Source organism: Streptomyces olivaceus, assembly GCF_000721235.1.
In the GTDB taxonomy this organism is placed as follows: domain Bacteria; phylum Actinomycetota; class Actinomycetes; order Streptomycetales; family Streptomycetaceae; genus Streptomyces; species Streptomyces olivaceus.
Window position 1 is genome coordinate 1 of record NZ_JOFH01000031.1, and the last position, 100,135, is coordinate 100,135.

The 100,135-nt window shown below is 71.4% G+C and carries 108 protein-coding genes, 1 rRNA gene and 1 pseudogene; 48 read left to right on the forward strand and 62 right to left on the reverse strand.

All coding sequences use genetic code 11. From position 1 onward, the window contains the following. Window positions 1–399: 399 nt before the first annotated feature. The gene (locus tag IG94_RS0129305; protein WP_031043890.1) at window positions 400–840 is read left to right on the forward strand and encodes an ATP-binding protein; all 441 of its coding nucleotides are present in this window, start codon (window positions 400–402) and stop codon (window positions 838–840) included. A gap of 24 nt (window positions 841–864) precedes the next feature. Here the strand turns inward: IG94_RS0129305 and IG94_RS0129310 are convergent, their stop codons facing one another. Both IG94_RS0129310 and IG94_RS0129315 read right to left on the reverse strand, forming a co-directional pair. Next, complete coding sequence (locus IG94_RS0129310) at window positions 865–1,527, reverse strand: alpha/beta hydrolase (RefSeq protein ID WP_157852337.1); 663 nt, start codon at window positions 1,525–1,527, stop codon at window positions 865–867. 38 nt (window positions 1,528–1,565) lie between these two features. After that, entirely contained in the window at window positions 1,566–2,123 is a 558-nt protein-coding gene (locus IG94_RS0129315; protein ID WP_031043894.1) for an RNA polymerase sigma factor, read from the reverse strand. 200 nt (window positions 2,124–2,323) lie between these two features. Between IG94_RS0129315 and IG94_RS0129320 the strand changes: the two genes are divergently transcribed. Continuing rightward, complete coding sequence (locus tag IG94_RS0129320) at window positions 2,324–3,010, forward strand: siderophore-interacting protein (RefSeq protein ID WP_031043895.1); 687 nt, start codon at window positions 2,324–2,326, stop codon at window positions 3,008–3,010. A gap of 141 nt (window positions 3,011–3,151) precedes the next feature. On the opposite strand, the gene IG94_RS0129325 is transcribed toward IG94_RS0129320, so the two are convergent. From IG94_RS0129325 to IG94_RS40875, 3 genes are all read right to left on the reverse strand, one after another. Then, window positions 3,152–3,718, reverse strand: a complete 567-nt coding sequence (locus IG94_RS0129325) for a Uma2 family endonuclease (RefSeq protein ID WP_031043896.1) — start codon at window positions 3,716–3,718, stop codon at window positions 3,152–3,154. A 166-nt stretch (window positions 3,719–3,884) separates the two neighbouring features. After that, window positions 3,885–4,466, reverse strand: a complete 582-nt coding sequence (locus tag IG94_RS0129330) for a DinB family protein (protein ID WP_031043897.1) — start codon at window positions 4,464–4,466, stop codon at window positions 3,885–3,887. Between the two features lie 631 nt (window positions 4,467–5,097). Further along, window positions 5,098–6,029 (reverse strand): IS5 family transposase gene (locus IG94_RS40875; RefSeq protein WP_372459479.1). Its coding sequence is split into 2 segments (ribosomal slippage): window positions 5,098–5,628 and window positions 5,631–6,029, totalling 930 coding nucleotides; the frame shifts between segments, so codons are not numbered across the junction. A 346-nt stretch (window positions 6,030–6,375) separates the two neighbouring features. Between IG94_RS40875 and IG94_RS0129340 the strand changes: the two genes are divergently transcribed. The 3 genes from IG94_RS0129340 (at window position 6,376) to IG94_RS0129350 (ending at window position 8,797) form a co-directional block, all read left to right on the forward strand. Then, complete coding sequence (locus IG94_RS0129340; protein WP_031043901.1) at window positions 6,376–6,684, forward strand: putative quinol monooxygenase; 309 nt, start codon at window positions 6,376–6,378, stop codon at window positions 6,682–6,684. Between the two features lie 281 nt (window positions 6,685–6,965). Beyond that, window positions 6,966–7,523, forward strand: a complete 558-nt coding sequence (locus IG94_RS0129345) for a type 1 glutamine amidotransferase domain-containing protein (protein WP_031043905.1) — start codon at window positions 6,966–6,968, stop codon at window positions 7,521–7,523. 80 nt (window positions 7,524–7,603) lie between these two features. Continuing rightward, window positions 7,604–8,797 carry an alcohol dehydrogenase catalytic domain-containing protein gene (locus tag IG94_RS0129350; protein ID WP_031043910.1) on the forward strand — a complete coding sequence of 398 codons (1,194 nt, stop codon included), beginning with the start codon at window positions 7,604–7,606 and terminating at the stop codon, window positions 8,795–8,797. A gap of 638 nt (window positions 8,798–9,435) precedes the next feature. Here the strand turns inward: IG94_RS0129350 and IG94_RS0129355 are convergent. The 4 genes from IG94_RS0129355 to IG94_RS0129370 all read right to left on the reverse strand — a co-directional run bounded on the left by IG94_RS0129355 (window position 9,436) and on the right by IG94_RS0129370 (window position 11,392). Then, window positions 9,436–9,813 carry a hypothetical protein gene (locus IG94_RS0129355; protein ID WP_031043914.1) on the reverse strand — a complete coding sequence of 126 codons (378 nt, stop codon included), beginning with the start codon at window positions 9,811–9,813 and terminating at the stop codon, window positions 9,436–9,438. 319 nt (window positions 9,814–10,132) lie between these two features. Then, the gene (locus tag IG94_RS0129360; RefSeq protein WP_031043917.1) at window positions 10,133–10,534 is read right to left on the reverse strand and encodes a hypothetical protein; all 402 of its coding nucleotides are present in this window, start codon (window positions 10,532–10,534) and stop codon (window positions 10,133–10,135) included. Further along, window positions 10,531–10,779, reverse strand: coding sequence for a type II toxin-antitoxin system CcdA family antitoxin (locus tag IG94_RS0129365; protein WP_031043921.1), 249 nt, complete (start codon window positions 10,777–10,779; stop codon window positions 10,531–10,533). The genes IG94_RS0129360 and IG94_RS0129365 overlap by 4 nt, the downstream gene beginning before the upstream one ends. 70 nt (window positions 10,780–10,849) lie before the next feature. After that, window positions 10,850–11,392, reverse strand: a complete 543-nt coding sequence (locus IG94_RS0129370; RefSeq protein ID WP_224326452.1) for a MarR family winged helix-turn-helix transcriptional regulator — start codon at window positions 11,390–11,392, stop codon at window positions 10,850–10,852. 293 nt (window positions 11,393–11,685) lie between these two features. Between IG94_RS0129370 and IG94_RS0129375 the strand changes: the two genes are divergently transcribed. The 7 genes from IG94_RS0129375 to IG94_RS0129405 all read left to right on the forward strand — a co-directional run bounded on the left by IG94_RS0129375 (window position 11,686) and on the right by IG94_RS0129405 (window position 19,314). Next, window positions 11,686–12,657: an aldo/keto reductase gene (locus IG94_RS0129375; protein ID WP_031043927.1), complete on the forward strand. Its 972-nt coding sequence runs from the start codon at window positions 11,686–11,688 to the stop codon at window positions 12,655–12,657. A 77-nt stretch (window positions 12,658–12,734) separates the two neighbouring features. Then, a complete protein-coding gene (locus IG94_RS0129380) occupies window positions 12,735–13,826 on the forward strand; it encodes a Gfo/Idh/MocA family protein (RefSeq protein ID WP_031043929.1) in 1,092 nt (363 codons plus the stop codon). Window positions 13,827–14,021: 195 nt separating this feature from the next. Next, complete coding sequence (locus IG94_RS0129385; protein ID WP_031043933.1) at window positions 14,022–15,137, forward strand: NAD(P)-dependent alcohol dehydrogenase; 1,116 nt, start codon at window positions 14,022–14,024, stop codon at window positions 15,135–15,137. A gap of 47 nt (window positions 15,138–15,184) precedes the next feature. Next, the gene (locus tag IG94_RS0129390; protein ID WP_031043935.1) at window positions 15,185–16,267 is read left to right on the forward strand and encodes an MBL fold metallo-hydrolase; all 1,083 of its coding nucleotides are present in this window, start codon (window positions 15,185–15,187) and stop codon (window positions 16,265–16,267) included. Between the two features lie 52 nt (window positions 16,268–16,319). Beyond that, entirely contained in the window at window positions 16,320–17,225 is a 906-nt protein-coding gene (locus tag IG94_RS0129395; RefSeq protein ID WP_031043938.1) for a zinc-binding dehydrogenase, read from the forward strand. Window positions 17,226–17,280: 55 nt separating this feature from the next. Beyond that, window positions 17,281–18,003 (forward strand): alpha/beta fold hydrolase, encoded by a 723-nt coding sequence (locus tag IG94_RS0129400; protein WP_031043941.1) that lies wholly within the window; start codon window positions 17,281–17,283, stop codon window positions 18,001–18,003. A 168-nt stretch (window positions 18,004–18,171) separates the two neighbouring features. After that, the gene (locus IG94_RS0129405; protein WP_031043945.1) at window positions 18,172–19,314 is read left to right on the forward strand and encodes a Gfo/Idh/MocA family protein; all 1,143 of its coding nucleotides are present in this window, start codon (window positions 18,172–18,174) and stop codon (window positions 19,312–19,314) included. Window positions 19,315–19,392: 78 nt separating this feature from the next. On the opposite strand, the gene IG94_RS0129410 is transcribed toward IG94_RS0129405, so the two are convergent. The 4 genes from IG94_RS0129410 to IG94_RS0129425 all read right to left on the reverse strand — a co-directional run bounded on the left by IG94_RS0129410 (window position 19,393) and on the right by IG94_RS0129425 (window position 24,579). Next, a complete protein-coding gene (locus IG94_RS0129410; RefSeq protein ID WP_031043948.1) occupies window positions 19,393–19,983 on the reverse strand; it encodes an antibiotic biosynthesis monooxygenase in 591 nt (196 codons plus the stop codon). Window positions 19,984–20,030: 47 nt separating this feature from the next. Further along, window positions 20,031–21,470, reverse strand: coding sequence for an aldehyde dehydrogenase family protein (locus IG94_RS0129415; protein ID WP_031043951.1), 1,440 nt, complete (start codon window positions 21,468–21,470; stop codon window positions 20,031–20,033). 158 nt (window positions 21,471–21,628) lie between these two features. After that, window positions 21,629–24,400: an AAA family ATPase gene (locus IG94_RS0129420; protein ID WP_078892473.1), complete on the reverse strand. Its 2,772-nt coding sequence runs from the start codon at window positions 24,398–24,400 to the stop codon at window positions 21,629–21,631. Then, on the reverse strand, window positions 24,400–24,579 hold the full coding sequence (locus tag IG94_RS0129425) for a hypothetical protein (protein WP_031043956.1): 180 nt from the start codon (window positions 24,577–24,579) through the stop codon (window positions 24,400–24,402). The genes IG94_RS0129420 and IG94_RS0129425 overlap by 1 nt, the downstream gene beginning before the upstream one ends. A gap of 119 nt (window positions 24,580–24,698) precedes the next feature. On the opposite strand from IG94_RS0129425, the gene IG94_RS0129430 reads away from it, so the two are divergent. Next, the gene (locus IG94_RS0129430; protein WP_031043959.1) at window positions 24,699–25,091 is read left to right on the forward strand and encodes a winged helix-turn-helix transcriptional regulator; all 393 of its coding nucleotides are present in this window, start codon (window positions 24,699–24,701) and stop codon (window positions 25,089–25,091) included. 243 nt (window positions 25,092–25,334) lie between these two features. Here the strand turns inward: IG94_RS0129430 and IG94_RS0129435 are convergent, their stop codons facing one another. Further along, a complete protein-coding gene (locus IG94_RS0129435) occupies window positions 25,335–26,096 on the reverse strand; it encodes a phosphoglyceromutase (protein WP_031043963.1) in 762 nt (253 codons plus the stop codon). A 254-nt stretch (window positions 26,097–26,350) separates the two neighbouring features. On the opposite strand from IG94_RS0129435, the gene IG94_RS0129440 reads away from it, so the two are divergent. Beyond that, the gene (locus tag IG94_RS0129440) at window positions 26,351–27,649 is read left to right on the forward strand and encodes an MDR family MFS transporter (RefSeq protein WP_031043966.1); all 1,299 of its coding nucleotides are present in this window, start codon (window positions 26,351–26,353) and stop codon (window positions 27,647–27,649) included. 33 nt (window positions 27,650–27,682) lie between these two features. On the opposite strand, the gene IG94_RS0129445 is transcribed toward IG94_RS0129440, so the two are convergent. Beyond that, window positions 27,683–28,147: a DUF2000 domain-containing protein gene (locus IG94_RS0129445; RefSeq protein ID WP_031043969.1), complete on the reverse strand. Its 465-nt coding sequence runs from the start codon at window positions 28,145–28,147 to the stop codon at window positions 27,683–27,685. Between the two features lie 49 nt (window positions 28,148–28,196). Between IG94_RS0129445 and IG94_RS0129450 the strand changes: the two genes are divergently transcribed. Further along, window positions 28,197–29,024 (forward strand): AraC family transcriptional regulator, encoded by an 828-nt coding sequence (locus tag IG94_RS0129450; protein WP_031043971.1) that lies wholly within the window; start codon window positions 28,197–28,199, stop codon window positions 29,022–29,024. 6 nt (window positions 29,025–29,030) lie between these two features. On the opposite strand, the gene IG94_RS0129455 is transcribed toward IG94_RS0129450, so the two are convergent. Continuing rightward, window positions 29,031–29,570, reverse strand: a complete 540-nt coding sequence (locus tag IG94_RS0129455) for a type III secretion system chaperone family protein (protein ID WP_051159847.1) — start codon at window positions 29,568–29,570, stop codon at window positions 29,031–29,033. Further along, window positions 29,563–30,948: a D-inositol-3-phosphate glycosyltransferase gene (mshA, locus tag IG94_RS0129460; protein ID WP_031043977.1), complete on the reverse strand. Its 1,386-nt coding sequence runs from the start codon at window positions 30,946–30,948 to the stop codon at window positions 29,563–29,565. The genes IG94_RS0129455 and mshA overlap by 8 nt, the downstream gene beginning before the upstream one ends. 222 nt (window positions 30,949–31,170) lie before the next feature. On the opposite strand from mshA, the gene IG94_RS0129465 reads away from it, so the two are divergent. From IG94_RS0129465 to IG94_RS0129475, 3 genes are all read left to right on the forward strand, one after another. Then, the gene (locus IG94_RS0129465) at window positions 31,171–32,001 is read left to right on the forward strand and encodes an SAM-dependent methyltransferase (RefSeq protein WP_107060726.1); all 831 of its coding nucleotides are present in this window, start codon (window positions 31,171–31,173) and stop codon (window positions 31,999–32,001) included. A 188-nt stretch (window positions 32,002–32,189) separates the two neighbouring features. Further along, on the forward strand, window positions 32,190–33,326 hold the full coding sequence (locus IG94_RS0129470) for a C40 family peptidase (RefSeq protein ID WP_107060727.1): 1,137 nt from the start codon (window positions 32,190–32,192) through the stop codon (window positions 33,324–33,326). 336 nt (window positions 33,327–33,662) lie between these two features. Next, window positions 33,663–35,159, forward strand: a complete 1,497-nt coding sequence (locus IG94_RS0129475; protein ID WP_031043983.1) for a PP2C family protein-serine/threonine phosphatase — start codon at window positions 33,663–33,665, stop codon at window positions 35,157–35,159. A 67-nt stretch (window positions 35,160–35,226) separates the two neighbouring features. On the opposite strand, the gene IG94_RS0129480 is transcribed toward IG94_RS0129475, so the two are convergent. The 8 genes from IG94_RS0129480 to IG94_RS0129515 all read right to left on the reverse strand — a co-directional run bounded on the left by IG94_RS0129480 (window position 35,227) and on the right by IG94_RS0129515 (window position 42,608). Next, window positions 35,227–35,562 (reverse strand): DUF2516 family protein, encoded by a 336-nt coding sequence (locus tag IG94_RS0129480; RefSeq protein ID WP_031043986.1) that lies wholly within the window; start codon window positions 35,560–35,562, stop codon window positions 35,227–35,229. 135 nt (window positions 35,563–35,697) lie between these two features. Further along, window positions 35,698–36,348 (reverse strand): hypothetical protein, encoded by a 651-nt coding sequence (locus tag IG94_RS0129485; RefSeq protein WP_031043989.1) that lies wholly within the window; start codon window positions 36,346–36,348, stop codon window positions 35,698–35,700. Window positions 36,349–36,395: 47 nt separating this feature from the next. Then, window positions 36,396–36,827, reverse strand: coding sequence for a helix-turn-helix domain-containing protein (locus IG94_RS0129490; protein WP_031043991.1), 432 nt, complete (start codon window positions 36,825–36,827; stop codon window positions 36,396–36,398). A 168-nt stretch (window positions 36,828–36,995) separates the two neighbouring features. Next, entirely contained in the window at window positions 36,996–39,038 is a 2,043-nt protein-coding gene (locus tag IG94_RS0129495) for a HelD family protein (protein WP_031043994.1), read from the reverse strand. A gap of 41 nt (window positions 39,039–39,079) precedes the next feature. Continuing rightward, window positions 39,080–39,691 carry a TetR family transcriptional regulator gene (locus IG94_RS0129500; protein ID WP_031043998.1) on the reverse strand — a complete coding sequence of 204 codons (612 nt, stop codon included), beginning with the start codon at window positions 39,689–39,691 and terminating at the stop codon, window positions 39,080–39,082. A gap of 94 nt (window positions 39,692–39,785) precedes the next feature. Continuing rightward, the gene (locus IG94_RS0129505; protein WP_224310347.1) at window positions 39,786–40,817 is read right to left on the reverse strand and encodes an aminoglycoside phosphotransferase family protein; all 1,032 of its coding nucleotides are present in this window, start codon (window positions 40,815–40,817) and stop codon (window positions 39,786–39,788) included. A 190-nt stretch (window positions 40,818–41,007) separates the two neighbouring features. Beyond that, a complete protein-coding gene (locus IG94_RS0129510; RefSeq protein ID WP_224221640.1) occupies window positions 41,008–41,760 on the reverse strand; it encodes an HAD family hydrolase in 753 nt (250 codons plus the stop codon). Continuing rightward, window positions 41,760–42,608: a GntR family transcriptional regulator gene (locus IG94_RS0129515; protein WP_031044010.1), complete on the reverse strand. Its 849-nt coding sequence runs from the start codon at window positions 42,606–42,608 to the stop codon at window positions 41,760–41,762. Before IG94_RS0129515 ends, IG94_RS0129510 begins: the two co-directional genes overlap by 1 nt. A 170-nt stretch (window positions 42,609–42,778) precedes the next feature. Here IG94_RS0129515 and IG94_RS43700 point away from each other — a divergent pair, with 170 nt between their 5' ends. Next, entirely contained in the window at window positions 42,779–42,967 is a 189-nt protein-coding gene (locus IG94_RS43700; protein ID WP_078892475.1) for a hypothetical protein, read from the forward strand. Window positions 42,968–43,012: 45 nt separating this feature from the next. On the opposite strand, the pseudogene IG94_RS0129520 reads toward IG94_RS43700, so the two are convergent. After that, window positions 43,013–43,927, reverse strand: a pseudogene (locus tag IG94_RS0129520) (winged helix-turn-helix domain-containing protein); the annotation flags it as partial. A 154-nt stretch (window positions 43,928–44,081) separates the two neighbouring features. On the opposite strand from IG94_RS0129520, the gene IG94_RS0129525 reads away from it, so the two are divergent. Further along, window positions 44,082–44,267, forward strand: coding sequence for a hypothetical protein (locus IG94_RS0129525; protein ID WP_031044015.1), 186 nt, complete (start codon window positions 44,082–44,084; stop codon window positions 44,265–44,267). A 378-nt stretch (window positions 44,268–44,645) separates the two neighbouring features. Here the strand turns inward: IG94_RS0129525 and IG94_RS0129530 are convergent, their stop codons facing one another. Further along, window positions 44,646–45,704 (reverse strand): asparaginase, encoded by a 1,059-nt coding sequence (locus IG94_RS0129530; protein WP_372459478.1) that lies wholly within the window; start codon window positions 45,702–45,704, stop codon window positions 44,646–44,648. Between the two features lie 88 nt (window positions 45,705–45,792). After that, entirely contained in the window at window positions 45,793–46,413 is a 621-nt protein-coding gene (locus tag IG94_RS0129535) for an RsiG family protein (protein ID WP_031044022.1), read from the reverse strand. Window positions 46,414–46,606: 193 nt separating this feature from the next. Here IG94_RS0129535 and dtd point away from each other — a divergent pair, with 193 nt between their 5' ends. Further along, entirely contained in the window at window positions 46,607–47,032 is a 426-nt protein-coding gene (gene dtd / locus IG94_RS0129540) for a D-aminoacyl-tRNA deacylase (RefSeq protein WP_031044024.1), read from the forward strand. A 101-nt stretch (window positions 47,033–47,133) separates the two neighbouring features. Here the strand turns inward: dtd and IG94_RS0129545 are convergent, their stop codons facing one another. Beyond that, window positions 47,134–47,535 (reverse strand): RidA family protein, encoded by a 402-nt coding sequence (locus IG94_RS0129545; protein ID WP_031044026.1) that lies wholly within the window; start codon window positions 47,533–47,535, stop codon window positions 47,134–47,136. A gap of 101 nt (window positions 47,536–47,636) precedes the next feature. Between IG94_RS0129545 and IG94_RS0129550 the strand changes: the two genes are divergently transcribed. Further along, window positions 47,637–48,020, forward strand: coding sequence for a winged helix-turn-helix transcriptional regulator (locus tag IG94_RS0129550; RefSeq protein WP_031044029.1), 384 nt, complete (start codon window positions 47,637–47,639; stop codon window positions 48,018–48,020). A gap of 180 nt (window positions 48,021–48,200) precedes the next feature. Here IG94_RS0129550 and ygfZ read toward each other — a convergent pair whose 3' ends face one another. The 5 genes from ygfZ to IG94_RS0129580 all read right to left on the reverse strand — a co-directional run bounded on the left by ygfZ (window position 48,201) and on the right by IG94_RS0129580 (window position 51,508). Then, window positions 48,201–49,166, reverse strand: a complete 966-nt coding sequence (ygfZ, locus tag IG94_RS0129555) for a CAF17-like 4Fe-4S cluster assembly/insertion protein YgfZ (protein WP_031044031.1) — start codon at window positions 49,164–49,166, stop codon at window positions 48,201–48,203. 10 nt (window positions 49,167–49,176) lie between these two features. Then, the gene (locus tag IG94_RS0129560; protein WP_031044033.1) at window positions 49,177–49,626 is read right to left on the reverse strand and encodes a Fur family transcriptional regulator; all 450 of its coding nucleotides are present in this window, start codon (window positions 49,624–49,626) and stop codon (window positions 49,177–49,179) included. A gap of 16 nt (window positions 49,627–49,642) precedes the next feature. Then, on the reverse strand, window positions 49,643–50,218 hold the full coding sequence (locus tag IG94_RS0129565; protein WP_031044037.1) for a heme-binding beta-barrel domain-containing protein: 576 nt from the start codon (window positions 50,216–50,218) through the stop codon (window positions 49,643–49,645). 172 nt (window positions 50,219–50,390) lie between these two features. Continuing rightward, window positions 50,391–50,684 carry a DUF397 domain-containing protein gene (locus tag IG94_RS0129575; protein WP_031044039.1) on the reverse strand — a complete coding sequence of 98 codons (294 nt, stop codon included), beginning with the start codon at window positions 50,682–50,684 and terminating at the stop codon, window positions 50,391–50,393. Continuing rightward, the gene (locus tag IG94_RS0129580; RefSeq protein ID WP_031044041.1) at window positions 50,666–51,508 is read right to left on the reverse strand and encodes a helix-turn-helix domain-containing protein; all 843 of its coding nucleotides are present in this window, start codon (window positions 51,506–51,508) and stop codon (window positions 50,666–50,668) included. Before IG94_RS0129580 ends, IG94_RS0129575 begins: the two co-directional genes overlap by 19 nt. Before the next feature lie 171 nt (window positions 51,509–51,679). On the opposite strand from IG94_RS0129580, the gene IG94_RS0129585 reads away from it, so the two are divergent. The 3 genes from IG94_RS0129585 (at window position 51,680) to IG94_RS0129595 (ending at window position 52,804) form a co-directional block, all read left to right on the forward strand. Beyond that, entirely contained in the window at window positions 51,680–52,072 is a 393-nt protein-coding gene (locus IG94_RS0129585) for a hypothetical protein (protein WP_031044047.1), read from the forward strand. Beyond that, complete coding sequence (locus IG94_RS0129590; protein ID WP_031044052.1) at window positions 52,069–52,329, forward strand: hypothetical protein; 261 nt, start codon at window positions 52,069–52,071, stop codon at window positions 52,327–52,329. The genes IG94_RS0129585 and IG94_RS0129590 overlap by 4 nt, the downstream gene beginning before the upstream one ends. A gap of 112 nt (window positions 52,330–52,441) precedes the next feature. Further along, window positions 52,442–52,804, forward strand: a complete 363-nt coding sequence (locus IG94_RS0129595) for a DsrE family protein (RefSeq protein ID WP_031044053.1) — start codon at window positions 52,442–52,444, stop codon at window positions 52,802–52,804. 23 nt (window positions 52,805–52,827) lie between these two features. Here the strand turns inward: IG94_RS0129595 and IG94_RS0129600 are convergent, their stop codons facing one another. The 12 genes from IG94_RS0129600 to IG94_RS0129650 all read right to left on the reverse strand — a co-directional run bounded on the left by IG94_RS0129600 (window position 52,828) and on the right by IG94_RS0129650 (window position 61,215). Continuing rightward, window positions 52,828–53,709: a hypothetical protein gene (locus IG94_RS0129600; protein WP_031044056.1), complete on the reverse strand. Its 882-nt coding sequence runs from the start codon at window positions 53,707–53,709 to the stop codon at window positions 52,828–52,830. Beyond that, entirely contained in the window at window positions 53,706–54,467 is a 762-nt protein-coding gene (locus IG94_RS0129605; protein WP_031044059.1) for a hypothetical protein, read from the reverse strand. The genes IG94_RS0129600 and IG94_RS0129605 overlap by 4 nt, the downstream gene beginning before the upstream one ends. Further along, window positions 54,464–55,270, reverse strand: coding sequence for a hypothetical protein (locus IG94_RS0129610; protein WP_031044064.1), 807 nt, complete (start codon window positions 55,268–55,270; stop codon window positions 54,464–54,466). The genes IG94_RS0129605 and IG94_RS0129610 overlap by 4 nt, the downstream gene beginning before the upstream one ends. Before the next feature lie 144 nt (window positions 55,271–55,414). After that, the gene (locus IG94_RS0129615; RefSeq protein WP_031044067.1) at window positions 55,415–55,801 is read right to left on the reverse strand and encodes a VOC family protein; all 387 of its coding nucleotides are present in this window, start codon (window positions 55,799–55,801) and stop codon (window positions 55,415–55,417) included. A gap of 27 nt (window positions 55,802–55,828) precedes the next feature. Further along, the gene (locus tag IG94_RS0129620; RefSeq protein ID WP_031044071.1) at window positions 55,829–56,089 is read right to left on the reverse strand and encodes a DUF3099 domain-containing protein; all 261 of its coding nucleotides are present in this window, start codon (window positions 56,087–56,089) and stop codon (window positions 55,829–55,831) included. 89 nt (window positions 56,090–56,178) lie between these two features. Continuing rightward, window positions 56,179–56,466 carry a DUF1416 domain-containing protein gene (locus tag IG94_RS0129625; protein ID WP_031044074.1) on the reverse strand — a complete coding sequence of 96 codons (288 nt, stop codon included), beginning with the start codon at window positions 56,464–56,466 and terminating at the stop codon, window positions 56,179–56,181. 30 nt (window positions 56,467–56,496) lie between these two features. Then, window positions 56,497–57,342: a sulfurtransferase gene (locus tag IG94_RS0129630; protein ID WP_031044076.1), complete on the reverse strand. Its 846-nt coding sequence runs from the start codon at window positions 57,340–57,342 to the stop codon at window positions 56,497–56,499. A 146-nt stretch (window positions 57,343–57,488) separates the two neighbouring features. Further along, the gene (locus tag IG94_RS44400; RefSeq protein WP_350310325.1) at window positions 57,489–57,569 is read right to left on the reverse strand and encodes a putative leader peptide; all 81 of its coding nucleotides are present in this window, start codon (window positions 57,567–57,569) and stop codon (window positions 57,489–57,491) included. 245 nt (window positions 57,570–57,814) lie between these two features. Continuing rightward, window positions 57,815–58,552 carry an LmeA family phospholipid-binding protein gene (locus tag IG94_RS0129635; protein WP_031044078.1) on the reverse strand — a complete coding sequence of 246 codons (738 nt, stop codon included), beginning with the start codon at window positions 58,550–58,552 and terminating at the stop codon, window positions 57,815–57,817. Window positions 58,553–58,698: 146 nt separating this feature from the next. Continuing rightward, window positions 58,699–59,916 carry a hypothetical protein gene (locus IG94_RS0129640; protein WP_031044080.1) on the reverse strand — a complete coding sequence of 406 codons (1,218 nt, stop codon included), beginning with the start codon at window positions 59,914–59,916 and terminating at the stop codon, window positions 58,699–58,701. 2 nt (window positions 59,917–59,918) lie between these two features. Then, on the reverse strand, window positions 59,919–60,173 hold the full coding sequence (locus IG94_RS0129645) for a MoaD/ThiS family protein (protein WP_031044082.1): 255 nt from the start codon (window positions 60,171–60,173) through the stop codon (window positions 59,919–59,921). Window positions 60,174–60,255: 82 nt separating this feature from the next. Continuing rightward, entirely contained in the window at window positions 60,256–61,215 is a 960-nt protein-coding gene (locus IG94_RS0129650; protein ID WP_031044083.1) for an alpha/beta hydrolase, read from the reverse strand. A 245-nt stretch (window positions 61,216–61,460) separates the two neighbouring features. Between IG94_RS0129650 and IG94_RS0129655 the strand changes: the two genes are divergently transcribed. The 5 genes from IG94_RS0129655 to IG94_RS0129675 all read left to right on the forward strand — a co-directional run bounded on the left by IG94_RS0129655 (window position 61,461) and on the right by IG94_RS0129675 (window position 66,874). Then, on the forward strand, window positions 61,461–62,291 hold the full coding sequence (locus tag IG94_RS0129655; RefSeq protein WP_031044085.1) for a response regulator transcription factor: 831 nt from the start codon (window positions 61,461–61,463) through the stop codon (window positions 62,289–62,291). 42 nt (window positions 62,292–62,333) lie between these two features. After that, a complete protein-coding gene (locus IG94_RS0129660) occupies window positions 62,334–63,356 on the forward strand; it encodes a LacI family DNA-binding transcriptional regulator (RefSeq protein ID WP_078892474.1) in 1,023 nt (340 codons plus the stop codon). A 162-nt stretch (window positions 63,357–63,518) separates the two neighbouring features. Further along, window positions 63,519–64,574 carry a S1C family serine protease gene (locus IG94_RS0129665; RefSeq protein WP_031044091.1) on the forward strand — a complete coding sequence of 352 codons (1,056 nt, stop codon included), beginning with the start codon at window positions 63,519–63,521 and terminating at the stop codon, window positions 64,572–64,574. Between the two features lie 120 nt (window positions 64,575–64,694). Next, window positions 64,695–65,435, forward strand: a complete 741-nt coding sequence (locus IG94_RS0129670) for a response regulator transcription factor (RefSeq protein ID WP_031044094.1) — start codon at window positions 64,695–64,697, stop codon at window positions 65,433–65,435. After that, complete coding sequence (locus IG94_RS0129675; protein WP_031044097.1) at window positions 65,432–66,874, forward strand: sensor histidine kinase; 1,443 nt, start codon at window positions 65,432–65,434, stop codon at window positions 66,872–66,874. Before IG94_RS0129670 ends, IG94_RS0129675 begins: the two co-directional genes overlap by 4 nt. On the opposite strand, the gene IG94_RS0129680 is transcribed toward IG94_RS0129675, so the two are convergent. Then, the gene (locus IG94_RS0129680; RefSeq protein WP_031044099.1) at window positions 66,865–67,263 is read right to left on the reverse strand and encodes a hypothetical protein; all 399 of its coding nucleotides are present in this window, start codon (window positions 67,261–67,263) and stop codon (window positions 66,865–66,867) included. The genes IG94_RS0129675 and IG94_RS0129680 overlap by 10 nt on opposite strands. Beyond that, window positions 67,260–67,547 (reverse strand): hypothetical protein, encoded by a 288-nt coding sequence (locus tag IG94_RS0129685; RefSeq protein WP_031044101.1) that lies wholly within the window; start codon window positions 67,545–67,547, stop codon window positions 67,260–67,262. The genes IG94_RS0129680 and IG94_RS0129685 overlap by 4 nt, the downstream gene beginning before the upstream one ends. Before the next feature lie 157 nt (window positions 67,548–67,704). Between IG94_RS0129685 and mshD the strand changes: the two genes are divergently transcribed. Beyond that, window positions 67,705–68,634 (forward strand): mycothiol synthase, encoded by a 930-nt coding sequence (gene mshD / locus IG94_RS0129690; RefSeq protein ID WP_031044103.1) that lies wholly within the window; start codon window positions 67,705–67,707, stop codon window positions 68,632–68,634. A gap of 16 nt (window positions 68,635–68,650) precedes the next feature. On the opposite strand, the gene IG94_RS0129695 is transcribed toward mshD, so the two are convergent. From IG94_RS0129695 to IG94_RS0129715, 5 genes are all read right to left on the reverse strand, one after another. Continuing rightward, entirely contained in the window at window positions 68,651–69,274 is a 624-nt protein-coding gene (locus IG94_RS0129695) for a hypothetical protein (protein WP_051159853.1), read from the reverse strand. A gap of 32 nt (window positions 69,275–69,306) precedes the next feature. Then, window positions 69,307–70,827 carry a hypothetical protein gene (locus IG94_RS0129700; protein WP_031044109.1) on the reverse strand — a complete coding sequence of 507 codons (1,521 nt, stop codon included), beginning with the start codon at window positions 70,825–70,827 and terminating at the stop codon, window positions 69,307–69,309. After that, window positions 70,824–71,684, reverse strand: a complete 861-nt coding sequence (locus IG94_RS0129705; RefSeq protein ID WP_031044112.1) for an ABC transporter ATP-binding protein — start codon at window positions 71,682–71,684, stop codon at window positions 70,824–70,826. Before IG94_RS0129705 ends, IG94_RS0129700 begins: the two co-directional genes overlap by 4 nt. Before the next feature lie 79 nt (window positions 71,685–71,763). Further along, entirely contained in the window at window positions 71,764–72,627 is an 864-nt protein-coding gene (locus tag IG94_RS0129710; RefSeq protein WP_031044114.1) for a cupin domain-containing protein, read from the reverse strand. Continuing rightward, window positions 72,624–73,166 carry an RNA polymerase sigma factor gene (locus IG94_RS0129715; protein WP_031044119.1) on the reverse strand — a complete coding sequence of 181 codons (543 nt, stop codon included), beginning with the start codon at window positions 73,164–73,166 and terminating at the stop codon, window positions 72,624–72,626. The genes IG94_RS0129710 and IG94_RS0129715 overlap by 4 nt, the downstream gene beginning before the upstream one ends. A 202-nt stretch (window positions 73,167–73,368) precedes the next feature. Here IG94_RS0129715 and IG94_RS0129720 point away from each other — a divergent pair, with 202 nt between their 5' ends. Both IG94_RS0129720 and IG94_RS0129725 read left to right on the forward strand, forming a co-directional pair. Continuing rightward, window positions 73,369–75,609, forward strand: coding sequence for an RNA degradosome polyphosphate kinase (locus IG94_RS0129720; protein ID WP_031044122.1), 2,241 nt, complete (start codon window positions 73,369–73,371; stop codon window positions 75,607–75,609). Next, the gene (locus tag IG94_RS0129725; RefSeq protein ID WP_031044125.1) at window positions 75,590–76,885 is read left to right on the forward strand and encodes a CHAD domain-containing protein; all 1,296 of its coding nucleotides are present in this window, start codon (window positions 75,590–75,592) and stop codon (window positions 76,883–76,885) included. Before IG94_RS0129720 ends, IG94_RS0129725 begins: the two co-directional genes overlap by 20 nt. Here the strand turns inward: IG94_RS0129725 and IG94_RS0129730 are convergent. Beyond that, entirely contained in the window at window positions 76,872–77,774 is a 903-nt protein-coding gene (locus IG94_RS0129730) for a M23 family metallopeptidase (RefSeq protein ID WP_052410919.1), read from the reverse strand. The genes IG94_RS0129725 and IG94_RS0129730 overlap by 14 nt on opposite strands. Window positions 77,775–78,107: 333 nt before the next feature. Here IG94_RS0129730 and pstS point away from each other — a divergent pair, with 333 nt between their 5' ends. From pstS to pstB, 4 genes are all read left to right on the forward strand, one after another. Continuing rightward, complete coding sequence (gene pstS / locus IG94_RS0129735) at window positions 78,108–79,235, forward strand: phosphate ABC transporter substrate-binding protein PstS (RefSeq protein WP_031044133.1); 1,128 nt, start codon at window positions 78,108–78,110, stop codon at window positions 79,233–79,235. A 152-nt stretch (window positions 79,236–79,387) separates the two neighbouring features. Then, window positions 79,388–80,398 carry a phosphate ABC transporter permease subunit PstC gene (gene pstC / locus IG94_RS0129740; RefSeq protein ID WP_031044137.1) on the forward strand — a complete coding sequence of 337 codons (1,011 nt, stop codon included), beginning with the start codon at window positions 79,388–79,390 and terminating at the stop codon, window positions 80,396–80,398. Beyond that, entirely contained in the window at window positions 80,395–81,444 is a 1,050-nt protein-coding gene (gene pstA / locus IG94_RS0129745; protein ID WP_031044140.1) for a phosphate ABC transporter permease PstA, read from the forward strand. The genes pstC and pstA overlap by 4 nt, the downstream gene beginning before the upstream one ends. A 91-nt stretch (window positions 81,445–81,535) precedes the next feature. Further along, window positions 81,536–82,312 carry a phosphate ABC transporter ATP-binding protein PstB gene (gene pstB, locus IG94_RS0129750; RefSeq protein ID WP_031044144.1) on the forward strand — a complete coding sequence of 259 codons (777 nt, stop codon included), beginning with the start codon at window positions 81,536–81,538 and terminating at the stop codon, window positions 82,310–82,312. A gap of 131 nt (window positions 82,313–82,443) precedes the next feature. Here pstB and pitH read toward each other — a convergent pair whose 3' ends face one another. Together pitH and IG94_RS0129760 are read right to left on the reverse strand one after the other, a co-directional pair. Next, a complete protein-coding gene (pitH, locus tag IG94_RS0129755) occupies window positions 82,444–83,442 on the reverse strand; it encodes a low-affinity phosphate transporter PitH (protein ID WP_031044146.1) in 999 nt (332 codons plus the stop codon). A 7-nt stretch (window positions 83,443–83,449) separates the two neighbouring features. Then, entirely contained in the window at window positions 83,450–84,070 is a 621-nt protein-coding gene (locus IG94_RS0129760) for a DUF47 domain-containing protein (protein WP_003974832.1), read from the reverse strand. Window positions 84,071–84,303: 233 nt separating this feature from the next. Here IG94_RS0129760 and IG94_RS0129765 point away from each other — a divergent pair, with 233 nt between their 5' ends. After that, window positions 84,304–84,687 (forward strand): metal-sensitive transcriptional regulator, encoded by a 384-nt coding sequence (locus tag IG94_RS0129765; RefSeq protein ID WP_031044149.1) that lies wholly within the window; start codon window positions 84,304–84,306, stop codon window positions 84,685–84,687. On the opposite strand, the gene IG94_RS42955 is transcribed toward IG94_RS0129765, so the two are convergent. Next, on the reverse strand, window positions 84,673–84,837 hold the full coding sequence (locus tag IG94_RS42955) for a hypothetical protein (RefSeq protein ID WP_164711397.1): 165 nt from the start codon (window positions 84,835–84,837) through the stop codon (window positions 84,673–84,675). The genes IG94_RS0129765 and IG94_RS42955 overlap by 15 nt on opposite strands. A gap of 76 nt (window positions 84,838–84,913) precedes the next feature. Further along, window positions 84,914–85,792: an SCO4651 family lipoprotein gene (locus tag IG94_RS0129775; RefSeq protein WP_031044152.1), complete on the reverse strand. Its 879-nt coding sequence runs from the start codon at window positions 85,790–85,792 to the stop codon at window positions 84,914–84,916. Between the two features lie 91 nt (window positions 85,793–85,883). On the opposite strand from IG94_RS0129775, the gene IG94_RS42960 reads away from it, so the two are divergent. Further along, the gene (locus tag IG94_RS42960) at window positions 85,884–86,054 is read left to right on the forward strand and encodes a hypothetical protein (RefSeq protein ID WP_169752405.1); all 171 of its coding nucleotides are present in this window, start codon (window positions 85,884–85,886) and stop codon (window positions 86,052–86,054) included. 285 nt (window positions 86,055–86,339) lie between these two features. Next, window positions 86,340–87,890, forward strand: coding sequence for an FAD-binding oxidoreductase (locus IG94_RS0129780; protein ID WP_031044153.1), 1,551 nt, complete (start codon window positions 86,340–86,342; stop codon window positions 87,888–87,890). Window positions 87,891–87,910: 20 nt separating this feature from the next. Here the strand turns inward: IG94_RS0129780 and IG94_RS0129785 are convergent, their stop codons facing one another. Further along, window positions 87,911–88,615 carry a phosphatase PAP2 family protein gene (locus IG94_RS0129785; protein WP_031044155.1) on the reverse strand — a complete coding sequence of 235 codons (705 nt, stop codon included), beginning with the start codon at window positions 88,613–88,615 and terminating at the stop codon, window positions 87,911–87,913. A 204-nt stretch (window positions 88,616–88,819) separates the two neighbouring features. Continuing rightward, window positions 88,820–89,839 (reverse strand): C40 family peptidase, encoded by a 1,020-nt coding sequence (locus IG94_RS0129790; protein ID WP_157852339.1) that lies wholly within the window; start codon window positions 89,837–89,839, stop codon window positions 88,820–88,822. Window positions 89,840–90,198: 359 nt separating this feature from the next. Between IG94_RS0129790 and IG94_RS0129795 the strand changes: the two genes are divergently transcribed. From IG94_RS0129795 to IG94_RS0129820, 6 genes are all read left to right on the forward strand, one after another. After that, the gene (locus IG94_RS0129795) at window positions 90,199–90,507 is read left to right on the forward strand and encodes a hypothetical protein (protein WP_031044159.1); all 309 of its coding nucleotides are present in this window, start codon (window positions 90,199–90,201) and stop codon (window positions 90,505–90,507) included. A gap of 166 nt (window positions 90,508–90,673) precedes the next feature. Further along, window positions 90,674–91,474, forward strand: a complete 801-nt coding sequence (locus tag IG94_RS0129800) for a DUF8175 domain-containg protein (protein WP_031044162.1) — start codon at window positions 90,674–90,676, stop codon at window positions 91,472–91,474. Beyond that, on the forward strand, window positions 91,464–92,792 hold the full coding sequence (locus IG94_RS0129805; protein WP_031044164.1) for a membrane protein: 1,329 nt from the start codon (window positions 91,464–91,466) through the stop codon (window positions 92,790–92,792). Before IG94_RS0129800 ends, IG94_RS0129805 begins: the two co-directional genes overlap by 11 nt. Continuing rightward, a complete protein-coding gene (locus tag IG94_RS0129810; RefSeq protein ID WP_031044167.1) occupies window positions 92,789–94,348 on the forward strand; it encodes an SCO6880 family protein in 1,560 nt (519 codons plus the stop codon). The genes IG94_RS0129805 and IG94_RS0129810 overlap by 4 nt, the downstream gene beginning before the upstream one ends. A gap of 12 nt (window positions 94,349–94,360) precedes the next feature. Then, the gene (locus IG94_RS0129815; protein WP_031044169.1) at window positions 94,361–95,773 is read left to right on the forward strand and encodes an ATP-binding protein; all 1,413 of its coding nucleotides are present in this window, start codon (window positions 94,361–94,363) and stop codon (window positions 95,771–95,773) included. A gap of 37 nt (window positions 95,774–95,810) precedes the next feature. Then, window positions 95,811–97,349 carry a type IV secretory system conjugative DNA transfer family protein gene (locus IG94_RS0129820; protein WP_031044172.1) on the forward strand — a complete coding sequence of 513 codons (1,539 nt, stop codon included), beginning with the start codon at window positions 95,811–95,813 and terminating at the stop codon, window positions 97,347–97,349. Window positions 97,350–97,370: 21 nt separating this feature from the next. On the opposite strand, the gene IG94_RS0129825 is transcribed toward IG94_RS0129820, so the two are convergent. After that, window positions 97,371–97,940 (reverse strand): GNAT family N-acetyltransferase, encoded by a 570-nt coding sequence (locus IG94_RS0129825; protein ID WP_031044177.1) that lies wholly within the window; start codon window positions 97,938–97,940, stop codon window positions 97,371–97,373. Between the two features lie 95 nt (window positions 97,941–98,035). On the opposite strand from IG94_RS0129825, the gene IG94_RS0129830 reads away from it, so the two are divergent. Next, a complete protein-coding gene (locus IG94_RS0129830; protein ID WP_031044179.1) occupies window positions 98,036–99,304 on the forward strand; it encodes a sensor histidine kinase in 1,269 nt (422 codons plus the stop codon). Further along, complete coding sequence (locus IG94_RS0129835) at window positions 99,301–99,963, forward strand: response regulator (protein ID WP_031044182.1); 663 nt, start codon at window positions 99,301–99,303, stop codon at window positions 99,961–99,963. The genes IG94_RS0129830 and IG94_RS0129835 overlap by 4 nt, the downstream gene beginning before the upstream one ends. 82 nt (window positions 99,964–100,045) lie before the next feature. Here the strand turns inward: IG94_RS0129835 and rrf are convergent. Further along, a 5S ribosomal RNA gene (gene rrf, locus IG94_RS39760) occupies window positions 100,046–100,135 on the reverse strand; the annotation flags it as partial.

A 100,135-nucleotide genomic window follows, 5' to 3' on the forward strand; every position in this document is an offset into this window, starting at 1 on the left:
ACGCTACGAACGCAAGGCCGACCACTTCCTCGCGTTCACCAGCATCGCCTGCACCCTCATCTGCTACCGCAGACTCACCAAATGAGATGACTTCTTAGGCCACAGTTGGGCGTTCACTCGCTGCGCGTAACGCACCGGGTCCTCAATCCCCCTTCCTCACGAGCGACTTGACGTCTCTAGAGATATTCGCCACAGTACATGTCTAGAGATGTTGTCCCAGTGACTTCCGGAATGAGGGGTGCGGTATGACGTCGCAAGGAATGGCTCTTTCGACGGTGGCGGAGCCGACGCCGAGAGCGGCCACCAGGGAGCACGTCGCCAACGACGGACGGGCGAAAGCAGCTTCATCTCCAGGCGATCCCCTCTCCCCCTACGATCACAGCGTCGGGGAGTGAACGGGTGACCTACTCGATCGACCGCTGTCCGTGCGAGGAGTCACCACGCCTCGGCGCGATGGCTCTGCACCCCGTCGCGGAGTCCGTCCCCCGGGCCCGGCACTGGTTCCGGAAGCTCCTCACTCCATACCGCCCGAACTGCTCGGTCGACGACTGTGTCCTGCTGCTCTCGGAGCTGGTAACCAACGCCGTCGTCCACGGAACGCCGGACGGGCCCTGGCTCGTACAGGTGGAGTGGTTTCGCGTGGGGACCTCGCTCCTGGTCGAGGTGCACAATCCGGGGCTGCCCGAAAGCGTGCGGCTGAGACGTCCCGACGCCGACGACGCACACGGGCGCGGACTGCTGCTGGTCGCCTCCCTCGCCGACTCCTGGCACTCCGGTCCCGGCCGCTTCGGAGGCACGGTGGTCTCCTTCCGGATGGCGGGCGCCTGGTCGGCGCCTTGATGCAGCGGCTGGGGGGAGGGAGGCTCACGTCCCGGCGAGCCGGGCCAGGAGTGCGGCGGTGTGCAACTCGTGGGAAGCGAAGGCGCCGTGGTCGCTGTGCCAGGTGACCGTGCGGGTGGCGCGCCGGGTGAAACGGCGTTGCAGCTCCGGGTGGACGACCCGGTCGTCGGTGCAGCGGACGTAGGTGCTGGGCCGCGAGCGCCAGGCCGCCGTCACCGCCGCCTGATGGCCGGCCGCCATGACCTGGGGCACCAGCTCGGCGACGTGGCGCGACCTCCGGTCCGCTTCGAGCTGCCCGTGGAAGAGTCCCCCGGCCCGGGCCGGATCGATCGTGGTGGTGCCGGCGACGTCACCGACCATGCAGGCGCCCAGGTCGCTCGGCGCCTGGGCGAGCAGCCCGAAGCTGGTCTCGCCGACGTCGGGCATCATCGCGGCCAGGTACACGAGGTGCGCCACCTTCGACGGGGGCAGACCGCTGATCACGGCGCCGCCGTAGGAGTGGCCGCAGGCGACGACGGGCCCGGACCCGGCGATGCCGTCCAGTGCGGCTTCGGCGGCCGCGACGTCCCCGGCCAGTGAATCCCGGTGCAACTCGGCGACGGCCACGGCGACACCCTGCGCTCGCAGCCTGGCGGCGACCCCGTTCCACGCCTTGCCGGTGTGCCAGGCGCCGTGCACGAGAAGCACGCCTCGGGGCGTGGCCGGCACCGGGTTCCGGTGGACGTTCACTCCGGCTCACCCAGCCCCTCGCGCACGGCGGTGCGGGCGCGGTGCAGCCGGGACTTCATCGCCGGCGTACTCACCCCGAGCGCCGAGGCGACGGTCTTGCCCGGCAGCCCCTGGATGTCCCGCATGATGAGGACGCGACGCTGGTCGTCCGGCAGGGATGCGATCACGTCGGCCAGCCGCTCGATCTCCAACCGGCCCAGCACGTCGTCCTCGGCCGAGGAGGCCACCGCTTCACCGGCCGAGGTGTCAACAGCCGTGTCCGAGCGGCGTGCAAGGCCGCGGGCACGCCGCAGGCACTCGTTGCGCACGATCCGGAACAGCCAGGAGGCGAGCGCCGCGGTGGCCCGCAGGGTCCCGATTCTGCGAAAGAGGACGATCATCGCCTCCTGCGCTGCGTCCTCGGCGTCCTGGCTGCTGGCACACAGCGAGAACGCGAACCGCCGGACATGCGGGTACACCCCGGAGACCAACACCTCGATGGACGCCTTGTCACCGCGCTGGGCGGCACTGACCAGTTGACCACCCGGCCAGGACGACCTCGTGAACTGAGCCACGGTCCCCCACTCCCCTCAACTCCTCGGCCGCACCGGCCGCTTGCCCTGCCCCCAAGAGAGTCAGCGGTCGGCCCAGAGGATTCAGCCGAGTCACGGCGGCGCCCACCCCGACACGCACTATCGCGATCTCCCGAAGACGCGTACTATCGCGTTCATCCTCCCGTTGAGTACGCCAACCCGCCCCCGTTGAGGAGCTCTTCATGCCCGCTCTCCTGGACCCCGTCCTCGATCTTCTGACCGTACGTGGCACCGTCACCGAGGCCGAGCAGGTCACCGCCCGGATGCGTCGGCTGCGCATCGAGGGCGAACAACTGGCCGGTCTGGAGGTCCGGCCGGGCCAGCAGGTGCGGGTCCTGGTCGGCGGACTCGCCCTCCGTACGTACTCGATCTGGCACTACGACCCGTCCGGCGGCGTCGACTTGTGCGTACTGGACCACGAGGCGGGCGGACCGGGCGCCCAATGGGGCCGCACCGTCGCACCGGGCGAACAGGTGCGGTTGCGACGCCCCGAGGGCACCTTCACGCTGCGTCCCGACGCCGCCCGCCACCTCTTCGTCGGCGACGAGACGGCCTCGGTCGCGTTCGGTGCGATGCTCACGGCACTGCCCGGGGAAGCCGTCGTCTCCGGGTGCGTCGAGACGGCGACAGCCGCGGACCGGCTGCCCCTGGCGGGCGGCGACCGGCTCGACTGGATACTCCGGGGCGAGACGTCACTGCCGGACGCGGTACGACGCCTCGCCCCGGAGCCCGGCGGGATCGCGTATGTCGCCGGGGAGGCACGGGAGGTGCAAGCAGTACGGCGGGTACTCGTCCAGGAAGCGGGGTGGGACCGGCGCGCGGTCCTGACCAAGCCGTTCTGGACGCCGGGCAAGAAGGGCATGGACTGACGCGCAGAGGTCTTCGCGTCCCTCCCGCCGTAATGCCCGGCTGACCGTTCACGGCAGGCGACTTCTCAACGAGCGTGTCCGCACGGCCCGTCCGCTCACGCATGTCGCTGCCGGGACGGGCGTCTCCCGCCTGCCGGTGCTTCAGACCTGGCTGAGGTTGATCTCCACGGCGAAGGGAGCGGCGACCTTCACGACCCCGGTGAAAACGTCCCCGTCCCGGTAGGTCTTCGTCGCGGGGTCGAGAAGGTAGGTGTACACCAGAGGCACACCCGTCACGGCCTGCTCGATCCGCCAGTAGAAGCCGATACCGGCCTTGGCGTACTGGTCGACCTTCACGATCCGGTCGGTGGTCTCCGAGCCCGGCGACACCACCTCGGCCACCAGCAGTACGTGCTCGGGGCGCGTGGGTGTGACGTCGAGCGTGTCGGCGCGGTAGACGATGACGTCGGGGCGCCGATTGGTCAGCGGAACGTCCTGCAGCCGGACGTCGAAGTCCGTGTCGGCGTTCCAGTCAGGGCCCGCAGCGGCATCCAGGGCGTTGGCAAGGAGCCGCGCCAGCCGGTTGTGCCGCTTGGACGCGCTGGGGCTCACGACGACCATCCCGTCCACGATCTCGATGCCGGCGCACTGCTCCTCGGACCACGACTCGTACTCCTCCGCCGTGATCTGCTCGTGCATCCACGCCGGGGCCACCATCTCGGCAGTCATGACACGCCTCCCGGACACTGCGCGGCGGGCCTGGTCCCGCTGGGCCCAGCGTACTGTCTGCACCTCACCCTGCAGGCGCGCGGAATTACGCCGACGACGCGCGGTGGCGGAGGACGTGTCGAACGGCGGCGGCAGATGCCGCCAAGCCACGTGGGACAGCCTTCTGTCACTTGACTGATGCAGCCGATCTGGCGGCCTGCTCGATTTTCGCGCAGTGGGCGATACGGGCGTCCTCATCAATGTGTGTCTCGTGTTCGGGGCGCATCCCGGTTCGGCCGTCGACGCCTTCGCGCAGGATGTCGGCGTGCCCGGCATGCCGGTTGGTCTCGCCGAGGACGTGGACCAGGACGGCGAACAAGTTCGTGTCGGCATGCGGCTCCGGCCACCACGGCACGTGGCCGGGGGCGTCGAGGGCAAGGTCGTCGATCGTCGCGTCTGCGTGTTCCCACGTGCGCCGGTAGAACCCGATGATCTGATCGCTCGCCTCGTCCTCAGCCGCCCACAGATCGCCGCCGTCGTGGTCCTGCCACCGGGGCAGCGGTTCAGGGGACGGCCGACCGAAGACCTCGCCGAAGTACCTGGCCTCGACGCCGGCCACGTGCTTGACCAGGCCGAGGAGGTTGGTCCCGGTCACCGTCAAGGGCCGGCGGGCGTCATACTCGGACAGGCCGTCGAGCTTCCAGAGCAGCGCCTTGCGGTCCCGCCGCAGTCTCCCGTGCAGGCTGTCCTTCGCGAATTCCTCGATCACGCGGCAGGAGCCTGCCATGGACTACTCGTGGCCTCAAGATCCCGTACCTGGACCGCAGCGCACGACAATGCCCCTGAGCCGCGCCTTACGCACAGCTCAAGGGCATGATCACGTTCTCTACTTCTTCTTGCCCTGGGTCTTGCCGGGGATCTTAATGATCTGCGTTTTTGCTGCTCAGGGGCGGTGGGATCGTGCGCCTGGTGGTCGTCGTTGGTCGTCATTGGCCACTGTCGAGCAACCTCGGACGACCCAGGGACGGCCCAGCTTCGCCGCGCTCGACTGACGGCCGGCACCCTCGAAGTGCCCTGTCCGCACCTCAGCCGACGACAGTCAGCCACGACGGCGAGTGCGTCGACCGACCTCGCACACGTATGCCTCGATGCACCCCCACCGGCCTCAGCCACGCTGCTATGCGACGACCAGCGCAAGCCGCGTCGGCCGATCCGTGACGACGATGCATTAGCCCTCAGTCTGGAAAGCTGCGACAGCGCTCGTCTGCCCTTGCAGACACAGCAGGGGTTCAGATCCTCACCCACTCGTTGTGCAAACGTCTAGCGAGTGTCTGCTGCGGGTGTCATGATTCCAACACGAGGGGTAACTGAGGGGCTTTTACTAGGCACTGTTTCTCGAATCACGTTCGGAGCCAGATGGCGAGGGCTGCGAGCGTGACGGTGCCGAGGTAGATGTAGGCGCGTTTCTCGTAGCGGGTAGCGACGGCGCGGAAGCTCTTGAGGCGGTTGATGGTGCGTTCGACGGTGTTGCGTTTCTTGTAGCGCTCGCTGTCGAAACCGGTGGGCCGCCCGCCTCGGGACCCTCGGTTCTTGCGGTGTCCCTGCTGGTCGAGACGTTCGGGAATCGTGTGCGGGATGCCGCGTCGTCGCAGGTAGCGGCGGTTACGTCGGGACGTGTAGGCCTTGTCCGCAAGGACACGGTCGGGCCGGTTGCGGGGCCGTCCGACTCCGGTTCGCGGCACCGAAACCTGTTCCAGGACCCGCTCGAGCTGGGGTCCGTCACCGTAGTGTCCGGGTGTCAGGACGAGGGCGAGGGGTCGGCATCGTCCGTCGGCGGCGAGGTGGATCTTGGTGGTGAATCCTCCGCGGGAACGTCCCAGACACTCCCCGATCTGACCACCTCCTCCAGACGGGCGGCTAGTTTCCGCAGTACCGGATCGACCTGGTTCGTCCCTCGCACGGCCCCCTTTTGAGGAACGGCGGCCGGGGACGCCTTCCTCGCGCCGGCGGCGTGCTGGTGGGCTCGTACTGCTGTGGAGTCCACCGACACGTCCCAGTCGATACCGCCTTCGGCATCCTCGGCTGTCTGGATGCGGGACAACAGCATCTGCCACGTTCCATCGGCTGACCAGCGGCGATGCCGTTTGTAGACCGTCTCCCAGGGTCCGAACCGCTCGGGCAGATCCCGCCACTGGACACCGGTCCGCACTCGGTAGAGAACCCCGTTGATCACCCGGCGGTGGTCGCTCCACCTACCACCACGCGCACCACCAGGAGGTAAGAACGACACCAGCCGGTCCCACTCCGCATTCGTCAGATCACCACGGCCCATACAGCCAGCCTGGCGCTAACACCCCACCCGCGTCTGCGTTTGCGTTTGCGCGTGATGCGACCCCAGGTGACGGTAGATAGATCAAACGGTTCCACGGCGGCGATCAAGGCCTTCACAGCGCGTGTCTTCGACAGTCCGGTGAGGAGTTTCTACGGCGTCCAGGTCTCCAACCAGGGCTGGATGATGATCTTCGTTAGCGGCATCCCGCTCCGCCACAACGGCCAAAGATTCAAGCGGTAGGAGTGATGCGGCGAGCGGCGAGCAGTGTCAGACGGTCGGCGAGGCGGTCGTAGCGGCGTTCCGATCATCGACAACGCGAACCGCGTAAAGGCAGAGGAGACCCAAGATGGCAACGCAGGTCAGCAAAGCGCTTCTGGTACGCCTCGAAGCACTGCCCGGCAGAGAGGACGACGTCCGCGACTTCTTGAACCAAGGGCTGTCGATCGTCGAGGGGGAGCCCAAGACCGTCAGGTGGTTCGGAATCCAGTTCGGACCCTCGTCGTTCGGGATCTTCGATGCCTTTCCCGACGACGACGGGCGCCAGGCGCATCTGTCGGGTGCGGTCGCGAAAGCGCTCGGTGAGAACACGGGTGAGCTCTTCGAGGAGCCCACGATCGAGCAGCTCGATGTCGTCGTGGAGAAGCAGCCCGCGTAGAGCAGGCTCTGCCCGCGGGGCGACGTGGATCAGCCACGGGCCAGGCCAACGTCAAGGCGTACAACCGGCAGCTGTGCGGGCTGATCGAGCAGGGCAAGGCCAAGCTGTCCTGGATCGTCTCCCAGGAGCTGTCGCTGGACCAGGCGCCGCAGGCCTACCAGCACCTTCGGCCACCGAGAGGACGGCTGGACCAAGGTCCTCCTCCACCTCGACGGCAGCTGAGCGGCGACAGAACGGACCCGAACCGGTCCCCCGCCGACCACCGGAAGGAACCACGCACCATGACCAACGAACTACACGGCAGGAAGGTCGCCATCCTGGCCACGGACGGCGTTGAGCGCGTCGAGCTCGAAGAGCCTCTCGGCGCACTGCTGGGCGCTGGAGGGCAGGCTGAACTCCTGTCCCTCCACACCGGCGAGATCAACGCGCGCCAGATGGACATCGACCCGGCCGGAACCTTTACCGTGGACAAGAAGGTCGCCGACGCCCGTGTGGGTGACTACGATGCGCTCCTGCTGCCCGGCGGCACCATGAACCCCGACCAGCTGCGCACCGACCCCGACGCCGTCGCCTTCGTGAGGGAGTTCGTGGAGACCGGGAAGCCCGTTGCCACCATCTGCCACGGACCCTGGACCCTGGCAGAGGCTGGCGTGCTGCACGGTCGCCGCCTCACCTCTTGGCCCAGCATTCGGACTGACCTGCGCAACGCTGGCGCCGAGGTCGTCGACGAGGAGGTCGTGATCGACCGCCAGCTGATCTCCAGCCGCGGCCCGCAGGACCTTCCCGCCTTCTGCAAGGCGATCGTCGAACGCTTCGCCAACGCACCGCAACCCGCCTGATCGGGAGAAGTCGCAAGCCACCGAAATGACATCCGGCACTCCCACGGCCGAGGCCCCGTGGATCAGCAGAGGAGATCGTCATGGCAAGCAGCAACCGCGCCGTCACGTTCCAGAACCCGAAAGACATGCGCGTTGAGTCCCTGGACTTCCCGAAGCTTCAGATGCCGAACGGGAAGAAGGCCCCGCACGGAGTCATCCTCAGGATCGTCGCCACCAACATCTGCGGGAGCGACCTGCACATCTACCGCGGGTCCTTCCCGGTGCCCCAGGGCATGGTGATGGGGCACGAGATGACCGGGGAGGTCATCGAGATCGGCCCCGACGTCGAGTTCCTCAGTGAGGGCGACCTCGTCTCCGTCCCGTTCAACGTGGCCTGCGGCCGATGCCGCAACTGCAGGGCGCGCCGGACCGACGTCTGCGAGAACGCAAACCCCAAGGTGTCCTGCGGAGCGTACGGCTTCAACCTGGGCGACTGGACCGGCGGCCAGGCCGAGTACCTGTTCGTCCCGTACGCCGACTTCCAGCTTCTGCGCTTCCCGGACAGGGACCAGGCCATGTCGAAGATCCGTGACCTGGCGCTGCTCTCGGACATCCTGCCCACCGCGTTTCACGGTCTCATGGAGGCCGGTGCCAAGCCGGGCTCGACCGTGTACATCGCCGGCGCCGGCCCGGTCGGCCGCTGCGGCGCAGCAGCGGCGCGCCTCCTCGGGGCGTCCTGCATCATCGTCGGCGATTACCACAAGGACCGCCTGGAGCTGGTGAAGAAGAACGGCTGCGAGACGGTCGATCTGAGCCAGGACGCAGCGCTCACCGACCAGATCGAGGCCATCCTGGGCGAACCCATGGTCGACTGCGCAGTCGACTATGTCGGCACCGAGGCGCACGGCATCGGCCGCGAGGCCGAGGACATGGACCCGGCCTACGCCATCAACCAGGTGCTCGACGCCACCCGCGCGGGCGGGGCCACCGGAGTCATCGGCGTATACGGCGCCGACCCGCTCGCGAAGTCGAAGGCGGAGCAAGAGGGTACGTACCCGATCGACTTCGGCAAGGCGTGGATCAAGTCGCCGCGGATCTCCGGCGGGCAGGCACCGATCATGCACTACAACCGCGAGCTGATGATGGCGATCCTGTGGGATCGCATGCCCTACTTGAGCGCCATGCTCAACACGAAGGTGATCGGCCTCGACGACGCCCCCGACGCCTACGCGACCTTCGATACGGGAGTGTCCCAGAAGTTCATCATCGACCCCCACGGCCTCATTCCCGCCTGAGGCCCGCGATCCGAGAAACAGTGCCTAGGTGGAACCGTCGTCTCGTTCGTGGTCGCCGGCGCCTGGCCGGGCTGACGGAGAGACCCCGCGGAAGCCGGCAGACGGCGCGTTGAGAGCAACAAGCCCCCGTCCGCGAGAAGACCGCGGGCAGGGGGCTCACCGGTGAGCTGCGTCTACTTCTTCTTTCCCTGGGCCTTGCCGGGGATCTTGGTGAGCTGGGTTTTGCTGAGCCGATCGATGCCTGGGTGTTCCATGCCTCCATCCCGATCGCCTCGAAGAGTTGGCGGATCAGGTGCTCGCACTCGGTGGGGGTGAGCTTGACCAGTACGGGCCTGCTGTCGAGGTCAGCTACCACGTCCATGCTGTCCATCAGTCGGTCTTTGGTGAGACCGAACTCGATGATGGGTCGAGGTCGTAAGGGTTGGGAGAAAGGAACACCTTTAGTCCCTTGAGACAGGCAGCCGCATCGACCTGGCTGAGGCGCAGTATGCCGAACTGTTCTCTGCTGGCACTCAGCGTGACAAGACACGGTGAGACTTGCTGACCAGGCATCCGCTGGGGCGGACGCCCCCTCAACACCGCAGCGTGACCGACCCCGAACCGCAGCCCCGGAGTGTCGAAAGGGGCAGAAGGACGACTCAGGAGGCGGACGGCTCGATCTCTCCTGCAAAGACGATGACCTGGTCGATGAGGCTCCGCCGCAGATGGACGACGTCCGTGCCCGCCAGGCGGGGGCCTCCATCCGGCGTGGTGAAGACCCACTGGTACCGGGCCCACTCGCCAGGCATGTCCACCGCTGAGCAGCGCACCATCGTGCCGGTCCCCGCCGGGTGGCTCCGGATTTCCAGCACGAACCGCTCGACCGCCGCGATTCCTTCACTGCGACCCAACGGCCCCCAGAAGACCACGTCTGAGGTCAGGGCCTGGGAGAGCAGGGCAGTCACATAGCTGTCGCCCGAGGCGTTGAACGCGGAGATGAACGTGTCGATCGCGGAGCGTGCCGTCTCTTCCTGCATGCCCCAGTAATACCAGCCGTTGCACGTACGCTTGTCGTGCGAGCAGCCTTCCGATCACGGTGGACCATCCCGGTCACAGCACTGGCCCTCCCCTGGCTTGACTCCCCAGAGCTGCAGTCCCCGCTCATCTGGCAGGATCACGCACCTTGAAACGTGGACCTGGTGCGAAGTGCGACGAGCCGGCGCGCCGGGCGTGGACGGCCACGGGCTGTGGACGCCGTACTCGACCGCTGTCGTCCGCTGTGCCGGGCACGGATGGGGCACGAGGGTAGCGCTGCGGCGGACCCACCCAGGATGTGCTCGCGCTGGGCCTGCGACGTCAGAGAGGGATGATGCGGACCTGGTTTCCGCAGATTTTGGTCATGTCGTCGCTGTCGGAGGTCAGGAGGGCGGCGGGTTTCGGCTGGCGAAGGGCGACCTCGGCGACTGTGGCATCGATGGCGTACTTGTGCCCGTGCAGTCCGGCGTCCTTGAGTAGCTTGGCCGCTGCCTTCGCCGCCTGTTCGGTGACCGGCTCCACCTTGACGCGGGACAGAACCCAGTTCAGGCGAGACATGTTGGTACGGGAGTGGCTGACTTCCACGATGGTATTGGCCCCGATCGCCAGGTCGGCTCCCATGTCGTGGAAGACCTGAAGCATCGCGAGGAGCTTGCGGTCCTGCGCGATCCAGGCGGAGAGCCCTTCCGAGTCCAGGACAACGGTCTCGATGTGCTCGCTCACGCGGCGTCCGCGTCCTTGGAGGAGTCGACGGAGCCGAAGATCTTCGCGCGGGCCTCGGCGAGCTCCTCGTCGCTGAAGTGTCCGCGCTCTTCCTCGTGGCGGCGAAGATCGTCCCCCAGGAGCTGGTGCCGGATTTGGCGGGCTACGGCTTCCGCCACGTAGCCGGAGACGTTGTCCGTGAGCTTACGAAGCTCCGCCACCTGGTCGCTGGGGAGCGTGACGGTGATGCGAGTCGTTGAGGACATACGGCAAGCATACTGGAGTATGCGGCATGCGCTGTGCGGTGGTTTGGCTGCTCACGGCTCCGTCAGTCAGTCAGGGCTGGTCGGGCTCTTGGCCGGCGGGCCCGCGGGGAGTGGCGATCAAGGTGTCGGCCGGGGGCTGTGCAGCCGGATGAACCGTGGGTGACCGGCCGTCCACCGCGCCGTCCCCCGGAGGCGAAGCCGCAGAGCCCGCGCCGGGTTGCCCGCGCTTGATGGCCGCGTCGACCGCGACGCCGATGCGACGCAGTGCCGCCAGCTCCTGAGGACCGAGACCGTCGATCAGGTACTCGCGGACCGCGGCGACGTGTCCCGGCGCCGCTGCCACCACCACGTCGTAACCGGCCTCGGTCAGCGTCGCGGTGGTGCGCCTTCCGGAACCCGGGATCCGGTTGCGTGCGAGCAGTTCGCGCTTCTCGAGCCGACCGACGACATGGGACAGCCTCGACAGTGACGCCGCCGTTCGCGCGGCCAGGGCGCTCATCTGCATGGTGCGAGCCGGCTGCTCGGACAGGACCGAGAGCACCATGTACTCGAAGAAGGTCAGCCGCGCCTCGCGCTGCATCCGCGCGTCCAGCGCGGCCGGCAGGCTGATCATGATCGCGGAGTTGGCCAGCCATGCCGCCAGCTCGTCGCCGTTCAGCCATCGCGTCTCGGCAACCGGACCGGTGGACGCCCCCGAGTCGGAGTCCTCGCCGGCACGAGCCGTCGCCTCGGATGTCGGCCCGTTCCGCGGTCGCCGACGGCGCCGGCCGTTCGTGTCATCTGCCGTCCTCGCCATGAGGACATCCTAGACCCACTTATTGACGCGTCAAGTTCGAAGGAGTAGAACTTGACGCGTCAAGTTCGCTCTGCGGCGCTGAGGCCCGCCCCACACGGAATGGACAACGGATGCAGTCCACGTCGCTCGGCAGGCTCGATGTCCCGCGCATCGGCCTGGGTGTCATGGGGATGTCGGCCTTTTACACCGGCGCAGGTCGGGACGGAGCCGAGTCGATCCGCACCATTCGTCGCGCCGTCGACCTGGGTGTCACCCATCTGCACACCGCCGAGGTGTACGGCCCCTACGTCAACGAGGAACTCCTGGGCCGCGCGGTCAAGGGCCGCCGGGACGAGGTCGTCCTCGCCACCAAGTTCGGCCTCGTCTCCCACACCGGCCGGCCGGGCCCGGACAGCACCCCCGTCAACATCCGCACGGCCGTCGACGGCTCACTGCGGCGGCTCGGCACCGACCGCATCGACCTCTACTACCAGCACCGGGTCGACCCCGGCACTCCCATCGAGGAGACGGTGGGAGCGCTGAGCGAGCTGGTGGAGGCGGGCAAGGTCCTCCACATCGGCCTGTCGGAGGCGGCGGCGGCGACCGTCCGCCGGGCCCATGCGGTCCATCCCGTGGCCGCCGTCCAGAGCGAGTACTCGCTCTGGACACGAGACCCCGAGGCCGAAGTGCTGCCCGCGCTGCGTGAGCTCGGCATCGGACTGGTCCCCTACGCACCGCTGGGACACGGCTTTCTCACCGGTGGCCTCCGCACCCTGAACGGCTTGGACGCCGCCGACTGGCGTCGCACCAATCCCCGGTTCACCGGCGACAACCTCACGCGCAACCTGCGCATCGTCGACCAGGTACGCGAGGTCGCCGACGAAGTCGGGGCCACGCCCGCGCAGGTCGCTCTGGCCTGGCTGCTCGCGCAGGGAGACGGCATCGCGCCCATTCCGGGGACGAAACGCATCGACCGCCTCGAGGAGAACAGCGCCGCCGACGCCGTCCGACTCACCCCGGGCCAGATCACCCGCCTGAACAACCTCACACCGGCGTCCGGCGAACGCCATGCCGAGCCCGACATGGCCGCCGTCGACCAGTGAGAGAAGCGCGAACGCGCCGATTCGGCCCGCGCACCACACCACGTCTTGCTTCAGCGAAAGAAACGGAACACCACATCATGTCAAGCACTCTCATTCGGGTCGGCATCATCGGCGCGGATACGAAGGCGAGCTGGGCGGGCGCATCGCACATACCCGCGCTGGCGGCACAGCCCGGCCTTCACTTGGCCGGTGTGGCGACGCGGCACGAGGAGAGCGCGCGCAGCGCTGCCGAGGCGTTCGGCGCGGAGCGGTGGTTCGCGGACCCCTACGCGCTCATCGGTGACCCTTCGATCGACGTCGTCACCGTCGCGGTGAAGGTCCCGGCTCACCGCGAGCTCGTCCTGGCGGCCCTCGCGGCGAACAAGGCCGTGTACGCGGAGTCACCACTGGGCGCGACGGTTGCGCAGACGGAGGAGATGGCCGAGGCGGCCGGCTCGCTGCACACCGCGATCGGCCTGCAGGGCCGGCTCAACCCCTCGGTGCGCCGCGCGGCGGAGATCATCGCTCAGGGCCGGCTCGGACGGCTGCTCTCGGCGCGAGTCGCCGCGACGACCTTCGGCAACGGCCCGGAGTCGGTGAGCGCGTACGAGTACTTCGACAAGGCAGCGTCCGGAGCCGGTTTCCTCACCATCGCCGCGGGCCACGTGCTGGATGTGGTCGAGGCCGTTCTCGGCGACATCACCGAGATCGACGCCCGCACGGAACTCCTCTGGCCGCAGGTGAAGTTGGTCGACACCGGCGCGATATCCGTCCGCGAGGTCCCGGATCACCTCGACGCCATCGCCAAGACCTCCTCGGGGGCGCCGGTCGGGGTGCAGATCCTGGCGGGCGTGCCCGCCTCCGACGCCCACTTCAGTCTGGAAGTACGCGGATCGGAGGGCTGGCTGAAGCTGACGGGCGACCATCCCGCGGGCGTGCAGGTCGGCGACCTCACCCTCTCGTCGAGCGTCGACTTCGCCGCGCCCGACCGCCCGGTCGCCACCGGCGCGGGACCCACCGCCGCCGACATCTGGACGGGCGCCTCCATCAACGTCGGCGAGGTCTACGCCGGCCTGGCCCGCGACATCGCCAACGGCACCCACTACACCCCGGGGTTCCAGCACGCCGCCCACAACAGCCGTCTCGTCGCCCGAGTCGAACAAGCCGCCCGGACCGGCGTCCGGCACTGACGCCACCGCACCTCGCGGCACCGTGCATCACTGCCGTGACCGATACGGCGACCGATCCGCGAGTACGGGCGACCGACATAGGTTCGGACCCGCTGAAGGGCTCCTGAGGCCCACCCCCCTGATCAGGGAGTCGTTGATGAAATCAGTGCCTCGTCACCAAGCCGCTCGCGGCGCTTCGCGGCAGGCTCACGCCGTATGACCACCTCCGCGCGCGCCGCTGTTCTCGAAGCGCAGGACGGGCCCTTCGAATTTCGCGACATCGAGATCGAGGACCCGCGGCCCGACGAGGTACTCGTTCGCATGGTCGCGACCGGAATATGCGCGACCGACGCTCACGTGCGGGCGCAGCGAATGTCGACGCCGCTGCCGGTGGTGCTGGGGCACGAGGGAGGAGGAGTCGTCGAACGCGTGGGGGCCGCTGTCACCACCGTCGAGCCCGGTGACCACGTCGTCCTCTCCTACCACTCGTGCGGCCGCTGCAAGCCGTGCATGTCCTCTCACGCGGCCTACTGCGACAACGTCTGGGCGGCCAACTTCGCCGGTGCCCGGCTGGACGGCTCGAACGGCCTCCACGTCGCCCACGGCACGGAGCCGCACGGTCACTTCTTCGGCCAGTCCTCGTTCTCCACCCACGCCCTGGCCCACCAGCGGAACACGATCAAGGTCCCCCGCGATCTGCCCCTCGACGTCATGGCGCCGCTGGGGTGCGGGCTGCAGACGGGCGCGGGGGCCGTGCTCAAGGCCCTCGCCGTGCCGGCGGGGGCGTCCTTCGCGGTCTTCGGCGTGGGAGCGGTGGGCCTGGCGGCGGTCATGGCGGCTCAGGTCGCGGGTGCCACCACCATCGTCGCCGTCGACGTCGACGCCGGCCGCCTCGGTCTGGCCCGCGATCTCGGGGCGACGCACCTCGTCGACCCCGGGAAAGTCGAGGATCTGACCGGCGCGCTCCGTGCCGTCGACGAGCGCGGTCTGGAGTACGTCCTCGACACGAGCGGCCGCGCGGAGAACCTCGACGCCGGGGTCGGCGCCCTGGCACCGATGGGCCGATTCGGCTTCGTGGCGTTCCACGAAGGAGCGGGCGCCGTGCTCGACGCCGGCCGGCTCACGCTCGGCCAGTCGTTGCAGGGCATCATCCAGGGCGACGCCGTCTCGTCGCTCCTGATCAACGACCTTGCCCAGCTCTATCGAGCGGGCCGGTTCCCGATCGACCGGCTGCTGTCCTTCTACGACTTCGCCGATATCGACACCGCGTTCGAGGATGCGGGCTCGGGCCGCGTGACCAAGGCGGTCCTTCGATTCACGTCACCGGGATAGACCGCCCGTTCGACAGATTTCCAAGAACACAGAGAGGCGTTCCGTCGATGTGCCAGAGCAGTCAGATACCCATCAGCGTCGAAGAAACCCCGAGTTTCTACGGGATCGACCACTACGGATTCCCCCGCGCGGGGGCGGACGACCCGTTGGACCCCGAGGGATATTACCCCCCGTATTTCCAGAGCGAGCACTTCCAGAAGTACGGCTACCACGTGGAAGAACTGCGCGGCGGCTTCTACTGGGTCACCAGTGCCGGCTACGACGCCGCCTTCGTGGTGACCGAGGAGGGCGTGGTCGCGATCGACGCACCTCCGACGCTGGGCGAGAACATGCTGGCGGCGATCGAGGACGTCACCGACCGACCGGTGACCCACGTCATCTACAGCCACTGGCACGCCGATCACATCGGCGCGGCCTCCGTGTTCGGTCCCGACGTCGAGATCGTCGCCCACCGCATCACCAAGGAACTCCTGGAGCGCTTCCCCGACCCGAAGCGTCCCGTGCCGACGACGACGTTCGACGACGAACTCGTCCTCGAGGTGGGCGGCGTGAGCCTGCACCTCTCCTACAAGGGAGAGAACCACTGCCCCGGCAACATCTTCGTCTACGCACCCCAGCAGAAGGTGCTCACGGCCGTGGACATCGTCAGTCCGGGCAGCGTCACGTTCATGCACTGCGACGCCTCGCAGAACATCTCCGGCTGGTACGAGGCTCAGTCTCAGATCCTCGAATACGACTTCGACTACTTCGTCGGCGGGCACCACATGCATTACGGCACCTACGAGCAGGTGAAGCTGTGCGTGGAGTACTTCGCCGACGTGCTCGAGGGGGCGACTGCGGCGGTCGAGCGGTTCAGCCGCTCGGACGCGCTCGCCGACATCGTGACCGGCACCGGCTGGGACAGGATCTTCGTCGGCACCGAGAACTGGATCAGCTCCATGGCGAACTACACCACCCGCCACGTCCTGGAGAAGGAAACGAGCGACGGCCGGCTCTGGTGGGAACGGCTGGCAGGAGCCACCACCCAGACCAAGTACCACGCGTACACCGTGCTGGAGTCGATCCGCCTCGAACGGCCCCGGCCCGACTACCGCCAGCGGGGCGAGAATCCGCCGGTCTTCCTGACCTGACACCGTTCTGAACGGTGCGAGCAAACGACCCTCGTACATGAGAAGGATCATCATGAAAGCCGTCGTCATCACCTCCTTCGGCGAACCCTCCGTGTTGCGGGTCGCGGTGGCTTTGCGACCGGTGCCGGGTCCGGGTCAGGTACTGGTGCGGGTTCGCGCCGCGGGGGTGAACCCGGCGGAGATCCAGGCACGCGCCGGAGCGTTCCGCCTGCCTGCTCCCGCCGTCATCGGATTCGAGTTCGCCGGCGTCGTCGAGGCGGTCGGCCCGGGCGTCGACGTGGGCGTGGTCGGCGACCGCGTCGCCGGGTGGCCGGACTCCGCCACCCAGGGCTCCTACGCCGAGTACACGGTCAGCAGCAATTTCGCGACGATCCCCGACGGCGTTTCCTTCGAGGAGGCCGCGGCTACCGTCATCGGCGCCGACAACGCGGCGAGGGGGCTCGGGCTTCTGAACATTCGCCCGGGTGACACGCTCGTGGTCACCGGCGCGAGCGGTGCTCTGGGCAGCGCCGCCGTGCAGTTCGCGCGACAGCGCGGTGTGACGGTGATCGGCGTCGCCGGGACTGCCAACGCCGACTTCGTCAGGAGTCTCGGAGCGACCCCCGTCGCCCACGGCCCGGGCCTGGTCGATCGCATCCGTGCCGCCGCTCCGGGCGGGGTCGACGCCGCGCTCGACACCGCCGGCAAGGGGCTCCTTCCCGCCCTCGTCGATCTTCTCGGCGGCCCCGACCGGATCGTGACGCTCGCCGACCGCGATGCCGCACAACACGGCGTCGCGTTCAGCCCCGGGGGCAGCGGGAACCGCGACCACCGCCCGGTCCAGGAAGCCCTGGATCTGATCGCCGCCGGCGCATGGACCGCACGCATCGGCCGGAGCTTCCCACTCGACGAGGCCGCGGACGCCCATCGCCTCGTCGCCACGGGCCACACCCACGGCAAAGTCGTCCTCCTTCCCTGACTCGGCCGACCGGCCGACCGATCAACCGCGACAACAATCATTTGGAGAATCCGAAATGCCTGCAGTCCTCGTCCACGGTGTACCTGATACCCACCGGCTCTGGGACACCGTCCGCCCTTATCTTCAACGCGAAGACATTGTGACGATCGACCTCCCCGGGTTCGGCGTACCCCTGCCGGCGGGATTCACGTCGACGAAAGAAGAGTATCTCGATTGGCTTGTTGAGAAGATCGAGGAAATCGGCGAACCCGTCGACCTGGTCGGTCATGATTGGGGGTCTCTGCTCACGGGCCGTCTCGCGTCCGTCCGACCAGATCTGGTGCGGACCTGGACAGGCATCAGCGGACCCATCGATCCGGAGTATCCGTGGCACTATCTTGCCAAGATCTGGCAGACGCCGGGCGAGGGCGAGCAATGGATGGCGGACCTCGATCTCGAGGCGTTCGCAGCAAGCCTCAACGAGGCGCAGATGCCGCTCGACGCGGCAAACGAATCGGTCCGGCATCTCGATGTCACCATGAGAGCAAGCATTCTCGCCCTTTACCGTTCGGCGATCGAGGTCGGGGCGGAGTGGAAGCCGGGTCTGAGCAACGTGACCGCACCAGCGCTGGTGATCTGGGGCCTGGACGATCCGTTTCTTCCCCACCGCTTCGCCGACGAGCTCGGCAATGCCACCCGCGCACGTGCCGTCTTCAAGCTGCGCAGCTCGCACTGGCCGATGATAGAGCGTCCGGCCGATGTCGCACGCGAACTCGAGGCCCACTGGGCTCACGTGTAAAACCTGCGCTCGGGTCACTCGGGCTCAACTCCCGCGGCCGCTACACGAACAGCGATAATCGCTCGCTCGCCATGGCGAGCCCGAGTGCCCACGCATGTGTCCGGAAACGAATCATCGTGACGCAGCCCGGAGAGCGTTGCCGGGGCTGCACACGGCAGGAGCTTCCTCATGACGAATTCAGCAGATACCCGGATCGGCGTCGGTCTTGTCGGGGCCAGTGCCGATCGGGGTTGGGGCGGAATTGCTCACGTCCCGGCGCTGCAGGCGCTCGACGCGTTCCAGATCCGCGCCGTCAGTACGACTCGTATGGAGAGCGCGAACGCGACCGCTCGTCGGCTGGGCGCCGATCTCGCCTTCGACACGCATGAGGCTCTGGTCGTGCGGCCGGAGGTCGACCTGGTGGTGGTTGCGGTCAAGGTGCCGGACCACAAGCAGATCGTTTCCGACGCGCTGGCCGCGGGCAAGATGGTTTATTGCGAATGGCCGCTCGCAAGGAACCTGTCGGAGGCCGAAGCGCTGGAGGGGTTTACCCGCGAGCGGCGGCTGCGGACGGTTGTCGGGTTGCAGGGCGGCCTGCACCCGCCGGTCCTCTTCCTGCGCGACCTCATCGCACAGGGCGTGATCGGCAAGCCGCTCAGCACGAGCATCCGAGCGCATCTGACCGACGACATGTGGGCCGGCCGATATGACCCGCCGGTCGAGTACATGGCTGACGCGAAGCATGGCGCCACGCTCCTGAGCATCATGCTCGGCCACGGGCTCGAACCGCTTGCGCGCGTGCTCGGCACGTTCGAGAGCCTGTCCGCCGTCGTCGCCAATCAGCGCGGTGACGGCGTCCGCCTCTCCGACGGCGCGTCGCTGCCGAAGGACACGCCGGACGAGATCGTCGTCGCCGGCGTTCTCGAAGGCGGGATCGTCACTTCGCTGCACTACAGTGCCGGGCGGTCCGCCGGCTCGGCGATGGTATGGGAGATCCAGGGCACCGAGGGCAGTGTGCGTGTGGAGTCGGCGTCGGGCTACATCCATTTCACCGATTTCACCATCACGCTGTGCCGCGGCAGCGAGCCTGCCCAAGTGCTACAGGTCCCCCCGGCTTATGCGGCTCCCGACCTGCAACTCGACGCACCCGCAGCGGGGGTCGCCCGCCTCTACGCCCAGTTCGCCGCCGACCTCCGCGAAGGAACCGCCGTTGCGCCGGACTTCGCGGTCGCCCTCGATCGCCACCGGGTACTCGACGCGATCACCCGGGCCGCTGAAACAGGTCATCGGCAGCATCTGTCCCGCCCCGACCGAATGAACTCCAGTCCGTGACCCCGGGCGAGGCACTGACGGACGACGTCGACAACGTCTTCGTCGACTTCGTCGACTTCGTCCACCTGGCCGACCACGTCATCGCGTCGGTCCCTCGCGCGCGGTCGAGGTGGCGGCATAGAGCCAACGGCGAAGGACGAGGGTCACAGCCGGCATCATCAGATACGTCATCAACGTACTGAACAGCAGCGCGAGCACCAGCACCCGCGCCGCAAGCGGCCAGGCACGGAGCGCCGGCCCCAGAAGACCGTTGCCGATCAGGGAGATCGGGAGTACTGCCGCGAAGGCGGCGAGCGCCATCTTCCACCGAGGCGGCGCCGTCGTGGGCGTGTCGCGCGCAGTGGTGAACAGGGTCTCCATTCCGGAGAGTTCGCGACGCGCCACCTCGCTCTGGTGATGGCCCTCGCAGTGGTCGAACAGTGCGGCCCGCTCAGGTGACGTCGTCCAGTGCCGCGCGGACTCCTGGTCGCGGAACCGGTGGATCAGTACCCATGGCCCGGCGGCCGTGGCAGGCCGGAACAATCCGTCCCCCAGGTGTCCGGGAAACGCTGAGGCGGTGTCGGTCACCCGCCCGAACCACTCCCGGAAGTCCTGCTCGTAGCCGGGTTCCACAGCGCGCGCGGTCAGCAGGGTGACGTCGGCCGGGCCGACGTCGTCCGTCTCGGTCATCGATTCTCATTCCCGGTCATCGATTCTCATTCCGCCGTCGAGAGCTGTCAGAGCTGCGGTGCCACATGCACGAGGTGCTTGGTCTCCTGGAATTCCTCGATCCCGCGGATGCCGTTCAGGCGGCCCACTCCCGACTGCTTGAAGCCGCCCTCCTCGAACTGGTCGTGGACCATGGCCCAGGTGTTGGTCCAGACGGTCCCGGCCCGCAGTTCGCGGCCGACGCGCAGGGGGCGGTCGACATCACGGGTCCAGATGCTCGCGGCCAGGCCGAACTCGGTGGCGTTGGCCCGCGCCACGGCCTCGGCCTCGGCCTCGAACACCTCGAAGGTGGCGACCGGCCCGAACACTTCGCGCTGCACGATCGACGAGGACACGTCGGCGACCTCGATCAGGGACGGGCCGAGGAGCGCCCGCTCCCGCTTGCCCCGCACGAGGACGGTGGCGTAGTCGGCCGCGGCGGCCACGGTCTGTTCGACCCGTTGGGCGTTTCCTTCGTCGATCATGGCGCCCATCTCGCTGGCGGGGTCGTCGCCGGGCCCGACCCGGACCGCTTCGAGGGCGGCGACGAGCCGCCGCCGGAGTTCGCCGGCCACGCCGCGCTGGACCAGTATCCGGCTGCCCGTCATGCAGAACTGGCCCGCGAACATGGTGACGGCCTTGGTGAGCACGGGCACGACGGCGTCCAGGTCGGCGTCGTCGAAGACGAGCATCGGCGTCTTTCCGCCCAGCTCCATGGACAGCGTTTTCAGCGTCGGGGCGGCCTGTTCCATGATCACGCGGCCGACCGCGGTGGAGCCGGTGTAGCTGATCACGTCGACGTCCGGGGAGGAGACCAGCTCCGGAGCCCCGGCGTTTCCGCTCTCGGTGAAGACGTTTAACACGCCCGGGTCCAGGCTCGGCGTGTCGGCGACGATCTCACTCAGCACTCCGTTGACCAGGCCGGTCTGCGCCGGCATCTTCATGACCACGGTGCAGCCGGCGGCCAGGGCGGGTGCGAAGGATCGCGCCGAGAGGATGACCGGGGAGTTCCACGGCACGATCACCGCGGCGACGCCCGCGGCTTCGCGCAGGGTCATCGAGTACACGCCGGGCCGCACTTCCCCGGCGCTGCCGTGGTCGGTGAGGGAAAGCGCCGCGTGGTAGCGGAGTTTGGGGATGGTGCCCTCGACTTCGAGGGCCGCCTCGGCGAGTACTTTCCCGTTCTCCCGCGCCAGGAGGGTGATCAGTTCGTCCTTGCGCCGCTCGAGCCGGTCGGCCAGTTCGTGCAGCGCTGCCGCACGCCGGTGGCGGTCGCGGGACCAGGCGGTGGAGTCGAAGGCCGTTCGGGCCGCGGCCACGGCGGCCCTCGCCTCCCGCGCACCGCCGTCGGCGAAGGTACCGAGCAGGCCGTTGGTCGCGGGGCTGCGTGACTCGCCGCGGGAGCCGGAGTCCTGCCACTGCCCGTCGATGTAGTGGCGCGCGTGGGGCAGGGTTTCGGATGTGGGCATGAGGTGACCTCTCGTCATGCGTCGCACGGCGTTTCGCCGCGGGTCCGCGGGACAACGTCAGCGACGCTACAAATCAGGGCCGGTGGGCGAATCGGGCAGGCAATCCGTCGTGTCCGCCGGAGGCGTCGTGCGCCCGCTCCGCCGCGGCCTCCCTGCGCTCACGGCGGCTCACACCCGGCGTGCAGGTCGCTCAGCTCGGTCCGGGTGTTGATGCCGAGCTTGGCGAACACGTTCCCGAGGTGGTGGCCCACGGTGCGGTGGCTGATCCGCAGCTGTACGCCGATCTCGCGATTCGTCAGCTGTTCGGCGGCCAGTTGGGCGACTCGCTGTTCCTGGGCGGTGAGCCGGTTCATCGCCCCGGTGTCCGAGCTCCCCCGGTGTCCCGGTGCTCCGGTGAGGTCCTGCTCGCGCTGCGCGCGTTGGCGCAGCGGCTCGGCACCGAGCCGGTCGAACACCTCGATGGCGCCTCCGATCTGGACGCGCGCATCGGTCCGCCGGCGGCCCCGCCGCAGCCACTCGCCGTAGGACAACTGAGCGCGCGCGTAGAGCAGCGGGTGGGACCGGGCACCCGGCACGTCGAGTGCGGCCCGGAAGGCACCCTCGGCGCAGGGGCCCACGAGGAGCGCGCGCATGACATGTGCGGCGCAGCGGGCCCACGGCGCTCCGGTGCGCCGCGCCCAGGCCTCGAGCACCCGTACCCGTTCGTCCGCGAGGTCGCTTCTGCCGACGCGCACGGCCGCCTCGGCCGTGTCGGGAGCGGCCAGGAGCGCGAAGGTCGGGTGTTCCGCGTCATGGCCCGGCTCGGTCAGGCGCACCAGGCTGTCCAGTGCTTCCTCGGGACGCTCGTGAAACAGCGCGGCCATGCCGCGGTTCCAGTACGCGGCGGCGCTCAGCGCGCGGACGCCCTGGGGTAGTGACGTCTCCAGAGTTCTGGCGGTGGTATCCGCGACGGCGCACTCGTCACCACGCGCGGCGGCGAGCCGGCCCAGGCTGGTGAGGCAGTGGGAGGCGATGTGGTCGGCACCCAGGTCCTGGGCCAGCCGCAGTCCCTCCGCGGCCGAGGACTCCGCTTGCGGCCAGCGGCCGGCAGCGTTGTCGAGCATCGCGGTCCGGGCCAGGGCGGCGGCGAGCCGAGCGCGCTCGCTGCGCCGCCGCAGGTGCGGTAACCGGCGGCGCAGCGCATCCGCCATCGGCTTGTCGATCCCCCAGGCCAGGGCGAGGGGTGTCGGCGGCAGCAACGGCAGGACGGTCGTACGGGCCCGCGCGGCGGCAGCACCGAGGTCGGGGGTGTCCGCCGGCGGCGCGTCGGGGGGCGCGTCGTCGCTCCACCAGGCCAGTGTTCCGGGTAATCCGGTCCGGCCCTCGACGTCGCGTTCGAGCAGCAGTTCCAGTGCTCTGTCCCGCAGGTCGCCGCGTCCGACGGACCATGCGGCGCGCATGGCCAGCATGCCCAGTTCCAGCGCCGTTGCCGGTTCCGGGACGCGCTTCATGTCGGTGATCAGGAAGTGGTGGGCCATCTCGGGCATGCCCCGGGCGAACTCCATGATCCCCCGCAGGCCCCGGCTCCGCCGGGCGACGTGAGCACCGGGGGCCAGCCGTTCCGCGTCATCGAGCAGGCGCTCCGCCGTGGCTGCCCACCCGGCGTCCCAGGATGCCCTGGCCGCCTCGGCAAGGCGTTGCGAGGCGTCGACCGGTGCGGCCGACAGTTCGGCGGCCCGCCACCACGCCCGTGCCGCCGTGCTCGTGGCCCCGCGGAGCCGGGAGCGGACGGCGGTCCGTTCGAGGAGCCGCGCGACGTCCTCATCGCGTCCGTGGGCCAGGGCGGCGAGATGCCATGCGCGCTCCTCCGCCTCGTCCGGCATCGTGGCGGCCAGGGCGCGGTGAGCCCGGCGCCTCGTCGCGGCACCGCAGCCCTCGTAGACGGCTCTGCTCACGACGGGGTGCCGGAAACCCACGCGGTTGCCCGCCACGTGGAGCAGGCCCGCGTTGGTCACTTCTTCCCAGACTGCGTCATCGGCACCCGACGCGCAGCCGGCCCGCTGCACCGTGAGCCGGTCGCCGTGCTCCTCGGCCGCCGCGAGCACGGTCAGCAACTGCGCCGGAGGGCTCAGGGCCTCGATCCCGTCACGGAATGCCCGCTGCAGGCGCGGTCCGACGGGCGGTCGTCCTCGCTTCCGGCGATGCTCGGCGTCGTCGAAGTCGCCCCCGAGCGTGGCGAGTTCGTGCAGCGCCAAGGGGTTGCCCCCGGCCTCCCGGACCATGTTCCGCGTCGTCGCCGTGTCGGTGAGCGGCGCCACGGCGGCCAGAAGCTGCCGTGCGCTCTCGTCGCTCAGGGCGTCGACCCGCACGTCGGCCACGCCGTCCCAGGGCCGGGCGGCCGGATCGCTGTGATCGGCGAGCACGACCGCCACGGGATGCGCTCCTACGCGTCGGGCGACGAACCCCAGGCACAGCGCGGTGGCCTCGTCGAGCCACTGCCCGTTGTCCACCACGACGAGCACGGGCTGCCGCTCGGCGAGTCCGCAGAGCAGCGACAGTACGGCCGCCCCGACCATCAGGCGGTCCGTCGGCTCCCCGCTCAGCCCGAGCGCGGTACGCACGGCGGCGGCCTGGGCCGTCGCCAGCAGCTCGACACGGTCGGCCAGCGGTCGCAGCAGCCCGTGCAGCCCCGCGAAAGCCAGGTCCGACTCGGGCCGGGTGGCCGAGTGGCTCAGCCGGACGAAGTCCGCGGCCCGGCCGTGCAGGTGGCGAAGCAGAGCTGACTTGCCGATACCCGGCTCGCCCCACACCACGAGCGCGCCACCGCTCCCGCCGCGGGCCCGCGTAAGCAGCCCGTCGAGAACCGCGGTCTCCTCGCGGCGTCCGAACAGCTCCGTCGGCGCTGCCGCTGTCGCGGCTCCGTCACCGGGCCCGCCATGCGCCGACTGCATCACGTCACGCGTTCGGACTCGACGAGTTCGCGGGCGCGCGGCGCGACCTCGTGACCGAAGAGGTTCAGGTCGGCAGGCTCGTCCGAGGCGAGGACGAACCCGGATACGCCGTACCGCAGGGCGAGTTCGGCGTCAGAGGGCAGGTGCAGCCCGCACCTCAGCGCGTGCCCGTGGTTCACCGCGCGTGGTGGCAGGCCGAGTGTGCGTTCATGGACCAAGGCTGCACGGCGGTGATCACAGGCAACAAACGGGACATGACCAGGTCATCAAAAGTGACACGCTCCAGTATCGTGACCGTATGACCGGTCCTCGACAGCCCGATGAGTCCTCCGCCACCGCGGGCCAGAGCCGCCCGGAAGCGGGCTATGAACACATCGACGACGACGTGTGCCGCAGTTTTCAGCGCTCGGTAGAGATCGTGGGCAAGAAGTGGAGCGCCGCGGTGCTCCTGGCGGCGATGCGGGGCGCGCGCCGATTCGTCGACTACCGGGCGCGGATCCCCGGAATCTCGAACCACCTTCTGTCCCAGCGTCTGCGTGAGCTGGAGGGTCACCGGCTCATCGAGCGGCTCGTGGTACCGACGACGCCGGTCCAGATCACGTACCGGCCCACCGAACAGGGCGCCAGCCTGATGCATGTCCTGCATCCGCTGATCGAATGGAGCGCCAAGAACGACGACATGGACACCTGACGAGCCGGTCGCATGCCGCCCACGCACCCGGTCCGTTGCGGACCGGGACCGGTGCCTGCGCGGGCGGCCGCTCGCGGTGCGGCTTCAGCGGGCATGGAAGCCCCGATCGCCGTCCGGGCCGGCGGAGAGGTGGCCGGAGAGATGTCCGTGTCCGCCGCCGGCGTCGTCGCACCTGACGGCCCAGACACAGCAACAAGCCCCTGCCGGCGAGGAAATCGCCGGCAGGGGCTTACGCGTGCGTGCTTACTTCTTCTTGCCCTGGTTCTTCACGGCCTCGATCGCTGCCGCGGCCGCGTCCGGGTCCAGGTATGTGCCGCCCGGGTTGACCGGCTTGAACTCGGCGTCCAGTTCGTACGACAGCGGGATGCCCGTCGGGATGTTCAGGCCCGCGATGTCCGCGTCGGAGACGCCGTCGAGGTGCTTGACGAGGGCGCGGAGGGAGTTGCCGTGGGCCGCGACCAGGACCGTGCGGCCGGTGAGGAGGTCGGGGACGATCGCGTCGAACCAGTACGGGAGCATGCGGCCGACGACGTCCTTCAGGCACTCCGTCTGCGGGCGCAGCTCCGGCGGGAGGGTCGCGTAGCGGGCGTCGTCGAACTGGGAGTACTCGGCGTCGCGGTCCAGCGCGGGCGGCGGGGTGTCGTAGGAGCGGCGCCACAGCATGAACTGCTCCTCGCCGAACTCGGCGAGGGTCTGGGCCTTGTCCTTGCCCTGGAGGGCGCCGTAGTGGCGCTCGTTGAGGCGCCAGTGGCGGTGGACCGGGATCCAGTGGCGGTCGGCGGCCTCCAGCGCGAGCTGGGCCGTGCGGATCGCGCGCTTCTGGACGGACGTGTGGACCACGTCGGGCAGCAGGCCGGCGTCCTTGAGCAGCTCGCCGCCGCGCGTCGCCTCCTTCTCGCCCTTGGGAGTGAGGTTGACGTCCACCCAGCCGGTGAACAGGTTCTTCTCGTTCCACTCGCTCTCGCCGTGGCGGAGGAGGATCAGCTTGTACGGTGCGTCGGCCATGGGTCCGAGCGTAATCCAAGGGCCCTGCCCACCGCTCCGGGCGGTCGCCCCTACCGTTCTGCCCACCGCTCCGGGCGGTCGCGCCCACCGTCCTGCCCACCGCGTCGGCCCGGTCGGGTGCGTGGACGGTTGACTGGAAGTGTTAATCGAGTGGCTTCCCCGACGAGCGCGTTTGTAAGTTGTGCATGCGGTCTTCGCCGCTTACATTCGCGCGCGGCGCCCAGGTGCGCCGTGTACGTCCGCTCGGGGGTTCCATGTCAGTCGTCATCGGTCTCAGGCGTGCCCTGAGCGAGTCCGTGTCCGGGCTGCCGCGCGCGTTCTGGTGGCTGTGGGCCAGCACGCTCGTCAACCGGCTCGGTGCGTTCGTCGCCACCTTCATGGCGCTGTACCTGACCATCGACCGCGGGTACTCCGCCTCGTACGCCGGGCTCGTCGCCGCCCTCCACGGGCTCGGCGGGGTCGTGTCGTCGGTGGGGGCCGGGGTGATGACCGACCGGCTCGGGCGGCGGCCGACCCTGCTGGTGGCGCAGGTCTCGACCGCGCTGTCGGTCGCCCTGCTCGGGTTCGTGCGGGACCCCGTCGCCATCGCCGCCGTCGCCTTCCTGGTCGGCATGGCGAGCAACGCCTCCCGGCCGGCCGTGCAGGCGATGATGGCGGACATCGTGCGGCCCGAGGACCGTATCCGGGCCTTCTCGCTCAACTACTGGGCCATCAATCTCGGTTTCGCCGTCTCGTCCGCGGCCGCCGGGTTCATCGCCGAGTACAGCTACCTCGCCGGGTTCCTGATCGAGGCCGGGATGACGCTGGTCTGCGCCGTCCTCGTCTTCGTGAAGCTGCCCGAGTCGCGGCCGGCGGAGCCGGAGGAGAGGGGGGTGGCCGGGGCGGGCGCGGGCGCCGCCGCCGTCTCGCTGTGGAGCGTGTTGCGTGACGGGCGGTACATGAGTGTCGTCGGGCTGTCGTTCCTCGTTGCCGTGATCTTCCAGCAGGGGTATCTGGGGCTGCCGGTCGCCATGGGCGAGGCCGGTTTCACGCCCGCCGACTTCGGGATGGCCATCGCCGTCAACGGGGTACTGATCGTCGTACTGCAGATTCCCGTCACCCGGTTCATCGAGCACCGTGATCCGCGGCTGCTGCTCGTCGTCTCGTCCCTGCTGGCCGGGTACGGCTTCGGGCTCACCGCCTTCGCCGGGTCGGTCGGCGTCTTCGCCCTGACCGTGTGCGTGTGGACGCTGGCCGAGATCGTCAACGCGCCGACGCAGACGGGGCTCGTCGTCCGCCTCTCCCCCGTGCACGGGCGCGGGCGCTACCAGGGCGTGTACACCATGTCCTGGGCCGTCGCCTCCCTCGTCGCCCCGCTGATGTCCGGCTTCGTCATCGACCACTGGGGCTCCGAGTGGCTGTGGGGGATCTGCGCGGTCGTCGGTACGGTGGCGGCGGCCGGGTACGGGGCGCTCATGCGGGGGCTGGGGGACGAGACGTACGTCACCGCCACCGGTGAGGTTCCCGGGCCGGCGGCCAAGGCCGCGGACGACGGCAGGGTCGGCGCCCAGTGACCGCCCCCGGCGCCGTGCCCCGCCGACGCCCCCTCACGGGTGCATCCGCGCGCCCTTCAGGACCTTGTCCACCGCGTTCTTCGGGCCGTGCACGGCGAGGCCCACCAGGTCCAGCTCCGCCGTCGGGACGGCCCGGACCGCCGCCCTGTTGTCGCGGTCGTTGCCCGTGCCGAACAGGTCGGACGTGAAGAGAGCCCGGGGCAGGGCGCGGGACAGCACGCGCGCATGGGCGCTGGCCAGGGTCTCCTTGGTGCCCTCGAAGACCAGCACCGGCTGGCGGAACATCGGCAGGTAGCCGACGGCGTCCGCGTCCTCGTACGGCTCCCCGACCAGCTCGGGGAACTGATGGCTCAGGCCGCTGACCAGGAAGGCGGTGACGTTGAGTCGCTGCCAGGTCTCCAGGTCCTCGCGCAGCAGTACGGCGATCTTGGTGTCGAAGCGGATGGGGGCGGCCTCGGGGTCCGCGGGGACCGCGGGGGCCTGCTCGTGCGTGGTCATACCGTGAGACTGCCGACCCGCACCCCGCCCCGTCTTGTACGTTTTTTGCATGGGCAGCGAGCGGAACGACCGGCGGAGCGTCTCCGCCTGGCGCCCCCGCGTGCCGGGCGTCGTCGAGGTCTTCCACGCCCACTACACCGAGTACGCCTACCCGATGCACGTCCACGACGCCTGGACGCTGCTCATCGTCGACGACGGGGCCGTACGGTACGACCTGGACCGGCACGAGCACGGCACGCCGCACGACACCGTGTCGCTGCTGCCGCCGCACGTGCCGCACAACGGCTCCCCCGCCACCCCGGACGGCTTCCGCAAGCGCGTCCTGTACCTGGACGCCTCCCGGCTCGGCGACGACCTGATCGGGCCGGCCGTGGACGGGCCCGACCTGCGGGACCCGGTGCTGCGGCGGCGGGTCGGGCAGCTGCACGCCGCGCTCGCCCTCCCGGGGGAGGAGCTGGAGGCGGAGAGCCGGCTGACGCTGATCGGCGAGCGGCTGCACCGGCATCTGCGGCACCGGGGCGGTGACGCGGGTGCCGTGCGGCGGGACCCCGTGCTCGCGCGGCGGCTGCGGGAGTTGCTCGACGAGCGGGTCGTCACCGGGATCGGGCTGGAGGAGGCGGCGGGGCTCGTGTCCGCGCACCCCGCCCACCTGGTACGGGCGTTCAGCGGTGCCTACGGGATCGCGCCGCACCAGTACCTGATGTCCCGCCGCGTCGACCGGGCCCGGCGGCTGCTGCTGGCGGGACGGCCGGTGGCGGACGTCGCCGGCGCCACCGGGTTCTACGACCAGGCCCATCTGACCCGGCACTTCAAGAGGCTGGTCGGGGTGACTCCGGGGCGGTACCGCGGCAGCGGCCGCCGTACCGGAGGGCGTTAGAGGGGCTCAGTCCTCGCCGCGCTCGATCAGGTGCTGGAACGCCTCCAGGTTGCGGGTCGACTCGCCGCGCGAGGTACGCCACGCGTGCTCCTTGCGGATGGCGGAGGCGAAGCCCAGTTCGAGGAGGGTGTTGAAGGCGCCGTCGGCGGCCTCCAGGACCTGGCCGAGGAGGCGGTCGATCTCGTCGGGGGTGACGGCGGCCAGGGGGAGCTTGGCGGTGACGTAGACGTCGCCGAGGCGGTCGACGGCGTACGCGATGCCGTAGAGCTTGAGGTTGCGCTCCAGGAGCCAGCGGTGGACGCCGGACTCGTTCTCGTCGGGGTGGCGGACGACGAAGGCGTTGAGGGAGAGGGAGTGGCGGCCGACCAGGAGGGAGACCGTGGTCGACAGCTTGCGGGTGCCGGGGAGCTTGACGACGAAGTTGCCGGGCTCCGGGCTCTCCCACTCCAGCTCGGCGTCCTTCAGTGCCTCCTCGACGATCTCCGCCGCCGTCCTTCCGTCCTGCTGCGAAGCCTTCTGCGCCGCCGTCCGTCCCGCCTCAGCCATGGTTCGAGCGTACGCGACCCCGGTGGGCGTCCCGGTGGGCCTGCATCGCGGCCGTGTAGACGTCGGCCGTGGTCGCGGCGGCGCTGTCCCAGCCGAAGGACTGGGCGTGCCGGGCCGCCGCGTCGCCCATGCGGGGCGTCAGCTCGGGGTGGTCGGCGAAGTCGCGCAGCACGCGCGCGTACTCGGCGGGATCGTGGCCCCGCACGAGGCGGCCGGTGTGTCCGTCGCGCACGGCGACCGGGAGGCCGCCGACCGCCGCGGCGAGCACCGGCGTGCCGGCCGCCTGCGCCTCTATGGCGACCAGGCCGAAGGACTCGCTGTAGGACGGCATGACCAGCACGGACGCGGCCCGGAACCAGTCGGCGAGCTGCTCCTGTCCGACGGGCGGGCGGAAGCGTACGACGTCGGCGATGCCGAGCCGCGCGGCGAGCTTCTGCAGGCCCTCCGGTTTGGCGAGGCCGCTGCCGCTGGGGCCGCCGACGACGGGGACGACGATGCGGGAGCGCAGCTCGGGGCGTTCGTCCAGGAGGACGGCGACGGCGCGCAGCAGGATGTCGGGGGCCTTCAGCGGCTGTATGCGCCCGGCGAAGAGCGGGATCAGCGCGTCCTGGGGCAGGCCGAGGCGGGCGCGGGCGGCGGCACGGGCGTTGCCGTGCTGGCCGGGTCCGGGGATGGCGCCCCTGGGGAAGGGGCGGAACCGGTCGAGGTTCACGCCGGGGTGCACCACGGCGACCTTCGCGGGGTCCGCCGCGTAGTGGCGGACGAGTTCGTCGGCCTCCTCCTCCGTGTTGGCGATCAGCCGGTCGGAGGCGGCGACGACCTGGGTCTCGCCGATGACGCGGGCGGCGGGTTCGGGGGTGTCGCCGTCGGCCAGGTTGGCGTTCTTGACCTTGGCCATGGTGTGCATGGCGTGGACGAGGGGCGCGCCCCAGCGCTGGGCGGCGAGCCAGCCGACGTGGCCGGAGAGCCAGTAGTGGGAGTGGACCAGGTCGTAGTAGCCGGGCCGGTGTCCGGCCCAGGCCTGCATCACGCCGTGCGTGAAGGCGCAGAGCTGGGCGGGCAGCTCCTCCTTGGCCAGGCCCTCGTACGGGCCCGCGTCGACGTGGCGGACGAGGACGCCGGGGGTCAGCTCGACGGAGGGCGGGAGCGCGGCGGTGGTGGCCCGCGTGAAGATCTCGACCTCGATGTTGATCTCGGCGAGGCGCTGGGCCAGTTCGACGATGTAGACGTTCATGCCGCCGGCGTCGCCGGTGCCGGGCTGGTGCAGCGGTGAGGTGTGTACGGAGAGCATGGCGACCCGGCGGGGCCTACGCGGCAGCCGGAGCCGCGGGGCGGCCGCCGGTGAGCGACGCCCGAGCCTGCTGACGTACTGGCTCACGAGCCGTTCCTCCTCGCTGCGGGCATGCCGGTCGAAGGACACGCGCCGCCCTCCAAGGGGTGGGAACACCGGACGGGTCGTGCTCCATTCCGGTTTTCCGGCCTTTGCCGAATCATTACCACCGATCGCTCAACCGTTCGAGGGCCGGGCGGGTCACGGCTCCCACGAGGGACCGCGGGGGGAACGGGTACCACCGTCGATACCCTCACTACCCTCATAGCCATGTCATCCCGCGCCGCAGCACCCCGCCCCGCGGGCACGCGCCCCGTGGGCACGGTCACGCGCGGAACGACGAATCCGAACCGGCTGCGCCGCATGGACCGCTGGATCGCGGCCACGCACGGCGCCGAACTGCGCCGCGCCGCCGACCCCGTCGCCGTCGACCTCGGCTACGGGGCGGCCCCCTGGACGGCCGTCGAACTGCTGGGCCGGCTGCGCGAGGTCGCGCCGCACGCGCGCGTGGTGGGCCTCGAAATCGACCCGGCCCGCGTGTCGGCGGCCGAACCGTACGCCCGCGCGGGGCTCGTTTTCCGGCACGGCGGCTTCGAGGTCCCCGTCTCCCCGCCCCCGCTGCTGATCCGCGCGGCGAACGTGCTGCGCCAGTACGGCGAGGACGAGGTCGCCGGTGTCTGGCGGCGGCTCTGTGCGCGGCTCGCGCCGGCGTCGGAGCACTCGCGTGGCGGGCTCCTGGTCGAGGGCACCTGCGACGAGATCGGGCGCCGGCACGTGTGGGTGGCGCTAGGTCCCGAGGGGCCGCGCACGGTGACCCTCGCGACGCGGCTCGGTTCCCTGGACCGCCCCTCCGACCTGGCCGAACGGTTGCCGAAGGCGCTGATCCACCGCAATGTCCCCGGTGAGCCCGTGCACGCCTTCCTGCGCGACTTCGACCGCGCCTGGGCCGCCGCCGCGCCGTACGCCTCCTACGGCGCCCGCCAGCGCTGGACGCGGGCCGTGCGGGACCTGACGGCCGACTGGCCGGTGACGGACGGACCGGTGCGATGGCGCCAGGGCGAAGTGACGGTGCGGTGGGAGGCGTTGGCGCCGCGCACGTGACGGCTCGCGCACACAGGAGCCGCAGGAGGGGGCACAGGAGAAAGGGCACAGGAGGAGGGCACAGAAGGGGAGCACAGGAGAGGGGAGTACAGGAGGGGAGCACGGCCTCTGTCGCTTTCCGCGCCGGCGTGGCACGATCCCCGGGCGGGCTAAGTTACCGACGGTTAACCACCTTTGGGGGACGAGGTATGCGTACGGGGAAGCATGGCCTGACGACCGCCGCCGTGGCCGTGGTCTGCGCGGTCACGGCCCTGGCGGCACCGGGCACGGCGTTCGCGGACCCCGGCCCCTCACCCTCCTCCCCCGCACCCCGTTCCTCCCCCGCCACGTCCGGCAAGGACCTGGAAGCCGTACGCGAGAAGCTCGACAAGCTGTACCGCGAGGCGGCGTCGGCCACGGACGCGTACAACGCCGCCGAGGAGAAGGCCGACCAGCAGAACGCCGAGATCGTCGAGCTGGCCAAGAAGATCGTCAAGGGCGAGGAGAAGCTGGACCGGCTCAAGGAGCGAGCCGGGGCCGCCGCCCGCTCCCAGTACCGCACCGGTGGTCTGCCGGACGGGGCCAAGCTGATGCTGAGCGAGGACCCCGAGGACTTCCTCGACGGCACCGGCCGGGTGCTCCAGGGCCAGCGCGCGGCCAAGGGCCTCCTCGGCGAGCTGGCCCGTGCCCAGGAGGACCTGGAGACCTACGCGGCCGACGCCTCCGCCCGCTTCACGAAGCTGGAGGCGAACCGCAGGGCCAGGGCCACCGCCCAGCAGAAGATCGAGAAGCAGATCGCGGCGGCCGAGAAGGTGGAGTCCGAGCTGGAGCAGGAGGAGAAGGAGCGCCTCGCCCGGCTGGAGCGGGAGGCCCAGGACAAGGCCCAGACCGCCTGGCTCGGGTCCGGCATCCTGAAGGACCTCGACACCGGGGCGACCGAGCAGGGCCGCAAGGCGGTCGAGTACGCCACCGCCCAGATCGGCAAGCCGTACCAGTGGGGCGCCGAGGGCCCGAAGTCGTACGACTGCTCCGGCCTCACCTCGCAGGCGTGGGTGGCGGCCGGCCGGACCGTTCCCCGCACCTCGCAGGAGCAGTGGAAGCAGCTCGAACACATCGACGTCGAGGACATGCGCCCCGGCGACCTGATCATCTACTTCGACGACGCGAGCCACGTCGGCATGTACGTGGGCGACGGCTCCGTCGTGCACGCCCCGCGCCCCGGACGCGCGATCACCGTCGCGGGGGCGGGCTCGATGCCGATCCTCGGGGTGGTCCGACCGGACCCGGCCACCGCGGCGGACGAGCCCCCGGCGGCGGCAGCGGACAAGGCCCCAGCCGCGGACTAGGCACCGGCAGCGGACCAGGACCTGTCCGGCGGCCCCGGGGCCCCGCACCGAAGGAGTGACACGGGCCACGCCACCCGCACCCGCACCCGCCGCGTGAGACGGGCCACGTGACCCAGTCCACGCCCGGCGCCCCGCCCCGCGTGACGTTCGTCATTCCGGGCCCCCGGCCGACGTGTCCAACTGCGGGCGATAACGCGGCATATGACAGTGGCCGTTGGCCGGACGGCGTGTCCTGGACCATTCCGCAGCGGTGCGGTCACCCGCTATGGTCCCCGTCGGTGGGCGAGGTCCCTCGCTCCGCCATGCCCTCGGGGGGAGGGAAGGAAACCGAAGACCATGCCCGTACCCGTACCGCGGCAGAGGGCGATCCCGGCCGTGGAGTGCGGTCAGGCGCCCGCCGCGTCCCCGGACAGCGGCCCTTCCACGGAACAGGCCCCGCCCGGGACGAACCCGGCCGAACACCCCGCCGCCCGACGAGAGCACCCCGCGGAGAAGCGCGAGAACCCCACGGACACCAGCACCGGGACGAGCACCGGCACCGGCGCCCTCGGCGACCGTACCCGGGAACCGGGCGCGGGCGCCGGTCCGGCCACCCGCGGCACCACCTCCAGCACCACCCCCACCAACCTCACCCTGCTGCTGATCGAGGACGACCCGGCCGGCTCGCCGATCGTGCCCGACCTGCTCGACCAGTCCGGCAAGCCGATCCGGGTCCGCACCGCGCGCAACCTCACCGAGGCCGAGCGGCTGCTGACCGACGACGTCCACTGCATCCTGCTGGACCTCGCCCTGTCGGCCCCGGCCCCGGTCCGCACCGGCGGCGAGGGCGGCGGCGCGGGTGAGGACGACGGCGAGGGCAGCGACGAGCTGGCGGTGCTGCGGCACGTCCTCGAACTGGCGCCCCGGCACGCCGTGCTCGCGCTCACCTCCTCCAGCGACGCCGAGCGCGGCGCGGAGGCCGTGGCGGTCGGCGCGCAGGACTACCTGTTCCGCGACGAGCTGGACGGCCGCCTGCTGAGCCGCGCGATCCGCTACGCCGTCGAGCGCAAGCGGTCCGACTCGGCCGAGCGGCGACTGGCCGAGGGGCGGGTGCGGGCGCAGGAGAACCGCCGCCTGGAGCGCGGCCTGCTGCCGACGCCGCTGCTGGCCGGCTCCCCGCTGCGCTTCGCCGCGCGCTACCGTCCGGGCCGTTCCCGCGCGCTGCTCGGCGGCGACTTCTACGACGTCGTACGCACCCCCGACGGCACCGTGCACGCCATGATCGGCGACGTCTGCGGGCACGGCCCGGACGAGGCGGCGCTCGGTGTGGAGCTGCGGATCGCCTGGCGGGCGCTGACCCTGGCGGGGCTCTGCGGCGACGAGCTGCTCGGCACGTTGCAGCAGGTGCTGGAGCACGAGCGGTCGGACGAGGAGATCTTCGCGACGCTGTGCGCCGTCGACATCGCCCCCGACGGCCGCAGCGCGGGCCTGTGCCTGGCCGGGCACCCGTCCCCGCTGGTCGCCGGTCCGGGCGCGCCCGCGCGGCTGCTGCCCTACGACAACAACGGCCCGGCGCTCGGGCTGCTGCCGGGCGGCCGCTGGCCGCGGACGCAGGTGGAGCTGGGTGCCGAGTGGAGCCTGATGCTCTACACGGACGGGCTGATCGAGGGGCACGTCGGCGAGGGCCGGGAGCGGCTCGGCCAGGACGGCATGGTGGAGCTGGTCCGCCGCCAGATCGCCGAGGGCCTGGAGGGCGAACGGTTGCTGCGGGCGACCGTCAACGAGGTCCGCGCACTGAACGGCGGCGAGCTGGCGGACGACGTGGCGGTGGTCCTGCTGGACCGGACACCCTGAACCGCCCGGCCGGACCGCTCACACCGGTACGTCCTCCCAGTACGTCCCCGGCCAGTACGTCCCCGGCTCACCGTCCGCCGTTGTACGGACCGTACGGGCCGTCGCTGCTGGAGCCGCGGCGGCTGCTGCGACCGCCGCCGGGCAGGCCGCGCAGCGCGGGCCGTACGTCGACCATGTACACGATCGTCGCGATGAGGCCGATGATCGGCAGGAACGACAGGATGTTGAAGATCAGGTTCACCACGAAGGCGAGCCCGAGGACGACCAGCCAGAAGGTCTTGGTCTTCTTGTCGGCCGCACGGTAGGCGTCATCGCGGCGCGTGGCGGCGTCGAACAAAGCGAAGCCGCTGAAAAGGATCAGGGCGACGCTCAGCAGCCACATCAAGCCTGCGAACCCCTGCATCAGCACAACGTCCACCACCAGAATCGGGTCGTCTTTACGCGGTCACCGTACCCGGACAACGGGCCGGACATCCCCAGGGTGCCCGGCCCGCTCTCCCACGGGAATGCGCCGGCTCGCGCCGACGGCACCCTGCCGCTACTTCGCGGGCGGGGTGGTCTTCTTCGCGGTGCCGTTCTTCCTGGCCGCGGCCTTGCGCGGCGCGGGGGCCTTCTTCGCCGCGGCCGGCTTGTCGTCGGTGACCCGCACCGGCCCGGACTCGACCGGCGCGGCCGGCTTGGCGGCGGCGGGCCTGGGGCCGGCGGGCGCGGGCTTGGCCGGCTCGACGGCGACGGCGACGTCCTCCACGTCCTCGGCGAGGTCCTCGATGCCGTCGGCGGCCTGGCCTCGCCAGGTGCGCACCGCGTGCTCACCGCGCTCGGCGACCTTCTCGTAGGTCTCGCGGGCCTTGACGGCGTACTCGGCGGCCACGCCGACCGAGCGCAGCGCGAGGTCCTGGGCGGTCTCGCCGAGCTTCTTGAAGTCGGCGTCGAGGGAGCCGAAGAGCTCGTTGGCCCTGGCCTGGAGGCTTCCCTGCGTCTCCTTGACGCGGGCGGACGCCTTCTCCTGGACGGCCTTCGGGTCGGTGTTGCGCACGGCGTCGATCCGCGCCGGCGCCTCGGCGCGCAGCTGCTCCACCAGCACCGGCACCTTCTTGGCCTGCTGGAAGGCGAGGTCGGCGGTGCCCGCGGCGAAGTAGAGCGGGGTGGGGTCGCTGAAGGTCTTGCGCAGGTCGTCGGTGATGGCCATGGTGATGGTCCTCCGGAATTGCGTATGGCTGAGGGTGGTCGTGCTGCTCATCCGGCCGTCTGCTTCGGCCCGGCCTCCGGTATGGAGGCGGTCCCGTCGGCGGTGCCGACCTCGGCGTCGGCGTCGGCCCCGAATCCGTTCTCCTTGCGGAAGGACTCGTAGACCTGGAGCAGCACCTGCTTCTGCCCCTCGTTCAGCGAGGGGTCCGCGAGGATGACCGCACGGGTCTCCACGTCGTCCCGGTCGCGCTCGGCGTCGAGGATCCCGGCGCGGACGTACAGCGTCTCGGCGGAGATGCGCAGCGCCTTGGCGACCTGCTGCAGCACCTCCGCGCTCGGCTTGCGCAGCCCGCGCTCGATCTGGCTGAGGTACGGGTTGGACACGCCCGCGGCGTCGGCGAGCTGCCGCAGCGACAGCTGCGCGTTGCGCCGCTGCTCGCGCAGGTACTCACCGAGGTTGCCGACATTGAGCGAGGCCATGCCTCCACCATGCCCCACCCCGCTAACTGTTGCAAGCAAGCCGCTTGCAACAGTGCACCTCCCCTGGAGCGGTCCGGCCCGACACGCCCCTCGCGCCGGTGCCCCACCCGGCCCACTGACCGGGCGCACCGACCGAGCCCACCGACGGGGCGGGGCCCGGGGCGGGTGTCAGAAGGGCAGCGGGCGGGCGTGGACCACGTCCAGGCGGGAGACCGCGCGGGTGAGGACGACGTAGAGGCGGTGCAGGCCCCGCCCGCCCGCGCCCTCCGCCTCCGCGATCGCCGCCGGTTCGACGGCGACGACGTGGTCGTACTCCAGCCCCTTGACCACGCTCGCCGGGACGACGGCCACCCTCGCGCCCGGCTCCCCGGGCCCCGCCGCCGGGATGCCGGCGGCGGCGAGGGCGTCCCGCATCCTCGGCGCGTCCTGGTCGGCGGCGACGACCGCGACGGAACCCTCCCGGGCGAGGGCGGCGCGTACGGCATCGACGACCACGCCCGTCAGCCGTCCGGGTCCGGCCCGGCGGATCGCCAGCTCCCCGTCGCCGCGCAGCGAACGGGCCGCCGGTACGTCCACGTCCAGCCGTTCGAGGAGCCGGTTGGCGAGGGCCACGACCGCCTGCGGCACCCGGAACCCGGTGGTCAGCGGCACCACGGCCGCGTCGGGCCGGCCGAGGTGGGCGAGGGTGTCCGGCCAGGACCGCGCGGCCCACGGCGTGGTCCCCTGGGCGAGGTCGCCGAGGACGGTGAGCGAGCCGAAGGCGGACCGGCGGGCGACGGCCCGGCACTCCATCGGCGAGAGGTCCTGGGCCTCGTCGACGACGATGTGGCCGTAGCCCTCGGGGTGTTCGAGGAGCCCGGCGACCTCGTCGAGGAGGACCAGGTCGGCCGCGGACCAGCGCGCGGACTTCCACGACCGCGGGACACGGTCCGTCCACAGCAGGGCCTCCTGCTCCTCCGCGTCCAGCAGCCCGTCGGCCGCCCGCGCCAGTGCGCCGGGGTCCGTGAGCAGCCGCGCCACGACCTCCTCCGGGCGCACCCGGGGCCATACGGCGTCCAGGTGGGCGCCGATCGGGCGGGCGCGCTCGACGCGGCGCACCCAGGCGTCGGTCCTCGGCCCCGCACGCCGCTCGGCGCGGTCCTGGACGTAGCGCACGATCCGGGCCCGCACCCGCTCGCGGCCGACGGTGTACGGCGGTTCCTCCGCGCGGACGTCCGCGACGATGCGGGCCAGCGCCTCCGCCGGGACGCGCCAGCGGTAGGAGCCGTCCGGCACGGCGAGGGGGCCGGCGGCCTCGGGGTCCACGCGTGCGTACAGCGCGCGGCGCAGCACCTTGGCCGTCCGGGCGTCGTGCTTGACGGCGGCGGTGTGCGCGCCGTCGGTGCGGGTGACCGGGTGCCGGGCGATCTCCCGGGCGAGCGTCGACTGCCGTACGCCGGTCTCGCCGAGGGCGGGGAGCACTTCGGCGATGTAGGAGAGGAAGGTCGGGTGGGGGCCGAGGATCAGCAGTCCGCCGCGCCGGATGCGCCGCGGGTGGGTGTAGAGGAGGTAGGCGGCCCGGTGCAGGCCGACGGCGGTCTTGCCGGTGCCCGGGGCGCCCTGGACGCAGACGGTGGCGGTGAGGCCGGCCCGGACGAGGTCGTCCTGCTCGGGCTGGATGGTGGCGGCGATGTCCCGCATGGGCCCGACGCGGGGCCGTTCGATCTCGCGGGCGACGATGTCGCTCGCCCGGGACTCGCCCCGGCCGAGGTGCTCGTCCTCCAGGCCGGTGAGGTCGGCCGGGGCGCCGCGGCTGCCGGGCGCCCAGCCGAAGCGGCGGCGGACGGCGACGCCGCGGGGGTCTTCGGCGGTGGCCTGGTAGAAGGCGCGGGAGACGGGGGCACGCCAGTCCACGACGAGGGGCGGGGCGGCCGGGTGCTCGGTGATCCGCAGCCGTCCGATGTGCAGCGCCCGCTCGGGGTCCTCCCCCGCCGCGAAGTCGAGCCGGCCGAAGAACAGCGGCCCTTCGGGCAGTTCGCGCAGTTCCTCGGCCCGGCTGCGCAGCCGGTACCCGAGGACCTCGGCGTCGGCGCCGGAGGCGGAGACGTCCTCGCCGGTGACGACGTGCTCCTGGGCGCCGTCGACCATGGCGGCGAAGACGGTCGTGCAGTGGTCGTGATGGGCGCGTTCCCGGTCGAGGGCGCGCTGGAGGGCGGGGTCGGTCGGCGTCATTCCGGCTACCCTAGCCGAATAACGTTACCGAGTTACATTATTTACTCCGTCACGCTTCTTGGCAGTGCGGTCGCCAGGCCCGTGAACGCCCGTTCCGTCGCCGCCACCGCGTCCTCCCGCACGTCCGCCACCCGCTCCCCGGCCGCGATCCGGCGCCAGTTCTCCTGGGCGAGGACCCGCTGTACGGCGATGATCTGGCCGGCGGCCAGCCTGGCCGCCAGGTCGCCGCCGAGCGCGCCGGCGAGCGCGGCCTCGGACCGCTCCAGGTGGGTGTGCAGCCGGGCGACGAGGGCGGGGGTGCCGTAGAGCAGCCGGTGGAAGGCGAGGACGGCGGGGTCGTCGTTGAGCCCGGTCACCGGGTCGCACCGTTCCAGGCCGGCCAGGAAGTGCCGGCGCAGCGCGTCGACCGGCGCCGGCCCCTCCGCCGCCACCCGGGCCGCCTCGTCCTCGTGGTCGGCGACGCGGTGCAGGACGAGGTCCTCCTTCGCGGGGAAGTAGCGGAAGAGCGTCGGCTTGGACACCTCCGCCGCGGCGGCCACCTCCGCGACGGACACGGCGTCGAAGCCCCTCTCCAGGAAGAGCCCGATCGCGACGTCCGACAGGGTCTGGAACATCCGCTGCTTCTTGCGTTCGCGCAGGCCGGGGTCGTTCATGGGAGGGAGGCTAGCGCCTCACGGGGCGGGCACCGGCCCGCGCCGTACGCCCGGCCCGCCACCTCGGTCCCGGGCCCGCGCCCCGCGCCGCAGGTCACTCCGCGGGGAGGGCGGCGGTTTCCCGGTGCCAGCGGAGCAGCGCGGTGGCGACCTCGCGGTGGCCCGGTACCGCGGTCAGGCCGAGTGGTGCGGCCGCCGCGGCCAGGGTGCTCTGCAGCTTCGCGGCCACCCTCGGGAGGGCGGTCCAGCGCAGCCCCGTACGCCCGCGCAGGGACAGCGCGGCGCGGACGGTGTCCGTGTAGAGGGACTGCGCCCGCTTGAAGCCGGTGAGCAGCGGCAGGTCGTGCTCCCACGCGCGGGAACTGCCGGGGCGCACCGCCTCCACGACTTCGCACCAGGCACGGATCATCCGGGCCTCCTGGTCGGCCGGGTACCGCATCAGGTAGAGGTGGGTCGCGAGGTCGTACAGCGGGTCGCCGACCATCGCCAGCTCCCAGTCGATGGTCCACAGGCCGCCGCGCGGGTCGACGACGAAGTTCTCGCGGTGCAGGTCGCCGTGGAGGAGGCAGAACGGCCGCGGGGTGAGCCCGGCCACGTGCTTCTCCAGGTGGACGAGCGCCTCGTCCCGTACGCCGAGGTCGGCGAAGAGGCCCCCGAACACCGGGCGGTTGGCCTCATAGACCTGCTCCCCGACGAAGACGACGAGGCGTTTCAGGAAGGCGTCGGTGTCGCCGTCGTCCGGCGCGTCCTCGGGCGAGCAGCGTCGCGGCACGTTCAGGGTCCCGGCGGTGATCCGCGTCAGCTGCCGGAACAGGCCGACGATCTGCTCGAACACCGCGTCCGGGACCTGCCGCACCCGTCGGCGGTGCGCGCCGAGGGTCCGGCCCTCGATGAACGTCTGCAGCCCCATGCCCTCGACGTCGACGACGTCGGGCACCCGGTCGATGCGGCCCCGCAGGCCCCGGAGGAGGTCCTCCTCGGACTGGAAGCAACGGCGGTCGAACCACAGGCTCGTGGAGCGCGGCTCCCTCAGCTTGACGACCACCCCGCCCGGCGGCGAGAGCACGTAGGTCTCGTGGTGATACCCCTTCAGCGGGCCCCTGACCAGGGACGAGCCGTCACTCATCGCTTCGGCCCGCTGCCTGACGGGCGAGACCACTTGAGGTGCCATTCGGTGCGTTCTGCCCATCCCGGTGGTGCCAATGGGGTAAGAGAGCAGCACGCTACTCCACGGGGCCGCGGCACGGGCGCAGAACCCGCCCCCGGAAGCCGCTCGTCCCCACCTCGGACGAACCGGGTGAACCGGGCGGTCCGGCTCAGTCGCCGGTGTGCGCCGCGTTCTCCCACAGCAGCCTCAGTACCGGCTCCAGCGAGTCCACGACCGTGTCCGCGCCCGCCTGCTTGAGCGCCTTGTGCTTGTGCTCCTCCCGCGCGTAGCCGAGGAACGGCACGCCGGCCGCGCGGGCGGCGGTCAGGTCGGAGGCGGAGTCGCCGACCATCAGCGCCCGGGCGGGGGCGACGCCCATCGCGCTGAGGGCGCGGTTGAGGCAGTACGGGTCGGGCTTGAGGAGGTTCAGGTCCCGGGTGCGGCCGTAGATGTGCGGGGCGAAGCAGTCCAGCAGGCCCCGGGTGCCGAGGTACTCGCTCGCGACGCGCGGTGCGTTGTTGGTCGTGACGGCCAGTCCGACCCCGAGCGCCGACCAGGTGCGGATCAGCGGGTCGGCGTACGCGGTCGGCCACGCGGTGGCCACGGCGCGCAGTTCCTCCCGGGTGAGCCGTTCCTCGAAGTCGGCGACCAGGTCGCTGCGGTGGCGCCTGCGGTTGACGGCGCCCAGCAGGACGTGCGGGTCCGGGTGGACCTGCTCCTCCCTGGTCAGCAGCTCCCGGAGGCCCTGCCCGGCCAGCCAGTCGACCAGTTCGCCCGCCACCCGGTCGGCGGAGTAGCCCGCGAACAGTCTGCAGATCGGGCCGTCGAAGTCCCACAGGACGACGCGGGCGCCCACCACCAGGTCCCGCAGTCCGGCGCGGTGCCCGGCAACCGGTTCCGTCTGTTCCGTATCGGAAGTCACTAGGAGAGTGTCATGTCCGTGGTGATGGTTTCCCAGAGGGCGTCGAACCACTTCTGTGATTCCTCCACGAACACGGCGTCCCGGTCGCCCTCGCGCTTCAGGAACGAGAACAGCAGCGACTGGGAGCCGAGGGCGTCGAACATCTCCAGTGTGCGGCTCTCGTACTCCTCCTCGCGGCGGGTCAGCAGGTAGTAGCCGAGCAGGGCCTCCTCGCCGTTGAGCAGGTAGAGCTTGGTCGGCGGGGTGAACGGCAGGGCGCGGAAGGCGATGCGCACGTCGATGCGGTGGGTGGAGCGCACGGCGTGCAGGTTGTGCTGGAGGACCCGTGCCTGGGCGTTGCGCATCTCCAGCCAGCGCTGGTGGACCGGGTCGTCCTCCTCGTCCTCGACCAGGACGGGGAAGGCCAGGTCGATGTCGCGCGAGGGCATCAGGACGCGGAACTCGATGGCCTCCGGGCGGATGCGGCCCTCGTGGATCAGGCGGAGCGGCTCGCTGAGGGCCAGCATCAGCGTCTCGGAGGTGTGGCAGACGACGTCGACCCGCACGCGCGGTGCCGCGAACGCCGCCGCGAGGCGCGGCCCGAGCGAGACCATCGTCGGCTGCGGCTCGGCGCGCGGTGCGGCGGGCTCGGCGATGCGGGGCGGGCTGCCCTTGCTGACGTTGGTGAGCAGGCCGTCCTCCTGCAGCGCGCGCAGGGCCTGGCGTACGGTGCCGCGCTCGACGCCGAACTCCTCGGCCAGCTCCGCCTGCGTGGGCAGCCGGTCGCCCGCCTTGAGGTCGCCCCCGCGGATCCTCTCCCGCAGGACGTCGGCGATCTCCTGGGACGAGAGCCTTCTGCTGCCGTTCACGGACACGTTCTCCTGGGGGGTCACGACCAAACGCTACAACTTCGACCTACCTATAGGGAGTTGTTTGAAACTTGTTTATAGGTAGCAGCCAAGTGGGGACAACATAGAGGGAGTTGGTTGCCAACTTAGCCCGGTTGGCGGAAGTTCACCTTCCCGAAGGGAGGAAGACCATGCCCGTCCTCGCCCTGGTCTCCGCGGTCTTCGTCATCGCCTTCGAGCAGCTCGTCCAGTGGAGGTACGGCCCCACCGGCATCGTCGGCCTGCTCCTGCTCACCATCGGCATCAAGGCGAAGAGCCCCTCCGTCAGCTCCGCCGGCGCGGTCCTGCTGGCCCTCCTGGTCGTGGGTCCCGCCGGGTGACCCGAGGGACCCGAGGGACCCGGCCCCGGGGGACGGCCGGGCGCCGAGGACCAGCCCGGAGCTGATCGTCCCCCACAGCGCCTCGAACCACAGCCGGGACTGCTGCACGAACACGCCGTCGCGCGGCCCGCCCCCGCGTTCGAAGGCGAACAGCGTCGACCGGATGCCCTCCGCGTCGTACGTCTCCAGCCGCTCGCGGCCCACCTCCTGCTCGCGCCGGGCGAGGGTGTAGTAGGCGAAAAGGGCCTCCGAGTCGTTGAGCAGGTAGAGCTTCACCGGCGGGGTGAACGGCAGGGCGCGGAAGGAGACGCGCACGTCGATGCCGTGGGTGGCGCGCAGGCCCAGCAGGCTGTGCCGCAGCACCCGCGCCTGGGCGTCGCGCATCGCCAGCCACCCCTCGTGCACCGGGTCGCCGGTCGCGCCGGCGCCGGCCACCGCCACCGGGAAGGCGAGGTCGATGTCCCGGCTCGGCAGCAGCACGCGGACGTCGATCTTGGCCGGTTTCAGCCGCCCCGCGTGGATCTGGCCCAGCGGCTCGCCGAGGGCGAGGGTGAGGGAGACGGCGGTCAGGCACAGCGCGTCGATCTCGACGTGCGGGGCGGCGAAGGCCCTCGTCACCCGGGACGCGAGGGCGACCGTGGTGGGCAGCGGACGCGTCAGCGGAGCGGCCCGGGTTCCGTACGGGTCGGGCGCTACGGTCGCGGGGCTCCCTCTGGACACGTTGGTGAGCAGACGTTCCGACTGCAGGATGCGCAGCGCCTGCCGGACCGTCCCGCGCTCCACGCCGAACTCCTCGGCCAACCTGGCCTGCGTGGGCATGCGCCGACCCGGCTGCAACCGGCCGGACCTGATCCGGGCGCGCAGCTCGTCGGCCACCTCGCGGGGGCTCTTCTGTGGCGGCTGCGGTCTCTTCCGCCCGTTCCGCCCGTTGAGGGGGGCGTGTTCCGGCTCCACGACCAGAACACTACAACTTCTCGCCATCTTTGGGCAGTTCGCGAGAAGGTGGTTATGAGTCGCTTCCAAGTGGAGATAAGTACAGAGAAGTTGGCAGCCAACTTGAGCAACGTGGTCAGACCTTCCGAGGGTTGGCCACCACGGTGAACAGGGGGACACCATGCCGCTCATCGCCATCCTCGTCGCCGCTCTGGCCATCGGGTTCGAGCAGCTCGTGCAGTGGAAGTACGGGCCGATGGGCATCATCGCGTTCGTCGCGCTGTCCATCGGCGTCAAGGCGAAGAACACCATGATCGGCGGTGTGGGCGCGGTGATCCTCGTGATGCTGCTCGCCCAGTCCGGCTGACCGGCACACTGTCGTCCGGGCCCCGTTCCGGAGGGGAGCCTGGAGCCCGGACCGACAGTCGCACCACGCACAACCGGTAAGCACAACCAGTACGCACAACCGGTAGGGACAACACCGGTAGGTACAACCACTAGGCACCACAACCACAACCACAACCACAACCGAAGAGCACCACGCAGTACGCGCTACGGATGCGCACACGGATACCGGCGACCGCCACCGGCAGAAGGGAGCCGTCTCGGAGGAACACCGCTCAGGACAGGTCCGGGCATCGGAACCGCCCGGACGTACGCAGCAGGGCGTCGACCACACGGGCGGCGCCCGCTCGTTCGTCCCGGACCCGGCCCGGCTCCGTGAGAAGACTCAGCGTGAGAAGACTCAGAAGGCCGCCCTGATCTCCCCCACCTCACGGCCGCCGCCGTGCAGCGGGGCCCGGCCGATGCGCTCGACGACCGGGCCCTCGATCCCCAGCAGTGTCAGGGCGCGGGCCAGCACCGGACCCAGCGCCCGGGTCGCGCCGTCCTCGATCTTGAAGGCGAGGGCGCGGCCGTCCGGCAGGGCCACCGCCTGGACGGCCTCCGCACCCATCTTGGAGAGCGTGCCGGGCACCTCTCGCATCAGCCAGGTGTCGGCCCGGCGGCTGCCCGCGACGTACTCGGGGTGGGCGCGCATCGCGTCGGCGACCCGGCGCTCCGCCGAACCCGGCTCGGCGCCGACGAAGGAGCGGAAGGCGCGGGCCAGCCCGACCAGGCTGACCGCCATCAGCGGCGCCCCGCACCCGTCCGTGCCGACCGCGGCGACCGGCTCGCCCGCCGCGTCCTCCACAACCCTGTGGATGGTCCGCTGGAGCGGATGGTCGGGATCGAGGTACGTCTCCAGGGGCCAGCCCCTCCGCGCGCAGACGGCGAGCATCGCGGTGTGCTTGCCGGAGCAGTTCATGGTGACCCGGTCGGGCGCCGCACCGGAGGCCAGGTACGTCTCCCGCTCCTCGGGGTCCAGCGGCAGGTCGGGCGGGCACTGCAGGAGCGCGGGGTCCAAGCCGTACTCGTCGAGCATCGTGCGGACCAGGTCGCGGTGAAACGGTTCTCCTGAGTGGCTGGCGGCCGCCAGCGCAAGCCTCTCGCCCGTGAGGTCGAGCCCGGCCCGCAGCACGCCCGCCGCCTGCATCGGCTTGTTGGAGGAGCGCGGGAAGACCGGCGCCGTCACCTCGCCCAGCGCCAGCTCCACGGCCCCGTCGGCGCCCAGGACGACCAGGCTGCCCCGGTGCCGCCCCTCGACGAAGCCGGACCGGACGACCTTGGCGAGGACGGGCGGCACGACGGGCGAGAGGGCGGACGTGGGCGCGGACAGCTCGTCCCCCGGCGACTGCGGAGGCCGTTGCGACAGCTGGGACCGCTGCGACGGCTGAGGCGACTGGGGCTGCTGGGGCTCGGGCATCGGCGGTGGCCTTCCGGACGGAGACGACCCGCCCGGCGACGGTCCGGGATCACCGGACCCGGGGCGGCGCGGAAGACCGCCCCTCGTGTCACACCAGCAGGTCGTCGACTTGTGCTTCCCCTTCACGGTACCGGCGGGCGATCTCGGCGCTGCAGTCGTCGGCGGTGCGCTGCAACCGCTGCCGCCGCCGGGAGACCTGCTGCTCGTACCGCACGAGGCGGCCCATCCCGGTGGTCAGCTCGCCGTCGGTGCGGGCCGTCAGGTCGGACAGCTCCACCTCGCCGAGCATCTCGGCGGCCAGCCGCCGGCATTCCTCGGTGCGCGGCGTGCCCAGCGTCACGTGGCGGGCGGAGGAACGCTGCCGGGCCGGCGCGTCGGCGAGGATCTCGGACAGCCGCTCGACCACCGAGCCGGTCGCCGCCGTGGTCACCACGGTCGCGGGCCCGCGCCGCGCCAGCTCCGCGCGCAGGATGTCGATACGGCCCTGCAGCAGCCGCCGTACGTAGCTGAGGTCGGCCTCCTCGCGCTGGGCGTCCCGGCGCAGGGCGCGCAGCTCCGGCAGGCTCTGGGCGCCCAGGTCGGGCGCCGCCGGATCCGCGGGCGGCTCCGGGCTGTCCGTACGCTGCACGGGTGGCCTCACCGCCTCCAGACCGCCCGGCCCTGTCCATGCGACAGTGCCCAGCGACTGCCCCGTACTCGGTGTGCTCATCTCTGCCCCTACCGTCCCCTCGCCCGGTCCTGGGGAGCATCGTGCCACCCCGGCCGGGCGCTATGTGACCGAGTGCCCGTGATCAGCCCCAGATGGGGGGTTGGGGCGAAAAAAGAAGCCCCGTACGGGCCCCTGCCGACCCGGCACCCGGCCCCCGTACGGGCACCCCGGGGGCGCACGGCATCATGGCGGGATGCGTGCGGTGGTGCAGAGAGTGGACGGCGCGAGCGTCGTCGTGGACGGCGAGACCGTGGGGGCGATCGACGGCGAGGGACTGTGCGTCCTGGTCGGGGTCACCCACGAGGACACCAGGGAGAAGGCGGCGCAGCTGGCCCGCAAGCTGTGGTCGGTGCGGATCCTGCACGACGAGAAGTCGTGCAGCGACCTCGGCGCCCCGCTGCTGGTGATCAGCCAGTTCACCCTGTACGGCGACGCCCGCAAGGGCCGCCGCCCCACCTGGAACGCGGCGGCGCCGGGCGACGTCGCCGAACCGCTGGTCGACGAGGTGGTCGCGCAGCTGCGCGCGCTGGGCGCGACCGTGGCGACGGGCCGCTTCGGCGCGCAGATGCGGGTGTCCCTGACGAACGACGGCCCGTTCACGGTCCTCGTGGAGGTCTGAGCCTGAGTGGTGACCTCTGCGGTGCGAACGCGGGGTGTCCTCGGTGAAGGGCTCTGAAATCGGCCCGTCCGGAACCACGCAAGCCGCTGCCGCCGCGGACCTCAAGCGGGCAGTTTCGTGTCGATGACGAAGCTGATCTCGATGACCTGGCCCGGCAAGGTCAGTTCGGTGACGCCCAGGACCGTGCTGGCCGGGCGGTGGTCGCCGAAGTACGCCAGGTTGCCCTCCGCCGTCACCGCGGCGTTCTGCCGCAGGTCCACCACGTACAAGGTCTGCGAGACGACCTGGTTCCGGGTGGCGCCGTAGTGGTCCAGGACCTTGTCCATGTTGGCGTAGGTCTGCTTGAGCTGGGCGGCGAAGTCGCCCGCGTGCAGGAACTCGCCTGCCGCATCGAACGAGAGCTGTCCGGAGACGTGGACCAGCTCGCCGGACTTGATCGCCTGTGAGTAGCCGAAGTCGCTCTCGGCCGGCACGCCGTAGTGGAAGACATCAATGGTGGCCACGGTGCTTGCCCTTCCGTTCCGCTCTCTTGTAGTTACTCGAGAACTATAGGAGAGTGAGGGCTGACCTGGAAGAACGCACTTTTCGGTGACTAAGGAACCTGATGGTGACCAAGCAACTGCTCAAGGGCCTGCCCGAGGACGCCGACCTGCGGCGCGCAGACTCCCTGGCGCGGGAAATCTTCTCGGACGTCGCCAACAAATGGGCCCTCCTGATCATCGAGGCGCTCGGCGAGCGCACCCTGCGCTTCAGCGAGTTGCGAAACGAGGTCGAAGGCGTCAGCCACAAGATGCTCACCCAGAACCTGCGCATGCTGGAGCGCAACGGCCTGGTCGACCGGAAGGTGTATCCCACCGTGCCGCCGCGGGTCGAGTACACCCTCACCGAGCCGGGCCGGGCCCTGCGCACCGCGGTCGACGTCATGTGCGGCTGGACCCACCAGCACCTCGGTCACATCGAGAGTGCACGCGGCCGTTTCGACGCCTGACGGGCCGGCAGCGACACGCTCGCGCGTTCACGCGTTCCCCCTGATCGACCTCACGTCGGCGGCCACCAACGTGGCCGCGCGTCGCCGACGCTGTTCGGTTGGCCGGCGCGAGGCAACGCACCGGGCCGTCCTGACGTTGCTGAACGTCAGACCGATGTCCTCCCTCAAGCTGCTCGGACTCTACGGCTCGACGACCGTCTCCTGCGCGGCCGCCGTGTCCTCCGCCATCAGCCGGGCGTCCACCGGCACGTTCCGCTTGACCAGGGCGAGGGCGACCGGCCCCAGCTCGTGATGGCGTACGGACGTGGTGACGAACCCGATCTTCCGGCCGTCGGGGCCGTCGTCGGCGAGACGGATCTCCGCCCCGTTCGGCGGCAGGTGGACCTCGCTGCCGTCCAGGTGCAGGAAGACCAGCCGGCGGGGCGGCTTGCCGAGGTTGTGCACCCGGGCGACGGTCTCCTGGCCCCGGTAGCAGCCCTTCTGGAGGTGCACGGCCGTGCCGATCCAGCCCAGCTCGTGCGGGATGGTCCGGTGATCGGTCTCGAAGCCGAGGCGCGGGCGGTGCTGCTCGACGCGCAGCGCCTCGTGGGCGAGGAGCCCGGCCGCGGGACCGGCGCCGGCGGCGAACGCCTCCAGCTCCTCCCGCGGCAGGAAGACGTCGCGGCCGTACGGCGTCTCGCGGACGGCGACGCCCTCGGGTACCCCGGTGATCGACCCGGCGGGCAGGTGCACGACCGCGGTGTCGGCGGTGCGGTCGGCGACCTCGACCCGGTAGAAGAACTTCATCGACTCCAGGTAGGCGATCAGCTCCTCCTGGGTGCCGGGCTCGACGTGGGCCCAGACGGTCGTGCCGTCGTCGACGAGGTACAGGGCGTGCTCGATGTGGCCGTTCGCCGAGAGGACCAGCGCCTCGGTGGCCTCGCCGGCCGGCAGGTCGCTGACGTGCTGCGTGAGCAGCAGGTGCAGCCAGCTCAGCCGGTCGTCGCCGGTGACGGCGACGACGCCGCGGTGCGAGAGGTCGACGAAGCCGGTGCCGTCGGCGAGGGCACGCTGCTCGCGGAACAGGTCGCCGTAGTGGGCGGCGACGCCTTCGTCCACGCCCTCGGCGGGAACGGCGCCGGGCAGGGACAGCAGGGGGCTCTTCATGTGCCCCAGCCTACGACTCGGTCGTTGAACCGGTGGCCGCGCTCTTCGGGGAACAGTCCGCGCACCGGCCGAAGATCGCGAAGTGCTTCATGTCGGTGTCGAAGCCGAACTGCTCGCGCAGCTTGGCGGTGAAGTCGGCGGCCACCGACAGATCGGCCTCGATGACGTTGGTGCAGTCCCGGCAGACCAGGTGGATGTGGTGGTGCCGGTCGGCCAGGTGGTAGGTCGGCGCCCCGTGCCCGAGGTGGGCGTGGCTGACCAGCCCCAGCTCCTCCAGCAGCTCCAGCGTGCGGTACACGGTGGAGATGTTGATCCCCGACGCGGTCTTGCGCACCTGGCAGAGGATGTCGTCGGGGGTCGCGTGCTCCAGGGTGTCCACGGCTTCGAGCACCAGCTGCCGCTGCGGGGTCAGCCGGTAGCCGCGCTGCCTGAGGTCACTCTTCCAGTCGGTGCTCACCACACCTCAGAGTCTAGGGCTACTTGAAGAAAGCGATCCCGTCGTCCGGCATGTCGTCCGGGAGGGCCTTGGCCCAGCGCTCGACGTCCTCCGGGGAGACGACCTTCTTCAGGTGCGCCGACATGTACGGGCGCAGCTCGACCTCGGGGGTCTGCTTCTCGCCGACCCACATCAGGTCGCTCTTCACGTACCCGTACAGCCGCTTGCCGCCGGTGTAGGGCTGGGAGGCCGCCGTGCGGGCCACCGCGTCCGTCGCCAGGTCGATCTGCGGCTTCTGGTCGGCCAGCTCGCCGTACCAGACCTCGACGACACCGTCGTCCCGCACCATCGTGACCTCGACCTTGCGGTTCGGGTCGATGCGCCAGTAGCCGTGCTCGGACTCCAGCGGGCGGACCTTGTTGCCCTCTTCGTCCAGCACCCAGGTGTGGGACTGGTACTCCAGGAAGTCCCGGCCGTCGTGGGTGAAGGACACCTCCTGGCCGAAGTTGCACTTCTCCGCGCCGGGGAAGTCGTGCACGCCCGCGCCGGCCCAGTCACCCAGCAGGAAGACGAGGGGGACGAGGTCCTTGTGCAGGTCGGACGGGATCTCGATCATGATGAGCGGTACTTCCTGGCGTCGGTGATCAGCGCTGGCCCTGGTACAGCTTCTTCACGGTCAGACCGGCGAAGGCGAGAACGCCGACGCAGACCAGGACCAGCAGGGCTTCGAAGAAGATCTCCACGGGGTGCTCCTTGAGCGGGGGGCATACGACAGGGCCGCCCCCAGCTTACGCGGCCCACCTCGGCTCTTCCCGTCGGACTCCGTCCACGAACGCGGCCCACGCGGGCGAGGCGAACAGGAGCGCTCCGCGACCGGGGTCCTTGCTGTCCCGGACGGGGACGAGGGAGGGGAGGTTGGGGGCGACTTCGACGCAGGCTCCGCCGTCCTGGTTGCTGTAGCTGCTCTTGCGCCAGTCGGCGGTGCGGAGGAGGTCGTCGGAGACCTCGACGCAGTTGCCACCGCTTGAGTTGCTGTAGCTGCTCCTGCGCCAAGACACGCTGCTCAGGTCGATGGCTCGCATGGCGCTTCCTCCAACGTCCGCAGGATGAACTCGCGCGACTCGGCCGGTGACAGCGCCAAGTCACGCGTCGAATCGTACCTGCGCTGAAGCAGCTCAACCGAGGCGTTTTCTTCGACCAGTTCACCGCGCAAATCGTTCTCGATGTATGCCACTACGCGGCCGTTCGACAGCCGCAGAAACATCACGTCGGTGTTGGTCAGCCCGTGCCGCCCGGCACTGAACGGCAGCACGTGGAGGGTGATGTTTGCACGCTCGGACACCTCCACCAGGTGGGTCAACTGCTCACGCCATGCACCCATGTCACGTAGCAACGTACGCAGCACCGCTTCGGAGAGAATGACGCGAAACGGCGGTGGGGTGTCGCCCTCCAACAGCTGCCTGCGACCGAGACGTGCCTCCACCTGTTGCTCAAGCTCCGGGGCAGTCAGCCAGCCTGCGGCAAGAGCTTCGCGCGCGTACCCGACGGTCTGAAGGAGCCCCGGTGGAGCGCTCACCGCGTAGTACCACAGGCTGATCGCCTCGGCCTCCAAGACCATGTACCGGCGGTACCGCTCCTTGAACTGCGTCGGGTCGGCCACCGCCAGCTCCCACAGCGTGAGCAGCATGCCGCCCGTGCCGTAGTACTGGTCGAGCGCCTCGACGATCTCCGGGCCGCCCAGCGTGTGGCCGTTCTCCAGCTTGCCGAACTGGGACGCGTCCCAGCCCACCACCTCCGCGACGCCCCGCAGGGACGCGCCCCGCGCCTGCCGGAGCAGCCGCAGCTCCTCCGCGAACCGTGCCCTCGGTTCCTGACTGCGACCCGTGATCGCCCTCCGCTGCGGCACCGCGCCCCTCCCGGCTGTGGAATTTGTGGAATTTGGAGCGCCCGTTGTGGCACTAGCGGCCGTTCCGGGCTCGGCGACCCTCGGCGTGGGTCATGCTCGTAACTGCCCACCACTACACAGAGTAGGGCAACTGTCGCATTCCGTATGATGTTGACGTAAGGGAGCGGACCCGTGAGAACAGAACCGGCGGCCTTCGAACCCGGCAACGTGCTCTACGACACCGCCACCGCCAGGGTCGGCGCGTACCAGGGGCTGACGGGGCCCCGCGCGCTGCTCCGACCCCTCGGCGGGGGCCGGGAGTGGGAGGCGGAGCCGGCCGGGTTGCGCCGCGCGACCGACCGCGAGCGCATCGGCGCGAGCCTGCGCGCCGCGAACGAGCACACCCAGGCCAGGCCCCCGGACCCCGGCCCTCTGTGCAGGCCGCCTTTGCCGGTCGCCGGCTGCGAGACCTGCGCCGGGCTGGCCGAGCGGCGGGAGGCGGCGCGGGCGGCGTTCGACCACAGCGCGGTGTCGGACGCGAACGTCCTGCTGCGCCAGCACCAGCGCGAGGAGCACGAGGGATGACGTACGACGGCGGACTGCCCTACGAGGAGTGCAGGCGGGCCCAGCGGCTCGCGCCCCGGCGGGACCGGGACCGGGCGCCCCTCTCCCCCGGCTACGCGCTGCCCCCGTTCCACCCGGCGCACCCGCCGAAGCCCGTGCCGAGGCACCGGGCCTTGCCCCGGCGGCGGCACCGGAGGCTGGACGGTGCCGCCGTCAGCGGCCTGCTCACCGTCCTCTGCGTCGCGACGCTGCTGGTGACGATCACCGTCGCGTTCTGAGCTCGCTCCGCACCACTGGGCACGATTGGACACTTCGTCCCGGGCGACACCTCGTGCAGACGGCGTGTCGCCCGGGACAAAGTGTCCAATCACTGCGGATTACCATGCGGGGATGGCGAAGAAGCTCGTGATCAAGGTGACGGCGGGGGCCGATGCTCCCGAGCGGTGTTCGCAGGCGTTCACCGTGGCGGCGGTGGCCGTGGCCAGCGGGGTCGACGTGTCGCTGTGGCTGACCGGGGAGTCCGCGTGGTTCGCGGTGCCGGGGCGCGCGGCCGAGTTCGACCTGCCGCACGCCGCGCCACTGCCCGACCTGCTCGACTCCCTGCTGGCGGGCGGCCGGGTGACCCTGTGCACCCAGTGCGCGGCCCGGCGCGACCTGACCGAGAAGGACGTCATCGAGGGCGTACGCATCGCGGGCGCGCAGGTCTTCGTACAGGAAGCGATGGCCGACGACACGCAGGCGCTCGTCTACTGAGCGTCCCTCGGACGCCGGGCCGGTCAGCCGAGGAGCCTGCCCTGCAGGGCGACCGTCTGCTGGAAGGGCACCTCCTTCGCGCCGCCCTCGCGGCTCTGCAGGACGACGGCCAGCACGTCCCCGGCGCCGAGGTAGGCCTGCCGGACCTGCTCGGCACCGTACGGCTCGGGCTCGACGTAGACCGAGTACACCAGTTCGTCGATCTGGGCCGCCGTCGGGAAGTCCTCGTCGGGGACGGTGTCCTCCGTGCCGCGTGCGGCGTAGGCGGGGTTGCTGTAGGACGCGAGGTGGCGGTCGCGCAGCTCGTCCACGACGGCGGCGGTGTCGAACTGCAGCAGGTAGATCCGCGTATGGGTGCCGTCCTCGGTGGTCCAGCCCCGGGCGGCGATGTGCCGCAGCCCGTGATCGACGAGCTTCTGCCGCAGCTCGTCGTGCTCCGCCGCGTCGCGGTACTCCTTGAGGAAGGTGTCCGTCGCCAGCCAGCCTTCCGTGCCGCGCAGCGCCTTGTCGAGCCTCGCGCCCTCGGGTGCCGGCAGCACCAGGGCCCGCAGGTCCGCGTAGTGGGCGCCTGCCTTGTTGGCTTCGTCGAAGGGACCCGGACTGCCGGACGGGAGCGGTGGGGCGGTGAGCGTCGGATACGTCCATCGTCCGTCCGACTCCGTCACCAGTCCGGGAACGTCCGTCCTCTCCATCCGGGTGACGCCGTACGCGGTCGTCGACCCGGCCACGGCGAAGACGGCGACGGCCGCGGTCCAGCGCAGCACGGCGCGCAGCACCCGACGGTCACGCTTCGCCGCCGATGCCGCAGGGAGCACTGCCGCGCAGTCCGCGTCCCGGACCGCCGGTGGAGTGTCGGGCTTCGGCGGCACGGCGGTCATGTCGGGCCGCGTGATCGGCTCCGTCACACCGACCTCCCCGGCTCGGCGATCCGGTCGAGCTGCTCGGCCAGCAGCGCGGCAACGCTCCTGCCTCCGAATGGCTGCACGCCCTCGGCGGTGACCGACACCAGGACGTCGCCCCGGTAGGCGTTGCAGAACATGATGTCGAGGCCGTCGTCCGAGTCGGCGGGCAGGCGGTGGCATCTGGCGTCCTTGTGACCCTTGACGCGCGGTCCCGCCTCGAAGACGTCCAGTGATTCGAGGAACGCGTCCTGGTCACTCGCCCCGGAGCGCACGGCCGTGTCCTTCATCCGGGTCAGCACAACGGTCAGACTGACCGCGCCCGTCTGCTCGTTGTCGTGATAGCCCCCGGTACTGGCGTAGCTGCGCATGGCCACGCCCGTGATGTGCCGACGGTCGATCTCCTTCTCCATCTCCTTGCGCTGCGAGCGCGGCAGGCCGCTCAGCGACTCCTTGCTCAGCGCGGTCGCCCGGGCTCCGCTCAACGAGACGTCCGCCCCGAACTCTCCGAGGTCGGGCCCCCGCGTCCAGCCGTCGGGCCGGTACGGCACGAGAGCCCCTGCCAGTCCGGTGGCCTCGGCCGCTGGTGTCTTCACGTCCGCCGTGCCCTCTGGGGATGCCCAGAGGGGCGCGCCCGCGTCCCGGTCCGCGTCGTCGACAGTGGCGGCCGTGTACCCGCAGGCACCGACGACCACGCCGGTCAGCAGCAGCCCGCCCACAGCGGCTCCGATCCATCGCCCGTGCGGCGTCCGCTCCGCGCTCACAGCCGCTCCATCTGCCGGCGGGCCAGATCCATGATCTCTTCCTTGGCGATCCGTTCGGTGCTGGTCACCCAGATCTCCATCTCGATGTCGCCCCGCCAGGCGTGAGCCTCGGCGTGGTACACCGGGGTCGCGGATTCGGGCTCGGCCTCCGGACGGTTGTGGACGAACGCCTCGCCGTCACCGGTACCGGGAACGGGCCACCTGTCCGTGTCGTCCTCCCGTGCCCACCCGGCCCAGTGCCGGCCCGTGTCGCTGCCCTCCAGCGCGGACAGGACGTCCTCCTGGTGGAACTGGATCAACCGGATCTCCACGGTTCGCTTGCTGCCGACCCGCCAGCCGGTGACGGCCGCTCGGCGGAATTCGTCGTGGATGAACTGGGAGAACTGCTCGTCCGGCCGCCCGAAGGTCTGGGCATAGCTCGCGAGGCCCAACCAGCCGTCGCCGCTCTCCGGCCACGCCGCCTCCCTCGCCCCGCGCGGCTTCTTCAGCAGGAGTTCGCGCAGGTCGCCGTCGGTGCGGACCTGGCGGTCCTGGTCGGCGGGCAGCGGCTTCGGGGCCTCACCCTTGGCGGGAGCGAGTGCGGCCTGCGACAGCGGCGGCAGCTTCGTCGGCTCCCGGTCCGCCTGCACCAGGAATCCGGCGCAGGTGCCGGCGACCAGGCCCAGTGCGGCGGCGGCCCCGATGAGCAGGGTCGTCCGCCCTCGTCGGCGAGGTGACCGCCCGGCCCCCTCGCCCGGCGGCGTGCTGTCCTCCGGTGCCTCCGGTGCGGCCGGTGCCGCGGGTCTCGCTGGTTCCTCTTCCAAGACGTCCCCCCCACAGAGCGCTGAAGTGCGTGTTCCGTATGCGCGCGCTCAGGAGACCGGCGGCCGGTGCCGGGGGTTGCGGCGATCTTGATCACGATTCGGTCATGCCGAGGGAGCGCCACCGGCTTGGCCGGGGGCTTCCCGTCACCGGTCGGCCTGCACCCACAGGCAGAACGGGTGCCCCGACGGGTCGAGCAGGACCCGTACGTCGTCCTGGGGCTGGTGGTCGGCGAGGCGGGCGCCCTCGGCCACGGCCCGCTCGGTCTCGGCGGCCAGGTCGTCGACCTCGATGTCGAGGTGCAGCATCATCTGCTGCTCGCCCGGGGCGCGGGACGGCCAGGCGGGCGGCACGTAGGCGGGCTCCGTCTCGAAGGCCAGGGAAGTGCCGGGGGTGCCCGGCGGCGGGCCGATGAGGACCCAGCCGCCGTCCTCGGCGCGCACCACGTAACCCAGCAGACGCTGGTAGAAGCCGGCGAGTTCGCGGGCGTCGTGCGCGTCCAGTACGACCGTGGACAGCTTCGTCGGGGACATGAGCGCCATCCTCGCCGAGGGCCGGGCTCAGCGACGGCGTTTCCTGCCGTCGAGTTCGTCCCACCACTCGTCGGACTTCGTGTCGCCCGACGGGTCGTCCCACCAGCGGTCCTCCGGGCCTCGGCGGTTGGCGACGATGGCGGCCAGCGGCGGGATGAGCATCGCCACGACGCACAGGCCGACGGCGGCCGGCACGGACCAGATGCGTACGACGCCCCAGGCCAGGACGAAGAGCACGATGCAGGTCCCCATCATGGCGAAGTAGACGTGCCGCCGCCGTGCGTACATGTCTCCAGCGTAGGCCCGTCACGGCGAAGGGGCCGCGCCACAGGTCGGACACCCGTGGCGCGGCCCCCGGCCGCGTGGCGTGCGTGCCGTCAGACGGCGATCGCGACGTCCGCGAGACCGCCCTGCTGGGCGACGACCGTGCGGTCGGCGGTGCCGCCGGGGACGAGCGCCCGTACGGTCCAGGTGCCCTCGGCCGCGTAGAAGCGGAACTGGCCCGTGGCGGACGTCGGAACCTCCGCCGTGAACTCGCCGGTGGCGTCCAGCAGACGGACGTAGCCCGTCACCGGCTCGCCGTCGCGGGTCACCTGACCCTGGATGGTGGTCTCACCGGGCTTGATCGTCGAGGCGTCGGGGCCGCCGGCCTTCGCTCCGCACATGTCGTTACTCCTGAGGGGTTGGGGGCGGGCTTACTTCGCGGCGCCGAGCTCGATCGGCACGCCGACGAGGGAGCCGTACTCGGTCCAGGAGCCGTCGTAGTTCTTGACGTTCTCCACGCCCAGCAGCTCGTGCAGGACGAACCAGGTCAGGGCGGAGCGCTCACCGATGCGGCAGTAGGCGATGGTGTCCTTCGCCAGGTCGACCTGCTCGTCGGTGTACAGCTCCTTGAGCTCGTCGTCCGACTTGAAGGTGCCGTCGTCGTTGGCGTTCTTCGACCACGGGATGTTGCGGGCGGACGGAACGTGGCCCGGACGCTGCGACTGCTCCTGCGGGAGGTGCGCCGGGGCGAGCAGCTTGCCGGAGAACTCGTCGGGCGAGCGGACGTCGACCAGGTTCTGCGCGCCGATCGCCTTGACCACGTCGTCGCGGAACGCGCGGATCGCGGTGTTCTGCGGCTTGGCCTTGTAGTCGGTGGCGGGGCGCTGCGGCACCTCGTCGCCGGCGACCAGCTCGCGGGCGTCCAGCTCCCACTTCTTGCGGCCGCCGTCGAGGAGCTTGACGCTGTCGTGGCCGTAGAGCTTGAAGTACCAGTACGCGTAGGAGGCGAACCAGTTGTTGTTGCCGCCGTAGAGGATCACCAGCGTGTCGTTGGCGATGCCCTTCGCCGAGAGCAGCTTCTCGAAGCCCTCCTGGTCGACGAAGTCGCGGCGGACCGGGTCCTGGAGGTCCTGCGTCCAGTCGATCCGGATCGCGTTCCTGATGTGGTTCTTCTCGTACGCGGACGTGTCCTCGTCCACCTCGACGATCGCGATGTTCGAGTCGTCCAGGTGGTCCTGCAGCCAGTCGGCGTCGACCAGGACGTCGCTGCGGCTCATGTTTTCTCCTCCGGGGCAGTTGGCGGCGGGGCGTGCGGTGCGGGGATGCGCGCGCTCGGGCCGTGCGGCGGCGCGCGGGTGCCCACGACAGAGCGGGGCGGGAGCGAGGGGTGAGGGGGACGTGGACGGCGGCGTCGCCGCCCGCCTCAGAAGGTGCGACAGAGCATGGCGGCAACGCGGCACAGGTCCACTGCCCGCCGCTTTGTGAGATCCGCCTGTCGCTTCATGGTGTCGATCGTAAGGACGCGGGACGGGTCGTGTCACCGACGTGTCGCATAGTGAGACTCGATCGTCCGAATTGTGGGATCAGTGACACCGCCGGGGCGCTCCCGGGGCCGGGAGGACCGATCAGGTGGTGTTCGCATCTGCGGTACGGACGGCTGCGTCTCGCTCCTCGGACGAGGGAGGGAGCGTCACGAGGGCGTGGGGCGTACCGGTCGCGGGCTGCCTCGTCCTTCGGCCGACCCTCGTCCTACCCGGCCAGCTTGACGTTCGAACCCTTCACCGTGATCTCGACGCCGTCCTTCGCCGCCTCGACCTTGTCCAGCTCGATGCCGCCCGGCAGCTCGTCGATGGTCTGCTGGAAGTCGGTGATGGCCCGGATCCGCGACTCGGCGAGCTGCTTGCCGCCGATCTGGGGCAGGCCGTCGGCGACGACCGAGACGTCGTTGTTCTTGACCGTGACCGAGCTGAGCACGTCGATCGGCTCCGGGTACTCCACGCCGAGCACCGTGGCCCGTACCGTCACCTTGATCTTGCCGCCGCCCCCGTCGGAGAGGCCGACGACCTTGGCGGTGACACCGGGCGCCACGTCGGTGGACTCGGACTTCGTGGCCTTCATCAGCTCGTCGTAGCTCACGGTCGCGGTGCCGGTGGCGGTCGCCGCGGTGGCCGAGCTGTAGTCGCCGGAGAACTCGACGCCCTTCATGCGGGCGCTCAGGTCGGCGATACGGATCGTGTCGCCGCCATTGCCCGTGGAGGCCTCGTAGCCGTCGATGCCGACCTCCACCTCGTCCAGCTCGCCGCCGGCGACCTGCGTGAGGAAGGGGAAGCCGTTGATGGAGACGTCCGGCGTCGAGGAGAGGTTCTCGGTGCTGCGCAGCTTGTCGGCGACCTCGTCCTCGGCGAACTTCACTGCGACGCGGTCGGCGATCACGAAGAGGCCGCCCAGGATCACGACGACGATCAACAGTATTCGCAGTGCGCGCATGCTTCTGTTCCCCAACCCTGGACGGTCCAACGACGGCGGCCCCCGACGGCCGGTGGCCGTCCAGCGCGAGCGTAACGCGGGGCGGTGGCACCCCCCGTATTTTGTCGAACAGCTGTGACAGGGGAGGCGCCCTCACTGTGCGCCGGTCAGGCCAGGGCCCGGCCCAGTACGTACACCGCCGGAGCCGCCACCGCGAGCGGCAGGGCAACGCCCGCCGTGAAGTGGACGAAGCGGGAGGGGTAGTCGTACGCCGCGACCCGCAGGCCGATCAGCGCGCACACCGCCGCTCCCGCGCCGAGCAGCGCCCCCGACGCCCCGAAGTCCGTCATCGAGCCGACGGCGATCCCCGCACCGGCCGCCGCGAGCAGCGCGACGACGACGGAGACCGGGGTCGGCAGCGGCAGCGCGCGGGCCACGGCGGCCACCGCCACCGCGATCGCGCCGACCGTCACGGCCTCCGCGTCGGCGGCGAGGTACCCGCCCGCGATCACGGCCAGCGCCGCGGCGGCGACGGTCGCCATCAGGCCGTACATCCGCTCGTCGGGGTCGGCGTGCGAGCGCAGGGTGAGGACGAGGGACAGCAGCACCCACACCCCGAGGGTGCCGACGATCGCCGCCGGTGAACGGTCCGACACCAGCAGCGCCGCGTCGGCCGCCAGCGCGCCCGCGAAGCCCAGCGCGATGCCCTGCCGGGCCGGCCACATGCCGTTCAGCCGGAACCAGCCCGCCGCGGTGAGGCCCTGGAGGACGACGAGCGGGACGAGCAGCGCGTACGTGCCGAGCGCCGCCGCGCCGGAGAGCAGCAGACCGAGCAGCGCGGTGAGGCCCGCGGGCTGCATCCCGGGGTCGATGATCGGCGAACGCCCCTCGGCACGGGCCCGCTGGGCGTCGGTGACGCGCGTGTTCCCGGCGACGGTCGCCGGACCGTAGCCGGCGCCGGCGCCGTCGGAGGGGGCGGAGGGAGCGGGAGCCGCGGGTGCGGGGGCGGGGGGCGCGTACGGCTGGCTCTGCGCCTGGTGCTGCGGCCGGCCGTAGTCAGGGGCGTACTGCTGCGCCTGCGGCGAGTGGGGCTGGTGGTGCGGCTGGGGCTGCTGCCCGTAGCCCTGCGGGGCCTGTGCGGCGTACGGCGGCAGATACGCCGTCTCGTCCGCGGAGACCGGGGGCTGCACCTGCGTCTCCCAGGTCTGCCCCTGCCACTGCTGCGTGTACTGGTCGGCGTTCGGGTCCGGCTGCGGCGCCCCGTACCCCTCGTACGGCTGCTGCGGCTGGTGCTGCTGCTGCGCGGGCCACGCCTGGGCGTCGTACCCCGCATACCCGTCGTACCCCTCGTACGGCTGCTGCGGCTGATGCGGCTGGTTGGTCATCGTCACCCTCCTGCGAACGGCGGGAGCACCTCGACCGTGCCGCCGTCGGCCAGCCGTACCGTCTCATGCCCGCGCACGCCCACGGGGTCGCCGTCGACGAGGAACGAGCAGCGCAGCAGCACGCGCGTGAGTTCGCCGGGGTGCCGCTCGCGCACCGCGCCGAGCGCGTCGGCGAGGGTGCCCGCGTCGTACGGTTCCTCGGCCACCCCCGCCGCGGCCTTCGCGGCGGCCCAGTAGCGCACCGTGACCTTTGCCATCTGGATCCTTCGTCGCCGGTGCCGGTCGGCGTCCGTGCCGACCGGCCGTGTCCACCGCCGGGTCGGCGGTGACCCCGTCAGGCTAGCCCGCCCGGGACACCGCCCAGTCGCCGATGCGGTGGAGCAGTCCGGCGTCCGAGGCGTTCTCGGCGTGGCCCATGCCGGGCTCCAGCCAGAGTTCGCCGTGGTCACCGGCCGCCTCGGCCAGCATCCGGGGGTGATCGAGGGGAAAGTAGCCGTCCCGGTCGCCGTGCACGACCAGCAGCGGCGTCGGGGCGATCCGCGCCGCCGCCCGGACCGGGGACAGCGGCACCGGGTCCCAGTCCCGGTGGTGGATACGGGTGCGCAGGCCGTAGCGGCCCACCACGCGCCCCGCGGGACGCATCACCAGCCAGTGCAGCCGGCGCATCGGCGCCGTGCCCCGGTAGTACCAGCGGGCGGGCGAGCTGACCGACACGACGGCGTCCGTACGGGCGTCACCACCGGGCGCCACCGGGGATACGCCGTCGCCACCGGACTCCGCCGCCGGGGAAGCACCGTCACCGCCGGACCCCGCCGGGGAAGCGCCGCCGCCCCTCCCGTCACCGCCGTACAGCGCCGCGTGCCGCAGGACCACCGAGCCGCCCATGGAGAAGCCGACGGTCGCCACGCGCGCGTGCCCGAAGCCGCGCGCCCACGCGACCGCCGCCGCCAGGTCGAGCACCTCGCGGTCGCCGACGGTGGACCGGCCGCCGGAGGCGCCGTGCCCGCGGAAGGAGAACGTGACCACGGCACCGTGCCGCGCGAACGCCGCCGCGATCCGGCGCACGTGCGGCCGGTCCGCGTCGCCCGTGAAGCCGTGCGCGACGACGAAGACCAGGTCAGAAGCGCCACGATCGGTCGTACCCGGCTCGTACACGGCGTCGATCGGGACCCCGTCGGCCGTACGGAGGAAGGTGCGCGCGCGGCTGCGGCGCGGCGCTTCCCGGGGCGTCTCGGGATCCGGACGATTGTCTCGGCGACGGGTGGAACGCGACACATGACCTGCCGGTCGGTTGCTCATGTCGGCTATTCTGCTGGGCAGAGGACTCGGGCAGCGTAGCCCCCGGGTCCTTTCGTGCTTTCAGGAGCGATGCCGGGCGGACGCCGGGCGTTCACCTCCAGGACGCACCGCGGGCCCCACGGGCCGGGACCCGCACCTGTACGAAGCAGAGCCGCAGACGTCCTCGCAGGGACCCAGGAGGAACCAGACGTTATGGGCGAGCGAACCGGGCACGACCACAGGACGACCCAGGCAGGTGGGGCGCGATGAGTTCTCTGCTGCTCCTGACCAACGCACTCCAGCCGTCGACGGAGGTGCTCCCCGCCCTCGGTCTGCTGCTGCACAACGTCCGTGTGGCCCCGGCGGAGGGACCCGCGCTCGTCGACACCCCGGGCGCCGACGTCATCCTCGTCGACGGCCGCCGCGACCTTCCGCAGATCCGCAGCCTGTGCCAGCTGCTGCGCTCCACGGGCCTCAGCTGCCCGCTGGTGCTCGTCGTCACCGAGGGCGGTCTCGCCGCCGTCACCGCCGACTGGGGCATCGACGACGTGCTGCTTGACACCGCGGGTCCGGCGGAGGTCGAGGCGCGGCTGCGGCTGGCCACGGGCCGCCAGCAGATCAGCGGCGACGACTCCCCGATGGAGATCCGCAACGGCGACCTGTCGGTCGACGAGGCGACGTACTCCGCCAAGCTCAAGGGCCGGGTCCTGGACCTGACCTTCAAGGAGTTCGAGCTGATCAAGTACCTGGCCCAGCACCCGGGCCGGGTCTTCACCCGCGCCCAGCTGCTCCAGGAGGTGTGGGGCTACGACTACTTCGGCGGCACCCGCACGGTCGACGTGCACGTACGGCGGCTGCGCGCCAAGCTCGGCCCGGAGCACGAGTCGCTGATCGGCACGGTCCGCAACGTCGGCTACCGCTTCGTGACGCCGGAGAAACCCGACAAGGGCGACAAGAGCGAGAAGGCCGAGAAGGCCGAGAAAGCCGGGAAGGCCGAGAAAGCCGAAGAGGCTCACGAGGCGGAGAAGGACGAGGCGCCCGGGAAGGCGGCCGCCGAGGCGAACGGGGCGGCGGGCGCGAGGTCATCCAAGGTGTGATACGCCCTGCCCGGGGCGGATCCATCCGCGTAGACTCCGCGCGTGGCCAAGGTGACTCGGGACGATGTGGCGCGGCTGGCGGGGACTTCCACCGCCGTCGTCAGCTACGTCATCAACAACGGACCCCGGCCGGTCGCCCCGGCCACGCGCGAGCGTGTCCTCGCCGCGATCAAGGAACTGGGGTACCGGCCGGACCGGGTCGCCCAGGCCATGGCGTCGCGGCGCACGGACCTCATAGGCCTGATCGTGCCGGACGCGCGCCAGCCGTTCTTCGCGGAGATGGCGCACGCGGTCGAGTGGGCCGCCTCCGAGCGCGGAAAAATGGTGCTCGTCGGCAACAGCGACTACGTAGGTGAGCGCGAGGTCCACTACCTGCGGGCCTTCCTCGGCATGCGGGTCTCGGGCCTGATCCTGGTCAGCCACGCGCTGAACGACAACGCGGCCGCCGAGATCGACGCCTGGGACGCCCGGGTCGTGCTGCTGCACGAGCGCCCGGAGGCCATCGACGACGTCGCCGTCGTCACCGACGACCTGGGCGGCGCCCAGCTCGCCGTACGCCACCTGCTGGAGCACGGGTACGCCTACGTCGCCTGCATGGGCGGCACCGCCGAGACGCCGTCCGTCGGCGACCCGGTCTCCGACCACGTCGAGGGCTGGCGGCGCGCGATGCAGGAGGCCGGGCTCCCGACCGAGGGCCGGCTCTTCGAGGCGCCGTACAACCGCTACGACGCGTACCGGGTGGGCCTGGAGCTGCTCGCCGGGCCGCAGCGCCCGCCCGCGATCTTCTGCTCGACCGACGACCAGGCGATCGGCCTGCTGCGGGCCGCCCGCGAGCTGCGCATCGACGTGCCGGGCGAGCTGGCGGTGGCGGGCTTCGACGACATCAAGGAGGCGGACCTCACCGATCCGCCGCTGACCACGGTCGCCTCGGACCGGTCGGCGATGGCGCGGGCCGCGGTGGACCTGGTCCTGGACGACGGCCTGCGGGTGGCGGGCTCGCGGCGCGAGCGGCTGAAGCTCTTCCCGTCCCAGCTGGTGGTCCGCCAGTCCTGCGGCTGCGCGTAGAGCGCACACAGCGCGTAGAGCACGCACGCGCGTGGTCGCCGCCGGGACCGGGCGGGTCTGCATCGGGACCGGGCCCCTCTTTATATCGGGCATACGAGCTTCTGCCGGGCTTCTCAGGCGGCACTCAGGCCGTTCTCATGCGGGGGCGGGAAGCTCATGAACATGACCGAGAGCCTCCGCCACAACGGCGAGTACGAGCACGCGCAAGAGAACCCGTACGCCAACCCGTACCAGGGCGCCCAGCAGCACGCCTCCACTCCCGTCGACCCGGAGTGGCCGCCCCCGCCCGCCCAGCCGCCCTACGCCGTGCAGGCCGGGCAGCCGGAACCGCCGCGGCAGAAGCGCAAGGCGCGGCGCGGCCCCGTGGCCCTGCTCGCGGCCGTGGCGATCGTCGCGGCGGCGGTCGGCGGCGGCACCGCGTTCGGCATCCAGGAACTGACCGGCAGCGACACCGTCGCCTCCAGCTCCACCAGCACCAACGTGGTGCCCTCCAGCCAGAAGGGCACGGTCTCCGGGGTCGCGAAGGCGGTCAGCCCGAGCATCGTCGAGATCAACGCCACCTCGAACGCGGGCTCCTCCACCGGCTCCGGCGTGATCATCACCGGCGACGGCGAGATCATCACCAACAACCACGTCGTGTCCGGCGCCTCGTCCGTCAAGGTGACGACGAACGACGGCAAGCAGTACACCGCCGACGTCGTCGGCACCGACAGCAGCAAGGACCTCGCGCTGATCAAGCTCCAGAACGCCTCCGGCCTCACGGCCGCCACCCTCGGCGACTCGGACGGCGTCGGGGTCGGCGACGAGGTCGTCGCCATCGGCTCCCCCGAGGGCCTGACCGGCACCGTGACCAGCGGTATCGTCTCCGCCCTCAACCGCGACGTGACCGTCTCGACGGACGAGGGCCAGCAGCAACAGCAGCAGCGGCAGGGGCAGGGCGGCCAGTGGCCGTTCGAGTTCGGCGGCCAGGAGTTCAACGGCGACACCGGCTCGTCCACGACGACGTACAAGGCGCTCCAGACCGACGCCTCCCTCAACCCGGGCAACTCCGGCGGCGCGCTGATCGACATGAACGGCAACATCATCGGCATCAACTCCGCGATGTACTCGGCGACCGAGTCCTCCTCCAGCGCGGGCAGCGTGGGCCTCGGCTTCGCCATCCCGATCAACACCGTCAAGGCCGACCTGCCCGACCTGCGGGCGGGTGCGAGCAACTGACCGGGGACCGGGGACCATGGACGTGCGACGCTGAAGCCCCGCACCAGCCGACCGGCGGACCGGCCGGCAGACCGACCCGCACCCCCGTACCCCACCCACCGCACCCGAGGACCCGAGCCCATGAGCCCCGCAGACGGCGACCGCGACCGTGACGTCCAGCGCATCCTGATCGTCGACGACGAGCCGGCGGTCCGCGAAGCACTCCAGCGCAGCCTCGCCTTCGAGGGGTACGGCACCGAGGTCGCCGTCGACGGCGCCGACGCCGTGGAGAAGGCGGCGGCGTACCGGCCCGACCTCGTCGTCCTCGACATCCAGATGCCCCGCATGGACGGCCTGACCGCCGCCCGCCGGATCCGCGGGGCGGGCGACCTGACGCCGATCCTGATGCTGACGGCCCGCGACACCGTCGGCGACCGGGTGACCGGCCTGGACGCGGGCGCGGACGACTACCTCGTCAAGCCCTTCGAGCTGGACGAGCTGTTCGCCCGCATCCGCGCGCTGCTGCGCCGCAGCTCCTACGCGGCGGCGGTGGAGGCCACCGCCGAGGACGACGACACCCTCGCCTTCGGCGACCTGACCATGGACCTGGCGACGCGGGAGGTCGCACGGGCCGGGCGGCCGGTGGAGCTGACCCGCACGGAGTTCACCCTGCTGGAGATGTTCATGGCGCACCCGCGCCAGGTCCTCACCCGGGAGCAGATCCTGAAGGCCGTCTGGGGCTTCGACTTCGAGCCCTCGTCCAACTCCCTCGACGTGTACGTCATGTACCTGCGCCGCAAGACCGAGGCGGGCGGCGAGCCGCGCCTGGTCCACACGGTGCGCGGCGTCGGCTACGTCCTGCGGCAGGGCGGCGCCGAGTGAGACGTCTCGCCCGCCGGTTCCGGGCGCTGCCCATCCGGGCGCGGCTGTCGCTGCTGGTGGCGGCGGCGGTGGCGTTCGCGGTGGCGGCGGCGGCAGTGGCCTGCTGGTTCGTGGTCAAGACCGTGCTGGTCAGTTCGCTGGACGAGGCGCTGAAGGCCAACCGCATGGACAAGACGCAGGTCAGCCAGTACGTCAACCTGCGCACCGGTCTCTGCGCCCACGACCCGCTCACGCACGAGCAGAACCCCTACGGCTCGTCCGTGCAGCTGGTTGCCCGGCAGAACTCCAGCTGCCTCATCATCGGCACGGAGGAGGTCCCGCTCACGGACGCCGACCGCGCCGTGGCCGAGGGCTCGTCCGTCAACGCCCTGCACGACGCCACCGGCTCGGACGGCACCCAGTACCGCGTCTTCACCTACACCGTGCCCGGCCTGTCCGACGTGGCCGTCTCCGCCGCGCGCCCGCTGAGCGAGGTGAACAGCTCGCTCAGCAACCTCGCGCTGGTCCTCCTCTTCGTCGCGGGCGCGGGCGTCGTCGGCGCCGGCGCGGCCGGCCTCTGGGTGGCCCGGACCGGCCTGCGCCCCGTCGACGAGCTGACCCGTGCCGTCGAGCACGTCGCCCGCACCGAGGACCTGGCCGTCCGCATCCCCGTCGAGGACGACAGCGACGACGAGATCGCCCGCCTCTCCCGCTCCTTCAACAGCATGACCTCGTCGCTGGCCAGCTCCCGCGACCTGCAGCAGCAGCTCATCGCCGACGCGGGCCACGAACTGCGCACCCCCCTCACCTCGCTGCGCACCAACATCGAACTCCTCACCCGCAGCGAGGAGACCGGCCGCCCGATCCCGGAGGCCGACCGCAAGGCGCTCCTCGCCTCGGTGAAGGCCCAGATGACGGAGCTGGCGGCGCTCATCGGCGACCTCCAGGAACTTTCCCGCCCCGACACCGGCCAGCACGAGGGCCGCACCCGCATCCTCGCCTGGCACGACGTCGTCGAGTCGGCCCTGCGCCGCGCCCGCCTGCGCGGCCCGGAGCTGGCGATCGAGGCGGACGTGCGGCCCTGGTACGTCCGGGCGGAACCGGCGTCCCTGGAACGCGCGGTGGTCAACATCCTGGACAACGCGGTGAAGTTCAGCCCGGAGGGCGGCACGATCGACGTACGCCTCACCGACGGGGTCCTCACCGTGCGCGACCACGGTCCGGGCATCCCCGTCGACGAACTCCCCCACGTCTTCGACCGCTTCTGGCGCTCCCCGACCGCCCGCGCGCTGCCCGGCTCGGGCCTGGGCCTGTCGATCGTGGCCCGCACGGTCCAGCAGGCGGGCGGCGAGGTGACCCTGCGACCGGCGGAGGGCGACGGCACGACGGCGACGGTCCGACTGCCGGGGGCACCGGTACCGCCGCCGGACACGGGTGTGGCGGAGGGGGGTCAGTGGTAGCCGAGCATGCCGGGGGCGTCGATGTCGACGGTGAGGAAGCCCGGTGGGTACAGATTCTCCTTCTCCGTCAGGATGATCGACATGCCGCCCGAGTCCAGGTGCGGTGTCGCCACGTAGAGCGCGTGACACGTGTCGGCGCCGCCCCAGCCGTCCCGCACCATGCCTCCGACGACGACGGCAGCGGTCGGGCCGAGCGGATCGACGTGCAGTCCCGGAAGCGCCAGCAGGGCGCTTCCGACCTGCGCCTCGTTCTCCTCGGCCGTCATGAGGCACAGCGCGGGCAGGTGCAGCCAGTCACCCGGTGTGTGCGCGACGTTGTCGGCGAGGCGGTGGAGCGCCTCGTGACCGTGGGCGAGTGCCAGAGCCGCACCCGCGTCGAGAATGATCACGCGGCGTGCTCCCGCGGAACCCGGGTCTTGTCCGCCGCCATCGCGTAGATGTTGGCCAGCACGTTCGGTCCGCTGTCGAACTCCTCGTCGCTGAGTGTGCAGCCCAGCCGTTCACGCAGCACGGCACGCGTGGCGGCCACCTGCTCAGCGATCTGCTCCGCCGTCGGCTGCTCCGAGGCCAGTTGCTCGACGAGCTGGCCGAGGGTCATGCCCCGCTCCTTGGCGACCTGCGCGAGGTGGTCGCGGGCCCGGCGCGACACCTGAATGGTCGTGTTTTCTGCCATGCCCCCACCATAGTCACGCCACACCCACGGCGGCCGCCCTCCGCTGCCTTCTTCACTCGAAGGTGTCAGCAACGCCGATCGGGAGACGGCCCGTCGCCCCGGCGCCCGGGAGGCGGCCCACCGCCGCTCGGGCCGCCCTCCCCTTACCCTCGTACGCATGACCAGCGACGACACCGTGCACCCCGGCCACCCCCGTTCCATCGAGACCCTTGCCGAACTCGCCCCGGAGCAGACGGAGGCCGTCCTCGCCCTGCTCGCCGAGGCGGCCCGGAACGACGGGCAGTACGCCGTGTCCGAGCAGGGCCGGCTGCAACTGCGCGGCCCGGCCCGCGAGGGCGTCGCGCACCTGCTGCTCACCGCCGACGGCGGCGAACTCGTCGGATACGCCCAGCTGGAGGGCGTCGACCCGATCGAGCCGCCGGCCGCCGAGCTGGTCGTCCACCCCTCGCACCGGGGCCGGGGGCACGGGCGGGCCCTCGGATCGGCGCTGCTCGCCGCCTCCGGCAAGCGGCTGCGGGTCTGGGCGCACGGCGGCCACTCCGCCGCCCGGCATCTCGCGCAGGTGCTCGGCCTGACCCTGTTCCGCGAACTGCGCCAGATGCGGCGCCCGTTGGCCGGCCTGGACCTGCCCGAGCCGCGGCTCCCGGAGGGCGTGACCGTACGCGCCTTCGTGCCCGGCCAGGACGACGCGGCGTGGCTCGCGGTGAACGCCGCCGCCTTCGCCCACCACCCCGAGCAGGGCTCGCTCACGCAGCGCGACCTCGACGACCGGAAGGCCGAGGGCTGGTTCGACCCGGCCGGGTTCTTCCTCGCCGAGCGGGACGGCCGGCTGATCGGCTTCCACTGGACGAAGGTGCACGCCGAGGAGGGGCTGGGCGAGGTGTACGTACTCGGCATCCGCCCGGACGCCCAGGGCGGCGGCCTCGGCAAGGCCCTCACCACGATCGGCCTGCGGCACCTGGCCGGGCAGGGGCTGCCCACGGCGATGCTGTACGTCGACGCCGACAACGAGGCGGCGGTCGCCGTCTACGAGCGCCTCGGCTTCACCGTCCACGAGACGGACCTGATGTACCGCACGGAAACGTGAGCCACCGGCCCCGGCGTCACGGCGGTCCGCCGGCCCGGCGTGCCTTTGCCGCCCTCCGGCGACCGCGTCCCACCGGCTCCGGCCCGCACAGCACCCCCGCCGCGGCCACCACCACCGCCAGCACCGCCCACCGGTCGTGCGCGGTGGACCAGCGCGGGTCGTCGGGCTGGACGAACAGCGCCCAGTCCTCCGGCGCAAGCAGGGGCGCGAGTACCGCCGTGAGCAGCAGGAACGCCGCGACGAACGGCCCCGGACGCGCCTCGTCCGTCAGCCGTACCGCAAGGGCGGCACCGGCGAGCGCCAGTACGCCCACCACCACCGCCTCCAGGGTGATGTCACCGGCCGGGGGCCGGGACGCCGAGGGGGCGAGCAGCAGCGCGGCCGTCCACCACAGGGCGGCGAGCGGTGCGACCAGGCCCACCCGCAGCGCCTGCCGGAGGAGCCGCCGGGCCGGAACCGGAGCGGTGAGGTGCCGGGCCGGGTCGTCCAGCAGGAAACCCAGGCCGAGCGCGCCGATCAGGGCGACGCCCCGCAGCAGCAACAGCGTCTGCCAGGGGTCCGGTTCCGCGCCGGCGACGGCCGGCACGGCGGCGGTCAGCAGTCCGAGGACGCCGGCGGCGGCGAGCGCCCGCCACGGCATCGTCCGCCACACCGGGCCGACGAGGGCCCGCGTCACCTCTCGCACGAGTCCGCCTTCTCCGGCGCGGCCACACCCAGCAGTTCGGCGGCCCGCGCGGTCGTGACACCCGGCTCGGTCAGCTCGGCCCAGTGCGCCTTCACCCGGTCCCCCGTCCCGGGAAGCGGCTTCTCCAGCAGGTGACGCACGACGTCCGTCTGCCCCTCCGTCATGGTCATCGGGTTGGTGGGCGACAGGACGGTGGCGGAGCCTGCCACACTGTCGTCGAGGCGGACCCGGCTCAGGGCGTTCATCGGGTCGTCCTGCCAGCTCAGCGAGAGCCACATGAGGGTGACCATCCGCCCGTCGCAGAGCTCGCCCCCGGCCTCCTCGCTGCCCGCGACCAGGACCGCGGCGACGGCACTGGAGAACTCGGGGACCCGGTTGCCGCCCCAGACGGTGCCCACGGTCACCCGGTCGGCTTCGGTGGACGGGGGGACGGCCGCGTCTCCGGCCAGCCCGAACGTGGCGTCGACCCGCTGCCGTACGACGAGTGGCCTCTCGTGCGCGGAGCCGCCGGCGAGGGACCGGACCTCGTCCACCGTCCGGGCCCAGGTGTCGATGCGGGGCTCCCACTCGGGAAAGGCGCAGTACGTCGACCCGTCGCGCTGCACGCAGGTCAGTTCGGGGCGCACCAGGGCACGCTCGCGGGCCGCGGTCAGCTCCGGCGACGCCTCCGCGCCCCCGGCCTGGAGGACCCCTCCGGTCACCGCCAGCGCCAGGCTCAGGACGACGCCCGCCCGGACGGTCATGGTCCGCCCGCCGGCGAGGAGCACGGCGGCGAAGGCCACGCACAGGACCACGCCCGCCAGGTAGAGGGCGTGCCAGGCGGCGGGCCGCCCCAGCAGGTCGGAGGGCAGGGTGGGTCCACTCTGCTCGACGACGAACGGCGCCAGCCAGGACGTCGCATCCGTGACACCAGGCGCCGCGCTGAAGGCGGCCGTGAACAGCAGCAGCACCACCAGCAGCGGCGCGGCGAGCGCCGAGCGCACCACCCGGCCCAGCAACACCCCGGCGGCCCCGAACAGCAGCACGCACAGCGGACCGACGGCCAGCTCGGCCGGCGAACCGTGCCCCACCGCCCCCGGCTTGAACGCCTCCCGGGCGAACTGCCCGGCCACGCACACCGCGATGAGCAGCGCGGCCGGCACGAGGGACAGCACGTGGGCCACCGTACGGCGCCAGGGCGGCATCACCAGCGTCGCGAAGTGGCTCTCGGTACCGCGCCGCCCGGAGCGCAGGACGGCGGAGTTGGCGTACACCAGGACGGCCAGCCCGACGAGCGTGGGCATCGTCTGGGTCTCACGGTCGACGTCCTGGAGGGCCGGATAGCCGTCCCAGGAGTTCTGGGTGTGCCAGACGATCCACGCCACGTACACCGCGAACGCGAGGACGACGGGGACGCTCGTCAGCAGCCTGCGCGCCTCGAAGCGGGCCAGGGCGAGCACGGCCCGCGTGCCGCCGTCGCGAACCGGTGCCGACACGGGCACGGGTGTCTCCTCCAGTACGGCGCTCACGCGGTCACCTCCGTGCCGATGCCGTCGAGGGCCAGCAGGTAGCCGTCCTCCAGGGTGGGATCGACCAGGTCGGCCCCGGCGGGCGGGTCGCCCACGTTCCGGAAGGACCCGGTCCCGGTGCGCCACCCGGCCTTGGCTCCCGGGTCCCGCTCCGTACTGCTCCACACCCGCCCGGTGGCCCGCGCGGTCAGCTCGGCCGGCGTCCCGTCGAAGCGCACCGCCCCCTCCGCCATGACGATCACCCGGTGGCAGAGCATCGCCACGTCCTCGGTCTGGTGGGTGGAGAGCAGCACGGTCCGCCCCTCTCCCGCCCCGGCGATCAGCTCCCGGAACCGCATCCGCTGCTCCGGGTCCAGCCCGACGGTCGGCTCGTCGAGCACCAGGAACCCCGGGTCGCCCACGAGCGCGGCGGCGAGCGCGACCCGCTGCCGCATGCCCCCGGACAGCTTCCTGATCCGACGCCCGCGCACGTCCCCGAGGCCGACCTCCTCCAGCACCCGCCGCACCTCGCGGTGCCGGTCCCCGCGATCCGCCAGCTCCTTGAGGATCGCCACGTAGTCGACGAACTCGAAGGCGGTGAAGTCCGGGTGGAAACCGGGCGTCTGCGGCAGGTACCCGAGCCGCCGCCGGACCTCCTGCCGCCCCTGCGGGGTCCCCGGGTCGTGCCCGAGCGCCGTGAAGGCGCCCCGGTCGGGGGGCACGGCGGTGGCGAGCACCCGCAGCAGCGTGGTCTTCCCGGCGCCGTTGGGCCCGAGCAGGCCCGTGACTCCGGGGGCCAGCCGCAGCGACACGTCGTCGAGCGCGCGGGTGCGCCCGTAGTGGAGGCTGAGCCCGGACGCGGACACAGTGGGGGGCATACGAAACTCCGATGTCCAGCAGGTGAATGGGATCAAGAGGAAGGGATCAGGAGGAAGGGATCAGGAGGACGGCGGGGACTCACACGGCACGGCGGCCGGAGACGTCGAACCGGTCGCGGAACAGGAACAGCAGCCCGGCGCCCAGCACCGCCACCGCGCCGGACACGCCCTGCCCGGCCGCGGTGAACGGCGCCAGCGGGCCGTCCGCGGACGCGCGCCCCGCGTCCGCCACCAGCAGCACGGCCGCCCACACGACCGCCACCACGGACGGTCCGGCCACCGGGCCCAGCCGGGGCGTCACCGCGAGCCCGGCCGCGGTGAGCGCGAGCCCGGGCAGCAGCCAGGCCAGGGCCGCCGCCCCGTACCCGGGCAGCGCGAGGGCGGCCGCACCGCCCACCGCGAGCGCCACGACGAGCACGGCGACCGTACGGATCATCAGCAGCCGGAAGCCGTGCATCGGCGAGACGACGGCCATCTCGTACGTGGGGTCGACCGCAGGCCCGTAGGCGAGCGCCACCGAGGCCAGCGGCAGCAGCGGGGCGAAGGCGAGGAACAGGGTGGGCCTGCCGACGGCACCGGCCGAGTAGGCCACGAGGCAGGTCGTGACCAGCACGGCGGCGAGCGCGCCGAGCCAGGACCGGCGCAGTACGGGCGTGGCCGCGAGCAGCCGCGCGGTGCCGTCGCCCGCGCCGCACCGCACCAGCAGCCTCTCGAACCGGCCCGGCCGGGGTGCGTCGAGCTCGGCGTCGAGCCGTTCCCAGCCCGCGTCGAGCGCGGCGGCGTCGCTCACCCCGGCCAGGACGCCGCGGCACGTCGCGCAGGCGGTCAGATGGGCGTCGGCGGACCAGAGCGCGGGCGCCGCCAGTGCGCCCCGGGCGTAGGCCCGCAGGTCGTCCTCGTCGACGTGCCAGGTGTCCCGGCGACGGCTGTCCTCGATACTCATGCCAGCGCCTCCCGCAGCTGCCGGCGGGCGCGCATCGCCCGCGTCTTGACCGTGCCCGGCGGAATGCCGAGCAGGACCGCCGCCTCCCGGGTGGTCAGCCCGTCGACGACGGTGGCCTGGAGCACCGCGCGAAGCTCCGGCGAGAGCCGTACGAGCGCACCGGCGAGGTCGCCGTGCTCGACCCCGGTGAGGACGCGGTCCTCCGCCGAGACCTCGTCCCGGTGCCGCAGACGCGCCAGCGCCTGCCGCAGCCGCCCGCGCGCGCCTTCGCCGCGCAGCGCGTCGATCAGGCGCCGCGACCCGATCCGCCACAGCCAGCCGGCCACGTCACCCTCCTCCCGGTAACGCGCGCTGCCCCGCCACACGGCGAGGAACGTCTCCTGCACGACGTCGTCGACCACGGCGGCGTCGGCGCAGCGACCGCGCATGCGGGCGGTCAGCCAGGGCGCGTACCGGCGGTACAGCTCCTCGAAGGCCCGCCGGTCGGCATCCGCCGCGACGGCCCGCAGCAGCTCCCCGTCGCTTCTCGTTTCGCTCACGTCTCCTCATCGCACGAGCCCGGCCCACCGGTTCACACGGTCCCGGAGACTTTCCGGAAGCCCGCCGCTGTCCCGCACGTCATGTCCTCGTAACCATTGATTCAGACAGCCTTGCGACGCTCGGCGAATGAAGCCCACCGAGCCGGACCATTCCGTGCCCTCCGACGCGCCTGACCCGCGCGCGGCGCGGAAGAATGGGTTCATGAGGCAGCCGAACAGCCAGGGACAGGTCCAGCACTCGCAGCCCTCCGTGGGCTCCATCACCGCGCACCGCTCGCACACCGTGGCCGCCACCGTCTCCGACCTGGAACCCGACATCGACGCCGACCTCGACGCGTACGAGGAGTCGGAGGAGTCCCAGGCGGGCGGCGCCCGGCTGCCGCAGGGCCGGTTCCTCGACCGCGAACGCAGCTGGCTCGCCTTCAACGAACGCGTGCTCGAACTGGCCGAGGACCCGGCCACGCCCCTCCTGGAGCGGGCCAACTTCCTCGCGATCTTCGCCAGCAACCTGGACGAGTTCTTCATGGTCCGCGTCGCCGGCCTCAAGCGCCGCATCGCGACCGGCGTCGCCACCCGCTCCGCCTCCGGCCTCCAGCCCCGCGAGGTGCTGGACATGATCTGGGCCCGCTCCCGCGAGCTCATGGCCCGCCATGCCGCCTGCTTCCACGAGGACGTCGCCCCGGCACTCGCCGACGAGGGCATCCACCTGGTCCGCTGGACCGAGCTGGCCGAGAAGGAGCAGGCCCGCCTGTTCACCCTCTTCCGGCACCAGATCTTCCCGGTCCTCACCCCCCTCGCGGTCGACCCGGCCCACCCCTTCCCGTACATCTCGGGCCTCTCCCTGAACCTCGCGGTCGTCGTCCGCAACCCCGTCACCGGCCACCGGCACTTCGCCCGCGTCAAGGTCCCGCCGCTGCTCTCCCGCTTCCTGGAGGCCTCCCCGGGCCGCTACGTCCCCATCGAGGACGTCATCGCCGCGCACCTCGAAGAGCTGTTCCCGGGCATGGAGGTCCTGGAGCACCACGCCTTCCGCCTCACCCGCAACGAGGACCTGGAGGTGGAGGAGGACGACGCGGAGAACCTGCTGCAGGCGCTGGAGAAGGAGCTGATGCGGCGCCGCTTCGGCCCGCCCGTGCGCCTGGAGGTCGAGGAGAGCGTCGACCGCGAGGTCCTGGACCTCCTCGTGCGCGAGCTGAAGATCGGCGAGGCGGAGGTCTACCCGCTGCCCGGCCCGCTCGACCTCACCGGCCTCTTCCGCATCCACAGCCTCGACCGTCCCGAGCTGAAGTACCCGAAGTTCGTCGCCGGCACCCACCGCGACCTCGCCGAGGTGGAGTCCGCCTCGGCGCCGGACATCTTCGCCGCCCTGCGCGGCCGGGACGTCCTGCTCCACCACCCGTACGACTCCTTCTCGACGTCCGTGCAGGCCTTCCTGGAGCAGGCGGCGGCCGACCCGGACGTGCTGGCGATCAAGCAGACGCTGTACCGCACCTCGGGCGACTCCCCGATCGTCGACGCGCTCATCGACGCGGCCGAGTCCGGCAAGCAGGTCCTCGTCCTGGTCGAGATCAAGGCCCGTTTCGACGAGCACGCCAACATCAAGTGGGCCCGCAAGCTGGAGGAGTCCGGCTGCCACGTGGTGTACGGGCTGGTCGGCCTGAAGACCCACTGCAAGCTGTCCCTGGTGGTGCGGCAGGAGGGCGAGACCCTGCGCCGCTACAGCCACGTCGGCACCGGCAACTACCACCCGAAGACGGCCCGCCTCTACGAGGACCTCGGCCTGCTCACCGCGGACCCGCAGGTCGGCGCGGACCTCTCCGACCTGTTCAACCGCCTCTCCGGCTACTCGCGGCGCGAGACCTACCGCCGCCTCCTCGTCGCGCCGAAGTCGCTCCGCGACGGCCTCGTCTCCCGCATCCACAAGGAGATCCAGCACCACCGCGCGGGCCGGCCCGCGTACATCCGCATCAAGGTCAACTCGATGGTCGACGAGGCCGTGGTCGACGCCTGCTACCGCGCGTCCCAGGCCGGCGTCCCGGTGGACGTCTGGGTGCGCGGCATCTGCGCGCTGCGGCCGGGGGTGGCGGGCCTGTCGGAGCACATCCGGGTCCGCTCCGTCCTCGGCCGCTTCCTGGAGCACTCCAGGGTCTTCGCCTTCGGCAACGGCGGCGAGCCCGAGGTCTGGTTCGGCAGCGCCGACATGATGCACCGCAACCTCGACCGCCGGATAGAGGCCCTGGTCCGGGTCACCGACCCGGCCCACCGGGCGGCCCTGAACCGGCTCCTGGAGACCGGTATGTCCGACACCACCGCCTCCTGGCACCTCGGCCCGGACGGCGACTGGACCCGGCACGCGACCGACGCGGACGGCCAGCCCCTGCGCAACATCCAGGAGATGCACATAGACGCCCGGAGGCGCCGGCGTGGCACAGCAGCACCTTGAACCGACGGACCCCTCGGCCGGCAGCGGTCCACCGGCTCCCCCGGGCACCGTCCCGGGCAGGGGCACCCCGACGGACGTGGCCGTGCATACGCGCGCGGCTCCCGCGTCCGTACCGGCCACCCCGGCGACCGCTCTCGCCGCCTGCGACGCGGAGGTCCTCGCGCGGTACCTGCGGGCCCAGGCCACGGAGTTCCTGCGCGCCCTGCGCCAGCACCGGGAGTCGGGTACCGGCCCGAACGGAACGCCGGGACCCCACCGGGCCGCCCCGCCCCCCGGCCACGGGGACGCGGCCCTCGCCCTGCGCCGGGCGGCCCGCCGGATCAGCGGCACCCTGCACACCTTCCAGTCCCTGCTGGACACCGACTGGGCGGAGGGCATGCGCCCCGAGCTGGCCTGGCTGTCCGGCACGCTGGCGATGGAGCACGCGTACGCGTCCCGCCTGGAACGCCTGCTCGACGCCCTGCACCGGCTGTCCGGCCCGGCGGCGGCCGCGCCGCGCGCGGTGGGCGACCGGGCCACGGCGCCCGCCCCCACCACCGTGCCGCCCCCTGCGCCCGGCGCTCCCTCCGCTTCCCCCGCTCCCGCTCCCCGCGTCGCGGCCCAGGACCGCGGCAACCTCACCGTCGGCGCGGCGAAGGCGGGCGCGCTGCTCGACCGCCAGCTGACCCTGGCCCGGACCCGGGCGCACTCCTCCGCCCTCCAGGCGCTCGGCAGCAGCCGCTTCCACGCCGTCGCGGACAAGGTCGCCCTGCTGGCCAGTGAGGTCCCGCTGCGCCCCGCCGCCGCGCCGGCCGACCTGCGCCCGCTGGCGGCCGCCGCGCACGACCGGCTCACCGACGCCGTCGCCGCCCTCCCGCTCGTCGCCGCGGGCAGCCCGTACAACGCCCAGGCACTGGTCCACGGCCTCTCGCCCGACCCGGCGCCGCATCCGCAGGACGCCCCCTGGCACCAGGTGCGCCTGCTGCTGCGCCTGCACCGGTACGCGGTCGAGGTGCTGGCCGCGACACCGGCCGGGAACACCGGTGAGGCCGCGGGCAACGGGGAGCCCGCCGGTCCCGCGGACGTACGCCTGCTCACCGCCGGTGACGCCCTGAACCGCCACCGCGACGCCTCGGAGGCCGCCGCCGCCGCGGCGCAGGCCGCCCGTACGCCGCGCATCGCCCCGGCGACGGCCTACGCGCTCGGCGTGCTCCACGCCGACCAGCGGCACGAGGTGGAGGCGGCGCGGTACGCGTTCCAGCACTGCTGGCGCGGCACTCCCGTCAGACCGGCGTAGCCCCGGCACCACTCGGCACGGCCGGGTCCTGGTCCCGCTCCCGGTCCGGCAGGGTCCGGTCCGGCCGGGCCGGTACGGCGGCGAAGTGCGTGGCGTCCTCGGGCACACCGGTCTGTGCCACGCCGTCGCCGTCGAGGTACCGCCAGGCGAACGGCACACCGCGCGCCGTCATCACGTCGGGGCCGTCCATGAGCTGGAAGTGCAGGTGCGGCTCGGAGGAGTTGCCGGAGTTGCCGCACTCGGCGATCTCCTGGCCCGCGGTGACCCGGTCCCCCGCGGCCACCCGCAGCGAGCCGCGCCGCAGGTGTGCGAAGGCCGCGTGCACGCCGTCGCCGAGGTCCAGGACGACGTGGTTGCCCATCAGGTGCCTCGGCCACCCGAGGCTGCGGACGAAGCCCTCAAGGTAGAGGAAGAGGAAGGCGGGCAGCGACATGCGGGACAGGTGGTCCCGCTGCCGTCCCGTGGTCGCGACGACGACTCCGCCGGCGGGAGCGAGTACCGGCCTGCCGTAGGTGGGGTAGCGGCCCGAGCGCCTGCCGAGCGGCCACAGCCAACGGAAGGGCGGCGCCTGCGGCACGGCTACCCCGCCGTCCGCTTCGGGCTCGTGCTTCAGGTCGATGGCGTACGTCTGCGCGTGGCTGTGCGTGTGGCTGGGGACCTTCGTGGCCGGGCCGTTGAGCGCCGTCCAGCGTCCGGCGACGGGGACGCGCAGGAGTACCGGCTCACGGTCCGGGGGCGGACGCTGGGTGCGGACCAGGGTCACCCGCATGACCTGGCCGACGACCAGCAGCGCCACGCCGGTGCACCAGAGCGGACCGATGCCCTGCCGGTTCACCACGACGCACAGGGCGCCGGCGGCGAACACCAGGCCGTAGCGCTTCCACAGCATCACGAGCACGTGCACCTCTTGGCAGATGTGTCGGTCCGGGCGAACGCGCATCCTGTCATGCGGGCGACGACTCCCCGGCCTGCGCCCCGCTCGCGACGCACGCGACCGGGACCGCTCCGTGTCCTCGACGTAAGCGTTCCGTGACCTCACCGCACCGACCACAGGGGTTCACCCCGCGTTCATTTATGCCCATCGGCGGCTTCACCTGTTCTGCCTAATTTCGGCCTTACCCGATACGGGCGCATCCCGAAAACGCGTGCGTATCGCACCCGTATCGCAGTCCTCGCACGCCGCCGGATTCAGGACGGCGGCTCCTGGAAGGAACTCCCTCAAGTGAAGCTTCAGCGCGTGAACCGGCGGGCCCTCGCTCTCGGTGCTCTCGCCGTCTCCGGCGCCCTGGCCCTCACGGCGTGCGGCTCCGACGACACCAGCGGTGGCAGCGGCGGCGACTCCAGCTCCGCCGCCTCCAACAGCAACATCAAGTGCGACGACGCCAAGGGCCAGCTCCAGGCCTCCGGCTCCTCCGCGCAGCAGAACGCGGTGGACGCCTGGGTCAAGCAGTACGTCTCGGCCTGCAAGAACGTGCAGATCAACTACAACCCGACCGGCTCCGGTGCGGGCATCACCGCGTTCACGCAGGGCCAGACCGCGTTCGCCGGTTCGGACTCCGCCCTGAAGCCCGAGGAGATCGAGGCCTCGAAGAAGGTCTGCACCGACGGCCAGGCCATCGACCTGCCGATGGTCGGCGGCCCGATCGCGGTCGGCTTCAACGTCACCGGCGTCGACTCGCTCGTCCTGGACGCCCCGACCATCGCCAAGATCTTCGACAGCAAGATCACCAACTGGAACGACGAGGCGATCAAGAAGCTCAACCCCGACGCCAAGCTTCCGGACCTGAAGATCCAGGCCTTCCACCGCTCGGACGAGTCCGGCACCACGGACAACTTCACCAAGTACCTGAAGGCCGCCGCGCCGCAGGACTGGAAGTACGAGGGCGGCAAGTCCTGGGAGGCCAAGGGCGGCCAGTCCGCGCAGGGCTCCTCCGGCCTGGCCGGTCAGGTGAAGCAGACGCCCGGCTCCATCTCGTACTTCGAGCTGTCCTACGCCAAGGACGGCATCACCACCGTCGACGTCAAGACCGAGGCCGCCGAGCCGGTCAAGGCCACCGTCGAGAATGCCACCGCCGCCATCGGCGCGGCCAAGGTCGTCGGCACCGGCAAGGACCTCGCCCTCGAGCTGGACTACACCCCGGACGCCGCCGGCGCCTACCCGCTCGTCCTGGTGACGTACGAGATCGCCTGCGACAAGGGCAACAAGGCGGACACCCTGCCCGCCACCAAGTCCTTCCTGAACTACATGGCCTCCGAGGACGGTCAGGGCCTGCTGGCGGACGCCGGCTACGCCCCGATGCCCACCGAGATCATCACCAAGGTCCGCGAGACCATCTCGGGCCTGAGCTGACCCGAGTGCGGTCCGGTCCCCGCACGGGACCGACAGCGTCCCCGCCCGGGGACCGGACCGCACCGTCCGGTGCACCGCCGCCAGGAGCCCCCGGTCGACCGGGGCTCCGCCCGGGCCGCCGACCACGGCGGCTCCGCAGACCGGAGAACCCGATGGACATAACAACGGACACCCAGAAGCCAACCCCCTCCCCCACGCCCCAGCCGCCCGCCACCGGGGACAAGAGCGCCGCACGCGGCGTGACCCGCCCCGGCGACCGGATCTTCCTCGGGCTCTCCCGCGGGTCCGGCATCCTCGTGCTGGTCATCATGGCCGCCATCGCGGCGTTCCTCACGTACCGCGCCTCGATCGCCATCAGCGAGGACGAGGCGAACTTCTTCACCACCTTCGAGTGGAACCCGACCGGCAGCCCGCCGGAGTTCGGCATCGCCGTCCTGGTCTACGGCACCGTCGTGTCGTCGATCGTCGCCATGGCCATCGCCGTCCCGGTCTCGGTCGGCATCGCGCTGTTCATCACGCACTACGCGCCGCGCAAGCTGGGCGGTCTGATCGGCTACGTGATCGACCTGCTCGCCGCCGTGCCGTCGATCGTCTACGGCCTGTGGGGCGCCCTCGTCCTCGTGCCGCACCTGAACGGGCTCTACGGCTGGCTCGACCAGTACCTCGGCTGGACCGGCGTCTTCGAGTGGAACGGCGGCGCGGGGCGCTCGCTGTTCACCGTGGGCATCCTGCTCGCGATCATGATCCTGCCGATCATCACCAACGTCAGCCGCGAGGTCTTCCGGCAGGTCCCGCGCATGCACGAGGAGGCCGCGCTGGCCCTCGGCGCCACGCGCTGGGAGGTCATCCGGATGTCGGTGCTCCCCTTCGGCCGCTCCGGCGTCATCTCCGCCTCGATGCTCGGCCTCGGGCGCGCGCTCGGCGAGACGATGGCCGTGGCCATGGTGCTCTCGCCGACCTTCGACATCTCCGCCAGCCTGCTCGACCCGGGCGGCGGCACCTTCGCCCAGAACATCGCCAGCAAGTTCAACGAGGCCACCGAGATGGGCCGGGACGCGCTGATCGCCTCCGGTCTCGTCCTGTTCGTCATCACCCTGCTGGTCAACGGCGGTGCCCGCATGATCATCGCCCGTCGCAAGGAGTACTCGGGGGCCAACGCATGAGCAACGCAACCCTGACCCCCAAGAACCGCAGCTCCCTGCGCGCCGCCTCGCTGCCCAAGTGGTTCCCGTGGGCGGTCGCGGCCGGCTCGGTCCTCCTCGGCCTCGGCATCAGCGCCGCCGCCGGACTGAACAGCAGCATCCAGTGGGCCCTGATCGCCGCGGTCCTCTTCGTCGGCGGCACGTACGGCGTCTCGGCGGGCGTCGAGGGCAGGCGGCAGGCCAAGGACCGCGTCGCGACCAGCATGGTGTGGGTCGCGTTCCTGATGGCCCTGATCCCGCTGCTCTCCCTGATCTGGGAGACCGTGAAGAAGGGCGTGAAGGTCCTCGACGGCTACTTCCTGACCCACTCGATGGGCGTGGTCGGCGACGCCGAGCCCGGCGGCGGCATCTACCACGCCATCCTCGGCACCCTGGAGCAGGTCGGCATCGCCACGCTGATCTCCGTGCCGGTCGGTGTGCTCACCGCCATCTACCTGGTCGAGTACGGCCGCGGCCGGCTCGCCAAGGCCGTCACCTTCTTCGTGGACGTCATGACGGGCATCCCGTCGATCGTCGCGGGCCTGTTCGTGCTCAGCCTGTGGGTCCTGATCCTGGACATGGGCCCGTCCGGCGTCGCCGGCTCGTTCGCCCTGTGCATCCTGATGATCCCCGTGGTCGTCCGCTCCACCGAGGAGATGCTCAAGCTCGTCCCGAACGAGCTGCGCGAGGCGTCCCTCGCCCTGGGCGTGCCCAAGTGGCGCACGATCATCAAGGTGGTCCTGCCGACCTCGATCGGCGGCATCGTCACCGGCGTCATGCTGGCCGTCGCCCGCATCACCGGCGAGACGGCCCCCGTGCTGCTGCTGGTCTGGGGGAGCAACTTCATCAACGCGAACCCGTTCAAGGATCCGCAGGAGTCGCTGCCGATGTACATCTACCTGCAGTACGGCGCGGGCTCCGAGGCGGGCTACGACCGTGCCTGGGCGGCGGCCCTGACGCTCATCGCGTTCATCATGATCCTCAACCTCGCGGCCCGCGGCATCGCCCGCTGGAAGGCCCCGCGGTGACGTCGGTGCGGCAGACGCCGCACGGCCGGTCGCTGACGCGACCCACAGAAGCACAGTCCGCGACCGGACCCCGAAAGAAGCAGTGATACCCATGGCCAAGCGCATAAATGTCAGCGGCCTGAACGCCTACTACGGCTCCTTCCTCGCCATCGAGGACATCTCGATGACCGTCGAGCCCCGCTCCGTGACGGCCTTCATCGGCCCCTCCGGCTGCGGCAAGTCCACCTTCCTGCGGACGCTCAACCGCATGCACGAGGTCACGCCCGGCGGGCGCGTCGACGGCAAGGTCATGCTCGACGACGAGAACCTCTACGGTGCCGGCATCGACCCGGTGTCCGTGCGGCGCGAGGTCGGCATGGTCTTCCAGCGCCCGAACCCCTTCCCGACGATGTCGGTCTACGACAACGTGGCGGCGGGCCTGCGCCTGAACGGCAAGTACAAGAAGTCCCAGCTGGACGACATCGTCGAGAAGTCCCTCAAGGGCGCCAACCTCTGGAACGAGGTCAAGGACCGCCTGAACAAGCCCGGCTCCGGCCTCTCCGGCGGCCAGCAGCAGCGCCTGTGCATCGCCAGGGCCATCGCGGTCGAGCCGAACGTCCTGCTGATGGACGAGCCCTGCTCCGCCCTGGACCCGATCTCCACCCTGGCGATCGAGGACCTGATCGGCGAGCTGAAGGAGCGCTTCACGATCGTCATCGTGACGCACAACATGCAGCAGGCGGCGCGCGTCTCGGACCGCACGGCCTTCTTCAACCTGGCGGCCGTCGGCCAGCCCGGCAAGCTGATCGAGATCGACGAGACGGAGCGCATCTTCTCCAACCCGTCGGTCCAGGCCACGGAGGACTACATCTCCGGCCGCTTCGGCTAGGAACCCCCGATCTCCTCACGGTGCTGCATGGCGGTGCCACCGCGAGGACACCAAGGGCCCGCCCCCGATCCGGGGGCGGGCCCTTCCGCACAACAGCGCAGCTTCCTCGCCCGGCATCCGCGCCGGACGCCCTACAGGAACGCCAGATCCACCACCCAGTACGACACCGCGGCCACCACCGCGGCCGCCGGCATCGTGATGAACCACCCCAGGATGATGTTCTTCGCGACGCCCCACCGCACCGCGTTCACCCGCTTCGTGGCCCCGACGCCCATGATCGCCGAGGTGATCACGTGCGTCGTCGAGATCGGCGCGTGGAAGATGAACGCCGACCCGAACATGATCGACGCCCCCGTGGTCTCCGCGGCGAACCCCTGCGGCGGGTCCAGCTCGATGATCTTCCGCCCCAGCGTCCGCATGATCCGCCAGCCACCGGCGTACGTCCCCGCGGACAGCATCAGCGCGCAGGCGAGCTTCACCCACACCGGGATCGGGTCGCCGTACTCCTCGACGTCGGCGATGACCAGCGCCATCACCACGATGCCCATCGTCTTCTGCGCGTCCTGCAGACCGTGCCCCAGCGCCATGCCCGCCGCCGACACCGTCTGCGCGATACGGAAACCGCGCTTGGCCTTGTGCGGATTGGTCCGCCGGAAGATCCACATGATCGCCGTCATCACCAGGTAACCGGCGAGCAGACCGATCACCGGCGACACGAACATGGGGATGACGATCTTGTCGACGACCCCGTGCCAGTACACGGTCGTACTCCCGGCCAGCGCCGCGCCGACCATGCCGCCGAACAGCGCGTGCGACGAGGAGGAGGGCAGCCCGAAGTACCAGGTGATCAGGTTCCAGACGATCGCGCCCACGAGCGCGGCGAAGAGGATCCCCATCCCCTTCGAACCCTCGGGGGTCTGGATCACCCCCTCGCTGACGGTCTTGGCGACCCCGGATCCCATGAACGCGCCGGCCAGGTTCATCACCGCGGCCATGGCGAGCGCCGCGCGGGGCGTCAGCGCGCGCGTCGACACGGAGGTGGCGATCGCGTTGGCCGAATCGTGGAAGCCGTTGGTGTACGTGAAGAAGAGCGCGACCCCGACGGTCACGACCAGTGCGAAGGTGTCCATGAAGAGCTCAGGACTCCTTGACGGCGATGGTCTCCACCGTGTTCGCCACGTGCTCGAACGCGTCGGCCGCTTCCTCCAGCACGTCCACGATCTGCTTGAGCTTCAGCACCTCGATGGCCTCGTACTTGCCGTTGAAGAGGTGGGCGAGCAGCTTGCGGTGGATCTGGTCGGCCTGGTTCTCCAGCCGGTTGACCTCGATCCAGTACTCGGTGAGGTTGTCCATCGTGCGCAGGTTCGGCATGGCCTCGGCCGTCAGCTCGGCGGCCCGCGCCAGCACCTCGATCTGCTGCTCGACGCCCTTGGGCAGTTCCTCGACGTTGTAGAGGACGACCAGGTCGACGGCCTCCTCCATGAAGTCCATGATGTCGTCGAGGGACGAGGCGAGGTTGTAGATGTCCTCGCGGTCGAAGGGCGTGATGAACGAGGAGTTCAACTGGTGGAAGATCGCGTGCGTCGCGTCGTCACCTGCGTGTTCGGCGGCCCGCATACGCTCTGCGATCTCGGCCCGGGCGGATGCGTCCGCCCCGAGCAGTTCCATGAGGAGCTTGGAGCCCGTGACGATGTTGTCCGCGGACGCGGCGAACATGTCGTAGAAGCTCGTCTCCCTGGGGGTCAGACGAAAGCGCACGTGGGGTCCTCGGGGTGCATGGGTTTCGGTCAGGCTGATGCTAGGCGCATCATCCGGCCACGGCTAACGGGCCGTCCCCCAGTGTCGCCCATCAGGCACAGTGATGAGCAGGGGGGCGACGTCGGGGCCTCCGGCAAGGGCCCCTTACCCAGGAAAGTTCGTTACCATATACCCGCCAGGGGTATATGTCCGCTATCGCCCCGTCCCGGCCCGCACGCTCACAGGAGGACGCGATGACGACCACAGAGGCCGGCGGTACGCCCTCCTCCGCCACGGCCCGGACCGACCGGACCGAGACCGACGGCACGGACATCGTGACCGACCACGACCGCGGCATCCACGGCTACCACCATCAGAAGGACGAGCACCTCAAACGCCTGCGCCGCATCGAGGGCCAGATCCGGGGCCTGCAGCGGATGGTCGACGAGGACGTCTACTGCATCGACATACTCACCCAGGTCTCCGCCTCCACGAAGGCCCTGCAGTCCTTCGCGCTGCAACTGCTGGAGGAGCACCTGCGCCACTGCGTCGCCGACGCGGCCCTCAAGGGCGGCACCGAGATCGACGCGAAGGTGGAGGAGGCGACGAAGGCCATCGGACGCCTACTGCGTACGTGAACGTTCCTCCGCGACCCGCAGCACCTTGTCGATGCTCTCCAGGCTGAGCCGCTCCCGGGCGGCCGACGCCGCGATGATCAGCTCGCCGCACAGCTCGATCTCGGCGAGGGCCACGTGGTCCTGAACCGCCGTACCGCCGACCGGAGCCACACGCGTCACCTCGTCTCTGCCGTCACCGACTTCCTAGAGTAGGGAGCGGCTACACACCGCGCATGGCACGGAAGGGCTAGTTCTTGCCGTCCACCGCCCCCGCCGCGATCTTGCCGGCGTAGATGTCCCCGCCCTCGGGCAGCCGCACGCGCACGTCGGCGCCGAAATCGTAGAGCAACGTGGTCGAGGCGACGTCCACGGTGCCGGCGCCGCCCTCCTGACCGTTGGAGAAGCTGAAGCGGTGCCGGACCTTCCGGATCCGTCCCTCGTCGTCGAGGTAGGCGTCGAACGGCACCTCCGCGGTGGCGAAGCCCTCGGCCGCCGCGGCCAGCGCCTCCTTGTTGCCGTCCGAGGCACCGCGGGCCGCCCGCGCGAGATCGGCGGTCCCCCGGTAGTGCCGCACCTCGGTCCCGGCCAGTTCGGTGCGCCCCACGAACGTCGCGGTCCGCGTCCCCCGCAGCACCTCGGCGGCGGCGAACGGGTCCGTCGCCCCGCCGGTCACCAGGTTCCCGTCCGACAGCGAGGCGGTCTCCACCCGTACCCACTTGTCCCGCGGGACGCCGGCGCCCCGGTTCTTCATGAACAGCGCCCCGGGGGCGAGCAGTTCGGTGATCGGCTGGTGCTCGCTCGCTCCCGCCGGATCCTGCGGCAGGCGCACCTTCAAATGCCCGAGCCGTTCCCGGAAGTCGTACACGCCCTCGCCCCGGATGGTCACCCGGGTCCCGCCGCTGGCCATCTCCATCGCGGTCCGCGTCTTGGCGCTCTTCGCGTCCACGAGCCGGTCGGCGGCCCGGTGCAGCACGGCAACCGGATCACCGGCATTCGCTCCCTGCACGGCGGCGCCCTGCCCGGAGCACCCGGCGCCGGCCAGGCAGACGCAGACCACGACCGCGGCGAGCGCGGGGCCGCCGCCCGGCCCCTTTCCCGCTTCTCTCTCCCGATTCCGCCCGACCATGCCCACCTGCTGTTCCAAACCGTCTCGCCCGTCCGAAAGCCCCTGCCGTCCCGGTTAACGAGGGGCAGGCGACCCCGGTAACGTTGTGGGCGTGTCGCAGCAGGACGGTCTCGAAGCCCCCGGGGGCACCCCGGAACACGCCACGACAACGGTCGAACAGGGCCCCTTCTGCCTGGCCCGCTGCACCTGCGGCTGGCGCGGCCCGGCCCGAAGAGCCAGAAGCCAGGCCCGCACCGACGCCCAGACCCACACCTCCACGTAACCCCGGCTGCCGCTGGGGCGGGCAGTGCGTGCCGCGCCGCCGCGGGCAGTGCGTGCCGCCCGAGCTGCGGGCAGTCGTGCCGCTGGGGCGGCACGGGTGGGCGCAGCGGCACCCCGCAAGCGCCGGGCAGCGCGACCCACCCCCGCCCCCGCCCCGCGTCAACACCGCGCACGGGCCGGACCCCGGACGACCTCCCCGGTCAACGCCGGACGACCTCCCGTGGAACCCCCACCCCCACACCCCCCTCTCCCCCCAAAAACCCCCCACCGGCCCCCCCGGAGGGGCATTGACAAGGGCACTTTTCCTGGCGGGACAACCAGCGCCGCCCCCACCTGCACCACCAAAGACACCACGACCGCCAAGAACCCGGCCCCCACCAACACCCCCCGCACCCCAGCACCCGGCGCCCCCAACACCCCCGGCGCCCCCGCCACCTGGACCGCCCTGGCCAAGTCCCTGGACGGCCGGCTCCTCCGCCCCGGCGACGACGCCTGGCCCACCGCCCACCGCCTCTACAACACCCGCTTCGACACCCTCAAGCCCACCGCCGTCGCCTACGCCGCCCACGCCGACGACATCCGCACCGCCCTCTCCTACGCCCGCGCCCACCGCGTCCCCGTCGCGATCCGCAACGGCGGCCACTCCTACGCCGGATGGTCCTCCGGCGACGGCCGCCTCATCATCGACGTCTCGGAGCTGAGCCGCGTCCGCGCCTCCGCCGGCGAGGCGGTCGTCGGCGCCGGCGCCAAACTCATCGACGTCTACCGCGCGCTCGCCGCGAAGGACGTCACCATCCCGGCCGGCTCCTGCCCCACCGTCGGCATCTCCGGTCTCACCCTCGGCGGCGGCCACGGCGTCGTCTCCCGCGCGTACGGCCTGACCTGCGACAGCCTCACCCGGGCCACCCTGATCACGGCGGACGGCAAGGAGATCACCGCCGACGCGACGGGCGACCACCAGGACCTCTTCTGGGCCCTGCGCGGCGCCGGCAACGGCAACTTCGGCGTCGTCACGGAGTTCCGCTTCCGCACCCACCCCGCGCCGCAGGCGGTGTCGGCGTACCTGACCTGGCCCTGGCGCAAGGCCGCCGCCGTGGTCCGCGCCTGGCAGGAGTGGGGCCCGGACCAGCCCGACGAGATCTGGTCGTCCCTGCACCTGGCCGCGTCCCCCGGCGGCACCCCCGCCGTCTCCGTCTCCGCCTTCTCCCTCGGCACCTACGGCGAACTGCAGAACGCCGTCGACCGCCTCGCCGACCGCGCCGGCTCCCCGGCGAGCAGCGTCTCCCTCAGACGCCGTACGTACGACGAGGCGATGGAGATGTACGCCGGCTGCTCGTCCTTCTCGACCGACGCCCGCTGCCACCTGCCGGGCTCGTCCCCCGGCCGCTCGCCCGAGGGTGCGCTCGGCCGGGAGACGTACGCGGCCCGCTCCGACTTCTTCGACCGCTCGATCGGCCCGGCCGGCGTCAGCGCCCTCCTCGACCAGGTCGCCTCCGTACGCGGCGGCGCCGGCAGCGTCGCGCTCACGGCACTGGGCGGCGCGGTGAACCGGGTCTCCCCCACGGCGACGGCGTTCGTGCACCGCCGTTCCCGCATGCTGGCCCAGTACCTCGTCTCCTGGCGGCCCGGCACCGACGGCGCCGCGGCCCGGTCCTGGCTGGCCTCCGCCCACCGGGCGATGCGCCCGTACGCGTCGGGCGCGGCCTACCAGAACTACGCGGACCCGGATCTGACGGACTGGCGGAAGGCGTACTACGGAGACGCGGCCCCGCGCCTGGCGCGCCTGAAGCACCAGTACGACCCGGACCGCGTCTTCACCTACCCGCAGGCGCTGTAGGGCCCGTCCGGCCCGGCGGCCTACGCGGCGAGGTCCCGCTCCCCCGTCTCGGCGCCCTCCGTGCGCGCCCCGGGCACCACGGCACCACGCCCGCCGTCCCGGCCGCGCGCGCTGACCAGCCACCCCACCCGGGGCGACCGCTCGATCGCCCGGGTCAGCGGCGTGAGCAGCGCCATGGCGACCGGCGAGAGCAGCAGCGCGACCGCCGTACCGAGGGCGAAGCCGCCCACGACGTCCGTCGGGTAGTGCACGCCCATGTACACGCGGATGAAGCCGCCGAACAGCGCGAGCACGATCCCGACGATGCCGAGCTTCCGGTTGGCGACGAACAGGGCGACGGCCAGCGCCATGCAGAGAGTGGCGTGATCGCTCACGAAGGAGAAGTCGTCCTTGCCGTCGACGAGCACTTCGAGGCCCTCGTGGCTGTTGAAGGGCCGGGGCCGTTCGACGAAGCCCCGTATCGGCACGTTGATCAGTACGGCCACCCCGGCCGCGAGCGGCGCCCAGACGAGGGCCGCCACGTTCGACGCCGCGTCCTCACCGCCCCGCCGTCGCACGCCCCACCAGCACCCCAGCACCAGCAGCACGATCGCGAACAGCAGCCCGTACTCACCGACGAACTCCATGACCCGGTCGAACCAGTGCGGTGCGTCCTTGGCCAGGCCGTTGATGTCGTAGAGCAGCTCGACGTCGGGGTTCGACCCGGATTCGGCGAGTCCAGCCATGGTGCTGCGGCCCCTTCGTCATGTCCTCCGGCACGCGTCTCGCGCGCCTCTTCAGCCACCCCCGTGGTCACCTACGCCAACAGGAACGCACGGTCCCCGTAGATACGTTCCACGCTCCACCGAATGATCACTCAGACGTTATCGAAGAGAGATACGTCACCGCAGCTCAGGGCAGGGTTTCACGCTGGGTTCAAACCCTGCCATTCACACCGTGGTGGGCAATGCTTTCGCGCCATCCTCGGTGACCCGGGTGGCCCCGAAGTAGTCGGGGGTGTCGATCGGGTCGAACCGGATCACAGCGCCCGTCCTCGGCGCGTCGATCATGTACCCGCCGCCGACGTAAATCCCGACATGCCGGATGGCGCGCGAGTTGGTGAGGTCGTCCGAGAAGAACACCAGGTCCCCGGGGAGCAGTTCGTCGCGGCCGGGATGCGCCCCCGCGTTGTACTGGTCGTTGGCGACCCGCGGCAGCTCGATCCCCACGTTCTCGTACGCCGCCTTGGTCAGGCCCGAGCAGTCGAACCGCCCGCCCTGCTCGGGCGTGCCGTTGCCGCCCCACAGGTAGAGGGTGCCGAGCTTCTTCTGCGCGTAGGCGATGGCCCCGGCGGCCTGCTCGGACGGATCGACCCGCGTCTCGGGCTCGGCGAAGCTCTCCGCCAGGGTGGTGATGGTCTTGACGTAGTTCTGGGTCTCCGCGTAGGGCGGCACGCCCTGGTACCGGATCACCGCGTCCGGCCCGGCGTTGTAGGCGGCCAGCATGTTCTCGGTCGGGTCGCCGGGCACGCTCTTCACGTACGAGGCGAGGGAGCAGTCGTACGAAGCCGCCGACGGAATGGCGTCGTTGGGGTCCCACACGTCCCGGTCGCCGTCCCCGTCCCCGTCGACTCCGTGGACGGCCCACGTCCCCGGAATGAACTGCGCTATCCCCTGCGCCGCCGCCGCGCTCTGCGCCTTCGGGTCGAAGCCGCTCTCCTGGTAGAGCTGGGCGGCGAGCAGCGCCGGATTGATGGCGGGGCAGAGACTGCCCGCCTCCTGCACGAGCGGCTGGTAGGCCGCGGGCACCGACCCCTTGGCCAGCTTCTTCCCCTCGCCTCCCGAGCCGCCCGCCGAGTCCCCGCCGACGAGGTAGACCCCCACCACGAGCAGCATCACGAAGCCCGTCCCGCCGGCCGCGGCGACCCCGGCCCCGATCCACATCTTGCGCATGCCCCAACCATCCCCCACGAGCCCGCCGTTCAGTGACGCTTTCCAGCCATGTCGGCCGCCGCCGGACCAGGTGCACCTGTTTGCCGCCCCGCCGTCACCGCATCAGGGCCTAACGATCGAACCACTCCCCAGGTTTCGCTAACACATCGTTGCCAGCCATGCCCCATCGTGATACACAGAGTGACGATACGACCACAGGAAGCCGTCTCGGAGCCGACTGACCAGCCGGCCCGGGGCGGTGGCAAGCTATTCGTACGAAACCCGCCAACCAATGACGCCAAGTCGACATACGACGGCCTCATTGTCGGCGACAATGAGGCTTGACCTCTGCACGTCCGCAGAGGGCGCGGAACTACCCAACAGGGGCGGTGACTTACATGCTCTTTGCGGCCGACGAGGGAGACATCAACACCATCATCGGGGGGATTGCTCCGGACTGGGGCCCCTTCGGCAGCCTGGGCAACGAGGCCAAGGTCATGATCGAGGTGGTGATGGCCGTCGCCATTCTGCTCTGCCTCGGCATCGCCATCTGGGGCGCGGCCAAGCAGCGCATCGGTGCCACGGCGCTGCGGGACACCTTCAGCGCCGAGCAGGGCAAGGGCCTCATCGTCGCGGGCCTCACAGGCGTGTTCATCATCGGCTCACTCGGCACGCTGTTCACCATTGTGTACGGGATGGCCGTGTAGCCCGGTACGCCCCCGCCCCCGTCTTCCACCCCACCCGCCCGTCGTGCCAACCTGGCTGAGGTTGCGTTTCCCTGATGTCGAGTCATAACACCGCGCCCGCGCGGGAACCAGCACGGCTACCGTCGTACTTCTACGGCAGACACGGCGTCGAGGGGGCGTACACGGTATGAGTCTCGGAGACGATCACCAGTCCTCCGGCGGTTACGGCGGCACCGGGCAGACCAGACTCCGGCTGCCCGAGCCGGAGGGCGGCCCCCGACGCGGCGGCCGCTCGTCCTCGCGCAGCCTGATCACCGTGGTCGGGGTCGTCGTCCTCCTCATCGCCGCGATCGCCTTTGCGAACCGTGGAGGAGACGGTTCCGCATCCGCGAAGGGCGCGGCGGGAAACAAGCCGGACGCCTCGTCCACGGCCCCCACCGGCACCCGCCCCGTCCAGTCGGGCTTCGCCCACGACGAACAGGGGGCGCAGAGCGCCGCCGCGAACTACGCCGAGGCGCTGGGGTCCGACGGGATGTTCGACAAGGGCGAGCGCGACGCCATCCTGCAGGCCGTCGTCGTCCCCGACAGAGTGGCGGACTTCCAGGCCACCATGGACAAGGCGTACACCCCGGCGTTCAACAAGAACGTCGGCCTGAACGAGGACGGTTCGACGCCGAAGGGCTACACCTTCGTCTCCCGCACCAGCCCGATCGGCTCCAAGGTCACCGAGCGGTCGGCCGACGGGACCACCGTCGAGGTCTGGTGCAACGGTCTCCTCGGACTCGCGGGGCAGAACTCCACCTCTCCCGTCACCAGCACCTGGTTCACCATCACCGTGCAGCTCCAGTGGGCCGGTGACGACTGGAAGATCGTGACGCACTCCCAGAAGGACGGTCCGGCACCGATTCCGGGCGACGACAAGGCATCCACCGCCGACGAGATGGCGAAGGCCGTCCAGGAGTACGGAGGGTTCACGTATGCCCGCTGACCGGCGCGTACTCAAACTGACCGGGGTCGTCGCCGCCGTACAGGCGGCGGCTGTCCTCTTCGCCACGCGTGCCTTCGCCGAGCCCACGCCCACCCCCAGCGACGACACCTGCGACCAGATCCAGGGAGCCGCCAGAAAGTACTGCGAGCGAGGCGAGGGCGGCGGCTCCGGCGGAGGCGGCGGGGACAGTTACAGCCCCTCCACCACCCTCGATCCCCTCTCCTCCCTCGCCAAGGGCTGCGCCGACGCCGCCGCCTGGACCGTCGACACGCTCAGCGACGCCGTGAAGAACACCGCCGACGTCGACTTCACGAACGGCACGTTCCTGAAGCAGTACGCCGTCGTCTTCGCGGCGTCGGCGATCCTCACGCTGGTCCTCTGGCTGCTGGCGGTCGCCAAGCGCGCCGTGCGCGGCGTGCCGCTCAGCACCGCGCTCTCCGAGGCCATCGGGTTCCTCTGGCTCACCGTGCTGGCCTCGGCGTTCACGCCGCTGATCCTCTACACGATCGTGTCGGCCACCGACGCCGTGACCGACGTCCTGGCCAAGGGCACCGGCGACCAGACGGACGCGTTCTTCGGCACGTTCTCCGACGCGCTGAAGCAGGGCGACGAGATCGGCGGCGGCCCGATCATGCTGATCATCGTGTCGTTCGTGTCGATCATCGCCGCCGGCGTGCTCTACCTGGAGCTGTACCTGCGCGCCGTCCTGCTCTACGTCGGCGCGCTGCTCGGCGTCGTCGTCTACGCCGGTCTGGTCGACAAGAACCTGTGGGGCCACGTCCGCCGCTGGGCGGGCATCATGATCGCGGTGATCATGGTGAAACCCGTGATCGTCATCGTGCTGGGCCTCGCGGGCGCGCTGACCGCGGACGGCGGACCCGACTCCGTCGCCGCCATCGTCTCCGGCCTCGCCATCATCCTGCTCGCGATCTTCGCCTCCGCGATGATCTACCGCTTCGTGCCCGGCTTCGGCGACGAGATCGCCAACGGCCGCAACAACCGCATCATGCAGGGCGCCGAGGGCAAGGCCGCCGCCGTGATGAGCTCCCCGGCGAACCTCGTCGCGCAGGGCATCAGAACCCACAGCACCCGCGGCAACGGCGACGGAGGAGGCGGGCAGTCCTCGTCCTCCGCCGCGGCCCGCCCCTCGAACCCCGCCTCCGGCGGAGTCGCCGCGCACAGCTCGCGCCCCACGAACGGCGGCGGAAGCGTCCCCTCCGCCGCACCCGCACCGCGCCAAGGCAGCCCGGTGAACTCGCCCCACGCCAGCAACACCCGCAACAGCGGCACGAAGAGCACAGGAGGTGACGGGCGTTGACGACCGAGTCCCACGTGTCCCATCCGGTCACGCCCCGCCGTACGTATCTGATCGGCCGCGCCCGGCCGAACGCGATCGTCGGCCGCAACCGCGAGACCGGTGAGATCGCGCTGATCGTCGCGGGCGCGTTCCTCGGCATGATGTGCGGGCTCCTCGTCCCCGTCCTCACCCTGCGCATCGTCCTGCTCTGCGGCTTCCCGATGCTGGCGCTGGCGGCGGTCTACGTGCCGTACAAGCACCGCACGTTCTACAAGTGGTTCGAGATCAACCGCAGCTTCAAGCGGACGCTGCGCACCGGCACCGCCTACCGGTCCGGCGCCGTCGAGGCCGGCACCCGGATCGACGGTCGGGAGGTCGAGGTCGGACCGCCGCCCGGCATCGGCCGCATCAGCTGGCTCGCGGCACCCTTCGGGCCCGACGAGATCGCCGTACTGCTGCACGCCGACCGCAAGACGGTCACGGCGGCGATCGAGATCGAGGGCCCCGGCGTCGGCCTGCGCGACTCCGAGGACCAGGAAGCCCTCGTCGACCGCTTCGGCACCCTGCTCAAGCACGTGGCCAACGGCGACGGCTTCGTCACCCGCATCCAGATGCTCGCCCGCACCCTCCCCGCCGACCCCGACGCGCACGCCAAGGACGTCACCCAGCGCGGCGACGACAAGGCGCTGCCCTGGCTGCAGCAGTCGTACGACCAGCTCCAGTCGATGGTGTCGACCAGCAGCGAGCAGCACCGCGCCTACCTCATCGCCTGCATGCACTACACCCGCGACCTGGCCGCCGAGGCGCACGCCATGGCCCGCGCCGCCCGGCCCCACGGCGGGCGCAGGCTGGACCGGGACGCGGGCCTCGCCGTCGTGATGGCGCGCGAGCTGACCGACATCTGCTCCCGCCTCCAGGAGGCCGACATCCGGGTCCGCCAGCCCCTCGGCCAGGGCAGGCTCTCCTCGCTCGTCCACTCCATGTACGACCCGGACCACCCGATCGACCACATCCAGGCGATGACCAAGCGCAACGCCTGGCCGGCCGAGCTGGACGCCATGGAGCCCACCTACCTCCAGGCCAAGACCCGCGAGTCCGCCACCCGCGCACCCTGGTGCCACGCCACCGCCTGGGTGAAGGAGTGGCCGATGACCCCGGTCGGCGTGAACTTCCTCGCGCCGCTCCTCGTCCACACCCCGGACGTCATCCGCACCGTCGCGGTCACGATGGACCTCGAACCCACCGAGGTCGCCATCGAGCGCATGCTGACCGAGAAGACGAACGACGAGGCGGAGGCCTCCCGCGCCGCCAAGATGAACCGCACCGTCGACCCGCGTGACATGGCCGCCCACTCCCGGCTCGACCAGCGCGGCGAGGACCTCGCCAGCGGCGCCGCCGGCGTCAACCTGGTCGGCTACATCACGGTCTCCTCCCGCACCCCCGAGGCGCTGGCCCGCGACAAGCGGACGATACGGGCCTCGGCCGGCAAGTCGTACCTGAAACTGGAGTGGTGCGACCGTGAGCACCATCGCGCCTTCGTGAACACTCTTCCGTTCGCCACCGGCATCCGAAGGTAGGGGCTGAGCCTGATGCGGGACCCGCTGTCCGTCCTCACCGACGCCTTCACGTCCTTCCTCTTCGGGAAGGTGGAGACGACCCGCCTCCCGGTCCGCACGTCCACGGGCCAGGCGCAGGCGGTCTACCTGCCGACCGCCGCGCCCGGCCTCGGCGACTCCGGCGTGATCATCGGCCGGGAGGTCTACTCCGGCAAGGGCTACATCTACGACCCCTTCCAGCTCTACGGCCAGCAGCTCCCCGCCCCGCACTGGCTGGTGCTCGGGGAGTCGGGGAACGGCAAGTCGGCCCTGGAGAAGACGTACGTCCTGCGCCAGCTCCGCTTCCGGGACCGCCAGGTCGTCGTCCTGGACGCCCAGGGCGAGGACGGCGTCGGCGAGTGGAACCTCATCGCCGAGGAACTGGGCATAACCCCCATCCGCCTCGACCCGACGGCCGCCCTCGACCACGGCATCCGCCTCAACCCCCTCGACCCGGCGATCACGACGACGGGCCAGCTGGCGCTCCTCCGGACGATCATCGAGGTCGCCATGGGGCACGGCCTGGACGAACGCTCCGGCTTCGCGCTCAAGGTCGCGCACGCCTACGTCAACGAGTCCATCGTCGAACGCCAGCCCGTCCTGACCGACATCGTCGAGCGGCTCCGCCACCCCGAGCCGGAGTCCGCCGAGGCGATGAACGTCGCCATAGACGACGTACGGGCCTGGGGTCTGGACGTCGCGCTGGTCATCGACCGCCTCGTCGACGGCGACCTGCGCGGCATGTTCGACGGCCCGACGACCGTCGGCATCGACCTCGACGCCCCGCTGATCGTCTTCGACCTCTCCCACATCGACCGCAACTCCATCGCCATGCCCATCCTGATGGCCATCGTGGGCGTGTGGCTGGAGCACACCTGGATCCGGCCCGACCGCAAGAAGCGCATCTTCCTGGTCGAGGAGGCCTGGCACATCATCAACAGCCCGTTCGTGGCGCAGCTGTTCCAGCGGCTGCTGAAGTTCGGACGCCGGCTGGGCCTGTCCTTCGTGGCGGTGGTGCACCACCTGTCCGACGTCGTCGACGGCGCGGCGGCCAGAGAGGCGGCGGCGATCCTCAAGATGGCCTCCACCCGCACCATCTACGCCCAGAAGGCCGACGAGGCACGGGCCACGGGCCGCGTCCTGGGCCTGCCGCGCTGGGCGGTGGAGATCATCCCGACCCTCACCCCGGGCATCGCGGTCTGGGACGTCAACGGCAACGTACAGGTCGTCAAACACCTGATCACCGAGACCGAACGCCCCCTGGTCTTCACCGACCGCGCGATGACCGAGTCCTCCACCGACTTCGCCGACGACGCCCTGCGCGCGGCGGAGCTGGAGGCCGAGGAGCGGGCGGCGGCCTTCATGGAGCAGCACATCGGCGACTCGTCCGAGTCGACGGTGGCGTAGGGCGTACCCCGAGAGGCAACGGAGAGGCACCGGACGCATGAGACCGGACGACCACCGCGAGCAGCGGCCGTCCCAGGGCGGCATCCCCGACGGCCTGCTGCTCGGCATCCTCACCTTCCTCCTCGGCATGACCGTGCTGGTGTGGACGGCGACGGGCCTGTCCGGCCTGTTCGCGCACGGCTCCTGGCCCTCCGGCGTCACCTTCGGCGGCACCCCGCTGGCCATGCGCGAGCTGATCGCCGAGCCCCACGACCTCCCCGGCGCCTGGCCGGAGGCCCCGGAGACGGCACTGTCGGGGTACGGGCTGTTCTGGGGGCTGTTCATCGGCCAGCTGATGGTGCTGGTCGTCCTGGCGGTGTTCGTGATGGGCACGGTGGCGCGGTGGCGGGCCGTACGCCGCCGACGGCGGGCCGAGGCCGCGGCGGCACCCTCGCGCGAGCCGGAGCCGACCAAGGCACCGGCACCGGAGCCCACTCCGGTGGTGCACGAGGTGCCGACGCCGAGGTCGCCTCAGCCGAAACCCCCGGCCCAGGAACCCCAGCAGGTCCCGGAGGCCGGGGAGATCGCGGAGGCCGTGGAGACCGAGCCCGCCATCCCCCTGTCCGTCCTGGCCGACGGCAAGAGACCCGGCGAGTGGGAGGCCGCCCATTTGCGCAAGGCGGTCCACTACGGCCCCCCGGACACCCGGCGCTCCACGGCCGTCCAGGCCCTGCGCGACGCGGAGGGCGCCGCCCTCGTCGTCACCTCGGCACCGGCCCTCTGGTCGGACACCAAGGACGCCCGCGCCAAACTCGGCCCGGTCCTCCTCTACGACCCCGCGCACCTCTGCGACACCCCCGCCCGCCTCCACTGGTCCCCCACCGCCGGCTGCGAGGACAGAGCGACGGCGACGAGCCGGGCCGCCGCCCTCCTCGCCCCGGTCCGCCCCACCGCCCGCCTCGACCAGGCGCTCGGCGACACCGCCGAACTGCTGCTGCGCAGCTACCTCCACGCCGCCGCCGTCGACGGCCGCACCATCCGCCACGTCCACCGCTGGTCCCAGGGCCTGCAGATCCAGGACGCCGTACGCGTCCTGCGCACCCACCCCAAGGCCGCCCCCGGTTCCGCGGGCGAACTCGAAGGGGCCCTCACCGCCCACCCCGAACGCCGGGACATGGCCCAGCAACTCACCGCCCGCGCCCTGGCCGCCCTCTCCACGGTCAACATCCGAGAGGCCTGCACTCCCCACCGAAATGATGCCCTCACCTTGGATTCCTTCATCCACGAACAGGGCACGCTCTACGTGGTGGGGGAATCCATCGAAGACCCCAGGACGAGCCCGGGCGCGATGCCGCTGCTGACGGCGCTCGCCTCAAGCGTGGTCGAGCGCGGCCGGCGCATGGCCGAACGGTCATCCTCCGGTCGCCTCGACCCACCAATGGCCCTCGTCCTGGACGACGTAGCGGCCGTGGCCCCCTTCCCCCGGCTTCCGGAGCTGCTGTCCACCGGCGCGGACACGGGCATGCCGACCCTGGCTCTGCTCCGCTCCCGCGAACAGGCCCGCGCACGCTGGCCCCACGACGAACTGCCCGTCTAGAGCGGCCCGCCGGACCCGCCGTCAGCGCTCCAGCACGTACTCCAACTCGTGGTCGCCGGGCCCGCCCGCCAGCGGCACCGTCCGACCGCTCGGTACGAAGCCGGACTTGCGGTAGGCCGCCCGCGCCCGCCCGTTCTCCGGGTGCACGATGAGCCGGACCCGCTCCGCACCGTTCGCCCGCGCCCACTCGGCTCCGGCGTCGAACAGCGCCTTGGTCAGCCCGCTCCCCCGCCACTCGGGCCGTACGAACACCCCCACGACGTGGCCCTGCCGCCGCTCCACCGCGAACCCGGCCCAGTCCGTCGTCCCGGCCTCCTCCACCAGCACGGTCAGCGTGCCGATCCACAGCCCGCCGGGCCCCTCGGCGACGATCTGCCGGACCCCGGAACCCTCCGGGGCCCCCTCGGCGCCCCGGGCCGCCCGCTCCTGCCAGAAGGAGTCCGGTCGTGCCGCCGCGTCGTCGTACGTCTCCAGGTACGCCAGGTCGGCGACCGGATCCCGCAGCGCGCGCAGCCGCAGCTCCTTCACCGCGGGCCACTCGTCGGCGCGTATGGAGCGGATCACGTAGTCACCGGGGACCGAGACACTCATGCCGGTCACCGTAGTACCCGGGTACTACGCCCCTCACCCCATATACGCTCCGCCGGGCCGACGCCCCACGGCCCCCGAACCCCGACCATGGTCGGATGGACCACGTGAAGCCCGAGCCGGAGAACCGGGCGGCCGAACCCCTCACCGAGTACGTCCAGCGCGTCAACCGCCGCCTCCGCGCCTTCGACCGCCGCCGGCCCCTCGTCTGGGACCTGCACCTCACCGGCTTCTGGGTGGTGGCCGCCCTCATCGACGCCTCCGGCGGCTGGCGCACCGTCGCCCACGACCCCGGCGTCCCCGTCGGCCTCGTCCTCGTGCTGAGCCTCGGCCTCTCGGTCCCCCTCCTGTGGCGCCGCAGCCACCCCGGGGCCGCCCTCCTCGCCACGCTCCCCGCGGCCCTGGTGAGCGTGTGGACCGGCGCCGCCCTCCAGGCCGCCCTGCTCCAGCTCCTCCTCGTGCACCACGTCGCCCTGCGCCTGCCGCTGCGCAGCCTCTGGTGGGCCGTGGCCCTCGCGACCGCCCCCACCTGCCTCGCGGTCGCCCGCTACGGGGACAGCGCCGGCCCGTGGCACCAGCAGCTCGGCTCGCAGCTGTCCGCCATCGGCGTCGCCGCCCTCATCGGCATCACGGTCCGCACCCGGCGCGACTACACCCGGGTCCTGGAGGACCGCGCCCGCCGCCTGGAGACCGAACGCGACCAGCAGGTCCGGCTCGCCGCCGCCGCCGAACGGGCCCGCATAGCCCGGGAAATGCACGACATCATCGGCCACAACCTCTCCGTCATCACCGGCCTCGCCGACGGCGGCCGCTACGCCGCCGCCAAGTCCCCCGACCGCGCCACCCAGGCCCTCGACGCCATCGGCAGCACCAGCCGCCAGGCCCTCGCCGAACTCCGCCGCCTCCTTGACATCCTGCGCGACGACGACCAGGGCACCACCGGCCGGGCCGAACTGTCCCCGCAGCCCGCCCTCACCGACCTCGACCGCCTCCTCGACGGCGTCCGCCGGGCGGGCCTGCCCGTCCGTACGACCGTCCGGGGCGAGGCCGCCCTCCCCGAGGGCCGCCAGCTCACGCTGTACCGCGTCATCCAGGAAGCCCTCACCAACACCCTCAAGCACGCCGGCCCCGACGCCACGGCCCACATCGCCCTCTCCTACGCGACCGCCGGCGCCGTCACCCTCACCGTCACGGACACCGGCCGCGGCGGCCCGCTCCCCGCCGGCCCGTCCGGAGGAGGCCGCGGGCTGCCCGGAATGCGGGAACGGACGTCCCTGTACGGCGGCACACTTGAGGCAGGCCCACGGCCCGCCCCCGAACGAGGCTGGCGCGTCCACCTACACCTCCCGGAGGAAACCCCGCAGTGACCACCGTCCTCATCGCCGACGACCAGCCCCTCCAGCGCTTCGGCTTCCGGATGCTCCTGGAGAGCCAGGACGACATGACGGTCGTCGGCGAGGCGGCCAACGGCGCCGAAGCCGCCCGGATGACGGCCGAACTCCACCCCGACGTCGTCCTCATGGACGTCCGGATGCCCGGCCTGGACGGCATCGAGGCGACCCGCCGCATCGTCGCGGGCGGCGACCGCACCCGCGTCCTCATCCTCACGACCTTCGACCTCGACGAGTACGCCTACTCCGGCCTGCGCGCCGGCGCCTCCGGTTTCCTCGTCAAGGACGCCCAGCCCGAGGAGCTCCTCGCCGGCATCCGCGCGGTGGCGGCCGGCGACGCGGTGGTCGCCCCGAGCCTGACCCGCCGCCTGCTCAACGCGTACGTCCACCACCTGCCGACCGCCGAGACCGCCCGGGACGCCGCTCCCGATCCCCGCCTGGCCGCTCTCACCGACCGCGAGACCGAGATCCTGCGGGTGATGGGCCAGGGATGGACCAACACGGAGATGGCGGAGCGCCTCCACCTCGCCGAGTCGACGGTCAAGACCCATGTGGGCCGCATCCTGGCCAAGACGGGTTCGAGGGACCGGGTCCAGGCCGTCATCCTGGCCTACGAAACGAACCTGGTGGGCTGAAGGGTCTCTTGGAAAACACCCCGACCCTGAACGCAGAAAAGCCCCGCACCGTTCCCGGTACAGGGCTTCTCTCGCAATAATTGTTCGGCGGCGTCCTACTCTCCCACAGGGTCCCCCCTGCAGTACCATCGGCGCTGTAAGGCTTAGCTTCCGGGTTCGAAATGTAACCGGG

Bases quoted from the DNA above. Each gene is read 5' to 3' on its own strand.
- IG94_RS0129320 (WP_031043895.1), top strand. From the start codon at position 2,324: ATGCCCGCTCTCCTGGACCCCGTCCTCGATCTTCTGACCGTACGTGGC.
- IG94_RS0129325 (WP_031043896.1), bottom strand. From the start codon at position 3,718: ATGACTGCCGAGATGGTGGCCCCGGCGTGGATGCACGAGCAGATCACG.
- IG94_RS0129340 (WP_031043901.1), top strand. From the start codon at position 6,376: ATGGCAACGCAGGTCAGCAAAGCGCTTCTGGTACGCCTCGAAGCACTG.
- IG94_RS0129345 (WP_031043905.1), top strand. From the start codon at position 6,966: ATGACCAACGAACTACACGGCAGGAAGGTCGCCATCCTGGCCACGGAC.
- IG94_RS0129350 (WP_031043910.1), top strand. From the start codon at position 7,604: ATGGCAAGCAGCAACCGCGCCGTCACGTTCCAGAACCCGAAAGACATG.
- IG94_RS0129355 (WP_031043914.1), bottom strand. From the start codon at position 9,813: ATGCAGGAAGAGACGGCACGCTCCGCGATCGACACGTTCATCTCCGCG.
- IG94_RS0129365 (WP_031043921.1), bottom strand. From the start codon at position 10,779: ATGTCCTCAACGACTCGCATCACCGTCACGCTCCCCAGCGACCAGGTG.
- IG94_RS0129370 (WP_224326452.1), bottom strand. From the start codon at position 11,392: ATGATCAGCCTGCCGGCCGCGCTGGACGCGCGGATGCAGCGCGAGGCG.
- IG94_RS0129375 (WP_031043927.1), top strand. From the start codon at position 11,686: ATGCAGTCCACGTCGCTCGGCAGGCTCGATGTCCCGCGCATCGGCCTG.
- IG94_RS0129380 (WP_031043929.1), top strand. From the start codon at position 12,735: ATGTCAAGCACTCTCATTCGGGTCGGCATCATCGGCGCGGATACGAAG.
- IG94_RS0129385 (WP_031043933.1), top strand. From the start codon at position 14,022: ATGACCACCTCCGCGCGCGCCGCTGTTCTCGAAGCGCAGGACGGGCCC.
- IG94_RS0129390 (WP_031043935.1), top strand. From the start codon at position 15,185: ATGTGCCAGAGCAGTCAGATACCCATCAGCGTCGAAGAAACCCCGAGT.
- IG94_RS0129395 (WP_031043938.1), top strand. From the start codon at position 16,320: ATGAAAGCCGTCGTCATCACCTCCTTCGGCGAACCCTCCGTGTTGCGG.
- IG94_RS0129400 (WP_031043941.1), top strand. From the start codon at position 17,281: ATGCCTGCAGTCCTCGTCCACGGTGTACCTGATACCCACCGGCTCTGG.
- IG94_RS0129405 (WP_031043945.1), top strand. From the start codon at position 18,172: ATGACGAATTCAGCAGATACCCGGATCGGCGTCGGTCTTGTCGGGGCC.
- IG94_RS0129410 (WP_031043948.1), bottom strand. From the start codon at position 19,983: ATGACCGAGACGGACGACGTCGGCCCGGCCGACGTCACCCTGCTGACC.
- IG94_RS0129415 (WP_031043951.1), bottom strand. From the start codon at position 21,470: ATGCCCACATCCGAAACCCTGCCCCACGCGCGCCACTACATCGACGGG.
- IG94_RS0129420 (WP_078892473.1), bottom strand. From the start codon at position 24,400: ATGCAGTCGGCGCATGGCGGGCCCGGTGACGGAGCCGCGACAGCGGCA.
- IG94_RS0129430 (WP_031043959.1), top strand. From the start codon at position 24,699: ATGACCGGTCCTCGACAGCCCGATGAGTCCTCCGCCACCGCGGGCCAG.
- IG94_RS0129435 (WP_031043963.1), bottom strand. From the start codon at position 26,096: ATGGCCGACGCACCGTACAAGCTGATCCTCCTCCGCCACGGCGAGAGC.
- IG94_RS0129440 (WP_031043966.1), top strand. From the start codon at position 26,351: ATGTCAGTCGTCATCGGTCTCAGGCGTGCCCTGAGCGAGTCCGTGTCC.
- IG94_RS0129445 (WP_031043969.1), bottom strand. From the start codon at position 28,147: ATGACCACGCACGAGCAGGCCCCCGCGGTCCCCGCGGACCCCGAGGCC.
- IG94_RS0129450 (WP_031043971.1), top strand. From the start codon at position 28,197: ATGGGCAGCGAGCGGAACGACCGGCGGAGCGTCTCCGCCTGGCGCCCC.
- IG94_RS0129455 (WP_051159847.1), bottom strand. From the start codon at position 29,570: ATGGCTGAGGCGGGACGGACGGCGGCGCAGAAGGCTTCGCAGCAGGAC.
- IG94_RS0129465 (WP_107060726.1), top strand. From the start codon at position 31,171: ATGTCATCCCGCGCCGCAGCACCCCGCCCCGCGGGCACGCGCCCCGTG.
- IG94_RS0129470 (WP_107060727.1), top strand. From the start codon at position 32,190: ATGCGTACGGGGAAGCATGGCCTGACGACCGCCGCCGTGGCCGTGGTC.
- IG94_RS0129475 (WP_031043983.1), top strand. From the start codon at position 33,663: ATGCCCGTACCCGTACCGCGGCAGAGGGCGATCCCGGCCGTGGAGTGC.
- IG94_RS0129480 (WP_031043986.1), bottom strand. From the start codon at position 35,562: ATGCAGGGGTTCGCAGGCTTGATGTGGCTGCTGAGCGTCGCCCTGATC.
- IG94_RS0129485 (WP_031043989.1), bottom strand. From the start codon at position 36,348: ATGGCCATCACCGACGACCTGCGCAAGACCTTCAGCGACCCCACCCCG.
- IG94_RS0129490 (WP_031043991.1), bottom strand. From the start codon at position 36,827: ATGGCCTCGCTCAATGTCGGCAACCTCGGTGAGTACCTGCGCGAGCAG.
- IG94_RS0129495 (WP_031043994.1), bottom strand. From the start codon at position 39,038: ATGACGCCGACCGACCCCGCCCTCCAGCGCGCCCTCGACCGGGAACGC.
- IG94_RS0129500 (WP_031043998.1), bottom strand. From the start codon at position 39,691: ATGAACGACCCCGGCCTGCGCGAACGCAAGAAGCAGCGGATGTTCCAG.
- IG94_RS0129505 (WP_224310347.1), bottom strand. From the start codon at position 40,817: ATGAGTGACGGCTCGTCCCTGGTCAGGGGCCCGCTGAAGGGGTATCAC.
- IG94_RS43700 (WP_078892475.1), top strand. From the start codon at position 42,779: ATGCCCGTCCTCGCCCTGGTCTCCGCGGTCTTCGTCATCGCCTTCGAG.
- IG94_RS0129525 (WP_031044015.1), top strand. From the start codon at position 44,082: ATGCCGCTCATCGCCATCCTCGTCGCCGCTCTGGCCATCGGGTTCGAG.
- IG94_RS0129530 (WP_372459478.1), bottom strand. From the start codon at position 45,704: ATGCCCGAGCCCCAGCAGCCCCAGTCGCCTCAGCCGTCGCAGCGGTCC.
- IG94_RS0129535 (WP_031044022.1), bottom strand. From the start codon at position 46,413: ATGAGCACACCGAGTACGGGGCAGTCGCTGGGCACTGTCGCATGGACA.
- dtd (WP_031044024.1), top strand. From the start codon at position 46,607: ATGCGTGCGGTGGTGCAGAGAGTGGACGGCGCGAGCGTCGTCGTGGAC.
- IG94_RS0129550 (WP_031044029.1), top strand. From the start codon at position 47,637: ATGGTGACCAAGCAACTGCTCAAGGGCCTGCCCGAGGACGCCGACCTG.
- ygfZ (WP_031044031.1), bottom strand. From the start codon at position 49,166: ATGAAGAGCCCCCTGCTGTCCCTGCCCGGCGCCGTTCCCGCCGAGGGC.
- IG94_RS0129565 (WP_031044037.1), bottom strand. From the start codon at position 50,218: ATGATCGAGATCCCGTCCGACCTGCACAAGGACCTCGTCCCCCTCGTC.
- IG94_RS0129575 (WP_031044039.1), bottom strand. From the start codon at position 50,684: ATGCGAGCCATCGACCTGAGCAGCGTGTCTTGGCGCAGGAGCAGCTAC.
- IG94_RS0129590 (WP_031044052.1), top strand. From the start codon at position 52,069: ATGACGTACGACGGCGGACTGCCCTACGAGGAGTGCAGGCGGGCCCAG.
- IG94_RS0129595 (WP_031044053.1), top strand. From the start codon at position 52,442: ATGGCGAAGAAGCTCGTGATCAAGGTGACGGCGGGGGCCGATGCTCCC.
- IG94_RS0129615 (WP_031044067.1), bottom strand. From the start codon at position 55,801: ATGTCCCCGACGAAGCTGTCCACGGTCGTACTGGACGCGCACGACGCC.
- IG94_RS0129620 (WP_031044071.1), bottom strand. From the start codon at position 56,089: ATGTACGCACGGCGGCGGCACGTCTACTTCGCCATGATGGGGACCTGC.
- IG94_RS0129625 (WP_031044074.1), bottom strand. From the start codon at position 56,466: ATGTGCGGAGCGAAGGCCGGCGGCCCCGACGCCTCGACGATCAAGCCC.
- IG94_RS0129630 (WP_031044076.1), bottom strand. From the start codon at position 57,342: ATGAGCCGCAGCGACGTCCTGGTCGACGCCGACTGGCTGCAGGACCAC.
- IG94_RS44400 (WP_350310325.1), bottom strand. From the start codon at position 57,569: ATGAAGCGACAGGCGGATCTCACAAAGCGGCGGGCAGTGGACCTGTGC.
- IG94_RS0129635 (WP_031044078.1), bottom strand. From the start codon at position 58,552: ATGCGCGCACTGCGAATACTGTTGATCGTCGTCGTGATCCTGGGCGGC.
- IG94_RS0129640 (WP_031044080.1), bottom strand. From the start codon at position 59,916: ATGACCAACCAGCCGCATCAGCCGCAGCAGCCGTACGAGGGGTACGAC.
- IG94_RS0129645 (WP_031044082.1), bottom strand. From the start codon at position 60,173: ATGGCAAAGGTCACGGTGCGCTACTGGGCCGCCGCGAAGGCCGCGGCG.
- IG94_RS0129650 (WP_031044083.1), bottom strand. From the start codon at position 61,215: ATGAGCAACCGACCGGCAGGTCATGTGTCGCGTTCCACCCGTCGCCGA.
- IG94_RS0129655 (WP_031044085.1), top strand. From the start codon at position 61,461: ATGAGTTCTCTGCTGCTCCTGACCAACGCACTCCAGCCGTCGACGGAG.
- IG94_RS0129665 (WP_031044091.1), top strand. From the start codon at position 63,519: ATGACCGAGAGCCTCCGCCACAACGGCGAGTACGAGCACGCGCAAGAG.
- IG94_RS0129670 (WP_031044094.1), top strand. From the start codon at position 64,695: ATGAGCCCCGCAGACGGCGACCGCGACCGTGACGTCCAGCGCATCCTG.
- IG94_RS0129685 (WP_031044101.1), bottom strand. From the start codon at position 67,547: ATGGCAGAAAACACGACCATTCAGGTGTCGCGCCGGGCCCGCGACCAC.
- mshD (WP_031044103.1), top strand. From the start codon at position 67,705: ATGACCAGCGACGACACCGTGCACCCCGGCCACCCCCGTTCCATCGAG.
- IG94_RS0129695 (WP_051159853.1), bottom strand. From the start codon at position 69,274: ATGCCGTGGCGGGCGCTCGCCGCCGCCGGCGTCCTCGGACTGCTGACC.
- IG94_RS0129705 (WP_031044112.1), bottom strand. From the start codon at position 71,684: ATGCCCCCCACTGTGTCCGCGTCCGGGCTCAGCCTCCACTACGGGCGC.
- IG94_RS0129710 (WP_031044114.1), bottom strand. From the start codon at position 72,627: ATGAGTATCGAGGACAGCCGTCGCCGGGACACCTGGCACGTCGACGAG.
- IG94_RS0129720 (WP_031044122.1), top strand. From the start codon at position 73,369: ATGAGGCAGCCGAACAGCCAGGGACAGGTCCAGCACTCGCAGCCCTCC.
- IG94_RS0129730 (WP_052410919.1), bottom strand. From the start codon at position 77,774: ATGCTGTGGAAGCGCTACGGCCTGGTGTTCGCCGCCGGCGCCCTGTGC.
- pstC (WP_031044137.1), top strand. From the start codon at position 79,388: ATGGACATAACAACGGACACCCAGAAGCCAACCCCCTCCCCCACGCCC.
- pstA (WP_031044140.1), top strand. From the start codon at position 80,395: ATGAGCAACGCAACCCTGACCCCCAAGAACCGCAGCTCCCTGCGCGCC.
- pstB (WP_031044144.1), top strand. From the start codon at position 81,536: ATGGCCAAGCGCATAAATGTCAGCGGCCTGAACGCCTACTACGGCTCC.
- pitH (WP_031044146.1), bottom strand. From the start codon at position 83,442: ATGGACACCTTCGCACTGGTCGTGACCGTCGGGGTCGCGCTCTTCTTC.
- IG94_RS0129765 (WP_031044149.1), top strand. From the start codon at position 84,304: ATGACGACCACAGAGGCCGGCGGTACGCCCTCCTCCGCCACGGCCCGG.
- IG94_RS0129775 (WP_031044152.1), bottom strand. From the start codon at position 85,792: ATGGTCGGGCGGAATCGGGAGAGAGAAGCGGGAAAGGGGCCGGGCGGC.
- IG94_RS0129785 (WP_031044155.1), bottom strand. From the start codon at position 88,615: ATGGCTGGACTCGCCGAATCCGGGTCGAACCCCGACGTCGAGCTGCTC.
- IG94_RS0129795 (WP_031044159.1), top strand. From the start codon at position 90,199: ATGCTCTTTGCGGCCGACGAGGGAGACATCAACACCATCATCGGGGGG.
- IG94_RS0129800 (WP_031044162.1), top strand. From the start codon at position 90,674: ATGAGTCTCGGAGACGATCACCAGTCCTCCGGCGGTTACGGCGGCACC.
- IG94_RS0129805 (WP_031044164.1), top strand. From the start codon at position 91,464: ATGCCCGCTGACCGGCGCGTACTCAAACTGACCGGGGTCGTCGCCGCC.
- IG94_RS0129815 (WP_031044169.1), top strand. From the start codon at position 94,361: ATGCGGGACCCGCTGTCCGTCCTCACCGACGCCTTCACGTCCTTCCTC.
- IG94_RS0129820 (WP_031044172.1), top strand. From the start codon at position 95,811: ATGAGACCGGACGACCACCGCGAGCAGCGGCCGTCCCAGGGCGGCATC.
- IG94_RS0129825 (WP_031044177.1), bottom strand. From the start codon at position 97,940: ATGAGTGTCTCGGTCCCCGGTGACTACGTGATCCGCTCCATACGCGCC.
- IG94_RS0129830 (WP_031044179.1), top strand. From the start codon at position 98,036: ATGGACCACGTGAAGCCCGAGCCGGAGAACCGGGCGGCCGAACCCCTC.